This is a genomic window from Streptomyces sp. NPDC005302 (assembly GCF_040607345.1).
In the GTDB taxonomy this organism is placed as follows: Bacteria; Actinomycetota; Actinomycetes; order Streptomycetales; family Streptomycetaceae; genus Streptomyces.
This window is the reverse complement of record NZ_JBEXGN010000011.1, coordinates 113,169-224,744: the sequence shown is the minus strand read 5'-3', so window position 1 is coordinate 224,744 and position 111,576 is coordinate 113,169. Positions and strand designations below refer to the sequence as shown.

Annotated in this window: 106 protein-coding genes and 1 riboswitch (2 of these 107 running past the window's edge); of the genes, 77 read left to right on the top strand and 29 right to left on the bottom strand. The window is 71.4% G+C overall.

Annotated elements, in window-relative coordinates:
• The 28 genes from rplW to truA form a co-directional block, all read left to right on the top strand.
• Positions 1-145, top strand: partial view of a 50S ribosomal protein L23 gene (gene rplW / locus ABZT74_RS19310; protein WP_189190335.1) — the 3' end only. 272 nt of this gene lie to the left of the window's left edge; only the last 145 of its 417 coding nucleotides appear in the window; its start codon lies beyond the left edge, outside the window; its stop codon occupies positions 143-145.
• A gap of 39 nt (positions 146-184) precedes the next feature.
• Positions 185-1,021: a 50S ribosomal protein L2 gene (gene rplB / locus ABZT74_RS19305; RefSeq protein WP_081218889.1), complete on the top strand. Its 837-nt coding sequence runs from the start codon at positions 185-187 to the stop codon at positions 1,019-1,021.
• A gap of 12 nt (positions 1,022-1,033) precedes the next feature.
• Positions 1,034-1,315: a 30S ribosomal protein S19 gene (gene rpsS, locus ABZT74_RS19300; RefSeq protein ID WP_024755409.1), complete on the top strand. Its 282-nt coding sequence runs from the start codon at positions 1,034-1,036 to the stop codon at positions 1,313-1,315.
• Between the two features lie 42 nt (positions 1,316-1,357).
• The gene (rplV, locus tag ABZT74_RS19295; protein ID WP_006604878.1) at positions 1,358-1,705 is read left to right on the top strand and encodes a 50S ribosomal protein L22; all 348 of its coding nucleotides are present in this window, start codon (positions 1,358-1,360) and stop codon (positions 1,703-1,705) included.
• A complete protein-coding gene (gene rpsC, locus ABZT74_RS19290) occupies positions 1,705-2,541 on the top strand; it encodes a 30S ribosomal protein S3 (protein WP_081218890.1) in 837 nt (278 codons plus the stop codon). Before rplV ends, rpsC begins: the two co-directional genes overlap by 1 nt.
• A gap of 5 nt (positions 2,542-2,546) precedes the next feature.
• On the top strand, positions 2,547-2,966 hold the full coding sequence (gene rplP, locus ABZT74_RS19285; protein WP_010986348.1) for a 50S ribosomal protein L16: 420 nt from the start codon (positions 2,547-2,549) through the stop codon (positions 2,964-2,966).
• Positions 2,966-3,190, top strand: a complete 225-nt coding sequence (rpmC, locus tag ABZT74_RS19280) for a 50S ribosomal protein L29 (protein WP_003998824.1) — start codon at positions 2,966-2,968, stop codon at positions 3,188-3,190. The genes rplP and rpmC overlap by 1 nt, the downstream gene beginning before the upstream one ends.
• On the top strand, positions 3,190-3,474 hold the full coding sequence (rpsQ, locus tag ABZT74_RS19275; RefSeq protein WP_037626988.1) for a 30S ribosomal protein S17: 285 nt from the start codon (positions 3,190-3,192) through the stop codon (positions 3,472-3,474). Before rpmC ends, rpsQ begins: the two co-directional genes overlap by 1 nt.
• A gap of 103 nt (positions 3,475-3,577) precedes the next feature.
• On the top strand, positions 3,578-3,946 hold the full coding sequence (gene rplN / locus ABZT74_RS19270; RefSeq protein ID WP_003992364.1) for a 50S ribosomal protein L14: 369 nt from the start codon (positions 3,578-3,580) through the stop codon (positions 3,944-3,946).
• Between the two features lie 2 nt (positions 3,947-3,948).
• Complete coding sequence (rplX, locus tag ABZT74_RS19265; RefSeq protein WP_081218892.1) at positions 3,949-4,272, top strand: 50S ribosomal protein L24; 324 nt, start codon at positions 3,949-3,951, stop codon at positions 4,270-4,272.
• Positions 4,272-4,829 (top strand): 50S ribosomal protein L5, encoded by a 558-nt coding sequence (rplE, locus tag ABZT74_RS19260; protein WP_355882018.1) that lies wholly within the window; start codon positions 4,272-4,274, stop codon positions 4,827-4,829. Before rplX ends, rplE begins: the two co-directional genes overlap by 1 nt.
• A 5-nt stretch (positions 4,830-4,834) precedes the next feature.
• Positions 4,835-5,020 carry a type Z 30S ribosomal protein S14 gene (locus ABZT74_RS19255; protein ID WP_003948630.1) on the top strand — a complete coding sequence of 62 codons (186 nt, stop codon included), beginning with the start codon at positions 4,835-4,837 and terminating at the stop codon, positions 5,018-5,020.
• A 208-nt stretch (positions 5,021-5,228) separates the two neighbouring features.
• Complete coding sequence (gene rpsH, locus ABZT74_RS19250; RefSeq protein WP_081218894.1) at positions 5,229-5,627, top strand: 30S ribosomal protein S8; 399 nt, start codon at positions 5,229-5,231, stop codon at positions 5,625-5,627.
• 24 nt (positions 5,628-5,651) lie between these two features.
• Entirely contained in the window at positions 5,652-6,191 is a 540-nt protein-coding gene (rplF, locus tag ABZT74_RS19245; RefSeq protein ID WP_081218895.1) for a 50S ribosomal protein L6, read from the top strand.
• A gap of 3 nt (positions 6,192-6,194) precedes the next feature.
• Entirely contained in the window at positions 6,195-6,578 is a 384-nt protein-coding gene (gene rplR, locus ABZT74_RS19240) for a 50S ribosomal protein L18 (protein WP_081218896.1), read from the top strand.
• Positions 6,579-6,619: 41 nt separating this feature from the next.
• A complete protein-coding gene (gene rpsE / locus ABZT74_RS19235; RefSeq protein WP_037694140.1) occupies positions 6,620-7,225 on the top strand; it encodes a 30S ribosomal protein S5 in 606 nt (201 codons plus the stop codon).
• Positions 7,225-7,407 carry a 50S ribosomal protein L30 gene (gene rpmD / locus ABZT74_RS19230; RefSeq protein ID WP_055553514.1) on the top strand — a complete coding sequence of 61 codons (183 nt, stop codon included), beginning with the start codon at positions 7,225-7,227 and terminating at the stop codon, positions 7,405-7,407. Before rpsE ends, rpmD begins: the two co-directional genes overlap by 1 nt.
• 3 nt (positions 7,408-7,410) lie before the next feature.
• Positions 7,411-7,866 (top strand): 50S ribosomal protein L15, encoded by a 456-nt coding sequence (gene rplO, locus ABZT74_RS19225; protein WP_328831006.1) that lies wholly within the window; start codon positions 7,411-7,413, stop codon positions 7,864-7,866.
• A 241-nt stretch (positions 7,867-8,107) separates the two neighbouring features.
• A complete protein-coding gene (secY, locus tag ABZT74_RS19220) occupies positions 8,108-9,421 on the top strand; it encodes a preprotein translocase subunit SecY (RefSeq protein ID WP_355882007.1) in 1,314 nt (437 codons plus the stop codon).
• Complete coding sequence (locus ABZT74_RS19215) at positions 9,421-10,077, top strand: adenylate kinase (protein WP_355882004.1); 657 nt, start codon at positions 9,421-9,423, stop codon at positions 10,075-10,077. Before secY ends, ABZT74_RS19215 begins: the two co-directional genes overlap by 1 nt.
• A 240-nt stretch (positions 10,078-10,317) precedes the next feature.
• The gene (map, locus tag ABZT74_RS19210; RefSeq protein ID WP_356178115.1) at positions 10,318-11,157 is read left to right on the top strand and encodes a type I methionyl aminopeptidase; all 840 of its coding nucleotides are present in this window, start codon (positions 10,318-10,320) and stop codon (positions 11,155-11,157) included.
• A 335-nt stretch (positions 11,158-11,492) separates the two neighbouring features.
• A complete protein-coding gene (gene infA / locus ABZT74_RS19205; RefSeq protein ID WP_003948620.1) occupies positions 11,493-11,714 on the top strand; it encodes a translation initiation factor IF-1 in 222 nt (73 codons plus the stop codon).
• A gap of 68 nt (positions 11,715-11,782) precedes the next feature.
• A complete protein-coding gene (rpmJ, locus tag ABZT74_RS19200) occupies positions 11,783-11,896 on the top strand; it encodes a 50S ribosomal protein L36 (RefSeq protein WP_003998809.1) in 114 nt (37 codons plus the stop codon).
• A 217-nt stretch (positions 11,897-12,113) separates the two neighbouring features.
• Positions 12,114-12,494 (top strand): 30S ribosomal protein S13, encoded by a 381-nt coding sequence (gene rpsM, locus ABZT74_RS19195; protein ID WP_081218901.1) that lies wholly within the window; start codon positions 12,114-12,116, stop codon positions 12,492-12,494.
• 69 nt (positions 12,495-12,563) lie between these two features.
• Positions 12,564-12,968: a 30S ribosomal protein S11 gene (gene rpsK, locus ABZT74_RS19190; RefSeq protein WP_003956432.1), complete on the top strand. Its 405-nt coding sequence runs from the start codon at positions 12,564-12,566 to the stop codon at positions 12,966-12,968.
• A 126-nt stretch (positions 12,969-13,094) separates the two neighbouring features.
• Positions 13,095-14,117, top strand: coding sequence for a DNA-directed RNA polymerase subunit alpha (locus ABZT74_RS19185; RefSeq protein WP_003966937.1), 1,023 nt, complete (start codon positions 13,095-13,097; stop codon positions 14,115-14,117).
• A 177-nt stretch (positions 14,118-14,294) separates the two neighbouring features.
• Positions 14,295-14,792, top strand: coding sequence for a 50S ribosomal protein L17 (gene rplQ, locus ABZT74_RS19180; RefSeq protein ID WP_164375593.1), 498 nt, complete (start codon positions 14,295-14,297; stop codon positions 14,790-14,792).
• A 91-nt stretch (positions 14,793-14,883) separates the two neighbouring features.
• Positions 14,884-15,750, top strand: a complete 867-nt coding sequence (truA, locus tag ABZT74_RS19175) for a tRNA pseudouridine(38-40) synthase TruA (protein ID WP_355877082.1) — start codon at positions 14,884-14,886, stop codon at positions 15,748-15,750.
• Between the two features lie 45 nt (positions 15,751-15,795).
• On the opposite strand, the gene ABZT74_RS19170 is transcribed toward truA, so the two are convergent.
• Complete coding sequence (locus ABZT74_RS19170) at positions 15,796-16,683, bottom strand: hypothetical protein (protein ID WP_355877079.1); 888 nt, start codon at positions 16,681-16,683, stop codon at positions 15,796-15,798.
• A 797-nt stretch (positions 16,684-17,480) separates the two neighbouring features.
• Between ABZT74_RS19170 and rplM the strand changes: the two genes are divergently transcribed.
• From rplM to glmM, 3 genes are all read left to right on the top strand, one after another.
• Entirely contained in the window at positions 17,481-17,924 is a 444-nt protein-coding gene (gene rplM / locus ABZT74_RS19165; RefSeq protein WP_037626954.1) for a 50S ribosomal protein L13, read from the top strand.
• Positions 17,925-17,966: 42 nt separating this feature from the next.
• Positions 17,967-18,488 carry a 30S ribosomal protein S9 gene (gene rpsI, locus ABZT74_RS19160; RefSeq protein ID WP_081218905.1) on the top strand — a complete coding sequence of 174 codons (522 nt, stop codon included), beginning with the start codon at positions 17,967-17,969 and terminating at the stop codon, positions 18,486-18,488.
• A 195-nt stretch (positions 18,489-18,683) separates the two neighbouring features.
• Positions 18,684-20,042: a phosphoglucosamine mutase gene (gene glmM, locus ABZT74_RS19155; RefSeq protein ID WP_355877074.1), complete on the top strand. Its 1,359-nt coding sequence runs from the start codon at positions 18,684-18,686 to the stop codon at positions 20,040-20,042.
• A gap of 171 nt (positions 20,043-20,213) precedes the next feature.
• Here glmM and ABZT74_RS19150 read toward each other — a convergent pair whose 3' ends face one another.
• Positions 20,214-21,152: a DUF389 domain-containing protein gene (locus tag ABZT74_RS19150; RefSeq protein ID WP_356436327.1), complete on the bottom strand. Its 939-nt coding sequence runs from the start codon at positions 21,150-21,152 to the stop codon at positions 20,214-20,216.
• Positions 21,153-21,168: 16 nt separating this feature from the next.
• Positions 21,169-22,158 carry a type I pantothenate kinase gene (gene coaA, locus ABZT74_RS19145; protein WP_355877067.1) on the bottom strand — a complete coding sequence of 330 codons (990 nt, stop codon included), beginning with the start codon at positions 22,156-22,158 and terminating at the stop codon, positions 21,169-21,171.
• 168 nt (positions 22,159-22,326) lie between these two features.
• Between coaA and glmS the strand changes: the two genes are divergently transcribed.
• From glmS to ABZT74_RS19105, 8 genes are all read left to right on the top strand, one after another.
• On the top strand, positions 22,327-24,174 hold the full coding sequence (gene glmS / locus ABZT74_RS19140) for a glutamine--fructose-6-phosphate transaminase (isomerizing) (RefSeq protein WP_355877064.1): 1,848 nt from the start codon (positions 22,327-22,329) through the stop codon (positions 24,172-24,174).
• A gap of 41 nt (positions 24,175-24,215) precedes the next feature.
• Complete coding sequence (locus tag ABZT74_RS19135) at positions 24,216-24,587, top strand: holo-ACP synthase (RefSeq protein ID WP_355877061.1); 372 nt, start codon at positions 24,216-24,218, stop codon at positions 24,585-24,587.
• Positions 24,588-24,669: 82 nt separating this feature from the next.
• Positions 24,670-26,100, top strand: a complete 1,431-nt coding sequence (locus ABZT74_RS19130) for an NAD(P)H-hydrate dehydratase (protein ID WP_356436324.1) — start codon at positions 24,670-24,672, stop codon at positions 26,098-26,100.
• A gap of 203 nt (positions 26,101-26,303) precedes the next feature.
• On the top strand, positions 26,304-27,251 hold the full coding sequence (locus ABZT74_RS19125) for a L,D-transpeptidase family protein (RefSeq protein WP_356436322.1): 948 nt from the start codon (positions 26,304-26,306) through the stop codon (positions 27,249-27,251).
• A gap of 93 nt (positions 27,252-27,344) precedes the next feature.
• Entirely contained in the window at positions 27,345-28,517 is a 1,173-nt protein-coding gene (alr, locus tag ABZT74_RS19120; protein ID WP_356436319.1) for an alanine racemase, read from the top strand.
• Between the two features lie 125 nt (positions 28,518-28,642).
• Positions 28,643-29,872, top strand: coding sequence for an alpha/beta hydrolase (locus ABZT74_RS19115; RefSeq protein WP_355877051.1), 1,230 nt, complete (start codon positions 28,643-28,645; stop codon positions 29,870-29,872).
• Positions 29,841-30,371 carry a tRNA (adenosine(37)-N6)-threonylcarbamoyltransferase complex ATPase subunit type 1 TsaE gene (tsaE, locus tag ABZT74_RS19110; RefSeq protein WP_356171221.1) on the top strand — a complete coding sequence of 177 codons (531 nt, stop codon included), beginning with the start codon at positions 29,841-29,843 and terminating at the stop codon, positions 30,369-30,371. The genes ABZT74_RS19115 and tsaE overlap by 32 nt, the downstream gene beginning before the upstream one ends.
• Positions 30,372-30,629: 258 nt before the next feature.
• Positions 30,630-30,839: a hypothetical protein gene (locus ABZT74_RS19105; RefSeq protein WP_356171218.1), complete on the top strand. Its 210-nt coding sequence runs from the start codon at positions 30,630-30,632 to the stop codon at positions 30,837-30,839.
• Between the two features lie 54 nt (positions 30,840-30,893).
• On the opposite strand, the gene ABZT74_RS19100 is transcribed toward ABZT74_RS19105, so the two are convergent.
• Positions 30,894-31,448: a hypothetical protein gene (locus ABZT74_RS19100; RefSeq protein WP_356171215.1), complete on the bottom strand. Its 555-nt coding sequence runs from the start codon at positions 31,446-31,448 to the stop codon at positions 30,894-30,896.
• Between the two features lie 110 nt (positions 31,449-31,558).
• On the opposite strand from ABZT74_RS19100, the gene tsaB reads away from it, so the two are divergent.
• The 4 genes from tsaB to ABZT74_RS19080 are packed head-to-tail and all read left to right on the top strand — an operon-like array spanning position 31,559 to position 34,059.
• Positions 31,559-32,212: a tRNA (adenosine(37)-N6)-threonylcarbamoyltransferase complex dimerization subunit type 1 TsaB gene (gene tsaB, locus ABZT74_RS19095; RefSeq protein WP_356171212.1), complete on the top strand. Its 654-nt coding sequence runs from the start codon at positions 31,559-31,561 to the stop codon at positions 32,210-32,212.
• Between the two features lie 17 nt (positions 32,213-32,229).
• Positions 32,230-32,703 carry a ribosomal protein S18-alanine N-acetyltransferase gene (gene rimI / locus ABZT74_RS19090; protein ID WP_355877111.1) on the top strand — a complete coding sequence of 158 codons (474 nt, stop codon included), beginning with the start codon at positions 32,230-32,232 and terminating at the stop codon, positions 32,701-32,703.
• Positions 32,696-33,805: a tRNA (adenosine(37)-N6)-threonylcarbamoyltransferase complex transferase subunit TsaD gene (gene tsaD / locus ABZT74_RS19085; protein ID WP_356436315.1), complete on the top strand. Its 1,110-nt coding sequence runs from the start codon at positions 32,696-32,698 to the stop codon at positions 33,803-33,805. Before rimI ends, tsaD begins: the two co-directional genes overlap by 8 nt.
• Positions 33,802-34,059, top strand: coding sequence for a hypothetical protein (locus tag ABZT74_RS19080; protein WP_356436312.1), 258 nt, complete (start codon positions 33,802-33,804; stop codon positions 34,057-34,059). Before tsaD ends, ABZT74_RS19080 begins: the two co-directional genes overlap by 4 nt.
• A gap of 137 nt (positions 34,060-34,196) precedes the next feature.
• On the opposite strand, the gene ABZT74_RS19075 is transcribed toward ABZT74_RS19080, so the two are convergent.
• The 4 genes from ABZT74_RS19075 to ABZT74_RS19060 all read right to left on the bottom strand — a co-directional run bounded on the left by ABZT74_RS19075 (position 34,197) and on the right by ABZT74_RS19060 (position 39,667).
• Positions 34,197-36,497 (bottom strand): glycoside hydrolase family 3 N-terminal domain-containing protein, encoded by a 2,301-nt coding sequence (locus tag ABZT74_RS19075; RefSeq protein WP_356436309.1) that lies wholly within the window; start codon positions 36,495-36,497, stop codon positions 34,197-34,199.
• Positions 36,498-36,547: 50 nt separating this feature from the next.
• Complete coding sequence (locus ABZT74_RS19070; RefSeq protein WP_356171198.1) at positions 36,548-37,447, bottom strand: carbohydrate ABC transporter permease; 900 nt, start codon at positions 37,445-37,447, stop codon at positions 36,548-36,550.
• Between the two features lie 4 nt (positions 37,448-37,451).
• Positions 37,452-38,273 (bottom strand): sugar ABC transporter permease, encoded by an 822-nt coding sequence (locus tag ABZT74_RS19065; protein WP_355877108.1) that lies wholly within the window; start codon positions 38,271-38,273, stop codon positions 37,452-37,454.
• Positions 38,274-38,359: 86 nt separating this feature from the next.
• Entirely contained in the window at positions 38,360-39,667 is a 1,308-nt protein-coding gene (locus ABZT74_RS19060) for an extracellular solute-binding protein (protein WP_355877029.1), read from the bottom strand.
• Between the two features lie 138 nt (positions 39,668-39,805).
• Between ABZT74_RS19060 and ABZT74_RS19055 the strand changes: the two genes are divergently transcribed.
• The 4 genes from ABZT74_RS19055 (at position 39,806) to ABZT74_RS19040 (ending at position 44,877) form a co-directional block, all read left to right on the top strand.
• Positions 39,806-40,834, top strand: a complete 1,029-nt coding sequence (locus ABZT74_RS19055; RefSeq protein WP_356436305.1) for a LacI family DNA-binding transcriptional regulator — start codon at positions 39,806-39,808, stop codon at positions 40,832-40,834.
• Between the two features lie 1,062 nt (positions 40,835-41,896).
• Positions 41,897-43,039 carry a VCBS repeat-containing protein gene (locus tag ABZT74_RS19050; protein ID WP_356436302.1) on the top strand — a complete coding sequence of 381 codons (1,143 nt, stop codon included), beginning with the start codon at positions 41,897-41,899 and terminating at the stop codon, positions 43,037-43,039.
• 151 nt (positions 43,040-43,190) lie between these two features.
• Positions 43,191-43,547: a YciI family protein gene (locus ABZT74_RS19045; protein WP_356436299.1), complete on the top strand. Its 357-nt coding sequence runs from the start codon at positions 43,191-43,193 to the stop codon at positions 43,545-43,547.
• A gap of 46 nt (positions 43,548-43,593) precedes the next feature.
• The gene (locus tag ABZT74_RS19040; protein ID WP_356171189.1) at positions 43,594-44,877 is read left to right on the top strand and encodes an RNA polymerase sigma factor; all 1,284 of its coding nucleotides are present in this window, start codon (positions 43,594-43,596) and stop codon (positions 44,875-44,877) included.
• Between the two features lie 28 nt (positions 44,878-44,905).
• Here the strand turns inward: ABZT74_RS19040 and ABZT74_RS19035 are convergent, their stop codons facing one another.
• Positions 44,906-46,087 carry an SAM-dependent methyltransferase gene (locus tag ABZT74_RS19035; RefSeq protein ID WP_356171186.1) on the bottom strand — a complete coding sequence of 394 codons (1,182 nt, stop codon included), beginning with the start codon at positions 46,085-46,087 and terminating at the stop codon, positions 44,906-44,908.
• Between the two features lie 159 nt (positions 46,088-46,246).
• Between ABZT74_RS19035 and ABZT74_RS19030 the strand changes: the two genes are divergently transcribed.
• The 4 genes from ABZT74_RS19030 (at position 46,247) to groL (ending at position 50,205) form a co-directional block, all read left to right on the top strand.
• On the top strand, positions 46,247-47,116 hold the full coding sequence (locus ABZT74_RS19030; RefSeq protein ID WP_355877010.1) for a polysaccharide deacetylase family protein: 870 nt from the start codon (positions 46,247-46,249) through the stop codon (positions 47,114-47,116).
• Positions 47,113-47,865 (top strand): polysaccharide deacetylase family protein, encoded by a 753-nt coding sequence (locus ABZT74_RS19025; RefSeq protein ID WP_356436296.1) that lies wholly within the window; start codon positions 47,113-47,115, stop codon positions 47,863-47,865. The genes ABZT74_RS19030 and ABZT74_RS19025 overlap by 4 nt, the downstream gene beginning before the upstream one ends.
• A 247-nt stretch (positions 47,866-48,112) precedes the next feature.
• On the top strand, positions 48,113-48,421 hold the full coding sequence (gene groES, locus ABZT74_RS19020; protein ID WP_261705370.1) for a co-chaperone GroES: 309 nt from the start codon (positions 48,113-48,115) through the stop codon (positions 48,419-48,421).
• Between the two features lie 155 nt (positions 48,422-48,576).
• The gene (gene groL / locus ABZT74_RS19015) at positions 48,577-50,205 is read left to right on the top strand and encodes a chaperonin GroEL (RefSeq protein ID WP_355877004.1); all 1,629 of its coding nucleotides are present in this window, start codon (positions 48,577-48,579) and stop codon (positions 50,203-50,205) included.
• Positions 50,206-50,323: 118 nt separating this feature from the next.
• Here groL and ABZT74_RS19010 read toward each other — a convergent pair whose 3' ends face one another.
• A complete protein-coding gene (locus ABZT74_RS19010; RefSeq protein ID WP_355877001.1) occupies positions 50,324-51,097 on the bottom strand; it encodes an SDR family oxidoreductase in 774 nt (257 codons plus the stop codon).
• Between the two features lie 108 nt (positions 51,098-51,205).
• A complete protein-coding gene (locus ABZT74_RS19005; RefSeq protein ID WP_356171180.1) occupies positions 51,206-51,874 on the bottom strand; it encodes an MOSC domain-containing protein in 669 nt (222 codons plus the stop codon).
• Positions 51,875-51,953: 79 nt separating this feature from the next.
• On the opposite strand from ABZT74_RS19005, the gene ABZT74_RS19000 reads away from it, so the two are divergent.
• Complete coding sequence (locus ABZT74_RS19000) at positions 51,954-52,850, top strand: LysR family transcriptional regulator (RefSeq protein WP_355876995.1); 897 nt, start codon at positions 51,954-51,956, stop codon at positions 52,848-52,850.
• 49 nt (positions 52,851-52,899) lie between these two features.
• On the opposite strand, the gene ABZT74_RS18995 is transcribed toward ABZT74_RS19000, so the two are convergent.
• Positions 52,900-53,235 (bottom strand): WhiB family transcriptional regulator, encoded by a 336-nt coding sequence (locus tag ABZT74_RS18995; RefSeq protein WP_356171178.1) that lies wholly within the window; start codon positions 53,233-53,235, stop codon positions 52,900-52,902.
• A gap of 390 nt (positions 53,236-53,625) precedes the next feature.
• Here ABZT74_RS18995 and ABZT74_RS18990 point away from each other — a divergent pair, with 390 nt between their 5' ends.
• The 4 genes from ABZT74_RS18990 to ABZT74_RS18975 all read left to right on the top strand — a co-directional run bounded on the left by ABZT74_RS18990 (position 53,626) and on the right by ABZT74_RS18975 (position 58,122).
• Complete coding sequence (locus ABZT74_RS18990) at positions 53,626-54,237, top strand: response regulator transcription factor (protein ID WP_003948568.1); 612 nt, start codon at positions 53,626-53,628, stop codon at positions 54,235-54,237.
• 268 nt (positions 54,238-54,505) lie between these two features.
• Complete coding sequence (locus ABZT74_RS18985) at positions 54,506-55,081, top strand: sigma-70 family RNA polymerase sigma factor (protein WP_081218935.1); 576 nt, start codon at positions 54,506-54,508, stop codon at positions 55,079-55,081.
• Positions 55,082-55,351: 270 nt separating this feature from the next.
• Entirely contained in the window at positions 55,352-56,860 is a 1,509-nt protein-coding gene (gene guaB, locus ABZT74_RS18980) for an IMP dehydrogenase (protein WP_355876989.1), read from the top strand.
• A 137-nt stretch (positions 56,861-56,997) separates the two neighbouring features.
• The gene (locus tag ABZT74_RS18975; RefSeq protein ID WP_355876986.1) at positions 56,998-58,122 is read left to right on the top strand and encodes a GuaB3 family IMP dehydrogenase-related protein; all 1,125 of its coding nucleotides are present in this window, start codon (positions 56,998-57,000) and stop codon (positions 58,120-58,122) included.
• An 80-nt stretch (positions 58,123-58,202) separates the two neighbouring features.
• Here ABZT74_RS18975 and ABZT74_RS18970 read toward each other — a convergent pair whose 3' ends face one another.
• From ABZT74_RS18970 to ABZT74_RS18960, 3 genes are all read right to left on the bottom strand, one after another.
• Positions 58,203-58,469: a hypothetical protein gene (locus ABZT74_RS18970; protein WP_356171175.1), complete on the bottom strand. Its 267-nt coding sequence runs from the start codon at positions 58,467-58,469 to the stop codon at positions 58,203-58,205.
• A 2-nt stretch (positions 58,470-58,471) separates the two neighbouring features.
• A complete protein-coding gene (locus tag ABZT74_RS18965; protein WP_356171172.1) occupies positions 58,472-59,077 on the bottom strand; it encodes a hypothetical protein in 606 nt (201 codons plus the stop codon).
• A gap of 155 nt (positions 59,078-59,232) precedes the next feature.
• Positions 59,233-60,441: a nucleotide sugar dehydrogenase gene (locus ABZT74_RS18960; RefSeq protein ID WP_355876980.1), complete on the bottom strand. Its 1,209-nt coding sequence runs from the start codon at positions 60,439-60,441 to the stop codon at positions 59,233-59,235.
• Positions 60,442-60,710: 269 nt separating this feature from the next.
• Between ABZT74_RS18960 and ABZT74_RS18955 the strand changes: the two genes are divergently transcribed.
• The gene (locus ABZT74_RS18955; protein WP_355876978.1) at positions 60,711-62,417 is read left to right on the top strand and encodes a glycerol-3-phosphate dehydrogenase/oxidase; all 1,707 of its coding nucleotides are present in this window, start codon (positions 60,711-60,713) and stop codon (positions 62,415-62,417) included.
• A gap of 142 nt (positions 62,418-62,559) precedes the next feature.
• Here ABZT74_RS18955 and ABZT74_RS18950 read toward each other — a convergent pair whose 3' ends face one another.
• Positions 62,560-63,636 carry a serine hydrolase domain-containing protein gene (locus tag ABZT74_RS18950; RefSeq protein ID WP_356171169.1) on the bottom strand — a complete coding sequence of 359 codons (1,077 nt, stop codon included), beginning with the start codon at positions 63,634-63,636 and terminating at the stop codon, positions 62,560-62,562.
• Between the two features lie 251 nt (positions 63,637-63,887).
• Between ABZT74_RS18950 and ABZT74_RS18945 the strand changes: the two genes are divergently transcribed.
• From ABZT74_RS18945 to ABZT74_RS18915, 7 genes are all read left to right on the top strand, one after another.
• A complete protein-coding gene (locus tag ABZT74_RS18945; protein ID WP_356436367.1) occupies positions 63,888-66,089 on the top strand; it encodes a serine/threonine-protein kinase in 2,202 nt (733 codons plus the stop codon).
• A gap of 170 nt (positions 66,090-66,259) precedes the next feature.
• Positions 66,260-69,493: a protein kinase gene (locus ABZT74_RS18940; protein WP_356436292.1), complete on the top strand. Its 3,234-nt coding sequence runs from the start codon at positions 66,260-66,262 to the stop codon at positions 69,491-69,493.
• A 208-nt stretch (positions 69,494-69,701) separates the two neighbouring features.
• Positions 69,702-71,420: a serine/threonine-protein kinase gene (locus ABZT74_RS18935; protein WP_356436364.1), complete on the top strand. Its 1,719-nt coding sequence runs from the start codon at positions 69,702-69,704 to the stop codon at positions 71,418-71,420.
• 59 nt (positions 71,421-71,479) lie between these two features.
• On the top strand, positions 71,480-73,123 hold the full coding sequence (locus tag ABZT74_RS18930) for a serine/threonine-protein kinase (RefSeq protein WP_356436289.1): 1,644 nt from the start codon (positions 71,480-71,482) through the stop codon (positions 73,121-73,123).
• Positions 73,124-73,264: 141 nt separating this feature from the next.
• The gene (locus tag ABZT74_RS18925) at positions 73,265-74,977 is read left to right on the top strand and encodes a protein kinase (protein ID WP_356436286.1); all 1,713 of its coding nucleotides are present in this window, start codon (positions 73,265-73,267) and stop codon (positions 74,975-74,977) included.
• A 150-nt stretch (positions 74,978-75,127) separates the two neighbouring features.
• Positions 75,128-76,960 carry a succinic semialdehyde dehydrogenase gene (locus ABZT74_RS18920; protein WP_356436283.1) on the top strand — a complete coding sequence of 611 codons (1,833 nt, stop codon included), beginning with the start codon at positions 75,128-75,130 and terminating at the stop codon, positions 76,958-76,960.
• A gap of 80 nt (positions 76,961-77,040) precedes the next feature.
• Positions 77,041-78,867: a GMC family oxidoreductase gene (locus ABZT74_RS18915; RefSeq protein WP_356436280.1), complete on the top strand. Its 1,827-nt coding sequence runs from the start codon at positions 77,041-77,043 to the stop codon at positions 78,865-78,867.
• 117 nt (positions 78,868-78,984) lie between these two features.
• On the opposite strand, the gene ABZT74_RS18910 is transcribed toward ABZT74_RS18915, so the two are convergent.
• Complete coding sequence (locus ABZT74_RS18910; RefSeq protein ID WP_356436277.1) at positions 78,985-80,010, bottom strand: LAETG motif-containing sortase-dependent surface protein; 1,026 nt, start codon at positions 80,008-80,010, stop codon at positions 78,985-78,987.
• A gap of 220 nt (positions 80,011-80,230) precedes the next feature.
• Between ABZT74_RS18910 and ABZT74_RS18905 the strand changes: the two genes are divergently transcribed.
• Positions 80,231-81,421, top strand: coding sequence for a hypothetical protein (locus tag ABZT74_RS18905; RefSeq protein WP_356436274.1), 1,191 nt, complete (start codon positions 80,231-80,233; stop codon positions 81,419-81,421).
• 578 nt (positions 81,422-81,999) lie between these two features.
• Here the strand turns inward: ABZT74_RS18905 and ABZT74_RS18900 are convergent.
• Entirely contained in the window at positions 82,000-82,284 is a 285-nt protein-coding gene (locus ABZT74_RS18900; protein WP_355876949.1) for a chorismate mutase, read from the bottom strand.
• A 326-nt stretch (positions 82,285-82,610) separates the two neighbouring features.
• Between ABZT74_RS18900 and guaA the strand changes: the two genes are divergently transcribed.
• Complete coding sequence (gene guaA, locus ABZT74_RS18895) at positions 82,611-84,191, top strand: glutamine-hydrolyzing GMP synthase (RefSeq protein WP_355876946.1); 1,581 nt, start codon at positions 82,611-82,613, stop codon at positions 84,189-84,191.
• Positions 84,192-84,217: 26 nt separating this feature from the next.
• On the opposite strand, the gene ABZT74_RS18890 is transcribed toward guaA, so the two are convergent.
• Positions 84,218-84,688, bottom strand: coding sequence for a pyridoxamine 5'-phosphate oxidase family protein (locus ABZT74_RS18890; RefSeq protein ID WP_356171146.1), 471 nt, complete (start codon positions 84,686-84,688; stop codon positions 84,218-84,220).
• 173 nt (positions 84,689-84,861) lie between these two features.
• On the opposite strand from ABZT74_RS18890, the gene ABZT74_RS18885 reads away from it, so the two are divergent.
• On the top strand, positions 84,862-85,656 hold the full coding sequence (locus ABZT74_RS18885; protein WP_355876943.1) for a class II aldolase/adducin family protein: 795 nt from the start codon (positions 84,862-84,864) through the stop codon (positions 85,654-85,656).
• Positions 85,657-85,697: 41 nt separating this feature from the next.
• Here ABZT74_RS18885 and ABZT74_RS18880 read toward each other — a convergent pair whose 3' ends face one another.
• Positions 85,698-86,579 carry a DUF4429 domain-containing protein gene (locus ABZT74_RS18880; protein ID WP_356171143.1) on the bottom strand — a complete coding sequence of 294 codons (882 nt, stop codon included), beginning with the start codon at positions 86,577-86,579 and terminating at the stop codon, positions 85,698-85,700.
• Between the two features lie 311 nt (positions 86,580-86,890).
• On the opposite strand from ABZT74_RS18880, the gene ABZT74_RS18875 reads away from it, so the two are divergent.
• Both ABZT74_RS18875 and ABZT74_RS18870 read left to right on the top strand, forming a co-directional pair.
• On the top strand, positions 86,891-88,129 hold the full coding sequence (locus ABZT74_RS18875) for a hypothetical protein (RefSeq protein WP_356436271.1): 1,239 nt from the start codon (positions 86,891-86,893) through the stop codon (positions 88,127-88,129).
• Between the two features lie 221 nt (positions 88,130-88,350).
• A complete protein-coding gene (locus tag ABZT74_RS18870) occupies positions 88,351-88,881 on the top strand; it encodes a DoxX family protein (protein ID WP_355876934.1) in 531 nt (176 codons plus the stop codon).
• Between the two features lie 34 nt (positions 88,882-88,915).
• Here the strand turns inward: ABZT74_RS18870 and ABZT74_RS18865 are convergent, their stop codons facing one another.
• Together ABZT74_RS18865 and ABZT74_RS18860 are read right to left on the bottom strand one after the other, a co-directional pair.
• Positions 88,916-89,143 carry a hypothetical protein gene (locus ABZT74_RS18865; protein ID WP_356436268.1) on the bottom strand — a complete coding sequence of 76 codons (228 nt, stop codon included), beginning with the start codon at positions 89,141-89,143 and terminating at the stop codon, positions 88,916-88,918.
• Entirely contained in the window at positions 89,130-90,503 is a 1,374-nt protein-coding gene (locus ABZT74_RS18860) for a PspC domain-containing protein (protein WP_356436265.1), read from the bottom strand. The genes ABZT74_RS18865 and ABZT74_RS18860 overlap by 14 nt, the downstream gene beginning before the upstream one ends.
• Before the next feature lie 209 nt (positions 90,504-90,712).
• Here ABZT74_RS18860 and ABZT74_RS18855 point away from each other — a divergent pair, with 209 nt between their 5' ends.
• Positions 90,713-92,002 (top strand): PspC domain-containing protein, encoded by a 1,290-nt coding sequence (locus ABZT74_RS18855; protein WP_355876925.1) that lies wholly within the window; start codon positions 90,713-90,715, stop codon positions 92,000-92,002.
• Positions 91,999-92,706, top strand: a complete 708-nt coding sequence (locus tag ABZT74_RS18850; RefSeq protein WP_164373289.1) for a response regulator transcription factor — start codon at positions 91,999-92,001, stop codon at positions 92,704-92,706. The genes ABZT74_RS18855 and ABZT74_RS18850 overlap by 4 nt, the downstream gene beginning before the upstream one ends.
• Positions 92,707-92,733: 27 nt before the next feature.
• Here the strand turns inward: ABZT74_RS18850 and ABZT74_RS18845 are convergent, their stop codons facing one another.
• Positions 92,734-93,819, bottom strand: coding sequence for an NlpC/P60 family protein (locus ABZT74_RS18845; RefSeq protein ID WP_356436262.1), 1,086 nt, complete (start codon positions 93,817-93,819; stop codon positions 92,734-92,736).
• A 454-nt stretch (positions 93,820-94,273) separates the two neighbouring features.
• Between ABZT74_RS18845 and ABZT74_RS18840 the strand changes: the two genes are divergently transcribed.
• Positions 94,274-94,627: a hypothetical protein gene (locus ABZT74_RS18840; RefSeq protein WP_355876909.1), complete on the top strand. Its 354-nt coding sequence runs from the start codon at positions 94,274-94,276 to the stop codon at positions 94,625-94,627.
• 54 nt (positions 94,628-94,681) lie between these two features.
• Here ABZT74_RS18840 and ABZT74_RS18835 read toward each other — a convergent pair whose 3' ends face one another.
• Positions 94,682-95,662: a tellurite resistance/C4-dicarboxylate transporter family protein gene (locus ABZT74_RS18835; protein ID WP_356436259.1), complete on the bottom strand. Its 981-nt coding sequence runs from the start codon at positions 95,660-95,662 to the stop codon at positions 94,682-94,684.
• 109 nt (positions 95,663-95,771) lie between these two features.
• A complete protein-coding gene (locus ABZT74_RS18830) occupies positions 95,772-96,935 on the bottom strand; it encodes an NlpC/P60 family protein (RefSeq protein ID WP_356436256.1) in 1,164 nt (387 codons plus the stop codon).
• A 7-nt stretch (positions 96,936-96,942) separates the two neighbouring features.
• A riboswitch (cyclic di-AMP (ydaO/yuaA leader) is annotated at positions 96,943-97,114 on the bottom strand.
• A 338-nt stretch (positions 97,115-97,452) separates the two neighbouring features.
• On the opposite strand from ABZT74_RS18830, the gene pcrA reads away from it, so the two are divergent.
• Positions 97,453-99,939, top strand: coding sequence for a DNA helicase PcrA (gene pcrA, locus ABZT74_RS18825; RefSeq protein ID WP_356436253.1), 2,487 nt, complete (start codon positions 97,453-97,455; stop codon positions 99,937-99,939).
• 62 nt (positions 99,940-100,001) lie between these two features.
• On the opposite strand, the gene ABZT74_RS18820 is transcribed toward pcrA, so the two are convergent.
• Positions 100,002-101,630, bottom strand: a complete 1,629-nt coding sequence (locus ABZT74_RS18820; protein ID WP_356436250.1) for a M23 family metallopeptidase — start codon at positions 101,628-101,630, stop codon at positions 100,002-100,004.
• Between the two features lie 197 nt (positions 101,631-101,827).
• Positions 101,828-102,694: an alpha/beta fold hydrolase gene (locus ABZT74_RS18815; protein ID WP_355876896.1), complete on the bottom strand. Its 867-nt coding sequence runs from the start codon at positions 102,692-102,694 to the stop codon at positions 101,828-101,830.
• A 624-nt stretch (positions 102,695-103,318) separates the two neighbouring features.
• On the opposite strand from ABZT74_RS18815, the gene ABZT74_RS18810 reads away from it, so the two are divergent.
• The gene (locus ABZT74_RS18810; protein ID WP_355876894.1) at positions 103,319-103,735 is read left to right on the top strand and encodes a cobalamin B12-binding domain-containing protein; all 417 of its coding nucleotides are present in this window, start codon (positions 103,319-103,321) and stop codon (positions 103,733-103,735) included.
• A gap of 418 nt (positions 103,736-104,153) precedes the next feature.
• Here ABZT74_RS18810 and ABZT74_RS18805 read toward each other — a convergent pair whose 3' ends face one another.
• Both ABZT74_RS18805 and ABZT74_RS18800 read right to left on the bottom strand, forming a co-directional pair.
• Positions 104,154-105,788 (bottom strand): DUF5691 domain-containing protein, encoded by a 1,635-nt coding sequence (locus ABZT74_RS18805; RefSeq protein WP_356436247.1) that lies wholly within the window; start codon positions 105,786-105,788, stop codon positions 104,154-104,156.
• A 219-nt stretch (positions 105,789-106,007) separates the two neighbouring features.
• Positions 106,008-107,363, bottom strand: coding sequence for an SWIM zinc finger family protein (locus ABZT74_RS18800; protein ID WP_356436244.1), 1,356 nt, complete (start codon positions 107,361-107,363; stop codon positions 106,008-106,010).
• Positions 107,364-107,496: 133 nt separating this feature from the next.
• On the opposite strand from ABZT74_RS18800, the gene ABZT74_RS18795 reads away from it, so the two are divergent.
• The 3 genes in view from ABZT74_RS18795 to ABZT74_RS18785 are tightly spaced (each overlapping or abutting the next) and all read left to right on the top strand, a layout consistent with a single transcriptional unit that may run on beyond the window.
• A complete protein-coding gene (locus ABZT74_RS18795; protein ID WP_356436241.1) occupies positions 107,497-108,675 on the top strand; it encodes an AAA family ATPase in 1,179 nt (392 codons plus the stop codon).
• Positions 108,672-111,311: a DUF5682 family protein gene (locus ABZT74_RS18790; protein WP_356436237.1), complete on the top strand. Its 2,640-nt coding sequence runs from the start codon at positions 108,672-108,674 to the stop codon at positions 111,309-111,311. Before ABZT74_RS18795 ends, ABZT74_RS18790 begins: the two co-directional genes overlap by 4 nt.
• Positions 111,308-111,576, top strand: the start of a protein-coding gene (locus tag ABZT74_RS18785) for a VWA domain-containing protein (RefSeq protein ID WP_356436234.1). 895 nt of this gene lie beyond the right edge of the window; the window shows 269 of its 1,164 coding nt (coding positions 1-269); it begins with the start codon at positions 111,308-111,310; its stop codon lies beyond the right edge, outside the window. Before ABZT74_RS18790 ends, ABZT74_RS18785 begins: the two co-directional genes overlap by 4 nt.

Below are 111,576 nucleotides of genomic sequence, written 5' to 3'. Positions count from 1 at the left end.
CAAGGTCACCGGGGTCAACACGATCAACCGTCAGGGCAAGCGCAAGCGCACCAAGACGGGCTTCGGCAAGCGTGCTGACAGCAAGCGCGCGATCGTGACCCTCGCTGAGGGCGACCGTATCGACATCTTCGGCCAGGCCTCCTAACGGAGCGCCCTGGTCCGAATATCGGACGAGGACTGAGAAATGGGAATCCGCAAGTACAAGCCGACTACGCCGGGCCGTCGTGGCTCCAGCGTCGCCGACTTCGTCGAGGTCACGCGGTCCACGCCGGAGAAGTCGCTGGTCCGCCCGCTGCACAGCAAGGGCGGCCGTAACAACGCCGGTCGTGTGACCGTTCGCCACCAGGGTGGCGGACACAAGCGCGCCTACCGAGTGATCGACTTCCGTCGTCACGACAAGGACGGCGTGCCGGCGAAGGTCGCGCACATCGAGTACGACCCCAACCGCACCGCGCGCATCGCGCTGCTTCACTACGCGGACGGCGAGAAGCGCTACATCCTCGCCCCCCGCAACCTGTCGCAGGGTGACCGCGTCGAGAACGGTCCTGGGGCCGACATCAAGCCGGGCAACAACCTGGCGCTCCGCAACATCCCGGTCGGTACCACGATCCACGCGATCGAGATCCGTCCCGGTGGCGGCGCCAAGTTCGCCCGCTCCGCCGGTGCCTCGGTGCAGCTGCTCGCGAAGGAGGGCACCATGGCCCACCTCCGCATGCCGTCGGGTGAGATCCGCCTGGTCGACCAGCGCTGCCGCGCCACGGTCGGCGAGGTCGGTAACGCCGAGCAGAGCAACATCAACTGGGGTAAGGCCGGCCGTAAGCGCTGGCTGGGCGTTCGCCCGTCCGTCCGCGGTGTGGCGATGAACCCGGTTGACCACCCGCACGGTGGTGGTGAGGGCAAGACCTCCGGTGGTCGCCACCCGGTCTCCCCGTGGGGTCAGAAGGAGGGTCGTACTCGTTCGCCGAAGAAGGCATCGAACAAGTACATCGTCCGCCGCCGCAAGACGAACAAGAAGCGCTAGGAGCGGGTTTAGATGCCGCGCAGTCTCAAGAAGGGACCCTTCGTCGACGGACACCTTGTAAAGAAGGTGGACGTACAGAACGAAGCCGGTACCAAGAACGTCATCAAGACCTGGTCCCGTCGCTCGATGATCATCCCGGCCATGCTCGGCCACACGATCGCGGTGCACAACGGCAAGACCCACATCCCGGTGTTTGTCACCGAGTCGATGGTCGGCCACAAGCTCGGCGAGTTCTCGCCGACGCGCACCTTCCGGGGTCACGTCAAGGACGACCGGAAGTCGAAGCGCCGCTAACGCGGGGTGGAATCGACCATGACAGACACTGGAAGGACAACCATGGAAGCCAGGGCCCAGGCGCGGTACATCCGCGTTACGCCCATGAAGGCCCGCCGAGTGGTGGACCTTATCCGTGGCATGGATGCCACGGAGGCTCAGGCGGTCCTGCGTTTCGCCCCGCAGGCCGCGAGCGTGCCGGTCGGCAAGGTGCTTGACAGCGCCATTGCCAACGCCGCACACAACTACGACCACACCGACGCCGGCAGCCTCGTCATCTCTGAGGCGTATGTCGACGAGGGTCCGACCCTGAAGCGGTTCCGTCCGCGTGCCCAGGGCCGCGCCTACCGGATCCGCAAGCGGACCAGCCACATCACCGTGGTCGTCAGCAGCAAGGAAGGAACCCGGTAATGGGCCAGAAGGTTAACCCGCATGGGTTCCGGCTCGGCATCACCACGGACTTCAAGTCCCGCTGGTACGCCGACAAGCTGTACAAGGACTACGTCAAGGAAGACGTCGCCATCCGTCGGATGATGTCGTCCGGCATGGAGCGCGCCGGTATCTCGAAGGTTGAGATCGAGCGCACCCGTGACCGCGTGCGGGTGGACATCCACACCGCGCGTCCTGGCATCGTCATCGGCCGCCGTGGCGCCGAGGCCGACCGCATCCGCGGTGACCTCGAGAAGCTCACGGGCAAGCAGGTCCAGCTGAACATCCTCGAGGTCAAGAACCCCGAGACCGATGCCCAGCTGGTTGCCCAGGCCGTTGCCGAGCAGCTGTCCTCCCGCGTCTCCTTCCGTCGCGCCATGCGTAAGAGCATGCAGGGCACGATGAAGGCCGGCGCCAAGGGCATCAAGATCCAGTGTGGTGGCCGTCTCGGCGGCGCCGAGATGTCCCGCTCGGAGTTCTACCGCGAGGGCCGCGTGCCCCTGCACACGCTCCGTGCGAACGTCGACTACGGCTTCTTCGAGGCCAAGACGACCTTCGGCCGTATCGGTGTGAAGGTCTGGATCTACAAGGGCGATGTCAAGAACATCGCCGAGGTCCGCGCCGAGAACGCTGCTGCCCGCGCCGGCAACCGCCCGGCCCGTGGTGGCGGCAACGACCGCCCGGCCGGCCGTGGTGGCCGCGGTGGCGAGCGTGGCGGTCGCGGTCGTAAGCCGCAGCAGGCTCCCGCTGCCGAGGCCCCCAAGGCCGAGGCTCCGGCGGCTGCCGCTCCGGCTGAGAGCACCGGAACGGAGGCCTGACCGAAATGCTGATCCCCCGTAGGGTCAAGCACCGCAAGCAGCACCACCCGAAGCGCCGTGGTCAGGCCAAGGGCGGTACGCAGGTTTCGTTCGGCGAGTACGGCATTCAGGCCCTCACGCCGGCGTACGTGACGAACCGCCAGATCGAGGCCGCTCGTATCGCGATGACCCGCCACATCAAGCGTGGCGGCAAGGTCTGGATCAACATCTACCCGGACCGCCCGCTCACGAAGAAGCCTGCCGAGACCCGCATGGGTTCCGGTAAGGGTTCGCCCGAGTGGTGGATCGCGAACGTGCACCCGGGCCGGGTCATGTTCGAACTGTCCTACCCCAACGAGAAGATCGCCCGTGAGGCCCTCACTCGCGCAGCCCACAAGCTGCCGATGAAGTGCCGGATCGTCAAGCGCGAGGCAGGTGAAGCGTGATGTCGGCCGGTACCAAGGCGTCCGAGCTGCGCGAACTGGGTGACGAGGAGCTTCTCGCGAAGCTCCGCGAAGCCAAGGAAGAGCTGTTCAACCTCCGCTTCCAGGCGGCGACCGGTCAGCTCGAGAACCACGGTCGGCTCAAGGCCGTCCGCAAGGACATCGCGCGGATCTACACCCTGATGCGTGAGCGCGAGCTGGGCATCGAGACGGTGGAGAGCGCCTGATGAGCGAGAGCAACGTGACTGAGCAGAAGACCGACCGCGGTTTCCGCAAGACCCGTGAGGGTCTGGTCGTCAGCGACAAGATGGACAAGACCGTCGTCGTCGCTGTCGAGGACCGCGTGAAGCACGCCCTGTACGGCAAGGTCATCCGCCGTACGAGCAAGCTCAAGGCCCACGACGAGCAGAACGCCGCCGGCGTCGGCGACCGCGTCCTCCTGATGGAGACCCGGCCGCTGTCCTCGACGAAGCGCTGGCGCATCGTCGAGATCCTCGAGAAGGCCAAGTAATTACCTGAGGGGTATCCCTCAGGTTGGTTCCGCCAGGCTCGGGGCGGGGTCGCCGTAAAGGCCGACCCCGCCCCGGGAACCGGCAGACAATCAGGAGATAGACGTGATCCAGCAGGAGTCGCGACTCCGTGTCGCCGACAACACTGGTGCGAAGGAAATCCTTTGCATCCGTGTGCTCGGTGGCTCCGGTCGCCGCTACGCGGGCATCGGTGACGTCATCGTCGCCACCGTCAAGGACGCGATCCCCGGCGGCAATGTGAAGAAGGGTGACGTCATCAAGGCGGTCATCGTTCGCACCGTCAAGGAGCGCCGCCGTCCGGACGGCTCGTACATCCGTTTCGACGAGAACGCCGCCGTCATTCTGAAGAACGACGGCGACCCTCGCGGCACCCGTATCTTCGGCCCGGTGGGCCGTGAGCTGCGCGAGAAGAAGTTCATGAAGATCATCTCGCTCGCGCCGGAGGTGCTGTAAGCATGAAGATCAAGAAGGGCGACCTGGTTCAGGTCATCACCGGTAAGGACAAGGGCAAGCAGGGCAAGGTCATTGCCGCTTACCCGCGCGACGAGCGCGTCCTGGTCGAGGGTGTCAACCGGGTCAAGAAGCACACGAAGGCCGGCCCGACCGCAAAGGGTTCGCAGGCTGGTGGCATCGTCACGACCGAGGCGCCCGTCCACGTCTCCAACGTCCAGCTGGTCGTTGAGAAGGACGGCGACAAGGTCGTCACGCGCGTCGGTTACCGCTTCGACGACGAGGGCAACAAGATCCGCGTTGCCAAGCGGACGGGTGAGGACATCTGATGGCTACCACCACCACTCCGCGTCTCAAGACGAAGTACCGCGAGGAGATCGCGGGCAAGCTGCACGAGGAGTTCTCCTACGAGAACGTCATGCAGATCCCCGGCCTCGTCAAGATCGTGGTCAACATGGGTGTCGGCGACGCCGCCCGTGACTCGAAGCTCATGGACGGTGCCGTCCGTGACCTGACCACCATCACCGGTCAGAAGCCGGCCATCACCAAGGCCCGGAAGTCCATCGCGCAGTTCAAGCTGCGCGAGGGTCAGCCGATCGGTGCGCACGTCACCCTCCGTGGCGACCGCATGTGGGAGTTCCTGGACCGCACCCTGTCGCTCGCGCTTCCGCGCATCCGCGACTTCCGTGGTCTGTCCCCCAAGCAGTTCGACGGCCGTGGCAACTACACCTTCGGTCTCACGGAGCAGGTCATGTTCCACGAGATCGACCAGGACAAGATCGACCGCGTCCGGGGTATGGACATCACCGTGGTCACCACGGCGACCAACGACGCTGAGGGCCGCGCCCTTCTCCGTCACCTCGGCTTCCCCTTCAAGGAGGCGTAAGCGAGATGGCGAAGAAGGCTCTGATTGCCAAGGCTGCTCGTAAGCCCAAGTTCGGTGTGCGTGGCTACACGCGCTGCCAGCGCTGCGGTCGTCCGCACTCCGTGTACCGCAAGTTCGGCCTGTGCCGCGTCTGCCTTCGTGAGATGGCTCACCGTGGCGAGCTGCCGGGCGTGACCAAGAGCTCCTGGTAGTCCCCGACAAGGGATTCCAGGGCTCTCGGTAAGTAAAGGGCTCTGTCAGGTGCCCACCTCTCCATGCCTTAGGCTAGGAGGGTTGGGCGCCTGACGCCCGTACGACTTACTACGCCGTAGGTCCCCGCACCGCACCCGTCCCGCCACTGAGTGGGGAGAGGGATGGCGCATACAGGAAACCCCGGCGAGAGAGGCCGAAGGCCAATTCATGACCATGACTGATCCCATCGCAGACATGCTTACTCGTCTGCGTAACGCGAACTCGGCGTACCACGACGATGTCGCGATGCCGCACAGCAAGATCAAGTCGCACATCGCAGAGATCCTCCAGCAGGAGGGCTTCATCACCGGCTGGAAGGTCGAGGACGCCGAGGTCGGCAAGAAGCTCGTCCTCGAGCTGAAGTTCGGCCCGAACCGTGAGCGCTCCATTGCGGGCATCAAGCGGATCTCGAAGCCTGGTCTGCGTGTGTACGCGAAGTCCACCTCCCTGCCCAAGGTGCTCGGTGGCCTCGGCGTGGCGATCATCTCCACGTCGCACGGTCTCCTCACTGGACAGCAGGCCGGCAAGAAGGGCGTAGGCGGAGAAGTTCTCGCCTACGTCTGGTAGCGGAAGGGAACGGAGGAAACAGCTATGTCGCGTATTGGCAAGCTCCCCATCACGGTTCCCGCCGGCGTGGACGTCACCATCGACGGCCGTACGGTCCAGGTGAAGGGCCCCAAGGGCGCCCTCTCCCACACCGTCGCGGCGCCGATCGAGGTCGCCAAGGGTGAGGACGGCATTCTCAATGTCACCCGCCCGAACGACGAGCGTCAGAACAAGGCCCTCCACGGCCTGTCCCGCACGCTGGTGGCGAACATGATCACCGGCGTGACCACGGGTTACGTGAAGAAGCTCGAAATCAGCGGTGTCGGTTACCGCGTCCTGGCGAAGGGCTCCAACCTGGAGTTCTCGCTCGGCTACAGCCACTCGATCACGGTCGAGGCGCCCGAGGGCATCTCGTTCAAGGTCGAGAACCCGACGCACTTCTCGGTCGAGGGCATCGACAAGCAGAAGGTCGGAGAGGTTGCGGCCAACATCCGCAAGCTGCGCAAGCCCGACCCGTACAAGGCCAAGGGCGTCAAGTACGAAGGCGAAGTCATCCGCCGCAAGGTCGGAAAGGCGGGTAAGTAAGCCATGGCATACGGTGTCAAGATTGCTAAGGGCGACGCTTACAAGCGTGCTGCCATCAAGCGTCGTCACATCCGGATCCGTAAGCACATCTCGGGTACGGCTGAGCGTCCGCGCCTGGTCGTGACGCGTTCCAACCGCCACATCGTGGCCCAGGTCATCGACGACGTTAAGGGTCACACCCTGGCGTCGGCGTCGACCCTGGACACGACGATCCGCGGCGGCGAGAACGACAAGTCGGCCCAGGCGAAGTCGGTCGGCGCTCTTGTCGCCGAGCGCGCCAAGGCCGCCGGTGTCGAGGCTGTCGTATTCGACCGTGGTGGAAACCAGTACGCCGGGCGCATTGCCGCCCTGGCGGACGCCGCCCGCGAAGCCGGACTCAAGTTCTGAGTCGGTTCCGTAGCTAGCGGAAACAGAGAGAGGTAATTCCAATGGCTGGACCCCAGCGCCGCGGTGGCGGTGCCGGTGGCGGCGAGCGGCGGGACCGGAAGGGCCGTGACGGCGGCGCAGCTGCTGCCGAGAAGACCGCGTACGTTGAGCGCGTTGTCGCGATCAACCGCGTCGCCAAGGTTGTGAAGGGTGGTCGTCGCTTCAGCTTCACCGCGCTGGTCGTGGTGGGCGATGGTGACGGCACCGTCGGTGTCGGTTACGGCAAGGCCAAGGAGGTGCCGGCCGCGATCGCCAAGGGTGTTGAAGAGGCCAAGAAGCACTTCTTCAAGGTCCCCCGTATCCAGGGCACCATCCCGCACCCGATCACGGGCGAGAAGGCTGCGGGCGTCGTCCTGCTCAAGCCTGCTTCCCCCGGTACCGGCGTTATCGCCGGTGGCCCGGTGCGAGCTGTCCTGGAGTGCGCCGGCGTGCACGACATCCTGTCGAAGTCGCTCGGCTCGTCCAACGCGATCAACATCGTGCACGCGACCGTGGCGGCCCTCAAGGGTCTGCAGCGTCCCGAGGAGATCGCGGCTCGCCGTGGTCTGCCCCTCGAGGACGTCGCCCCCGCGGCTCTCCTTCGGGCGCGTGCAGGGGCGGGTGCGTAATGGCTCGCCTCAAGGTCACGCAGACGAAGTCGTACATCGGCAGCAAGCAGAACCACCGTGACACCCTGCGTTCCCTTGGTCTCAAGGGCATCAACACGCAGGTCGTCAAGGAGGACCGCCCCGAGTTCCGCGGAATGGTTCACACCGTCCGCCACCTCGTGACGGTCGAGGAGGTCGACTAGATCATGGCGGAGAACAACCCGCTCAAGATCCACAACCTTCGTCCCGCCCCGGGCGCCAAGACCGCCAAGACCCGTGTTGGTCGTGGTGAGGCGTCGAAGGGTAAGACGGCTGGTCGTGGTACCAAGGGCACGAAGGCTCGTTACCAGGTTCCGGAGCGTTTCGAGGGTGGCCAGATGCCCCTCCACATGCGCCTTCCGAAGCTGAAGGGCTTCCGTAACCCGTTCAAGACCGAGTTCCAGGTCGTGAACCTCGACAAGCTGGGCGCGCTGTACCCGGACGGTGGCGAAGTCACCGTCGAGGGTCTCGTCGCCAAGGGTGCCGTTCGCAAGAACAGCCTCGTCAAGGTCCTCGGCCAGGGCGAGATCTCCGTGGCGCTGCAGGTGACGGTCGACGCCGTCTCCGGCTCCGCCAAGGAGAAGATCACCGCCGCCGGCGGCACCGTCACCGAGCTCGTCTGATTTCAGACACCTCGATGACATGAGCGATCCCGACCGGGGATGCCCCACAAAAGGGGCATCCCCGGTTGGTCGTTCCTAGGGGGGCAGTGTCGCCGGTAAGGTGCACTGCACTGTTAATTTTCGTCTGGTGTGCCTCAAGGGAACTCCGGGCGGGCTTTGACTGTTGGTTAGCTGTCAGTCATCCGTCGAACCTCAAGACCGTCACCTCTGACGCAGTAGCGCGGGGGTCGCAGGAGGCACCGTGCTCACCGCGTTCGCCCGGGCGTTCAGGACGCCCGACCTGCGCAAGAAGCTGCTCTTCACGCTGGCCATCATCGTGGTCTACCGGGTCGGTACCCACATTCCGATCCCCGGCGTGGACTACAAGAACGTCCAGACGTGTATGGACGTGGCCGACAAGAACCGCGGGCTGTTCAGCCTGATCAACATGTTCAGTGGCGGCGCGCTGCTGCAGATCACCATCTTCGCGCTCGGGATCATGCCGTACATCACGGCGAGCATCATCCTGCAGCTGCTGACCGTGGTCATTCCGCGCCTGGAAGCCCTCAAGAAGGAGGGCTCGGCCGGCACCGCGAAGATCACGCAGTACACGCGTTATCTGACGGTCGCGCTCGCCATCCTGCAGGGCACGGGCCTGGTGGCCACCGCCCGCAGCGGCGCGCTCTTCTCCGGCTGCCCCGTGGGCAATCAGATCGTGCCGAATCAGTCGATCTTCACCACGATCACGATGGTCATCACGATGACCGCCGGTACCTGCGTCGTCATGTGGCTCGGTGAGCTCATCACCGACCGCGGCATCGGCAACGGCATGTCGATCCTCATGTTCATCTCGATCGCCGCGACCTTCCCGAGCGCCCTGTGGACCGTCAAGATCCAGGGCAAGCTGGCGGACGGCTGGATCGAGTTCGGCACGGTGATCCTGGTGGGCCTGTTCATGGTCGGCCTGGTGGTCTTCGTCGAGCAGGCGCAGCGGCGGATCCCGGTCCAGTACGCGAAGCGCATGATCGGCCGCCGTTCGTACGGTGGCACGTCGACCTACATTCCGTTGAAGGTCAACCAGGCAGGTGTGATCCCTGTCATCTTCGCCTCGTCGCTGCTCTACATCCCGAGCCTCATCGCCCAGTTCTCCAAGGGCAATTCGGAGTGGAAGACGTGGATCACGAACAACCTGACCAAGGGTGACCACCCGGTTTACATCGCGATGTACTTCCTTCTGATCGTTTTCTTCGCGTTCTTCTACGTGGCGATCTCGTTCAACCCCGAGGAAGTAGCCGACAACATGAAGAAGTATGGTGGCTTCATCCCGGGCATCCGGGCTGGCCGGCCGACCGCTGAGTACCTCAGTTACGTACTCAACCGGATCACCTGGCCGGGTTCGCTGTATCTGGGGCTGATCGCTCTCGTACCGACAGTGGCGTTGGTAGGTTTCGGGGCAAACCAGAACTTCCCGTTCGGTGGCACAAGCATCCTGATCATCGTGGGTGTCGGCCTCGAGACGGTGAAGCAGATCGAGAGTCAGCTTCAGCAGCGCAATTACGAAGGGTTCCTCCGCTGATGCGAATCGTCCTCGTCGGGCCGCCCGGTGCCGGCAAGGGAACGCAGGCTGCGTTCCTCGCCAAGAACCTGGGGATCCCGCACATCTCCACGGGCGACCTGTTCCGCGCCAACATCAGTCGGCAGACGGAACTGGGCAAGCTGGCGAAGTCCTACATGGACAAGGGCGATCTGGTACCCGACGAGGTCACCATCGCCATGGCCAAGGACCGCATGGAGCAGCCCGACGCGGAGAACGGCTTCTTGCTCGACGGCTTCCCGCGCAACGTCTCGCAGGCCGAGGCGCTCGACGAGATGCTGAGCACCGAGGGCATGAAGCTGGACGCTGTGCTGGACCTGGAGGTCCCCGAGGACGAGGTGGTCCGCCGTATCGCGGGCCGTCGCATCTGCCGCAACGACTCGGCGCACGTGTTCCACGTGTCGTACAAGGCGCCTAAGCAGGAGGGCGTCTGTGACGTCTGCGGCGGCGAGCTGTACCAGCGCGACGACGACTCCGAGGAGACCGTCCGCAAGCGCCTGGAGGTCTACCACACGCAGACCGAGCCGATCATCGACTACTACCGGGCCCAGAGCCTGGTCGTCACGATCCTGGCGCTCGGCAAGGTGGAAGAGGTCACGGCCCGCGCCATGGAGGCGCTGTCCCGCGAGGGTGCCTAGGTCTCGTGCGGGATCCGCTCGGCGGTGCACGTGCACCGCGGGCGTGTGAAGCAGTACGTCGCATCGGCCGCGGCACCCGAAGAGGGTGCCGCGGCCGACGTGCGCGACGGGGGAGGGCCGTGAGCCCTGTGCGGGGAGAGGTCCAAGGCCCCGGGCGGGGTGGGGGCCGGTCCCCGTATCGTTGGGGTAGTTCCTCGTTGAGACAGTCCGTCGTCCCGGTCCAGAAAGGCCGCAGCCACCATGGTGCAGATCAAGACCCCCGAGCAGATCGCCAAGATGCGTGAGGCGGGGCTGGTCGTCGCCGCCATTCATGCGGCCACGCGTGAGGCGGCCGTGCCCGGTGCGACGACCCGGGATCTGGACGAGGTCGCGCGCAAGGTTCTCGCCGAGCACGGCGCCAAGCCGAACTTCCTCGGGTACGGCGGTTTCCCCGCGACGATCTGCACCTCGGTGAACGAGGTCGTCGTCCACGGCATCCCGGACGACAAGACCGTCCTGAAGGACGGCGACATCATCTCCATCGACGCCGGAGCGATCGTGGACGGCTGGCACGGCGACGCCGCGTTCACCGCGTTCGTGGGCTCCGGCCACGCTCCGGAGCTGGTCGAGCTCTCCCGGGTGACCGAGGAGTCGATGTGGGCGGGCATCGCGGCCATGAAGCTGGGCAACCGGCTGGTGGACGTGTCCCGGGCCATCGAGACGTACATCCGCCGGCAGCCCAAGCCGGGCGGCGGCAAGTACGGGATCGTCGAGGACTACGGCGGCCACGGCATCGGCACCGAGATGCACATGGACCCGCACCTGCTGAACTACGTCGAGCGCAAGCGCGGCAAGGGTCCGAAGCTGGTCCCCGGGTTCTGCCTCGCGATCGAGCCGATGGTGTCCCTCGGCACACCGCGGACCGAGGTCCTGGAGGACGACTGGACCGTCATCACCACGGACGGGACCTGGTCCTCGCACTGGGAGCACTCCGTGGCGCTGACGGAGGAGGGGCCTCTCGTCCTGACGGCACCCGACGGTGGCAAGGCGAAGCTCGCCGAGTTCGGGATCACGACGGCTCCGGACCCCCTGGCCGGCTGAGGCGACCGCGGTGCGGAACGCGAGCAAGATCCCTTAGGATCTGTCTCGCGTTCCCCTCTCTCCTCTTGTCTCTCCTCGCGTCTCCCCTGTCGCTGTGGCGTTCGGCTCACCGCCGCGCCACCCCTTCCAGCCGACCGTGTGTCACCGGTCCGCCCTGCTCCTCGCGCATATCACGCCGACGGGTGGGGCATCGTCATGAGTGGCGGAGGACGCCGGAGACGAATTCGTCTTTCCGAGAGCCCTGACGTAGACTGACTCGTCGGCTCTCGTGCACCCGCATGTCTGCATGCGGTTCGTGCGGAGTCGATCAAGGTAGTCGATTCGAAGGGCGAAGCGTGGCCAAGAAGCAAGGTGCCATCGAGATCGAAGGCACTGTCGTCGAGTCTCTTCCGAACGCCATGTTCAAGGTGGAGCTCCAGAACGGCCACCAGGTCCTGGCTCACATCAGCGGCAAGATGCGTATGCACTACATCCGTATCCTCCCTGACGACCGGGTCGTGGTGGAGTTGTCTCCGTACGACCTGACGCGTGGCCGGATCGTCTACCGGTACAAGTAGATCTTGCCTTGCTCCGTGTTCCCGTTCCGGGACGCGGGGGGTGGCACTGACCCGGAGAACCTCACCTAATGAAGGTCAAGCCGAGCGTCAAGAAGATCTGCGACAAGTGCAGGGTGATCCGCCGTCACGGTCGGGTCATGGTCATCTGCGAAAACCCGCGCCACAAGCAGCGCCAGGGCTGACGCACGACCGCACCTTCTGCACCCGCAGATACTTCGCGCGACGCAAGCAGTACATGTTCATACGCGGAACCCAGGGCTGACCTGCGTCAGGCCTGACACCCCCGGTCGGAGGCCGGGGACCCGGTTCGTACCGACTTCTCGATCCACGGATCAGAGGACGACGGCGGGCGGGATCCGGTTCTGTGGAAGACCTCCGAACGACAACTGGAGCCATTGAATGGCACGCGTTTCCGGTGTTGACATCCCGCGCGAAAAGCGTGTGGAGGTCGCCCTCACCTACGTGTTCGGCATCGGCCGGACGCTTTCCCAGCTGACGCTGGCCGAGACCGGCGTGAACCCCAACACCCGCGTTCGTGACCTCTCCGAGGAGGAGCTGGTCAAGATCCGCGAGTACGTGGACGCCAACATCAAGACCGAGGGTGACCTCCGTCGCGAGATCCAGGGCGACATTCGCCGGAAGATCGAGATCGGCTGCTACCAGGGCATCCGCCACCGTCGTGGCCTGCCTGTGCACGGTCAGCGCACCAGCACGAACGCTCGTACCCGCAAGGGCCCGCGTCGCGCGATCGCCGGCAAGAAGAAGCCGGGCAAGAAGTAGTCCTCAGCGGACAACGCTTCACCAGCGGTCTTCGCTGTAGGACCGACCACCTCCCCGTAGGAGAAATAGATGCCCCCCAAGGGTCGTCAGGGCGCTGCCAAGAAGGTGCGCCGCAAGGAAAAGAAGAACGTCGCTCACGGCCACGCGCACATCAAGAGCACGTTCAACAACACGATCGTCTCGATCACGGACCCCTCGGGCAACGTGATCTCCTGGGCCTCCGCCGGCCACGTCGGCTTCAAGGGCTCGCGCAAGTCCACTCCGTTCGCCGCGCAGATGGCCGCCGAGTCGGCTGCCCGTCGCGCGCAGGAGCACGGCATGCGCAAGGTGGACGTGTTCGTCAAGGGTCCCGGCTCCGGCCGTGAGACCGCGATCCGCTCCCTCCAGGCCACGGGCCTCGAGGTCGGCTCGATCCAGGACGTCACCCCCACCCCGCACAACGGCTGCCGTCCGCCCAAGCGCCGCCGCGTCTGACGCACGGTTGTCTCGCGTCTGACCGGGCTTTCGGGCGGTACGTCTCCTCGGAGGGGTGCCGCCCGTACCCTTGCAGTAACAGCAGGGCGTCAAATAGCGGGCGTCCATGACTGAAGGATTCACACCATGCTGATCGCTCAGCGTCCCTCGTTGACCGAAGAGGTCGTCGACGAATTCCGCTCCCGGTTCGTGATCGAGCCGCTGGAGCCGGGCTTCGGCTACACCCTCGGCAACTCTCTTCGCCGCACGCTCCTCTCCTCGATTCCCGGCGCCGCTGTCACCAGCATCCGGATCGACGGTGTCCTGCACGAGTTCACCACCGTGCCGGGCGTCAAGGAGGACGTCACTGACCTGATCCTCAACATCAAGCAGCTGGTCGTCTCCTCGGAGCACGACGAGCCGGTCGTGATGTACCTGCGCAAGCAGGGCCCGGGTCTGGTCACCGCCGCCGACATCGCGCCCCCGGCCGGTGTCGAGGTGCACAACCCCGACCTCGTCCTCGCCACGCTCAACGGCAAGGGCAAGCTGGAGATGGAGCTGACCGTCGAGCGCGGTCGCGGCTACGTCTCCGCCGTTCAGAACAAGCAGGTCGGTCAGGAGATCGGGCGCATCCCGGTCGACTCGATCTACTCGCCGGTGCTGAAGGTCACGTACAAGGTCGAGGCGACGCGTGTCGAGCAGCGCACCGACTTCGACAAGCTGATCGTCGACGTCGAGACCAAGCAGGCCATGCGTCCCCGTGACGCCATGGCGTCGGCCGGTAAGACCCTGGTCGAGCTGTTCGGTCTGGCGCGCGAGCTCAACATCGACGCCGAGGGCATCGACATGGGCCCGTCCCCCACGGACGCCGCCCTCGCCGCTGATCTCGCCCTGCCGATCGAGGAGCTCGAGCTCACCGTTCGGTCGTACAACTGCCTCAAGCGTGAGGGCATCCACTCCGTGGGTGAGCTCGTCGCCCGCTCCGAGGCCGACCTCCTGGACATCCGCAACTTCGGTGCGAAGTCCATCGACGAGGTCAAGGCGAAGCTGGCCGGCATGGGCCTGGCCCTCAAGGACAGCCCGCCCGGATTCGACCCGACCGCCGCCGCCGACGCCTTCGGCGCCGACGACGACGCGGACGCCGGCTTCGTCGAGACCGAGCAGTACTAAGGCTCGGAACCGCTCGCCGGTTCTTGGGTGCGGGTCGCTGCGGCTGATCGCGCAGTTCCCCGCGCCCCTTCCGAACCGCCCCTTCGGGGCGTGTCCGGATCTTCGACGGGCAATCGCCCGCTCGGACACTGACTTCGGTACCTGGTACGGCCGGAGCAGACACCTAGGAGAAACACCATGCCGAAGCCTGCCAAGGGTGCCCGTCTGGGCGGCAGCGCCGCGCACGAGAAGCTGCTCCTCGCGAACCTCGCGAAGTCGCTCTTCGAGCACGGCCGCATCACCACCACCGAGGCCAAGGCCCGTCGCCTGCGTCCCTACGCCGAGCGTCTGGTCACCAAGGCGAAGAAGGGTGACCTTCACAACCGCCGTCAGGTGCTCTCGGTGATCACGGACAAGAGCATCGTGCACACGCTCTTCACCGAGATCGGCCCGCGCTACGAGAACCGCCCGGGTGGCTACACGCGTATCACCAAGATCGGTAACCGTCGTGGCGACAACGCGCCCATGGCTGTCATCGAGCTGGTCGAGGCCCTGACCGTGGCCCAGCAGGCCACCGGTGAGGCCGAGGCCGCGACCAAGCGTTCCGCCAAGGACGCCGAGGCTCCGGCCAAGGTCGAGGACACCAAGGTCGAGGACGCCACCGAGGCTCCCGCCGAGGAGTCGAAGGACGCCTGAGGCACTGCCTCGCTGTGAGCGGGTCCGTCCCTTCGGGGGCGGGCCCGCTTTCGCGTTCCGGCGGGTGAGCCGGGCTTGAGAGGATCCACGAGTGAGTGACGAAGCAGAGCCCGGGTTCGTACGGGTACGGATGGACCTGTCCTACGACGGGAGCGGGTTCTCCGGGTGGGCGAAGCAGGCCAGCGGCCGCAGGACCGTCCAGGGTGACATCGAGGCCGCGCTGCGGACGGTGACACGGACGAAGGACACCACCTACGAGCTGACCGTGGCCGGGCGGACGGACGCCGGGGTGCACGCGCGTGGCCAGGTGGCCCACGTCGATCTGCCCGAGGACGTGTGGGCGGAGCACCGCGAGAAGCTGCTGAAGCGGCTCGCCGGGCGGCTGGAGAAGGACGTACGGGTGTGGTCGCTCACCGAGGCGCCCGCGGGGTTCAACGCGCGCTTCTCGGCCGTCTGGCGGCGTTACGCCTACCGCGTCACCGATGAACCCGGTGGTGTCGATCCGCTACTGCGCAGTCATGTCCTTTGGCACGACTGGCCGTTGGACGTCGACGCCATGAACCGGGCCGCCGAAGGGCTGCTGGGGGAGCACGACTTCGCCGCGTACTGCAAGAAGCGCGAGGGTGCGACGACGATCCGTACGCTCCAGGAACTGAGCCTGGTGCGGGGCGCGGACGGCGTCATCACCGCCACCGTGCGGGCCGACGCGTTCTGCCACAACATGGTGCGCTCACTGATCGGCGCCCTGCTGTTCGTGGGGGACGGGCACCGCGGACCCGAGTGGCCCGGGAAGGTGCTGGCCGCCGGCGTACGGGACTCGGCCGTCCACGTCGTACGTCCGCACGGGCTGACGCTGGAGGAAGTGGGTTATCCCGCCGACGAGTTGCTGGCCGCGCGGAGCAAGGAGGCCCGGAACAAGCGGACGCTGCCGGGGGCGTCCGGCTGCGCGGGCTGCTGACCACCGGAGGCGGCCGGGGCGCACCCGGCCGCCGTACGGGGGGAGTTACTGCCCGGCGGCCGCGGAGGCCTGGGCCTCGCCACGGCGGCGGATCTGCCGGAAGGCGAACTCGGCCAGGTCGTCGCCGCTCGTGAACACCGCGGTGTCCTTCGTCGTCACGTCCTTGCCGTTGCCGAAGCCGGCGAGGGTGAAGTAGGCGTAGCGGCCATAGGCGTTGGTGGTGGATCGGCAGACGGCCGCGTCGCAGAAGGACTTGACGCCGTTGCCCGACAGGGAGGCGATGATGCTCTTCTTGTCCGCGTCGGCCTTCGCCTTGGTCGCCTTGGCCTCGGAGTCGAAGACCGCGACACCGACCGTGACCGCGACGCCGTCCTTGCTGTAGGTGACGCGCAGGAAGCGGGTGCAGCCGTCCTTGGTGAGGACCGACGGGAGCGTGCCCTTCGCGGCCGAGGCGCAGTTCTTCGTGTCGGCCGTCGGACCCTTGCGGTAGACGCGGTCGCCCATGGTGAGCTGCGTACCGGGGAAGAGGATGTCCGGGCTCAGCGGCGCCGTGTCCTTGCGCGCGCTGGATATGAACTCCTTGGGATCCAGCGGCGGCGGAGCCGAGGTCGGCTCGAACGACGGCGCCGGCTCCGTGGAACTCGGGATGTCCGCGGTGGCGGGCAGGTTCGACGGCTGGTTGGACGCCTGGTTGCTGCCGTTGGCGTTCACGACGGCCATGGCGACGGCGGCGCCGACCGCCACGGTGGCCACCGCGCCGCCCACGATGAACAGCAGCCTGCGGCGCCTGTTGCGCGTCTCGGAAGCCTCCGCCAGCGCGGCCCAGTCGGGGCTCGCGCCGGCCGGCTGGCCACCCCACTGGGACTGTTGCTGAGAACCCGGCTTCCAGGGGTCCCACGGGGCCTGCCCCTGCCCACCCTGCCCATAACTCATGCGCCGCATCTTAGACGGGCGTTGGGGGGTGCCGTTCCGGTCCATCGGGGACTTGAGCCCCTAGCGTGATCTGAAGGCGGACGGGCAAAAGTGACATCTCCGGGTGGTTGGTACGCCGGGCGTCCTGGCATGCGTGGACGGTGACGACGGTGGTGCTCTGCGCACATGTCGCGGGGGTCGCACGGGCCGGTTCGGACGGCGGGATGGACAGGCGCCGCTCTTCGTGTTCGCGCGCCGGTGTCCGGGACCGGCCGCGGTGATGCTGGTGCCGGCCGTGCTGTCCCGGCTCGGGGTGCCCGGCCCAGTCGGTCGCGCTCTCCTGCGGCGGCGGGGCTGCCGTATCGGGGGTCGGTGATCCGGGGGGGGGGTCTGGTTCTGGCCGGCTCTGGTGCCGCAGGTGCCCGGCGTGGACCGGCCCTGGCTGGAACCGGTGACCCTACGTGCGTTCCGGGACTGCTTTATCCTGGTGGTGACGACTGCTGCGGTGGTGCTCCGGCACCGCCGGAAACAGGCACTCCGCGGCCCCGGCCACTTCGTCGCACAGCGACGGGTACGACGGGCCACGAGGGTGTGATCCCTCGCGTTTTGACCCGTCCGGGGCACCGCGGGTAAGCTAGCGGTTTGTTATGTGTATTGGCTTGCTCATTCTCACGTGAGGGGCCCTTACACCGGTCCACCGGGGCTGATGACCAGCGACCTGCACGCGGTATGCGTCACCGCAGTGCGGTCAGGGCTGTCGTGATCGTCCGTGGTGGCCATGTCAGGACCCACTCACTGAAGAAGCGAAGGCTACGACCGTGCGTACGTACAGCCCCAAGCCCGGCGACATCACTCGCCAGTGGTACGTCATCGACGCCCAGGATGTCGTCCTGGGTCGTCTGGCGACCACTGCTGCGAACATCCTGCGGGGCAAGCACAAGCCGATCTACGCCCCCCACGTCGACGCTGGTGACTTCGTCATCATCATCAACGCGGACAAGGTGCACCTTTCCGGCAACAAGAAGACCCAGAAGCTGGCGTACCGCCACTCCGGTTACCCGGGTGGTCTGCGCTCCGTCCGTTACGACGAGCTGCTGGCGAAGAACCCCGAGAAGGCCGTCGAGAAGGCCATCCGGGGCATGGTTCCCAAGAACACCCTGGGCCGCCAGGTGCTCTCGAAGCTGAAGGTCTACGCGGGCGAGAACCACCCGCACGCTGCGCAGCAGCCGGTCCCGTTCGAGATCACCCAGGTCGCGCAGTAGTTCCGGCCACCCCCTAAGACATAAAGAAATCTGAGGAGAATCGTGGCCGAGACCACTGTTGAGCAGCCGGTCGAAGAGACTGAGCTCGTCGACGTCGAGAACTACACCACCGAGTCCGAGGTGCCCGTCGAGGGCGAGTACACCTCGGAGTCGCTCGCGGGCCGCTTCGGCGACCCGCAGCCGGCCGCCGGCCTGGGCCGTCGCAAGAACGCGATCGCCCGCGTCCGGATCGTCCCGGGCACCGGCAAGTGGAAGGTCAACGGGCGCACGCTCGAGGACTACTTCCCGAACAAGGTCCACCAGCAGGAAGTCAACGAGCCCTTCAAGGTGCTCGAGCTGGACGGCCGCTACGACGTCATCGCCCGCATCTCGGGTGGCGGCGTCTCCGGTCAGGCCGGTGCCCTGCGCCTCGGCGTGGCCCGCGCGCTGAACGAGGCCGACGTGGACAACAACCGCGCCGCCCTCAAGAAGGCCGGTTACCTCAAGCGTGACGACCGTGCGGTCGAGCGCAAGAAGGCCGGTCTCAAGAAGGCCCGCAAGGCTCCGCAGTACAGCAAGCGTTAAGCTTCGCTGCCTGCTCGTACGCGTCGTACGCGTAGCTTCGAACGCCCCGGCGGCACGCCACAGTGCCGCTGGGGCGTTCGTTTATCACAGCGCTGGGCGTATAACGGCACAAGGTGCTCAAAGGCTCATGTGATCGGATGACCTCCGTATTCTTCGGGGGGAATTTCGTACTCTGAAGCTTCCTCAGGAGGACAAGTGGGACGACTCTTCGGCACGGACGGCGTGCGCGGTGTCGCCAACGCGGATCTGACGGCCGAGCTCGCGCTCGGGCTCTCCGTGGCGGCGGCGCACGTACTCGCCGAGGCGGGAACCTTCGAGGGCCACCGGGCTGTGGCGGTGGTCGGGCGGGATCCGCGTGCGTCCGGGGAGTTCCTGGAGGCCGCCGTGGTCGCCGGCCTCGCCAGCGCGGGCGTGGACGTCCTGCGGGTCGGTGTGCTGCCCACCCCCGCGGTGGCGTATCTCACCGGCGTGCTCGGCGCCGACCTCGGCGTGATGCTCTCCGCCAGCCACAACGCCATGCCCGACAACGGCATCAAGTTCTTCGCCCGCGGCGGGCACAAGCTCGCCGACGAGCTGGAGGACCGTATCGAGGGCGTCTACGAGGAGCACCGCACCGGCGCCCCCTGGGACCGCCCCACCGGCGCCGGCGTCGGCCGGGTGAGCTCCTACGACCAGGGCTTCGACCAGTACGTCGCCCACCTCATCGGGGTGCTGCCGAACCGTCTCGACGGTCTGAAGGTCGTCCTCGACGAGGCGCACGGCGCGGCCTCCCGGGTCTCGCCCGAGGCGTTCACGCGGGCCGGTGCCGAGATCATCACGATCGGCGCGGCGCCCGACGGGCTGAACATCAACGACGGCTGCGGTTCCACCCACCTCGAACTGCTCAAGGCCGCCGTCGTCGAGCACGGCGCGGACCTCGGCATCGCGCACGACGGTGACGCCGACCGCTGCCTCGCCGTGGACCACACGGGCGACGAGATCGACGGCGACCAGATCCTGGCCGTCCTCGCGCTGGCGATGCGAGAGCGTTCCGCACTGCGTTCCGACACCGTCGTCGCGACGGTCATGTCCAACCTGGGCTTCAAGATCGCCATGGAGCGGGAGGGCCTCGCCCTCGTCCAGACCGCGGTCGGTGACCGCTACGTGCTGGAGGAGATGAAGCAGCACGGCTACGCCCTCGGCGGCGAGCAGTCCGGGCACGTCATCGTCCTCGACCACGCCACCACCGGCGACGGCACGCTGACCGGCCTGATGCTGGCCGCCCGGGTCGCGCAGAGCGGCCGTACGCTCCGCGACCTCGCCTCGGTCATGGAGCGCCTGCCGCAGGTCCTCATCAACGTGCCGGACGTCGACCGGACGCGGGTGAAGACCTCCGCCGAGCTGGCCGCGGCCGTCGGTGACGCGGAGCGGGAGCTCGGCAGCACCGGGCGGGTGCTGCTGCGCCCCTCCGGCACGGAGCAGCTCGTCCGTGTGATGGTCGAGGCCGCCGACATCGAGCAAGCCCGCTCGGTGGCCGCGCGCCTGGCCGACGTCGTGAAGTCGGCACTGGGCTAGGGCCTTTCGTTCGGGTCAGGTGGCGCAGATGTGCGACGCGTTGTCGGCTGGGTCGAGCCCCATGCCCCGCCGCATGATCCAGAAGACAGGCCCTGGGCCCGTTCGGAATTTCTCGTCCACGCCGTGAGGCCCGGCGCCCGACAGGGCGCCGGGCCTCACGGCGTGCGGGCTCTAGGCGGCGACTTTGCGTTCGCGCTGCAGTGCCCAGAACCACTTCTGGGCCATCAGCGTGAGAATGCCGGCGATGACGATGCCGAGCAGGTTGAACAGCAGCTGCTTGGTGGAGCCCCAGGTCTGGCCCATGTCGCCGTAGCTCAGCGCCACCGCGGCGTTCGCCGCGGCCGGCACGGTCGTCACGGAGATCGCGACACCGACCAGGGCCCCCGACTTCGCCGAGGTCAGCGACAGCATCCCGGCCGCGCCCGCGAGGACCGCGACGACGAACGAGAACCAGTCCGGGGCGTACACGAAGCCCGTGTTGGGGCGCGATCCCTCCAACTGCGCCTCGGTGAACAGGCCCACCCCGTCCATGAACAGGCTGAAGAGCACCGTCACCGCCATGGCGATCGCGAAGCCGGCCAGCAGCGCCGTCAGGGAGCGCAGCGCCAGCCGCGGGCCACGTTGGACGACGGCCGTGCACAGGCCGGCGAGCGGGCCGAACTCCGGGCCCACGGCCATGGCGCCCACGATCAGCACCGCGTTGTCGAGCACGACACCGCAGGCCGCGATCATCGTGGCGATCGTGATGAACGCGACGTAGGTGACCGACAGCGTCGACTCCTCGTGCGTCGCGTCCTCCAGGTGCTCCCACAGCACCGCGTCGGCGCCCTCGCCCGGGGCGTCCGCCTCCGCCTTGTCGGCACGCCTCGACAGGGACAGGTCGATGTCGTCCACCGCGATCGAGCCGGTCTGGTCGATGCCCAGATCCCGCAGCCCGCCGATGAGTTCGTCGCCCGCCTCCCGCGCCACGTCGCACAGCACGACGTCCCCGACCGGATTGCGGGCGGCTCCCGGCAGGACGACGAGGTGGGCGGTGCCGACCGTGCCCTCGACGAGACGCACCACGTCGTCGGTCCGGTCGGCGGGCGTGATCAGGCGCAGATGCAGCATGGGCGCAGCGTAGTGGTCAGAGTTTGCGCAGGCTCAGGCGCTGCACCTTGTGGTCCTGGCCCTTGCGTACGACGAGGGTCGCCCGGCCGCGGGTGGGGGCCACGTTCTCCAGCAGGTTGGGCTTGTTGATGGTGCGCCAGGTCGTGCGGGCGTAGTCGAGGGCCTCGTCCTCGGAGACCTGGGTGTACTTGCGGAAGTACGAGTCCGGGTTCTGGAAGGCGGTCGCGCGCAGCTTGCGGAAGCGGTTCAGGTACCAGCGCTCGATGTCCTCGGCGCGGGCGTCGACGTACACGCTGAAGTCGAAGTAGTCCGCGAGGCCGACGCGGGTGCGGCCGTCCTTGCCGGGCAGGGCAGGCTGGAGCACGTTCAGGCCCTCGACGATGAGGATGTCGGGGCGGCGGACCGTCAGCCGCCGGCCGGGCACGATGTCGTAGATCAGGTGCGAGTAGACGGGGGCCGTCACCTCGTCCTTGCCCGCCTTGATGTCGGCGACGAAGCGGGTCAGGGCCCGCCGGTCGTACGACTCGGGGAAGCCCTTGCGGGACATCAGGCCGCGCGCTTCGAGCTCCTCGGTGGGGAGCAGGAAACCGTCCGTGGTGACCAGTTCGACGCGGGGGTGCTCGGGCCAGCGGGAGAGGAGCGCCTGGAGCAGCCGGGCGACGGTGGACTTGCCGACGGCCACGGAACCGGCGACGCCTATGACGAACGGGGTGCCCGCCTGGGAGCCCTTCTCACCGAGGAAGGTGTTCAGGGCGCCTCTGAGTCCGTCCGTCGCGCCGACGTACAGGTTCAGGAGTCTGGACAGGGGCAGGTAGATGTCCCGCACCTCGTCGAGGTCGATGACGTCGCCCAGGCCGCGCAGCTTCTCGACCTCCTCGGCGTTCAGCGGGAGCGGCGTCTTTTCGCGCAGCGCGCTCCACTCGGCACGGGTGAGGTCGAGGTAGGGAGTCGCCTCCGGCTTGGACCGGTGGGCGCTCCGCGGCGACGAGGAGACCGGAGAGATCACAGTCCATTGTTACGGGAGGATGGACGGGATGGAGGGTGGGGTCCGTCACGCCGGGGGCCGCGCGGTGGATTCGCGGGGGCCGCGGGCCGGTGCGGAGGGTGGCTGGAATTTCCGATATCGGGCACGGAATGCCGGTATCGGAACGGCGTCGGCCCGTACGCTGCCGCCATGTGCGGAATCGTGGGATACGTGGGGTCGCAGTCGGCGCTTGACGTGGTGATGGCCGGACTGAAGCGGCTGGAGTACCGGGGATACGACTCGGCGGGTGTCGCCGTCCTGGCGGACGGGGGGCTCGCCGCCGCGAAGAAGGCCGGGAAACTGGTCAACCTGGAGAAGGAGCTGGTCGACCGGCCGCTGCCGGCCGGCACGACGGGGATCGGACACACCCGCTGGGCCACCCACGGGGGGCCGACGGACGCCAACGCGCATCCGCACCTCGATAACGCGGGCCGGGTCGCCGTCGTCCACAACGGGATCATCGAGAACTTCGCGTCGCTCCGCGCCGAACTGGCCGAGCGGGGCCACGACCTGACCTCCGAGACGGACACCGAGGTGGTCGCCCATCTGCTCGCCGAGGAGTTCTCCTCGTGCGGAGACCTGGCGGAGGCGATGCGGCTGGTGTGCCGGCGCCTGGAGGGCGCGTTCACACTGGTCGCGGTCGACGCGGACGACCCGGACGTGGTCGTGGGCGCGCGCCGCAACTCGCCGCTGGTGGTGGGTGTCGGCGAGGGCGAGGCGTTCCTCGCCTCGGACGTCGCGGCGTTCATCGCCCACACCCGCTCGGCGATCGAGCTGGGGCAGGACCAGGTCGTCGAGCTGCGCCGGGACGGTGTCGTCGTCACCGGGTTCGACGGCAGCCCCGCCGAGGTGCGCTCGTACCACGTCGACTGGGACGCGTCGGCGGCGGAGAAGGGCGGCTACGACTACTTCATGCTCAAGGAGATCGCCGAGCAGCCGAAGGCGGTCGCCGACACCCTGCTCGGGCGGATCGACGCGGCCGGTTCGCTCTCCCTCGACGAGGTGCGCATCCCGGTCCGGACACTGCGCGAGATCGACAAGGTCGTCATCGTCGCCTGCGGCACGGCCTTCCACGCCGGTCTGATCGCCAAGTACGCCATCGAGCACTGGACACGCATGCCGTGCGAGGTGGAGCTGGCCAGCGAGTTCCGCTACCGGGACCCGATCCTGGACCGGCAGACCCTTGTCGTCGCGATCTCGCAGTCCGGCGAGACCATGGACACCCTGATGGCGCTGCGGCACGCCCGCGAGCAGGGCGCCAAGGTGCTGGCGATCTGCAACACGAACGGTTCGACGATCCCGCGCGAGTCCGACGCGGTGCTCTACACGCACGCGGGCCCCGAGGTCGCCGTCGCCTCCACCAAGGCCTTCCTCACCCAGCTGGTGGCCTGCTACCTGGTCGCGCTGTATCTGGGCCAGGTGCGCGGCACCAAGTGGGGCGACGAGATCCAGGCGGTGATCCGCGAGCTGTCCCGCATCTCCCGCGAGGTCGAGCGGGTCCTGGAGACGATGGAGCCGGTACGGGAGCTGGCGCGCTCCCTCGCCCACAAGGACACGGTGCTGTTCCTCGGGCGGCACGTCGGCTACCCCGTCGCGCTCGAAGGGGCCCTGAAGCTCAAGGAGCTGGCGTACATGCACGCCGAGGGGTTCGCGGCGGGCGAGCTGAAGCACGGGCCGATCGCGCTGATCGAGGAGGACCTGCCGGTGGTGGTCATCGCGCCGTCGCCGCGCGGACGCTCGGTCCTGCACGACAAGATCGTCTCCAACATCCAGGAGATCCGGGCCCGGGGCGCCCGCACGATCGTCATCGCGGAGGAAGGCGACGAGGCGGTCGTCCCGTACGCCGACCACCTGATCCGCGTCCCGGCCACCCCGACCCTGCTCCAGCCGCTGGTCTCGACGGTCCCCCTCCAGGTCTTCGCCTGCGAACTGGCGACGGCCCGCGGCAACGAGGTGGACCAGCCGAGGAACCTGGCGAAGTCGGTGACGGTGGAGTGAGCGCGCGGCCGGGGCCGGTCCGGGAGCTTTAGGGTGCCCTCATGAGCATCATCGGGGTCGGGATCGATGTGGCCGAGATCGACCGGTTCCGGGCGTCGCTGGAGCGGACGCCGGGGCTGGCCGAACGGCTCTTCGTGGAGCGGGAGTTGTTGTTGCCGAGCGGCGGGCGGCGGGGTATCGCCTCGCTCGCGGCACGGTTCGCGGCGAAGGAGGCGCTGGCCAAGGCGCTGGGCGCCCCGGCCGGGCTGTACTGGACGGACGCCGAGGTCTTCGTCGAGGACAGCGGGCAGCCCCGCCTGCGGGTGAAGGGCACGGTCGCCGCCCGGGCGGCCGAACTGGGCGTGCGCTCCTGGCATGTGTCGCTCAGTCACGACGCGGGAGTGGCCTCGGCGGTGGTGATCGCCGAGGGATAGGGCGCCCGGAGGCCCGTCCCGCCGGACGCGCCCGCCGTGGCCGGGGCGGCACGGTGCGCGGCGGTGCGGGAGACTCGGGAGCATGCGTACTGCGTACAGCGTGGAGACCGTAAGGGCCGCCGAACGGGAGCTGATGGCACGGCTTCCCGAGGGGGCGTTGATGCAGCGGGCCGCCGCCGGACTGGCCGCCGCCTGCGCGGACCTGCTCGGGCGGGTGTACGGCAGCCGGGTGGTGCTGCTGGTCGGCACCGGCGACAACGGGGGCGACGCCCTCTACGCGGGGGCGCGTCTCGCCCGGCGCGGAGCCGGTGTCACCGCGGTGCTGCTCGCCCCCGGCCGGACGCACCCGGAGGGACTCACGGCGCTGCTGCGCGCCGGGGGCACGACCGCCGCGCCGGACGCCGCCGAACCGCTCCTGCGCCGCGCCGGCCTCGTCGTCGACGGGATCGTCGGGATCGGTGGCAAGGGCGGACTGCGGCCCGACGCCGCGCGGCTCGCCGAACTCGCCGACGCCTCCCGTGCCCCGGTGGTCGCCGTCGATCTGCCGAGCGGCGTGGAGGCGGACACCGGCGAGGTGCTCGGCGACGCCGTCCGCGCCGACCTGACCGTCACGTTCGGCACGCACAAGCCGGGGCTGCTCGTCGATCCGGCGCGCGGGTACGCCGGTTCCGTCCACCTCGTCGACATCGGGCTCGACCTCCCGGAGCAGGCCGACCTGGAGGCCCTGCAGCACGCCGACGTCGCGGCCCGGCTGCCCCGGCCCGGTGCGGCCAGCGACAAGTACCGGCGCGGTGTCGTCGGGATCGCCGCCGGGTCCGCCCGCTATCCCGGCGCCGCGGTGCTCGCCGTCTCCGGTGCGCTGCGCGGCGGGGCCGGGGCGGTGCGCTACGTCGGGCCCGCCGCGGACGCCGTCATCGCGCGGTTCCCCGAGACGCTGGTGTCCGGCGACGGTCCGGCGAAGGCCGGGCGGGTGCAGGCCTGGGTGGTCGGCCCCGGCGTCGGGGACGACGCCTCGTCCGTCGCGGAGGTGCTCGCCGCGGACGTGCCGGTCCTGGTGGACGCCGACGCGCTCCGGCTCGCCGACCGGGAGACCGTACGGGCCCGTAGCGCGCCCACGCTGATGACCCCGCACGCGGGCGAGGCCGCCGCGCTGCTCGGGGTCGCCCGCGAGGCGGTGGAGGAGGCACGGCTCGCCTCCGTGCGGGAGCTGGCGGGGCTGTACGGGGCGACGGTGCTGCTCAAGGGCGCCACCACCCTGGTCGCCGGTCCGGTCGGCGGCCCTGTCCGGGTGAACGCGACCGGCACGGCATGGCTGGCCACCGCGGGAAGCGGGGACGTCCTGTCGGGGCTCGCCGGGTCACTGCTGGCGTCCGGCCTGTCCGCCCTCGACGCCGGCAGCGTGGCCGCCTACCTGCACGGCCTCGCCGGGCGGTTCGCCGCGGACGGCGCGCCCGCCGGCGCCCATGACGTGGCAGCGGCCGTCCCGGAGGCGTGGCGCGACGTGACGGACTGACGGACCGCGGCGGACACGGCGCGACGGAGCGCGGGCCGCGAAGCGGCGTTCATGCCGGCCGGTCGCCCAGTGAACCGCCGACGCCGGCGGGGTGTGGCCGACGGCGGGCCGCGGGAGCGGCGGAAGGTCGCGTTGCCCAGATCGGGGGACCCTCTCCGCGCGGCTCACCCGGGGGCGTCGGCTCGTTGCGTATGGCTGATCGCATGATGAGCAGACGAATGGCGTGCCGGGTGGTCGCGGTGCTGCTGGCGGTGGCGGCGGCCGTGCCCGTGGGGACGGCCACGGCCGCGCCGGGACCGCCCCCGCCCGCGGGTGGCCGCGCGCTGACCGGACCGGCGTCGCCCGCCACGGCGGGGCGCAGCACGGTGGCGTGCGCCGCGGGGAGGGGCCCGCATCAGCGGCAGGTCGAACGGTGGCTCAGGCTCACCGTGGACGGCCGGCAGTCCGCGGCGGACTGCGAGGCCGTGCGGGCCTTCCAGGCGAAGCACGGCATCAAGCCGGCGAACGGCTACGCCGGCCCCCGCACCTGGGCCCGGATGCGCCTGCTGTCCGCCCAGACCGGCCAGACCGCCCACACCGGCCAGACCGGCCCGACCGGCATGACGACGGGCACGACGGGCACGACGGGCGACACGGCGAGCGGCGTGGCGAGCGGGGCGGAGACCGGTGCGGTGAGCGGCGCGGAGACCGGCCCGGCAGGTGGCCCGGCGGGCGGCCCGGCCACCGACGTCGTGGCCGGCCCGGCGACCGGCGCGGGCACCGGCGCCGTGGCCGCCGGCTGTCCGGTCCGCTCCTACCGGGTCGCCTGCGTCGATCTCAGGCGTCAGCTCACCTGGGTGCAGAAGGGCGGCAAGACCCTCTTCGGGCCGGTGGCGATGCGCAGCGGCGGCGCCGGACACCGCACCAGGACGGGCTGGTTCCGGATCTACTGGAAGCACAAGAACCACTGGTCCTCGCTGTACAACGCGCCCATGCCGTACGCCCAGTTCTTCAGCGGCGGGCAGGCCTTCCACGCCGTCTACGGCAGCATCCACACCACCGGCGGTTCGATGGGCTGCGTGAACCTGCGGCTCGCCGACGCACGGAAACTCTGGGGCGTCCTCAAGACCCGTGACCACGTGTACGTGTGGGGCCGCAGGCCCGGCAGCTAGGGAGCCGTCCGGATCGGCGGGGGCCCACCGCCGGGCCTGTCGCGGGGGCCGGTGCCGGAAGGGTGTCGTAGCCCTCTGAGAGACTGGGGCGCGATGACAGAGACAGCACACCCGCGGACGGCACCCCTGCGCGCCCGCGCCGAGATCGATCTGGCCGCCCTGCGGGCCAACGTACGGGCCTTGCGCGCCCACGCGCCGAGCGCGGCCCTGATGGCCGTGGTCAAGTCCGACGCGTACGGCCACGGCGCCGTCCCGTGTGCCCGCGCGGCGCGCGAGGCGGGCGCCACCTGGCTCGGCACGGCCACCCCGGAGGAGGCGCTGGCGCTGCGCGCGGCCGGCATCCCGGGCCGCATCATGTGCTGGCTCTGGACCCCGGGCGGTCCCTGGGCCGAGGCGATCGAGGCGGACCTCGACGTGTCGGTCAGCGGCATGTGGGCGCTGCGCGAGGTCACGGCCGCCGCCGAGGCCGTCGGCGCGCCCGCGCGGGTGCAGCTCAAGGCCGACACCGGCCTCGGCCGCGGCGGCTGCCAGCCCGCCGACTGGCCGGAGCTCGTCGCGGCGGCCCTCGCCGCCGAGGCGCGCGGGCTCGTCACCGTCACCGGCCTCTGGTCGCACCTCGCGTGTGCCGACGAGCCGGGACACCCCTCGATCCAGGCCCAACTGACGCTGTTCCGCGAGATGGTGGCCCACGCCGAGCGGCAGGGCGTGCGCCCCGAGGTGCGCCACATCGCCAACTCGCCCGCGACGCTGACCCTCCCCGAGAGCCACTTCGATCTCGTACGGACAGGGATCGCGGTCTACGGGATCTCGCCGAGCCCGGAGGTCGGCACGCCGGGCGACTTCGGGCTGCGCCCCGTGATGACGCTGAGCGCGTCGCTGGCCCTGATCAAGCACGCCCCGGCGGGTCACGGCGTGAGCTACGGACATCACTACGTCACCCCCGGCGAGACCACCCTCGGCCTGGTCCCGGTCGGCTACGCGGACGGCATCCCGCGGCACGCCTCCGGCACCGGACCGGTCCTGGTCGCCGGCAAGTGGCGCACGGTCGCGGGCCGGGTGGCCATGGACCAGTTCGTCGTCGACCTCGGCGGTGACGAGCCCGAGCCCGGCGCGCAGGCGGTCCTGTTCGGCCCCGGCGACCGGGGCGAGCCGACCGCCGAGGACTGGGCCCGCGCCGCGGGCACGATCGCGTACGAAATCGTCACGCGCATCGGAACCCGCGTTCCCCGCGTCTACGTGAAGGTGAACGAGGAACAAGTGGGGTAACACCCCTGGGCCGACTGGTGCGCGGGACCCGACGGGCAAAAAGCCGCGGGTGGCGCGCGCCGTTCGGGTGCCGGGCCGACAGCGCGCGGCCGAGAGCCGACAGCCGGAACGAGGAGGAGCGGGACGTGAGCGAGAGCAGCGTGGAGGCTGTCGTGAGTGCGGCCTCGGCCGCCGCCTCCGCGGGGAACTGGCGCAGGGCCGGGGTGGCCGGCGCCGCGATAGGCGTGGTCGCGGCGGGGGCCGCGGCCGGAGTCGCGATAGAGCGGCTCACGGTCGGCCGCGGCATGCGCAGGAAGGCCCGTCTCGCCCTCGACTCGACCGGCCCGTACGGCGCGCTGCGCGGCACCCCGGGCAAGGCGTTCGCCGAGGACGGCACCGAGCTGTACTACGAGGTCGACGAGGCCGAGCCGGAGGCACCGCTCGGCCCGCGCAGGCGCCGGCTGTTCGGCCGCAAGGCCCCCGCCCCCGTGACCGTCGTCTTCAGTCACGGCTACTGCCTGAACCAGGACTCCTGGCACTTCCAGCGTGCCGCGCTGCGCGGGGTGGTCCGCACGGTGCACTGGGACCAGCGCAGCCACGGACGCTCCGGTCGGGGCGCGGCCCAGTCGAAGGACGGCACGCCGGTCACCATCGACCAGCTCGGCGGCGACCTGAAGGCCGTCATCGACGCGGCGGTGCCCGAGGGCCCGGTCGTGCTCGTCGGGCACTCCATGGGCGGCATGACGGTGATGGCGCTCGCCGACCGGTTCCCCGAGCTGATCCGCGACCGGGTCGTCGCCGTCGGCCTGGTGGGTACGTCGTCGGGGCGGCTCGGCGAGGTCAACTTCGGGCTGCCGGTCGCGGGCGTCAACGCGGTCCGGCGGGTGCTCCCTGGTGTGCTGAAGGCGCTCGGGCAGCAGGCCGCCCTGGTGGAGCGCGGACGGCGGGCCACCGCCGACCTGTTCGCCGGGGTCATCAAGCGCTACTCGTTCGCCGGCCGGGACATCGACCCGGCGATCGAGCGGTTCGCCGAGCGGATGATCGAGGGCACGCCGATCGACGTGGTCGCCGAGTTCTACCCGGCGTTCACCGACCACGACAAGACGGCCGCGCTCGCGCACTTCGCCGAGCTGCCCGTCCTCGTCCTCGCCGGCGTCAAGGACCTGGTGACGCCGAGCGAGCACAGCGAGGCCATCGCCGACCTGCTGCCGGACGCCGAGCTGGTGCTCGTCCCCGACGCGGGACACCTCGTCATGCTGGAGCATCCCGAGGTCGTCACCGACCGCCTCGCCGACCTCCTGGTACGCGCGGGAGCCGTCCCGGCAGGAGCTACGGTGGGTGGCTATGGAAGCACCAGCAGCGCACAACCCGGCTGAGTCCACGCGGGACGGGGCCGGCGCGCGGATCACCGTGACCTCCCCCGAACAGATGCAGGAGCTGGGCCGCACTCTGGCCTCGCTGCTGCGCGCCGGCGATCTCGTGATGCTGAACGGCGAACTGGGCGCGGGCAAGACGACGCTGACCCGGGGCCTCGGCGAGGGGCTCGGCGTGCGCGGCGCGGTCACCTCCCCGACGTTCGTCATCGCCCGGGTGCATCCTTCCCTCGTCGACGGACCGCCGCTCGTGCACGTCGACGCGTACCGCCTCGGCGGCGGGCTCGACGAGATGGAGGACCTGGACCTCGACGTCTCGCTCTCCGACTCCGTGATCGTCGTGGAGTGGGGCGAGGGCAAGGTCGAGGAGCTGACCGACGACCGGCTGCACGTCGTCATCCACCGCGCCGTCGGCGACACCACCGACGAGGTGCGGCACGTGACGCTCACCGGGCTCGGCGAGCGCTGGGCCGCCGCCGGTCTGGACGCCCTCGCCGGCTGACCGGGACGAGCGCCGGGCCGGCGGCCGGGAGCGTCCCGCCGCGTGGCCGGCGGGCCGGGCCGGTGCGCTCGGCCCGTACGTCCGGCTCGTCTCCGGCTGATGGCTCCGGCCCGTGCGTGCCGTTCGTACGTTCGGCCAACTATCCGACAGGACGTCGGCAAGATATTGCGTTCGGCGTCCCGCCCGTGGTCACATGGTCTCCAGTGCGTGGTTAGGTCTACCTAACCACGCTGGCCCCCGAAGCCCCAGGAGGCGTCCATGTCGGCTTCAGAGTCGGCCGCAGTGCCGGCCGCGGACCGTGACGTGCCGGTGGCGCCGCGCGTGGCGGGCGGGGTGTCGATGAGGGACCTGCTGGCGGCCTGCGCCGCGGCGGAGGCCGTCTCCCGGCCGCCCCGCGCGCCCTTGGGCGAACCGCGGGCCACGGACCGGGTGCACCGCGCCGCCGAGGGGCCCCGCAGGGCCGCTTGACGTCACGGCCCGACGTGACCGCCCGATGTCGCCGGCGACGCCCACGGCGCGTCCCTACTTGATGACGACGACCTTCTCGCCCACGATCGCGAACTGCCACATCACGTCGGCGTCGGCTCGCGAGGTCCGGATGCCGCCGAGCTTCTTGCTGGGGTCGGGCGCGGTCGTGGAACCGTCGACCGCCGCGCTGAAACCGATCGCGACGCCGTTGACCAGCGTGAACCGCACGAGATGCTCGATCTGTACGCCGTCGGACCCGGTCACCGAGCCCGCCCGCGTCGTCACGGCGTAGGTGCCCGGCGCCGGATCGACCGTGCCGGGGGTGACCTCGAAGGTGCGCCGCACCTTGTTGCCGGCGCCGACCAGCCACACGCGGTCGTCGTCGGTCGAGTAGACGACCCGCTCGCCGCTGCCGGACCGGGCGGGCAGCGCGGCGGGGTTCTTCTTGTCCCGAGGCGCCTTGGACGTGGAGGCCTTCGGCGTCGCGCTCGCGTTCGGTTTGCCCAGGGTGTCCGGAACGCTCGCGGACGCCTGGTAGGCGAGGAAGCCGACTGCGGCGAGTGCCGCCACGGTGAGCCCGGCCACGAATCCCGAGCTGCTCCTAGCCACCTTGTGTGCCCACCTCTCGACCTTCGTACGTCTTTGCTGTGACGGTAGCAGCCGAGGGACGGGACTCCCGGGCGGCCGTACGTCCGGCTCGGGCGCCGTAGGCTGTTTGCGTGCTCTTGCTCGCTCTGGATACCGCCACCCCCGCCGTCACCGTCGCCCTGCACGACGGGACGGCTGTCGTCGCCTCGTCGAGCCAGGTGGACGCGCGACGGCACGGGGAACTGCTGCTGCCGGCCGTCGACCGGGTGCTCACCGAGGCCGGTCTCGGGCTGGACGCCGTCACCGGCGTCGTCGTGGGCGTCGGCCCCGGCCCGTACACCGGCCTGCGCGTCGGCCTCATGACCGCCGACACCTTCGGACTCGCCCTCGGCGTGCCCGTCCACGGCCTGTGCACCCTCGACGGGCTCGCGTACGCGGCCGACGTGGAGGGTCCCTTCGTCGTCGCCACGGACGCCCGCCGCAAGGAGGTCTACTGGGCCCGCTACACCGATCCCCGCACCCGGGTGTCGGAGCCCGCCGTGGACCGCCCCGCCGAGATCGCCGAGTCCCTCGCCGGGCTGCCCGTCGTCGGTGCGGGCGCCCTCCTCTACCCCGACGCCTTCCCGGACGCCCGCTCGCCCGAGCACGTCTCGGCCGCCGCGCTCGCCTCGCTGGCCGCCGAGAAGCTGGCCGCGGGCGAGGAACTGGAGCCGCCCCGGCCGCTGTACCTGCGCCGTCCGGACGCCCAGGTGCCCAAGAACTACAAGGTGGTCACCCCCAAGTGACCGCCGAGCTGCGCGAGATGCGCTGGTGGGACATCGATCCCGTACTGGAGCTGGAGAAGGAACTCTTCCCCGTCGACGCCTGGTCCCGGGGCATGTTCTGGTCCGAGCTGGCCCACGCGCGCGGGCCGCAGGCGACCCGCCGCTATCTGGTGGCCCGCGACGGCGACCTCCTCGTCGGGTACGCGGGGCTCGCCGCCTCGGGCGATCTCGGCGACGTGCAGACCATCGCCGTGCGCCGGGACCAGTGGGGCACCGGGCTCGGCGCCCGGCTGCTCACCGAGCTGCTGCGGGCGGCGAGCGCCTTCGACTGCGTCGAGGTGATGCTGGAGTGCCGCGTGGACAACGTGCGCGCGCAGAAGCTCTACGAGCGCTTCGGCTTCGAGCCCATCGGCTTCCGGCGCGGCTACTACCAGCCGGGGAACGTGGACGCCCTGGTGATGCGCCTGCACGACCCCTCCTCCTCCGTACAAGGAACAGAGACCCATGGCTGACGAACCCCTCGTCCTCGGCATCGAGACCTCCTGCGACGAGACCGGTGTCGGCATCGTCCGTGGCACCACGCTGCTCGCGGACGCGATCGCGTCGAGCGTCGACGAGCACGCCCGCTTCGGCGGGGTCGTGCCCGAGGTCGCCTCCCGTGCGCACCTGGAGGCGATGGTCCCGACCATCCAACGGGCGCTGAAGGAGGCCGGGGTCTCGGCCAGGGACCTGGACGGCATCGCCGTCACCGCCGGGCCCGGTCTCGCCGGCGCGCTGCTCGTCGGCGTCTCTGCCGCCAAGGCGTACGCGTACGCGCTCGGCAAGCCGCTGTACGGCGTCAACCACCTCGCCTCCCACATCTGCGTGGACCAGCTGGAGCACGGCGCGCTGCCCGAGCCGACCATGGCCCTGCTGGTGTCCGGCGGGCACTCCTCGCTGCTGCTCTCCACCGACATCACCTCCGACGTACGGCCGATGGGCGCGACCATCGACGACGCGGCAGGCGAGGCGTTCGACAAGATCGCGCGTGTGCTGAACCTCGGCTTCCCCGGCGGCCCGGTCATCGACCGGTACGCGAAGGAGGGCGACCCGAAGGCGATCGCGTTCCCGCGCGGTCTGACCGGGCCGCGCGACCCGGCGTACGACTTCTCCTTCTCCGGTCTGAAGACCGCCGTGGCCCGCTGGATCGAGGCCAGGCGGGCGGCGGGCGAGGACGTGCCGGTGCGCGACGTCGCCGCGTCCTTCCAGGAGGCCGTGGTGGACGTGCTCACCCGCAAGGCCGTCCGGGCGTGCAAGGACCAGGGTGTGGACCACCTGATGATCGGCGGCGGTGTGGCCGCCAACTCGCGGCTGCGCGTGCTCGCCCAGGAGCGCTGCGAGGCCGCCGGGATCCGGCTGCGGGTGCCGCGCCCGAAGCTGTGCACGGACAACGGCGCGATGGTGGCCGCGCTCGGCGCCGAGATGGTCGCCCGCAACCGCGCCGCCTCCGACTGGGACCTGTCCGCGGACTCGTCCCTGCCGGTGACCGACCCGCACGTGCCGGGGCACGCGCACGCGCACACGCACACGCACGATCACGTGCACGAGGTCTCGAAGGAGAACCTCTACTCGTGACCGTCGCGCTGATGTGGGAGGCCCGGGCCGTCGCCGGCCGGGGCGAGGACCTGCTCGCCTGGGTCCGGCGGCAGGAGATGCGGAAGGAGCCGGTGCGCCGCGAGGTTCTGCGGGCGCCGCAGGACCGGGTCCTGGTCATCACCTGGTGGGACGCCGCGTACGACGCCGAACTGCCCGAACTCCCCGAGCCTGACGGGGAGTTGGTGGCCCGCACCGTGCACAGGTGGCGGTTCGAGTCGGTGACGGAGGACTGACGGGGCGCCGGCCGGCGCCGGTGGGTCCGGTGCCGGAGGCGCCCGCGCGGAGCCGCTGGACCTGATCCACCCGGCTCCGCGAGAGGCACCCCGGCCCCGTCCGCGGGAGCGTTCCCGCGGTGGACCGCACGCGTGCGTCACGCGTGCGTCGACACCTCGCAGCGCAGCCGCCGGTCCGCGCCCGGCACCCGTCGCGGCCCGGTCAGCGTCAACCGAGCGGTGTGCCGCGTCTCCGCGCTCGACGCCCCCAGCCGCAGCTCCAGCTCGCCCGGCTCGACCACCCGCCCGCCCGCGCGGTCGGTGAAGGCCGACAGGTCCGCGTGGAATGTGAAGGTGACCCGGCGGGACTCACCGGGCGCCAGGTCCAGCCGCTGGTAGCCGATCAGGCGCACGTCCGGACGCGTCACCGACGCCACCGGGTCGTGCAGGTAGAGCTGGACGACCTCGGTGCCGTCGCGTTCACCCGTGTTGCGGACGGTGAGCGAGAGGTCGTACGAGCCGTCCGTCGTGATCTCGGCGTCCGTTCCCCGGACGTCCTCCCACGCGAACGAGGTGTACGAGCGGCCGTGTCCGAAGGCGTGCAACGGGGTCGGGTCCAGGTTGCTGACCTCGTTCGCGAGGCCGAGCGGGGGCTGGAGGTAGGTCCACGGCTGGGATCCGGGCAGCCGGGGCACGCTCACCGGGAGGCGCCCCGAGGGGTTGACGCGCCCGGACAGGACGCCGGCCACCGCAGGGCCGCCCTCCTCGCCCGGGAAGAACGCCTGCACCACCGCGCCCAGACGGCCGTCCCAGCGGCCCAGCGCGTAGGGGCGGCCGGTCAGCAGGACGAGCACCACCGGAACGCCGGTGGCGACCAGCGCGTCCAGCAACTCGCCCTGTACGCCGGGCAACCGGAGGTCCGGGGCATCGCAGCCCTCACCGGAGGTGCCCCGGCCGAACAGTCCGGCACGGTCGCCGAGGACCGCCACGCACACGTCCGCCTCGGACGCCCGCGCCACCGCCTCCGCGAAGCCGGACGGGTCGGGGTCCAGGACGCCGCACCCTTCGGCGAACGTCACCTTGGCGTCCGGGAGTTCGGAGCGCAGGGAGTCCAGGACGGTGGGGATGTCGATGCCTGCCGGCACGTCGGGGTGGTGCGTGAGCACATGGGACGGGAAGGAGTAGCAGCCGAGCATCGCCAGCGGGTCCGCCGCGCGGGGGCCGACGACCGCGACGCGGATCCCGGGGGCCAGCGGCAGCACCCCGGCCGGGTTGTCGAGCAGGACCACCGACGCCTCGGCCAGGCGGCCGGCCAGGTCGCGGTTGGCCGTCGAGTCCAGGTCGACGGGGCCCTCGGGCTCGGGCCTCCAGTCCGCGTCCAGGAGGCCCAGTTCGCACTTCTGGAGCAGCACGCGACGGGCCGCCCGGTCGACCAGCGACTCCGGGACGCCTCCGCTCCGTACGGCGTCCACCAGCGGCTTCCCGTAGCACTTCACCGTCGGCAGTTCGACGTCGATGCCCGCCTCCAGGGCCGCGTGGGCCGCCTCGGCCGGGCTTCCCGCGACCCGGTGCAGGGTCTGCAGGAAGCCGACGCCGAAGTAGTCGGCGACCACGGTTCCGGTGAAGCCCCACTCCTCCCGCAGGAGTCCGGTCAGCAGACGCGCGTCCGCCGAAGCCGGCACGCCGTCCGTCTCGTTGTACGCCGCCATCACCGAACGGGCGCCGCCCTCGCGCAGCGCCATCTCGAACGGCGGCAGCGTGACGTCCGCGAACTCCCGTCCGCCCGCCCGCACCGGAGCCAGGTTCCGCCCGCCCGCCGAGGACGCGTACCCGGCGAAGTGCTTCAGGGTGGCGACGACCCCGGCCGACTCCAGGCCCCGCACGTACGCCGTACCGATCGTGCCGACGAGGTACGGGTCCTCGCCGATCGTCTCCTCCACCCGGCCCCAGCGCAGGTCGCGGACCACGTCCAGGACGGGGGCCAGCCCCTGGTGCACGCCGACCGAGCGCAGGTCGTCGCCGATGCGCCGGCCGAGCTCCTCGACCAGCGCCGGGTCGAAGGTGGCGCCCCAGGCGAGCGGGACGGGGTAGGCCGTCGCGCGCCAGGCGGTGAATCCCGCCAGGCACTCCTCGTGGGCGACCGCCGGAATGCCGAAGCGGCCGGCGTCGGCGATCGCGCGCTGGGCGCGGGCCAGCGCCCGCGCGCCGAGCTCCGGGTCCACGGGTGCCGTGCCGAAGGAGCGGGTGAGCTGGCCGAGCCCGAGCGTGATCAGCTCGTCCCAGTCCTGGTCGGCGGTCATCTCGTGCTGGAGCGGGGCGACTCCGCCGCCGTCCGTCGCCGCGCCCACCCACACGCCGTACAGCTGGGCGGTCTTCTCCTCCAGGGTCATCCGGGAGAGCAGGTCGTCGACGCGGGCCGCCGGAGTGAGCGAGGGGTCGCGCCAGGGAGCGGTGGTCATGGAACTCCTGTCAGGGAAAAGGGGGGTCGACTGCCCCTGGCCGTCCACGTTCACTTGCCGCCCACACCCATGAGGCCGCCGACCAGCGCGCGGCGGGCCACCAGGTACACGGCGAAGATCGGGACACCGGAGAGGACCACGGAGGCCAGCAGCGCCGGGATGTTCACGCCGAACTCGCTGACGTAGTTGAACAGGCCGAGGGTCAGCACCCTGGGGCCGTCGGACTGCGTGAAGATCAGCGGGAAGAGGAGCCCGTTCCAGGCCTGCAGCGCCGAGTAGACGACCACGGTGCTGATGCCGCCCTTGGCCAGCGGGACGACCAGTTGGAACAGCATCCGGGTGGTGGAGGCGCCGTCCAGTCCCATCGCCTCGTACAGGTCCTCCGAGATGTCCCGCAGCGTGCCGGTGAGGATCAGCACGGACACCGGCATCGCGAAAGCGGCCGTCGGCAGGATGATCGCGAGCAGGCTGTCGTACAGGTCGAGCTTGGCGATCATCAGGTACAGCGGGACCACGACAGCCTGCGCCGGGATCGCCACACCCAGCAGGAACAGCCGGAAGGCGGCCCCCGACCACATGCTCCGGGTCCGCACGGCGACGTAGGAGAGCGGGACGCACAGCGCCAGGACGATCACGACGACCGCGGCCGCCACGAGCGCGGTGTTCCACAGCAGGTGGCCGAAGCCGTTGTGCAGGACGGTGTCGTAGTTGTCCAGGGTCGGATGGGACGGCGGCTTCAGGGCGTTGTGGCCCAGTGCCTCGCTCTGGTGGGTGAGCGAGGCCGAGATCATCGCGTAGACCGGGACGACCACGACGGCCAGCCAGATCACCGAACCGAGGCCGGCGAGCGGGTTGGCACGCCGTGACCAGTGCCGGCGGCGGGGCCCGGTCCGGTCGGGGCCCGCGGCGGGGGCGGACTTCACCGGGCGCCGCAACGTGTCGTGTGCCATCTCGTCACATCCCTTCCCGGGTGCTGCGCATCGCACCGAAGCCGGACAGCCTCACCATCAGCAGGGACAGCGCGGTCGCGGCGATCACCAGGAAGGAGGCGACCGCGCTCGCGTAGCCGAAGTCGTAGCTCTTGAAGCCCGCCTGGTACATCAGGTACGGCAGGATCGCCGTGTCGGTGCCGGGGCCGCCCTGGGTGAGGATCAGGACCGTCTCGAAGTACGTGAGCGAACCGACGATCATCAGCACCCCGGACGTGGTGGCCGTGTTGCGCAGTTGCGGCAGCGTGATCGAGAAGAACTGGCGCAGGCGTCCGGCGCCGTCGATGGCCGCCGCCTGGTAGAGCACGTCGGGGATCTGCCGGGCGCCACCCTGGTAGATCAGCGTGTGGAACGGGATGAACTGCCAGCCGCCGACGAACACGATCGCGAGGAACGCGCCGCTCGTCGTGCCGAGCGTGTCCGCGTGGATGATGCCGAAGTTCGGGTCGAGCAGTGCGTAGAACAGCAGGGAGATCGCTGTCGACGACAGCAGGAACGGCGTGAAGAAGATCGCCGAGAGGATCGCGCGGTTGCGCTGCCTGCCCGCCGCCCACACGCCCAGCAGCAGCGAGAGCACCGTCTGGAACGCCCAGCTCACCACGGTCAGCGCCACGGTGACCGTCAGGGACTGGGTCAGCCGGTCGTCGTCCAGCAGCTTGCGCCAGTTCGCCAGGCCGACCGGCCGCGGGTCGCCCAGACCGTTCCACTGGGTGAACGAGAGGTAGAAGGCCAGGACCATCGGGGCGATGGCGAAGAACGCGAAGAACGCGATGGCGGGCAGGGCCAGTGCCGCGCTCGGGCGGCCGGCCCCGCCGCGTCCGGCGGAGCGGGGGCGGCCCGCGGTGCGCGGGCCGCCCTTGACGTGCGCTGTGCTCACTTCAGCCCCTCGAGCGCCGACACGAACTGCGTCGGCGAGGACTTGCCCACGAACAGCTTGTTGACCTCGGTGAGCATCGGGGTGGAGACGTTCGGGGCGACCGCCTGGTCCCAGCTCAGCGTGAACGCCGGTGCGTCCTGCACCATCTGGTACTGGAACTTGGCGAACTCCGGGTTGGGCGAGGCGTCCAGCAGGCTCGCCGCGTTCGAGGTGGCCGGCACGTCACCGTTGGCGATGAGTTCCTTGGTGTAGGCCTCGGACGCGCTGTCCCGCAGGAAGGCGATCGCCGCGTCCTTGTTGGAGGTACGGGCGTTCACCGACCAGTAGTTGGTGGGGTTGCCGACCACGTTGCGGATGTCGCCCGCGCCGCCCTCGAACTTCGGGAAGGCGCACCAGCCCAGGTTCTTCTTGGCGAAGTCCGGGAACTTGCCGAGCTGCGTGGAGTACTCCCACGATCCCATCAGGTGCATCGCCGCCCTGCCCTTGGCGAAGACCGCGGGAGCGCCGCCGTTGCCGTAGCCCACCGAGCTGTAGCCCTTGCCGAAGGCTCCGTCGTCGATCAGCTCCTTGACGGTCTGGGCGGCCTTGAGAACGGCCGGGTCGCCCCAGCCGGAGGCGTCGCCGTTCTTGATCTTTTCGAAGACGTCGGGTCCGCCGATCCGGTCGACCAGGTACTCCAGCCACATCAGCTCGGGCCAGATGTCCGAGCCGCCCAGCGCGAACGGGGTGATCTTCGCCTTCTTCAGCTTGGCGTTGAGGTCGAGCAACTGGTCCCAGGTGGTGGGCGGCTGGAGCTTGTGCTCCTCGAAGACGGTCTTGTTGTAGAAGAGGATCACGGGCTGCATGCCTCGCATCGGCACGCCGTAGTTCTTGCCGTCCAGGCCGCCCGCGCTGAGCACCGACGGTAGGAAGCCGCTCTTGAGCACCGGGTCGGACGCGATGACGTCGGTCAGGTCGACCAGCTGGCCGGCGTCCTTGTACGCCTTGATCGAGCCGCCGCCCCAGTTGAAGAACACGTCGGGGGCGTTGGGCGAGCCCATCGCGGTGCGCAGCTTCGCCGGGTAGTCCGTGGCGGGAACCTTCTGCAGCTTGACCGTGCCCTTGGTCTTCTTCGCCGCGGCCGACGCGTTGAACCGGCTGACGGACTTCACCTGGATCTTCGCCGCGTCGTCTCCGTAGACGAACGCGGTGAGTGTGCCGCCGCCGCCCGAGCCGTTGTCGGAGCCGCAGGCGGTGAGCCCGCCGACGGAGGCCAGGGCGGTCGCGCCCGCGCCGAGGAACCAACGTCTGCTGTAGGACTCCATGGGACGGCACCTCTCGGTATGCGCGAAGGCTCCACGACGAGCCGACGCGAATGTTTCGAGTCGAACTTCGAATGTTCCGGGAACGTAGGGCGATCCGGAGGGTTCGTCAAGAGGTCGCGCAGGGATACGATCGCGCTCATGAAGCCTGGGAATTCCGTGGAAGCAAGGACGGCGACGCTCGCTGAGATCGCCCGAGAGGCAGGGGTGTCGGCCCCGACTGTTTCGAAGGTGCTCAACGGCCGCGCCGATGTCGCCCCGGCGACCCGCAGCCGTGTCGAGGAGCTGCTGCGTGACCACGGATACCGGCGGCGCAGGGCGGAGTCGACGCGGTCGCCCCTCATCGACCTCGTCTTCCACGAGCTGGAGAGCGCCTGGGCGATGGAGGTCATCCGGGGGGTCGAGAGCGTCGCCAGGGACGAGGGGCTGAGCGTGGTGCTGTCGGAGAGCGCCGGCCGGCTGACCCCGGGCCGTACCTGGGCCGACCAGGTCGCGGCGCGCCGGCCGTACGGCGTGATCCTGGTGCTGTCCGGTCTCGACGAGTCCGGGCGGGCGCTGCTGACCAGCAGATCCATCCCGTTCGTCGTGATGGATCCGGCCGGTGACCCGGGCGACGGCGTGCCGTCCATCGGCGCCACCAACTGGCACGGGGGCCTTGCAGCGACGCGCCACCTGATCGAGCTCGGCCACACCCGGATCGGCGCGGTCACCGGGCCCTCGCAGATGATGTGCAGCCGCGCCCGGGTCGACGGCTACCGTGCCGCGCTGGAGACGGCGGGGCTGCCCGTCGACTCCGGCCTGATCCTCCCCGGCACCTTCCACCACGAGAGCGGCTACCGGGCCGGGCTCGAACTCCTGCGCCGCCCCGACCGGCCCACGGCTGTCTTCGCCGGGAACGACCTCCAGGCGCTCGGCCTCTACGAGGCGGCCCGCGAGCTGGGGCTGCGCATTCCCGAGGACCTGAGCGTCGTCGGCTTCGACGATCTTCCGGTGGCGCGTTGGGTGGGGCCGCCGCTGACGACCGTACGGCAGCCCCTGACGGAGATGGCCGAGGCGGCGGCGAAGCTGGTGCTCGAACTGGGCCGCCAGGAGAGGCCCGCGGCCGGGACGCGCATGGAGCTGGCGACCAGCCTGGTGGTCCGCAGCAGCACGGGGGCGCCCCCGGCGTGACCGGTGGGCCCTCGGCGCGGCCCCCTCACGCTCCTCCCGAGCCGGTCGGACCGGCGACCGAAACTTTCGAAGAAGCGGGCCGTGACGCGCCGTGTGGAGACACCCCTCCAACGCGAGGTACCGGAGAGCGCCCCTCGCGTCGGCTCCCCGGTGCGGAGAGATCCCGGGGGAGACCCGGGAGGCCCCGGAGAGAGCCCCCGGTGACAGCGCCGGGGAGACCATCCGGTCGGTGGCCCCGGTGAGAAAGTTCCTGAGCGCGTGGCCGCCTGTCGTGAGAGCGGCCCCCCGAAAGACCCCTGCCGTGCGAGTCGCGGCGAGAGGCATCTGCCGTGCGAGCCGCTCGGGAAAGCCGCCTGCTGTGCGAGCCGCCGCGCGAGACCGCTGCCGTGAGAGCCGGTCCGTTTCCGCGACGCGGAGGCGCAAGCGCGGTGACCGCCGCCGGGGGGCCACTCCGGTCGGAGGTCCCGGCGAGAAAGTTCCTGAGCGCGTGGCCGCCTGTCGTGAGAGCGGCCCCTGAAAGAGCCGTGCTGTGCGAGTCGCGGCGAGAGGCGTGTGCGATGCGAGCCGCCCGGGAAGCCCCCTGCTGCGCGAGCCGCCGCGGGAGCCCTCTGCCGTGAGAGCCGGTCCGTTTCCGCGACGCGGAGGCGCAAGCGCGGTGAGCACCGCCGGGGAGACCCTCCGGCCGGAGGCGCCCGACCAGAAAGTTCCCGAGCGCCAGGCCGCCTGCCGTGAGAGCGGCCCCCCCGAAAGAGCCGTGCTGTGCGAGTCGCGGCGAGGGGCGTCTGCAATGCGAGCCGCCCGGGAAGCCTCCTGCCGCGCGAGCCCTCTGCCGTGAGAGCCGGCCTGTTTCGGCGACGCGGAGGAGGAAGCGCGGTGAGCGCCGCCGGGGCAGCCCCTTCCGAACAGCCCATTTCCCTTGGCCCCTTCGGGGGGTGCTCGCCGGTGGTGCGTACAACCAATGCGCCGACCGGCGAGTCTCGTGCGGTGAGCCTGTGACCGTGACGGGAGGGCCTGCTGATGAATTCCCCGCGTCCGCGCACACGGTGGGCGGGACCCCTCGCCGTGGTTCTGCTGGCCCTGGTGGCGCCCACCGGACGCGGTCCCGCGGGTGCGACGACCGTCCCCGTCACGCCCGCCTTCGTCCCGGTCCCCGCCGCCTCTCCCGTACGCGAGGACTTCGACGGTGACGGATACCCGGACCTCGCGGTCGCCGACGGCCACGCCCCGGTCGACGGACGGCGGGGCGCCGGCCGCGTCACGGTGCTGTACGGCGGCCCGGACGGCTCGTCCCCCATGGGTGCGGGCGGACGGGCCGTGATCAGCCGGGCCACCGGGGGCGTTCCGGGCGCGCCGGTCGCGGGGGAGGGGTTCGGGTCCGGGCTCTCGCGGGGGGACCTGGACGCCGACGGCTACGCGGACCTGGTCGTCACCACCGCGGGGACGAGTGACGCGGTGATCGTCTGGGGCGGTCCGCACGGCCTGTCCGGCGCCACCTCCGTGCCAGCCACCTCCGTGCCCGCCGCCACCGCGCGGACGGGTGACTTCGACGGCGACGGCCTGCTGGACCTGGTGCTCCTCCGGCCCGGCCGCGGCGACGCGGCCGGGGGCACCGAGGCGACCGTCTGGACCGGCCCGGTGCGCCGTACGGGCGTCCCCGCACGGGCGGCCGCGCTCGACCCCGGCGGACTCGCGCACGCCGGTGTCGTCGGCGGCGCCACCGGGGACGTGGACGGCGACGGCCGCGACGACCTGGTGCTCTCCGCGCACTGCGGCGCGGGCGCCTCCTGCACGTACGTCTACCGCTCCACGGCCACCGGGCCGGTCCGCACCGCCGGCCACCGCGGCGGCCCCTCCGTCGCCGTAGGCGACCTCGACGGAGACGGCTACGCGGACGTCGTCGTGGACGCCGGGGCCGGTCCCGGTCCCGGCGCCGCGCCCGCCCGCCGGCTCGACATCGCGTACGGATCCGCCGCCGGGGTCGGTGACGGCACCGTGTGGACGTCGGTGACGCCGGAGGGGCCGGTGGCGCAGGGAGCCGGCGTGCGCGACGGTGGGTCCGGAGCCGTGAGGCTCCTGGACACCGACGGCGACGGCTGTCCCGACCTGACCGTCGCGGCACTCGCCGGACGCGCCGGAGCGGGCTCGCTCCGCACCCTCTCGGGCTGCCCGGCGGGAGCCGTGCGGGACCCGGTCCAGGGGCGCTGACCTCGTCCGGGGAAGAGACTTCGAAGGAGACGGCAGAAAACTTCGGGGAAATGCCGGGACGGTGTCGAAACCGTCGTCCCCCGATCGACGCACAGGTGAGAGGCGGGGACGGACCCCGTCCCCGAGAGTCACCGAGACACGAGGAGTCACCATGCCCCGCTACCTGTCGCTCGTCCAGATCGACGAAAGGACCGCGCCCGCCGAGGGCCCCAGCTCGGAGCTGATGCAGCGCATGGGCGAACTGATCGAGGAGATCACCAAGGCGGGCGTCATGCTGGAGACCGAGGGTCTGACGCCCTCCGCCCAGGGCAAGCGCGTCCTGTGGTCGGGCGGCGAACTGACCGTCACCGACGGGCCCTTCACCGAGTCCAAGGAGGTCGTCGGCGGCTACGCGATCATGCAGTGCAAGGACATGGCCGAGGCCCTGGAGTGGACCAAGCGGTTCCTGAAGGTGCACGAGGAGCACTGGACGGTGACCTGCGAGGTGCGCGAGATCGCCGGAGGCTGAGCGGTCCGCTTGGCCCGGGGCCGTCGCGGGTGTCTGATGGTGGGCTGTGGAACAACAGCCCACCCAGGCCCCCGGCGGCGGCGTCGACACGGCCGTCGAGACCATCTTCCGCATCGAGTCGCCCCGCATCATCGCGGGCGTCGCGCGCATCGTCCGTGACGTCGGCATCGCCGAGGAGCTCGCGCAGGACGCCCTGGTCGCGGCGCTGGAGCAGTGGCCGCGGGACGGTGTGCCGGACAACCCCGGCGCCTGGCTGACGGCGACGGCCAAGCACCGCGCGATCGACCTCGTACGCCGCAGGGAGCGGTACGCGCGCAAGCTGGAGGAGGTCGGGCGGGACCTCTCGCTGTCGGCGCCGCACCACGTCGACGAGCCGACGGATCCCGACGACATCGACGACGACCTGCTCCGCCTGGTCTTCACCGCGTGCCACCCCGTGCTGTCCGCGGAGGCCCGGATCGCCCTCACCCTGCGGCTCGTCGGCGGCCTGACCACCCCCGAGATCGCCCGCGCCTACCTCGTCCCGGAGGCGACGGTCGCCCAGCGCATCGTGCGCGCCAAACGGACCCTCGCGGCCAAGGCGGTCGCCTTCGAGGTGCCGTACGGGCCGGAGCGCGAGGCGCGCCTCGGGTCCGTGCTGGAGGTCATCTACCTCGTGTTCAACGAGGGGTACGCGGCCACGGCGGGCGACGACCTGCTGCGCCCGGCGCTGTGCGAGGACGCGCTCCGGCTGGCCCGCGTGCTCGCCGAGCTGATGCCGAAGGAGCCCGAGGTGCACGCGCTCGCGGCCCTGCTGGAACTCCAGGAGTCCCGCGCCGCCGCCCGGACCGGACCCGGTGGCGAACCCGTCCTCCTCAGGGACCAGAACCGCCGCCGCTGGAACCGCATGCTGATCCGCCGGGGCTTCACCGCGCTGGGCCGCTCCAACGCCGTCGCCACCGGCAGCCCCGGGCCGTACGCCCTCCAGGCCGCCATCGCCGCCTGCCACGCGCAGGCCCTCACCTACGAGGACACGGACTGGTCGCGGATCGCCGCCCTGTACGGGCTGCTCGCCACGCGGGTTCCCTCGCCCGTCGTCGAGCTGAACCGTGCCGTGGCCGTCTCCATGACCGAGGGCCCCGGCCCCGCGCTGGAGATCGTCGACACCCTCACCGGTGAACCCGCCCTGCGCGACTACCACCTGCTGCCCAGCGTGCGCGGCGACCTGCTGGCCCGGCTCGGCCGGACGGCGGAGGCGCGGGCCGAGTTCGAACGGGCGGCCGCGCTGGCCCGCAACGACCGCGAACGCGCCCTGCTCACGGACCGGGCGAGAGCGCTGCCCGACGCGTGAACCGTCGCCCCGACGCGGTGACGCGCGCTCAGGTCGTCGTCGGCCGCGCGGGTGCTCCGACGAGCATGGTGGGGGCGCCCGCCACCCGGGTCAGGAACACCGTCGCGGACCGGGGCCCCTGCGGCTTCACCTTGCGCCGCAGCTCCTCCGGCTCGACGGCCGACCCGCGCTTCTTCACGGTCAGGACGCCGACCTCCCGCTCCCGCAGGAGCGCCTTCAACTTCTTCAGGTTGAACGGGAGTCGGTCGGTGATCTCGTACGCCGTGGCGTACGGCGTGGGGCGCAGTTCGTCGGCGGTGACGTACGCGATGGTCTCGTCCACGAGACCGCCGTCGAGGTCCTCGGCCACCTCGGCGACCAGGTGCGCGCGGATCACGGCGCCGTCCGGCTCGTACAGATAGCGTCCGACCGTCCGCACCGCCGGGTCGGGCAGTCCGCGTCCGCGCAGTTCGCGCGGGCCCGGCAGCAGGGTGGCGCGCACCAGGCCCGGTTCGGTGCCGAACCACAGCACCGCCTCCTTCACGTCGCCGCCGTCGGAGATCCACTCGGCCTCCGCCGCGGCCGGGACCGCCTCGTGCGGGATGCCGGGGGCGATCTTCAGCGCGGCGATCGGAGCCTTCGCGGCCGCGCCGACCGCCCAGGACAGCGGCGGGGAGTAGGCCTCCGGGTCGAAGATGCGGCCCCGTCCGCCCCGGCGCCCGGGGTCCACGAAGACCGCGTCGTACCCCGACGTGTCCACCTCGGTGACATCGGTCTCGCGCACCTCGATCAGGTCGGCGAGTCCCAGCACGTCGGCGTTCGCCCGTGCCGCGGCGGCCGTGAGCGGGTCGCGGTCCACGGCGAGGACGCGGATGCCCGCGCGGGCCAGCGCGATCGCGTCGCCGCCGATCCCGCAGCAGAGGTCGGCGACGGAGCGGACGCCCAGCGCGCGCAGCCGCTCGGCGCGGTGGACCGCCACGCTCGTACGGGTGGACTGCTCCACCCCGTTGGGCGTGAAGAACATCCGCCCCGCGTCCTCGGACCCGAACTTCGCCACCGCCCGCTGCCGCAGCCGCGCCTGTCCGAGGGCCGCCGAGACCAGCTCGACGGGGTGCTCGCGGCGCAGCCGGGTGGCGACGGCCAGCTCCTGCGCCGGTTCGGTGCCGTGCACCTCGGCGAGCAGGGCGCGGCCCTCGGAGGTGAGCAGGGAGGCGAAGGAGACGTCGTTCACCCGGCCATTGTGGGCCAGTCGGTGGACGGTGTGCCTCCGGCCGCGGTGTCGGGGCCGCGTCCGGGCGGTGACCTGCGAGGATCCGGGCCCATGCGATCCGTACGACAAAACTATAAGAACGGCGCAAATAGGGCTGGTGTGCGCTGCGGGATCGGCGCGATGGCCCTCGCCGTCCTCGTCTCCGGCTGTGCGGCGGACGGCTCCGGCTCCCGCGCCGTCCGCCCGGCCGCCGGCCAGCAGGCCGGCCGGCTCCAGGCGGCGCCCGCCCGCGCCCTCGACTCGTACGCCCTGCGGCTCCGCAAGGCGCAGGCCGCCCGCACCGCCGTCGCCAAGCGCTGGGGGCTGCCCACCGCGCCCCTGTTGCCCCCGGCGCCGCCCGCGAAGAAGCCGGTCATCGAGGCCCGCAAGGGGTTCGAGGTCGACGGCCAGAAGGAACTCGGGCTGCCGCCGGTCTTCACCACCGTGCCCACCAAGGACAGGGTCGTCTTCCTCACCATCGACGACGGCGAGGAGAAGGACCCGCAGTTCCTGCGGATGATGAGCGACCTGAAGATCCCGTACACCGCCTTCCTCAGCGACTACCTGATCAAGGACGACTACGGGTACTTCCGGAAGATGCGCGACCGCGGCATCACCCTCAACAACCACACGCTGCACCACCCCTACCTGCCCGGTCTCTCCTACGCGCAGCAGAAGCACGAGATCTGCGGCATGCAGGACGTGATGAAGAAGCAGTTCGGCAAGCGGCCGTCGCTCTTCCGCCCGCCCTACGGCAACTACAACCAGGACACCCTCCGAGCCGCCAAGTCCTGCGGCGTCACGCACGCGCCCATTTGGGACGAGGAAGTCTTCGTCGACCACTGGGAGTACCGCGAGGAGGACCAGGACCTGCACCCCGGCGACATCGTCCTCACCCACTTCCGCGGCCGCAAGGACTGGAAGGGGACCATGCCCGACCTGGTCCGCCGCTTCCTGAAGAGGGTCACGGCCGAGGGCTACGCGGTCGCGCGCCTGGAGGACTACCTGTGAGGCTGCGGGTGCCGGTCGCCGGACTGCTCGCGGCGCTGCTGCTCACCGGCTGCGCGCAGTCCGTCGACCCGATCGAGCGGCTGGGCAAGAAGGCGGCGCAGCGGGTGCACCCGCAGCAGACGGCGTACCGCCGCTGGGGCCTGGCCGCCCCGCTCGCCCCGGCGCCCCGAGCGCCCGCCCGGACCACCGCGCGCACCGCGGGCCCGGGCCTGCCGCCCGTCGTGGACCACGTCCGCACCCGCGACAAGGTCGTCTTCCTGACGTACGACGACGGAGCCGAACGCGATCCGCGGTTCGTCGACATGGTCCGTGAACTGCGGCTGCCCGTCAGCGTGTTCCTCACGGACAGTGTCGTCGGGCCGGGGTACGCCCACTTCGCCCGGCTGCGTGAGGTCGGCGCGACCGTCCAGAACCACACCCTCGACCACGCCTCCCTGCGCGGCCTGCCCTACGCGGGCCAGCGCGCCGAGATCTGCGGGCAGCAGGACAAGCTCCGGCAGCGTTTCGGCATCCGCCCGCGGCTGCTGCGACCCCCCTACGGCCGGTACGACGCGACCACCCTGCGGGCCGCCGGCGACTGCGGGGTCAGCGCGGTCGTCCTCGGCAGGGCCCCCGGCGCGCACCGGCTCCGGCCCGGCGACATCCTCACCGGCTTCGAGGAGCCCGACCTCACGGCCGCCACGCTCCGGCTGCTCCGGCGCATCCAGGCGCAAGGCTTCACGCCCGCCCGGCTGGAGAACTACCTCTAGCGCCCGGGAACCGCTTCCAGAGGGTCCGCCCGGACGTCCGACGGGGGCCGTCGGGACCGCGCCACGACGCTCGGCTTTGGCACTCCGCTTGACCGAGTGCTAATCGCAGTCATAGTGTCAGGCCTGGCACTCCCCACTGGAGAGTGCCAATAGCGACGGGCAGATCCGGCACCCGCGACGACGGATCGACCTGGTCGCCACCTCAGACAGTTAACCCCGTGAGATCTCCGAAGGGGGAGGTCGGATCGTGACGACCACCAGCTCCAAGGTTGCCATCAAGCCGCTCGAGGACCGCATTGTGGTCCAGCCGCTCGACGCCGAGCAGACCACGGCCTCTGGCCTGGTCATCCCGGACACCGCCAAGGAGAAGCCCCAGGAGGGCGTCGTCCTGGCCGTGGGCCCGGGCCGCTTCGAGGACGGTAACCGTCTTCCGCTCGACGTCACCGTCGGCGACGTCGTGCTCTACAGCAAGTACGGCGGCACCGAGGTGAAGTACAACGGCGAGGAGTACCTCGTCCTCTCGGCTCGCGACGTACTCGCGATCATCGAGAAGTAATTCACCCGGTAAGGGCGTTCGGGGTCATTCCCCGGACAGTCCCGCACCAAGCATTGCAGTGAACTGCGCCCCTGGCCCCCGCTACTTCTGATGAACCGGGCGCTGGGGGCGCCGTTCGTTTCTCCCAAGTTTTCCGAGAGGGCTGAACCGCTCCCATGGCGAAGATCCTGAAGTTCGACGAGGACGCCCGTCGCGCCCTCGAGCGCGGCGTCAACAAGCTTGCCGACACGGTGAAGGTGACGATCGGCCCCAAGGGCCGCAACGTCGTCATCGACAAGAAGTTCGGCGCCCCCACCATCACCAACGACGGTGTGACCATCGCGCGCGAGGTCGAGCTCGACGACCCGTACGAGAACCTCGGCGCCCAGCTGGTGAAGGAGGTGGCGACCAAGACCAACGACATCGCGGGTGACGGTACGACCACCGCCACCGTGCTGGCCCAGGCGCTCGTCCGCGAGGGCCTGCGCAACGTCGCCGCCGGCGCGTCGCCCGCCCTCCTGAAGAAGGGCATCGACGCCGCGGTCAAGGCCGTGTCCGAGGAGCTCCTCGCGACGGCCCGCCCGATCGACGACAAGTCCGACATCGCCGCCGTGGCCGGGCTCTCCGCCCAGGACAGCCAGGTCGGCGAGCTCATCGCCGAGGCGATGGACAAGGTCGGCAAGGACGGTGTCATCACCGTCGAGGAGTCCAACGCCTTCGGCCTGGAGCTGGACTTCACCGAGGGCATGGCCTTCGACAAGGGCTACCTCTCGCCCTACATGGTGTCCGACCAGGAGCGTATGGAGGCCGTCCTCGACGACCCGTACATCCTCATCCACCAGGGCAAGATCAGCTCCATCCAGGACCTGCTGCCGCTGCTGGAGAAGGTCATCCAGGCGAACGCCTCGCGGCCGCTCCTGATCATCGCCGAGGACGTCGACGGCGAGGCCCTGTCGACCCTGGTCGTGAACAAGATCCGCGGCACGTTCAACGCCGTCGCCGTGAAGGCCCCCGGCTTCGGTGACCGCCGCAAGGCCATGCTCGGCGACATCGCCACCCTCACCGGTGGTCAGGTCATCGCCGAGGAGGTCGGCCTCAAGCTCGACCAGGTCGGCCTGGACGTGCTCGGCACCGCCCGCCGCGTGACCGTCACCAAGGACGACACCACCATCGTCGACGGTGGCGGCAGCTCGGACGAGGTCGTCGGCCGCGTCAACCAGATCAAGGCCGAGATCGAGAACACGGACTCCGACTGGGACCGCGAGAAGCTCCAGGAGCGCCTCGCGAAGCTCGCCGGCGGCGTGTGCGTGATCAAGGTCGGCGCCGCCACCGAGGTGGAGCTCAAGGAGAAGAAGCACCGTCTGGAGGACGCCATCTCCGCGACCCGCGCCGCGGTCGAGGAGGGCATCGTCTCCGGTGGTGGCTCCGCGCTCGTCCACGCCGTCAAGGTCCTCGAGGGCAACCTTGGCAAGACCGGCGACGAGGCCACGGGTGTCGCGGTCGTCCGCAAGGCCGCCGTCGAGCCGCTGCGCTGGATCGCCGAGAACGCCGGCCTGGAGGGTTACGTCATCACCTCCAAGGTCGCCGAGCTCGACAAGGGCCAGGGCTTCAACGCCGCCACCGGTGAGTACGGCGACCTGGTCAAGGCCGGCGTCATCGACCCGGTCAAGGTCACCCGCTCCGCCCTGGAGAACGCCGCCTCCATCGCCTCCCTGCTCCTCACGACCGAGACCCTGGTCGTCGAGAAGCCGGCCGAGGAAGAGGGCGACGCCGGTCACGGCCACGGCCACGGTCACTCCCACTGACGCACCGCGTCGTGAACACGGGCACGCCCGCCGGGGCGTGACCGCGTGAAAAGGTCCCCGTTCCTCAAGGAACGGGGACCTTCTCGCTTAACGAAGCCCGACTCACGTCGTCATCCCCTTACTGGGGGCCGTACTTGCGCCCCGTCTTCGACGTGATCCCGCCCAGCAGCGCGCGCGGTGTCACCTTCACCACCCCCATGAGCACCTTGTACCGGGCGTCGGGGATGGACAGCGTCCGGCCGCGCGCCAGGTCGGCGAGCGCCGCCGCGACCAGCTTGTCCGCGTCGAGCCACATCCAGTTCGGGATGTTGTCCGTGCCCATCCCGGCCCGCTCGTGGAACTCGGTCCGCACGAAGCCGGGGGCCAGCGCCATCAGCCGTACGCCGCTGCCCGCGAGATCCTTCGCGGCGCCCTGGGTGAACTGCACGACCCACGCCTTCGACGCGCCGTACGTCCCCCGCGGCACGAACGCGGCCACCGACGCGACGTTGACGATGCCGCCCCGGCCGCGCTCACGCATCGCCTCGGCCGCCGCCGACGTCAGCCGCAGCACCGCCTCGCAGTGCACCTTGAGCATCGTCAGCTCGTCCGCCATCGACACGTCGAGGTAGTGGCCCTTGTTGCCGAACCCGGCGTTGTTCACCAGCAGGTCGACCGGGCTCCTGCGGTCCGCGAGGCGGACGGCGACCGCCTCGATGCCCTGGTCCGTCGCCAGGTCGGCGGTCAGTACCTCCGCCTCGATGCCGTGCCGGTCGTGCAGCTCCGTCGCCTGCTCGTGCAGCCGCTTCGTGTCCCGTGCCACCAGCACGAGGTTGTGCCCGTCCGCCGCCAGCCGCCGCGCGAAGGCGGCACCGATTCCCGCGGTCGATCCCGTAATCAGAGCCGTTGTCATGGCGCAAGGTTAGTGACCTGTTCAGGAGCCCCGCGCCCGGTGCCGCCCAACGCCCGGCGGCGCTCTTCGACTTCCCCTCACCCCGGACCGGCCGGCCCGGAGCCCACCTCATCCGCCGTACTGCGCCACGTACTTCTCCGCCGCCGCCCGCGCCTCCGGATGCAAGGCGTCGCCGGCCGCCAACAGGTCCGGAAGCAGCTCCCGTTGGGTCGTGACCGCGCGGAACTGGACGGCGACGGTCACCTCGTGAGCGGGCCGGTGGACGATCCGGACCGCGTCCCCGGCACGGATCTCACCGGGCACGATCACCCGCAGATACGCGCCGGGCGCGCCCCGCAGCGTGAACCGCCTGACCCAGCCCTTCTCACCCAGGTGCTCCTGGAAGGTGCGGCACGGGATGCGGCCGCTCGTGATCTCCAGGACCACCTCGGAACCGATTTGCCAGCGTTCGCCGATCAGCGCGCCGGACACGTCGAGCCCCTCCGTCGTGAGGTTCTCGCCGAACACGCCGTTCGGCAGAGGGCGTCCCAGCTCGCGCTCCCAGGCGTCGAGGTCTTCGCGCGCGACCGCGTACACCGCCTGGTCGTCGCCGCCGTGATGGCGCAGGTCGCACACGGTGTCCCCGGTGAGCCCGCTCGCGGCGCTCCCCTTCGGGCCGGGAGCCGCCACGCGCACGCTCCCCTCGACCGGCCGCTTGTCGATCCCGGTCACGCCGTCCGGGTGGTCCGTGTAGTCGACGGCCCGCGCCCGGCCCACGTTCAGCGACAGAAGCTTCATGGCCCCACGCTAAGTGATCCCTTCCAAAGCGTCGATGCCATATTCGGCGCCGTACCCAAGCCTGGCTTATGCTCGAAAAGTGATCGAGGCCCGTCATCTCCGTGTCCTGCGCGCCGTCGCCACCACCGGTTCCTTCTCGGCGGCAGGCCGCGAGCTGGGCTGCACCCAGCCCGCCGTCAGCCAGCAGATGAAGGCGCTGGAGGCGTCGGTCGGCACCCCGCTGCTCATCCGCACGGGCCGCGAGATGCGCCTCACCCAGGCGGGTGAGGCCTTGGTCCGGCACGCGGCGAGCATCCTGGCCGGCCTCACCGCCGCCGAGGAGGAGGTCGCCGCCATCGCCGGACTGCGGGCGGGCCGGGTCAGGCTCGTCTCGTTCCCCAGCGGCAGCTCCACCCTGGTGCCCACAGCTCTCGCCGCCCTGCGCGCCGCCCACCCCGGCACCCGCGTCTCCCTGGAGGAGGCCGAACCGCCCGAGTCCGTCGAGAAGCTCCGGGCGGGCGACTGCGACATCGCGCTCGCCTTCCGGTACGAGGGCGCGCCGGGCGTCGAGGAGTGGGACGACCTCGTCGTACGACCGCTGCTGACGGACCGTCTGGTCGGGCTCGTGCCCGAGCGGCACCGGCTCGCGCGCGCGGAGTCCGTCTCCATCGGGGAGTTCGCCGCCGAGTCGTGGATCGCGGGGTGCCCGCGCTGCCGGGGCCAACTGGTCGAGGTCTGCCGCGGCGCCGGCTTCGAGCCCCGCATCGACTTCGCCACGGACGACTATCCGGCCGTGGTCGGACTGGTGGGCGCGGGACTGGGTGTCGCCGTCCTCCCCGAACTCGCGATCGAGTCCGTACGCCCGAAGGGTGCACGCACGGTGACGGTGGAACCCGCGGTGCGGCGGGAGATCGTGGCCCTCACGCTCCCCGACCTGGCCGAGGTGCCGGCGGTGGCCGCGACGCTGGACCGGCTCGCGACGGCGGCCGCCCGCTAGGAACCCGCACGGGTGCCCTCAGGAGCGCCCGTTATGCAGAAACGTTCCTTCAAGTGTTCGAAGCGGAGCCGCTGCCGCTGCCGGTGGCCGATGCCGTCACCAGTCGGTTGCGGGCCCGTCCCATGAGCTCTTCGCGCTCGTCCTCGGTCAGTCCGCCCCACACGCCGTACGGTTCGCGCACCGCGAGCGCGTGCGCCGCGCACTCGGCGCGTACCGGGCATCTCATGCAGACCTCTTTGGCCGAGTTCTCGCGAGCGCTCCGTGCCGCACCGCGCTCGCCCTCCGGGTGGAAGAAGAGCGAGCTGTCGACCCCGCGGCAGGCCGCGAGGAGCTGCCAGTCCCAGAGGTCCGCGTTCGGACCGGGAAGGCGTGAGAAATCTGCCATTGCGTGTCCCCTTGTTGCCGTTCTGGGCTGCTCTGTGCCCACCGACCGTACATCTACGATCTAAGGAGATGAAAATATGACTCATTGCGAATCTAGCCGCAGACACCAGCAAAGGGGAAGAAAACAGGCTAAATGGGGCATAGGTTGTGATGAAACGTTGAGGGTCGGCGCGCATGTCTCCACCGTGTCCGCACCCTCACGTACAGTGCCGATGACGGCCGACTGCCCCGTAACTCTTTCGGGTGACCATCGTTGAGATGGACGGAGGCGGTCGAAGGAACAAGCGCTCGGGCAGACGGTCCTATCCGTCGGCGAGTGTCGACCGCACAGGTGACGATTCGTAACAGCCTGGAGGCTCAAGGTGACGCGCATCAGCTGCGGAGGGCGGCCATGACATCCGTCCTCGTCTGCGACGACTCCCCGCTTGCCCGAGAGGCGCTCCGCCGCGCGGTCGCGACCGTGCCCGGTGTCGAGCGCGTGACCACGGCGGCCAACGGCGAGGAAGTACTCCGCCGCTGGGGTGCCGACCGCTCGGACCTGATTCTGATGGACGTACGCATGCCCGGACTGGGCGGCGTCGAGACGGTCCGGCGGCTGCTGTCCGCCGACCCCGGTGCGCGCATCATCATGCTCACCGTGGCCGAGGACCTGGACGGTGTGGCGCTCGCCGTCGCCGCCGGCGCCCGCGGCTATCTGCACAAGGACGCCTCACGGGCGGAGCTGCGCGCCACCGTGACCCAGGCGCTCGCCGACCCCACCTGGCGGCTCGCGCCGCGCAGACTGCGTTCGGCCGAGATGGGCGCCGCGCCCACGCTCACGGCGCGGGAGATCCAGGTGCTCGAAGGAATGAGCCACGGCCGCTCGAACGCGGAGATCGGCCGTGAGCTGTTCCTCTCCGAGGACACGGTCAAGACCCACGCCCGGCGACTGTTCAAGAAGCTCGGCGCGTCGGACCGGGCGCACGCGGTCGCGCTCGGATTCCGCTGGGGCCTGGTCCGCTAGGTGAGCGGACTCGGGGGTATGACCGTAGTAGTCCCTACCCGCCGGACGGCGGGTGGGGCCGGGCCCTCGAAGAGAGTGTCTTCGGTGTCCGATCCCCGTTTCCCGGCGGATGCCGCATCCTTGAGGTGTGGAGTTCCTCGGGGACAAGTCGGACGAGCGGAAGGGGAGGGCGCAGGAGATGAGTTCCGGCGCACCTGCTCATAACGCTTCGGTGCACAACTACGGACGCGGTGCCGCGGACGCTTCGGCGTCAAGGCACCATGGACCGATGCGCGAAGACGAGACGACGGGGATCGGTGCGCTCGTCCATCGCGCGGTCGACGGCGACGAACAGGCGACCCACGACCTGCTCGCCCACGTACACCCCCTCGCACTGCGCTACTGCCGCACCCGTCTGTCCCGGCTCCCGGGCGACGCGCGGCACTTCGTGGAGGACCTGGCGCAGGAGGTCTGCGTCGCCGTACTCCTCGCCCTTCCGCGGTACAAGGACACCGGGCGCCCCTTCGAGGCGTTCGTCTTCGCCATCGCCGCGCACAAGGTCGCCGACCTCCAGCGCGCCGCGATGCGCCATCCGGGGTCCACGGCCGTTCCCTCCGACGAGATGCCGGAGCGTCCCGACGACTCCCTCGGTCCTGAGGAGCGCGCGCTGCTCAGCAGCGACGCCGAGTGGGCCAAGAAACTCCTCGCCAACCTCCCCGAGAACCAGCGCGAGCTGCTCCTGCTGCGGATCGCGGTGGGCCTCACGGCCGAGGAGACGGGTCAGATGCTGGGGATGTCACCGGGCGCCGTCCGGGTCGCCCAGCACCGCGCCCTGAGCCGGCTCCGCGCCCTCGCCGAGCAGTAGGAAACCCCCCCCCTCGTCCTTCGTGTGCGGTGAGTCTCTTTCCCGGCACGGGCAGGACGCGGCGACCCGCACGGAATCCGCCCCGGCGCCCCACGGCCGGGCCCTCTGCCGTGCCCCAGGAGCCCCTCCGGGCACCGGTCTGAACACGGATGACGGAATACCCGTACGAACATACGAAGCCGGTGCTGACCCGGAACCGTGGAATGAGAGAGCCGTGCTTCCCGTTAGCATGGACATCCGCACCGATCAAGGCCATTTGGGGAAGGTGTCATGACTGCCAACGTCGACGGAGTGCCCGCCAAATTCGCGACACTCGGGCTGACCTACGACGACGTGCTGCTGCTGCCGGGCTCGTCGGACATGGCGCCCGACCAGATCGACACCGCCTCGCACATCTCGAAGAACGTCCGGGTCAACATCCCGCTGCTGTCCGCCGCCATGGACAAGGTCACCGAGTCGCGCATGGCGATCGCGATGGCCCGCCAGGGCGGCGTCGGTGTTCTGCACCGCAACCTCTCCATCGAGGACCAGGCCAACCAGGTCGACCTCGTGAAGCGTTCCGAGTCCGGCATGGTGACCGACCCGATCACCGTGCACCCGGACGCCACGCTCACCGAGGCCGACGCGATCTGCGCCAAGTTCCGCATCTCCGGTGTGCCGGTCACCGACGGCGGCGGCAAGCTGCTGGGCATCGTGACCAACCGCGACATGGCCTTCGAGACCGACCGTTCGCGCCAGGTGCGCGAGGTCATGACGCCCATGCCGCTCGTCACCGGCAAGGTCGGCATCTCGGGCAACGACGCGATGCAGCTGCTGCGCCGTCACAAGATCGAGAAGCTTCCGCTGGTCGACGACTCGGGCGTCCTCAAGGGCCTCATCACCGTCAAGGACTTCGTCAAGGCGGAGAAGTACCCGAACGCGGCGAAGGACGGCGAGGGCCGCCTGCTGGTCGGCGCGGCCGTCGGCGTGGCGGGCGACGCCTTCGAGCGCGCCCAGGCCCTGATCGAGGCGGGCGTCGACTTCATCGTCGTCGACACCGCCCACGGCCACTCCCGTCTGGTCGGCGACATGGTCGCCAAGATCAAGTCGAACTCCTCGGGCATCGACGTCATCGGCGGCAACATCGCCACCCGCGACGGCGCGCAGGCACTGATCGACGCGGGCGTGGACGGCATCAAGGTCGGTGTCGGCCCGGGCTCCATCTGCACGACCCGCGTCGTCGCCGGCATCGGCGTCCCGCAGGTCACGGCGATCTACGAGGCGTCGCTCGCCGCCAAGGAGGCGGGCGTGCCGGTCATCGGCGACGGCGGCCTCCAGTACTCCGGCGACATCGCGAAGGCCCTGGTCGCGGGTGCCGACACGGTGATGCTCGGCTCGCTGCTCGCGGGCTGCGAGGAGTCGCCGGGCGAGCTGCTCTTCATCAACGGCAAGCAGTTCAAGTCGTACCGCGGCATGGGCTCCCTGGGTGCCATGCAGACCCGTGGCGAGCAGCGCTCCTTCTCCAAGGACCGCTACTTCCAGGAGGGCGTCGCCTCCGACGAGAAGCTCGTCCCCGAGGGCATCGAGGGCCAGGTGCCCTACCGGGGCCCGCTCTCCGCGGTCGTCCACCAGCTCGTCGGCGGTCTGCGCCAGTCGATGTTCTACGTCGGCGGCCGCACCGTGCCCGAGCTCCAGGACCGCGGGCGCTTCGTCCGCATCACCTCGGCGGGTCTCAAGGAGAGCCACCCGCACGACATCCAGATGACGGTCGAGGCACCGAACTACAGCCGCAACAAGTAGGCGCGCACCAGCGTTCGACGGGCGCCACGCGTGCGTGGCACCCCGACAAGGGCGGCCCCGGAAGGTTCCGGGGCCGCCCTTGTCGTGGGCGTCGGGGATACTGGGAGGCGCAGAAGCGAAGAGGGAAAGGCCACAACGTGACTGAGATCGAGATCGGGCGCGGCAAGCGCGGCCGTCGGGCGTACGCCTTCGACGACATCGCCGTCGTCCCGAGCCGCCGTACGCGGGACCCGAAGGAGGTCTCGATCACCTGGCAGATCGACGCCTACCGCTTCGACCTGCCCTTCCTGGCGGCCCCGATGGACTCGGTCGTCTCACCGGCCACCGCGATCCGTATCGGCGAGCTGGGCGGCCTGGGCGTCCTGAACCTGGAAGGCCTCTGGACGCGGTACGACGACCCGCAGCCACTGCTGGACGAGATCGCCGAGCTGGACGCGGAGACCGCGACACGCCGCCTCCAGGAGATCTACGCGGCTCCCATCAAGGAGGAGCTGATCGGCCAGCGCATCAAGGAGGTGCGCGACTCCGGGGTCGTCACCGCCGCCGCGCTGTCCCCGCAGCGCACCGCGCAGTTCTCCAAGGCCGTCGTCGACGCGGGCGTGGACATCTTCGTCATCCGCGGTACGACGGTGTCCGCCGAGCACGTCTCCGGTGCCGCCGAGCCGCTGAACCTGAAGCAGTTCATCTACGAGCTGGACGTCCCGGTGATCGTCGGCGGCTGTGCCACGTACACCGCGGCCCTGCACCTGATGCGCACCGGCGCGGCCGGCGTCCTCGTCGGCTTCGGCGGCGGCGCCGCGCACACCACGCGCAACGTCCTGGGCATCCAGGTCCCGATGGCCACCGCGGTCGCCGACGTCGCCGCGGCCCGCCGTGACTACATGGACGAGTCCGGCGGCCGCTACGTGCACGTCATCGCCGACGGCGGTGTCGGCTGGTCCGGCGACCTCCCCAAGGCGATCGCCTGCGGCGCCGACTCGGTGATGATGGGCTCCCCGCTCGCGCGCGCCACCGACGCGCCGGGCCGCGGCCACCACTGGGGCATGGAGGCGGTGAACGAGGAGCTGCCGCGCGGCAAGAAGGTCGACCTCGGCACCGTCGGCACCATCGAGGAGATCCTCACCGGTCCGTCGCACATCCCGGACGGCTCGATGAACATCTTCGGTGCCCTCCGCCGGGCGATGGCGACCACCGGCTACAGCGAGCTCAAGGAGTTCCAGCGCGTCGAGGTGACGGTCGCGGACTCGCAGCACAAGCGGTAGTTCCGGCGCTCGCACGCCGTAGGTGAGAAGGGCCCGACCACCGTCCGGTGGTCGGGCCCTTCTCGTGTCCGCGGAGTCCGTCAGCCGCTGGTCAGCAGTTCGGCGACGCTCGCCAGCATCAGGACGATGCCGCCGAGGCCGACGGCCGTCCCGAACGCCCGGAAGCCGAATGCGGTGACCCATCTGACCGGCTCCGAGAGGTCACCGGTCGACGCGGCACGCAGGTCGTGGCCGCGCTGCTGGGAGGCTTCCATCGCTGTGGCGGAACCCCGCACGTTGAAGGCGACCCAGCACCCGGCCACCGTCGCCGGCAGGCCGAGCACCATCAGGAACACATAGCTGGGCATCCTCAGAGCCCGGCCTTGCGCGTGCTCCGGAACGCCACGTAGGCCGCGATCGCGAAGAAGACGAAGGTCAGCGGGTCGGCCTCGGCCTTCCATGCCTCCTGGACCACGTCGAAGTGATCGAAGAAGACCTCGTTGAAGCCGACACCGAGCTGCTTCGCGCCGATCATGGCCTCGCCGATCAGCTGGCCGAGGTAGATCGAGGCGACCGAGACGATGACGCTGAGGACCGGCAGGGTCTGGTTGCGTCCGCCGAGGCGGCCCGCGGCGATGCCGACCAGGAAGCCGACGCCGACCGCCGCGTAGCCGATCTCGTGCTTGGTGGCGCCGATGATGACGCCGTACAGGATCGCGGAGATCAGGCCGGCGCCGAGCGCGGCGACGGCGCCGAGCGCCAGGTTGTTGCGCACCGGTGCGGCCGGGGCGACGGGCGCGACCGGGAAGCCCGGCTGGGGCGCGCCCTGCGGACCGGCCTGCTGCGGGAAGCCCTGCTGCGGCGCGGTCGGCTGGCCGGGCTGACCCGCGTACGGGTTGTTCTCGACGGGCGCGGCGGGCTGGCCGGCGTACGGGTTGTCGACCGGCGGACCGGGCGGCGGCGTGGTCTGGCTCATGTGGGATCCCCCCCAGGGATGTGAGCGCACCGGTGTGGTGCGCTGGACGCGTTCGCGCACACGTGCGGGACGCCCGGGGCGCGGGCGCACTTGTGTGCGAGAGCTGCCGCAGATTAGCAGGCGGGAGTGACAATCCGTGAGGGGAATTTCCCGGGTCAGAGCCGGTGTGCCGCGCCGGTCGGGGTCGCTCCTCTTGTGTCCAGGAGGAGTTGGGCCTTCACAGACAGTCCTTGCAGGTCGTAGGTGCGGTGCTGCTGCAGCAGGATCGTCAGGTCGGCGTCGGCCGCGGCCTCGTAGAGGGAGTCCGCGCGGGGTACGGGCCGGCCGAGGACGCTCCAGGCGGGGACGTGCGGGTCGTGGTAGCTGACGGACGCGCCGAGTTCCATCAGGCGTACGGCGATCTCGTGGGCGGGGGCGCCCTGTTGGTCGGCGACGTCGGCCTTGTAGGTGACGCCGAGGAGGAGCACGCGCGCGGCGCGGGCCGACTTGCCGTGCTCATTGAGCAGGGTGGCGGCGCGCTGGATGACGTACTGGGGCATGTGGCTGTTGACCTGCTGGGCCAGCTCGACCATCCGCAGGGGACGGCCGGAGTGTCCCGCGAGGTCCTGGGGGATCCCGTGGCCGCCGACGCCGGGCCCGGGCCGGAACGCCTGGAAGCCGAACGGCTTGGTCTCCGCGCACCGGATGACGTCCCACAGGTCGACGCCGAGGTCGTTGCAGAGCACGGCCATCTCGTTCACGAGGGCGATGTTCACGTGCCGGAAGTTGGTCTCCAGGACCTGCACGGTCTCCGCCTCACGCGGGCCACGCGCGCGTACGACCTTGTCGGTGAGGCGCCCGTAGAAGGCGGCCGCCGATTCGGTGCACGCGGGCGTGAGGCCGCCGATGACCTTCGGTGTGCCGGCCGGGGTGATGTCGCGGTTCCCGGGGTCGACGCGGCTGGGCGAGTACGCGAGGTGGAAATCGCGCCCCGCGCGCAGGCCGGAGCCGGATTCGAGGAGCGGACGGAGGAAGTCCTCCGTCGTGCCGGGGTGCACGGCCGATTCCATGATCACCGTGGTGTGCGGCCGCAGCTGGGCGGCGAGGGTGCGGGCCGCGGTCTCCACCTGGGCGAGGTCGAGGCTGCCGTCCGCGCCCCGGGGGGTCGGCGCGCAGATCACGGCGGTGCGGACGCGGCCCAGCTCGGCCGCGTTCGCGGTCGTCCGGAAGCCTCCCGAGAGCATCCGGCGCAGCTCGGCGGGGGTCAGGGAGCCGCCTTCCGGCCCCGTTTTGTAGCCGACCGTGGAGATGCCGGCGGCGACAGCGGCCTGGGCCAGGGGCAGGCCGAGATGACCGAGTCCGATGACGGCGAGGTCTGCGGGCATGGAGTGGGCCGTCCTTCCCAGTAACCGAAGCGGGACAGGTGCGCAAGCCCTGTGGACAGGATGGGCGAGAGCAATGTCAGACTAGGAGTAAATATGACCGATTTGCGGGATTGTCCGCCCAAGATTCCCTACGAGTCGCCGAGTGTTGTCCACAGGCTGAGGATGGACGGTGGCCGATGAGGGGCAAGACGGTCAGACTTGGGCAGGGGGGATGTGAGCCGGGCGTCGCCCGGCAGGTGCGGCCAGCGCGACAACAGCGGGAGGCAGCGGTGAGGACAGCGACACTGGGGCCGGCGGAGCGAGCCGAGTCACTGGCGGGAATGGCCGAGCGGGAGCTGGACGTGCTGGTGGTGGGCGCGGGTGTGGTCGGCGCGGGCACCGCTCTGGACGCCGTGACACGCGGCCTGTCCACCGGCCTGGTCGAGGCGCGTGACTGGGCCTCCGGGACGTCGAGCAGGTCCAGCAAGCTGATCCACGGAGGGCTGCGCTATCTGGAGATGCTCGACTTCGCGCTGGTGCGTGAGGCGCTGAAGGAGCGCGGCCTGCTCCTCGAACGGCTGGCGCCGCACCTCGTGAAGCCCGTCGCGTTCCTGTACCCCCTGCAGCACAAGGGCTGGGAGCGCTTGTACGCGGGTTCGGGCGTCGCCCTGTACGACGCGATGTCGATGGCCCGCGGCCACGGACGCGGCCTGCCCACCCACCGCCACCTCTCCCGCGGCCACGCCCTGCGCGTCGCCCCGGCCCTGAAGAAGGACGCCCTGGTCGGCGCCCTCCAGTACTACGACGCCCAGATGGACGACGCCCGCTATGTCGCGACCCTGGTGCGCACGGCCGCGGCGTACGGCGCGAAGGTCGCCAACCGCGCCCGGGTCACCGGCTTCCTCCGCGAGGGCGAGCGGGTCGTCGGCGCCCGGGTGCGCGATGTCGAGGGCGGCGGCGAGTACGAGATCCGCGCCAAGCAGATCGTCAACGCGACGGGTGTATGGACCGACGACACCCAGGCGATGGTCGGGGAGCGCGGTCAGTTCCACGTCCGCGCATCCAAGGGCATCCACCTCGTCGTGCCGAAGGACCGGATCAACTCCTCCACGGGACTGATCCTGCGCACCGAGAAGTCCGTGCTCTTCGTGATCCCGTGGGGCCGCCACTGGATCATCGGCACCACCGACACCGACTGGGACCTCGACAAAGCGCACCCGGCGGCGTCCAGCGCCGACATCGACTACCTGCTGGAGCACGTGAACTCGGTGCTCTCCGTCCCCCTCACCCGCGACGACGTCGAAGGCGTGTACGCGGGGCTCCGGCCGCTGCTGGCCGGGGAGTCCGACGCCACCAGCAAGCTGTCGCGCGAGCACACCGTGGCCCACCCGGTGCCGGGACTCGTCGTGGTGGCGGGCGGCAAGTACACGACGTACCGCGTGATGGCCAAGGACGCCGTGGACGAGGCGGTGCACGGGCTCGACCAGCGTGTCGCCGAATGCGTCACCGAGGAGACCCCGCTGGTGGGAGCCGAGGGCTACCACGCGCTGTGGAACGCGCGAGCACGGATCGCGGCCCGCACCGGCCTCCATGTGGTGCGCGTCGAACACCTGTTGAACCGTTACGGGTCGCTCGCCGAGGAACTCCTCGACCTCATCGTCGAGGACCCGACGCTCGGTGAGCCGCTGCCGGCCGCCGAGGACTACCTCCGGGCCGAGATCGTCTACGCCGCCTCGCACGAGGGCGCCCGTCACCTCGACGACGTGCTGACCCGGCGCACCCGCATCTCCATCGAGACGTTCGACCGCGGTACCCGCAGCGCCCGCGAGGCCGCCGAGCTGATGGCGCCGGTCCTCGGCTGGGACAAGGACCAGATCGAGCGCGAGGTCGAGCACTACCAGAAGCGCGTCGAGGCCGAGCGCGAGTCGCAGCGTCAGCCGGACGACCTGACGGCGGACGCGGCGCGGCTGGGAGCGCCGGAGATCGTGTCGTTCTGACCGGCGTGGGACACGGGTGAGGGGCGGCCTCCCGACGGAGCCGCCCCTCACCCGTGCCCGCACGGTCGTTGCCCGCCGGTTCCCGCTCCTGTCACTCGAAAGTGTGCCGTGAGCTGGGATCTTCGCCCGCGGGCCGGCCGTTCTACGGGGTGCGGGGACAGAACTCGGCGGCGAGCACGGCCGGTTCGAGTGCCGGGTCCGTGACCCCGCCCGTGTTCACCCGGAAGGTGAGGACACGACGACCGTCGAGGGTGGCCGCGCTGCGCACGTAGCTGCCGGAGATGCGGCCGTTGTGTCCCCACACCGTGGTCCCGCACGGCAGCTTCACCGGGAACAGCCCCATGCCGTACGCGCCGTGTGCGGCACGGGTGTCGAGCATCTCGCGCAGCCAGTGCGAGGGCAGCAGCCCGCCGCCGAGCAGTGCCGCGTAGAAGCGGTCCAGGTCGGCGAGCGTGCTCACCAGCTCACCCGCCGCGCCGGCCACGCGCGGGTCGAGCTCGGTGACGTCGGAGCCGTCCGCGGTGTACGCGCGTCCGTGCGGCAGGGGAAGGGAGACGCGGGCACCCGGGAAGGAGGTGCCGGTCAGACGGAGGGGAGTGATGATGCGGCGTTCGGCCTCGGACGCGTACGAGCGGCCGGTGACCTGCTCGACGACCATGCCGAGCACGACGTAGTTGGTGTTCGAGTAGGCGAAGCGGCCGCGGCCGCTGGAGGGATGGGTGATGGCGAGACGTACGGCCTGAAGCGGTGTCAGGGGGACCGTGCCCCCGGTGTCCGAGGTGAAGTCGTGGAGGCCGCTGGTGTGGCGGAGCAGGGCGCGCAGAGTGATGCGGCGGCCGTCGTTGCCCACGCCGCGCACCAGCTCGGGCAGGTGGTCGTCCAAGGAATCGGACAGGGACAAGCGGTGTTCGGCGGCGAGTTGCAGGACGACCGTCGCGACGAACGTCTTGGTGATGCTTCCCGCGCGGAAGTGGTCGGCTCGGGCGATGCCGTCACCCGCGCTCGCGAAGCGTGAATCTGACCCCTCGTCGGCGAGCAGCGCGGCGGCCGGAGCACCGCCGCGGGTCACCAGGCGGGCGAGGGCGGTGTCCGAGGCCGGGGTGACGGGGCCCTGCGAGGAGGCGAGGACCGGTTCCAGCAGGCCGGTTTGGGCCATGCCGAGGAGGGCCAGGGACACGGGTATCGCCAGGAGTGTCCGAGGTGTCCGGGGTTGCGGCATCGGCCAGGACCTCCTTGTCGCGGCCCATCATGGGGGACGTTTCTGTGCGGGAGGCCAGGTGGGACGCGTGTGCGGGGCTGCGGGGGCCGGACGGTCGCCCTGGGCGGGGTGTGACTGCTGTGAGGGCGTCGGCGGGGGCCGGACGTCTCACTGGCTGAGCTGTTGCGGTTCCAGGGGCCCCCAGGGCGTCGGGCACTTGTCGGGTGAGGGACAATGAAGGCTCTGTCAGGGCGGGTTGCATGAGGGGACGCATGTCGGAGGCGGAGCGGGCGGGAGCATCCCGTCAGGACAAGAGCGAACGTCTCCTCGCCGGGCGGTACCGGCTGGGGGATGTTCTCGGCCGCGGCGGCATGGGCACGGTGTGGCGCGCGCAGGACGAGACCCTGGGCCGCACGGTCGCCGTGAAGGAGCTGCGGTTCCCGTCGAGCATCGACGACGACGAGAAGCGCCGGCTCATCACGCGCACGCTGCGGGAGGCCAAGGCGATCGCGCGGATCCGGAACACCGGCGCGGTCACCGTCTTCGACGTGGTCGACGAGGACAACCGGCCCTGGATCGTCATGGAGCTCATCGAGGGCAAGTCCCTCGCCGAGGCCATCCGTGAGGACGGCGTGCTCACGCCGAAGCGTGCCGCCGAGGTGGCCCTCGCCATCCTCGACGTGCTGCGCGCGGCGCACCGCCAGGGCATCCTGCACCGGGACGTGAAGCCGTCGAACGTGCTGATGTCCGACGACGGCCGGGTCGTGCTCACCGACTTCGGTATCGCGCAGGTGGAGGGCGACCCGTCCATCACCTCGACCGGCATGCTCGTCGGAGCGCCCTCTTATATCTCGCCCGAGCGGGCGCGCGGTCACAAGCCGGGGCCCGCCGCCGACCTGTGGTCGCTGGGCGGACTGCTGTACGCGTCGGTGGAGGGCGTGCCGCCGTACGACAAGGGTTCCGCGATCGCGACGCTCACCGCCGTGATGACGGAGCCGGTGGAGCAGCCGAAGAACGCGGGCCCGCTGGAGAGCCTGATCTATGGTCTGCTCGCCAAGGACCCCGAGCAGCGGCTCGACGACGCGGGCGCCCGCGCCCTGCTGAACGAGGTGCTGCGCGAGCCCGAGCCGAAGGCCGCCGAGCCGGAGCCGATGGACGCGACGAAGGTCGTGACCCTGCCGCCGGTTCCTGAGCAGGGTCTGGGACGGCGGAGTTCGGGCAGCGGTAAGGATTCCGGAGCCCGGAAGGGCGAGGAGGCGTCCGAGCGGTTGCGCGGGGCGCTGAGGTCGGTGCGCAAGGCCGCGTCGGCGGCCGGGGCCGCCACCGCCGCGGCGACGACGCGTGCGAAGAGCACGGGCGGGTCGGAGACCTCCGGTGCGCGCAACGCGTCCGCGACGTCTGGTTCCGACGAGGGCAAGAGCAAGAGCAAGAGCAAGGACATCGCGTCCGGTTCGGCCGCAGCCGCAGCCGCAGCCGCAGCCGCTGACGTCGCGGTGGCGTCCCCGTCCGCGGGACTGCCCGGGCCGGCGTCGGACAAGGCCGAGGACACCGGTCGTGACGGTTCGTCGGTGAACTCCAGTTCGTCCGGGGATGCCGGTGCGGCGGGTGCCGCCGGTACGCGCACCACCTCCGGATCCGGTTGGCCGGTTGCCCCCGAGCGGCCGCCGCGGCCGGTGCCGAGGGCGCCGCTGACGGACGTCGTGCCGCGGCGCACGCTGGTGATCATCGCCGTGGTCGTGGCGCTGGCGGTGCTCGGCACCGTGCTGGCCCTCACCCTCGGCGGCGGGGACGACAGCGGCACGAAGGACAACAAGGGCGGCGCCAAGCCGGCCGCGTCCAGCGGAGCGAGCGCCGGAAGCGGCAAGGGCGGCGACACCAAGAGCGACGACAAGGGCAAGGACTCCGAGCACACCGACAGCGGTGACACCTCGGGCTCCGGCTCGGACTCCGGCTCCGGCTCGAAGGAGTCCTCGGGCACCACGTCGGATCCGAGCGCGGGCGCGTCCGACGGTTCGGGCGGCGACGGCAAAACGTCCGGTTCCACGGCGGAGTCGACGTACAAGAGCGGTCAAGGGTTCTCGATAGGACTGCCGAAGGGCTGGAAGTACCAGTCGGCGGACGCCGCCGGGGCGCGGTTCTCCGGGCCCGACGGACAGAAGCTCCTCGTCGGCTGGACGACGACGCCCAAGGACGACCCGGTCGCGGACTGGCGGAATCAGGAGCGCTACATGACGCGCTCCCAGTACACGCGCCTGCGCATAGAGAAGGTGGACTACCGCGGCTGGAACACGGCCGACTGGGAGTTCACCTACGTGGACGGCGGCACCAAGTACCGGTCGATAGACCGAGGTTTCGTTGTGAACGCGCATCAGGGGTACGCGTTGATGTACACGGCGAAGGCCTCCGCCTGGGACAGCACTCTGCGCAAGGAGACGTGGAAGACGCTGAGTCAGACGTTCCAGCCGAAGTCATGACGTACCGCTCGCCGAGGTGACGTTCCGCCACGGATGGACGGCCTGAGATCTCGCATCACCGCTCTGCGGGTTGCCTCGGGCACGTATCGTGAGTGGTTGCGGACCGTACGAAGCCGTAACGGGACGCAGGGCGAACGGAATTGACCGACCGGTCGGCTGGGGGAGGCATCGTGGACGAATACGCGGGACGAGTACTCGCGGACCGTTACCGCCTGCCACTGCCGCCGTCCGACGAGTACGAACTCGCCGAGAGCCGGGCCTTCGACACGTACAGCGGGCAGGAAGTCCTGGTGCGGCAGGTGCCGTTGCCGGAGGTCGTCGAGGCCGAGATGCTCGACGCGGACGGCCTGCCCGAGGGGTTCGTCGCGCGGGACGGCGGAGCCCGGCGGGCGTCCGCGCGCACCACCCGCCGGCCCGCCGAGCCGGCCGTGCGGCGGGCGATCGAGGCCGCCCAGGCCGCCGCGCAGATCCCCGACCACCCCCGTCTCGACCAGGTCTTCGACGTGTTCGCCGAGGGCGGGTCGCTGTGGATAGTCAGCGAGTTGGTGCCCGCGAGGTCGCTGGCGGCCCTGCTCGCCGAGAAGCCGCTCAGCCCCTACCGCGCCGCCGAGGTGGCCTCCGACGTCCTGACCGCGCTGCGCGTCCTGCACGCGCACGGCTGGGTGCACCGGAACATCACCGCGCGCACGGTTCTCGTCTGCGACGACGGCAGGGTGTTGCTGACCGGACTCGCGGCGGGAGCCGCGGAGGAGGCGCTGTGCGGGTACGACCCGGTGCCGGTCCGCGAGGACGACCTCGGTGCCGGGCCCGGCTCCGGTCCCGGAGCGGGGACGGGCACCGAGAGCGTCGCACGACGCGGCTTCGCGGGGGCCGCGGGACAGCCGGGGCCCGGCGGCCAGGCGGGACCGGGAGCGCAGCGCGGCGCCGGTGACCGGAGCGGTCCGCGCGGGCACGGCCCCGCGGGCGGGATCGGATTCGGAGGCGGCACCGCGCACGGGGTCGCCGTCGCGGCCACCTCCGGCGCCGCCGCGGAGGAAGCCCGCCGCGCGGCCATCGAGGCCCGCGCCGAGCAGGGCACACCCGTACCGGGCCGGCCCGCACCAGGAGCCCCCGCCCGGGGCCCGCGCGCTCTCGAAGCGGGCGGCCCCGCCCGTCCCACAGCCCGGCGGACGGAGCCCGGCGGACCGGCCGAGGCGTCGGAGGCGGGCGGCCGGGCGGACGGTCCCGGAGGCGACATCCGTGCGGCGCGCGCCGGAGCCATCGCCGCGTACCGCGCTGGAGCGCGTGCCGCCGCCCGCGTGCAGGAGGAACAGCGGGGCGACCCGCTCGCCCTTCCGGCACCCCGGCCCGAGGCCGGCGGCGAGCGGACCGGAGAGACCGAGGCGCACGGGCAGCAGCCCCGGCAGGGTCCGTACGGGCAACCCCGTCAGCAGGGGCAGTACGACACCGCTGCCCCGGCGCAGCAGGGCCAGGAGTACGACCCGTCGGACCCCCGGCAGGCCCAGGGGTACGGCCCCTCGGCCGATCCGCAGCAGACCCAGGCGTACGGCGTGCCCCAACTGCCCGCCCAGGCCGGGCAACAGCGTCCGCCCACCGCGCCCCCCGGTCAGATAGCCGACCCGTACGGGGTCGGCGGTGCCGGCTGGCACGGCGCGCAGCCGCGCTCCGCGCGAGCCGTCGGCGGCGGCAACGGCGGGGACGCCGGCCAGGGACGCCCCCCACTGCCCGGCGGAACGGCCGGGAGGCCGGACCCGGGGGCCACCGGCTACGCCAACCCCGCGCTGGGACCGGCGCAGCAGGCCTCCGCCACGGAGTACGGCGGCCGTCCCGGCGTGCCCGGGTCCGCGGGCGCCCCCGACAGCGGCCGGACGCAGGGCGACCGGGTTCCCGAGGGCTGGATCCCCGACGACAGCCACGGACCCGGTGGCCTCCGCGCCACTCACGTCCCGGGTCAGCAGCGTGGTTTCATGGACTCCGGCCACACCCGGGTGCCCGGTGCCTCCCCGGCCGCGCCGGTCCCGGATCACACCCGCGCTCCCGGAGCTCCCGAGCTCGCCGTCCCCGCCTCGCGCGGCACGCAGGGCGCGAGCGGTGGCTGGGGTGAGCTGGTCGCCGGTGCGCCGCCGCGCCGCGGCCCGGCCACCGCGCTCGCCGCCGAGCGGGCGCGGCAGGCACGGATGGCCGTGGTCGGGCCGGTCACCGAGCGCTGGGCGCCGGAGCAGGCCGGACCCGTCCACGAGAACTGGCAGCTGGCGGCCCCCATCGGACCCGCGACCGACCTGTGGGCGCTGGGCGCCCTGCTCTTCCGGGCCGTACAGGGCCACGCGCCCTACCCGGAGGAGAACACGGCCGAACTGGTCCAGCTGGTGTGCGCCGAGCCGCCCGCCTTCGCCGAGGAGTGCGGCCCGCTGCGGCCCGTCGTCGAGTCGCTGCTGCGTCAGGACCCCACCGAGCGGCTGGACTTCGAGGAGCTGCGCGGCTGGCTGCGGTCGCTGGTGCGCTCCGCGCCGGAGCCCGAGGCCGGGGCGCATGTCGTGGCCGCGCCGCCCGTCGACCCGAGCCGGCTGCCGATCGTCCGGCGGCGGGGCGAACTGGTGCGCAGGCGCCGCGCCGGACTGCCCGCGACCAGCCCGCACGCCCGGCACAAGCGCGCCAAGCGGGAGGGCTCCGGCAAGCCGCGGAGCCTGGGGCGCAACCTGGTCCTGCTGGTGCTGCTCCTGCTGGTCGCGGCGGTCGCGTACGCGATGGTCTTCCTGCCCAAGTCCGGTGAGGGCGGCACGGACGACCAGGGCACCGGTGCCGTCGGGCAGGTCAGCCCCGCCCCCGACACCAGTGGCGGCACCGACGCGAGCAGCGAGCCGCGACCCGACCAGACCTCGCCGTCGGCCGACAAGAGCCCTTCGGGGAAGGCGAGTTCGACCTCCGGCGGCAGTACGGACGATCCTGATGTGGCGCAGGGCTTCACGCTCCGCAAGGACCCCGCGGGATTCCGGGTCGCCGTGGCGGGCGGCTGGGTCCGTACGCCGAAGAACGGACGCGGCCAGGTCGTCTACTCCCACGGGGACTTCGAGCTGATCGTCGTTCCCGGCCGGGACGGCACGAGCACGTTCGGCAGCGACCCGATGACGTACCAGCGCGAGAGCGAGAAGGAGTTGCAGCCCTTCCGTGACTCGACGTGGGCCACGTCCAGCGGGATGCGGCGCATCGACGTGGGCGGCCGGGTGATGGCCGAGGGACAGTTCACCTGGCAGGACTCGGCGGGGCGCTCGCTCTACGTACGCAACCTCGCGATCATCGTCGGCGGCCACTACCACGTGGTGCAGCTGCGCGGCCCGGAGGCCGAGCGCGACGAGGTGACCCGGCTGTACGAGCAGGCCGCCGACACCTACCAAGTCACCGGCTGAGCAAGCCCGCTGACCGTCCGACACGGTCTCACGACCCGCCGGGCCGCGTTCAGGCAGCTGAGGACGGCTGAACACCGGACGGTTCCCTCCCGTACACGGAAGGGAGAACCGTCACAGTGCTGTCTCCGTACGACCCCGCTTGTTCCCTGTGCGGTGACCGATCTTTAGTCTGACCCTGTCAAGACCATTGCGGGGAAACGTGAATCAGATGCAGGGCCTGCTCCTTGCGGGCCGCTACCGGCTTGTGGACTCCATCGGCAGCGGTGGCATGGGCCGGGTGTGGCGTGCGCACGATGAGGTGCTGCACCGCACGGTCGCGGTCAAAGAGCTGACCGCCGCGCTGTACGCCGCCGAGGGCGACCGTGCCCGGCTGCTCGCCCGTACGCATGCCGAGGCGCGGGCCGCGGCCCGGATCAACCACTCGGCCGTCGTCACCATCCACGACGTGCTGGATCACGACAACCGGCCCTGGATCGTCATGGAGCTGGTCGAGGGCAACTCGCTGGCCGACGAGGTCAAGGACCGGGGCCGGATCGAACCGGCCGAGGCGGCGCGGATCGGGCTGTGGGTGCTGCGTGGGCTGCGCGCCGCTCACGCCGCCGGCGTGCTGCACCGTGACGTGAAGCCGGGCAACGTCCTGCTGTCGCCCGACCGGCGTGTGCTGCTCACCGACTTCGGGATCGCGCAGGTCGAGGGCGACACGACCATCACCCGCACCGGCGAGATCGTCGGGTCCGTCGACTACCTCGCGCCCGAACGGGTGCGCGGCCACGATCCCGGCCCGTCCTCCGACCTGTGGGCCCTCGGGGCCACGCTGTACACGGCGGTGGAGGGACGCTCGCCGTTCCGGCGCACCTCCCCGCTGACGACGATGCAGGCGGTCGTCGACGAGGAACCCGAGCCGCCGCGGAACGCGGGTGCGCTGGAGCCGGTCATCGCCGCGTTGCTCAGCAAGGACCCCGAGGCCAGGCCCGGTCCCGCGGAGGCCGAGGAGATGCTCGCCGAGGCCGCCGAGGGCCGCCGCCCGCGGACGGCGCAGGCCCACGTACCGACGGCCCGGCACACCGACACGCGGGTGGAGCCGAACGCGGCCCGGGGGAACGGACCCGGCGGGAGCGGGACTTACGGGGGTGGCACCCAGGGGGGCGGGACCCACGGTGGTCCGTCCTACGGAGGTCAGCCCTATGGGCCGTCCGGTACCGGAGGGGGAGGTCCCGCCGGGACCGCGTACCAGCCTCTGCCCGCGCCCGGCGGCCCGGTTCCGGGCAAGCGGCGGCGCGGCCGTACCGTCGCGCTCGTCCTGGTCATGGCCGCGCTGGTCGGCGGCGGCGGTGCCGTGGTCATGCGGTACGCGGACGACTGGCGGCACGACGACACCTCCTCCGCCTCGACGGGCGGGAGCAAGGGCACCGGCACCGGCGACAAGCCGACGCCCTCGGACAGCGCTTCCAAGGCACCGGCCGACGGTCTGCCGAAGGGCTGGGTACGGGTGAAGGATCCCCTGGGCTTCCGCCTCGCCGTGCCCGGCAAGGACTGGGTACGGAAGGTCACCGGTTCCCAGATCGACTACACCCCCGACGGCGGCCAGCACTTCATCCGCATCGCCATCGACGACTCACCCGACTTCGACGATCCGTACCGCCATCAGCTCGACCTGGAGCAGCAGGTCAAGAAGCTGAAGGACTACGCGAGCTCGAGTCTCCAGGCCAACACCTTCCGGGACTGCCGCGGCTCCCTCTGGGACTTCACCTGGACCGCCGAGGAGGGCAAGACCGACTTCCCCGGGCCGCGCCGCGCCATCGAGGAGACCTACATCTCCCGCAAGGGCGTCGAGTACGCGATCTACATGTCCTCGCCGCTGGAGGACTGGATCGTGACGCGTCAGCAGTTCGGCGCGGTGCTGCGCAGCTGGGACGAGGCCGGATAACACCCACGGCGACGACACCGCTCCGGAGGGTCTCCGTCCGTTGGTGCATCATGGGGCCCATGGGGACCGAGGGGGAGAACGTCCGTGTGATCGCGGGCCGTTACCGGCTGGAGGCGAGAATCGGCCGGGGCGGCATGGGCGTGGTCTGGCGTGCCACCGACCAACTGCTCGGCCGTCAGGTCGCCGTGAAGGAACTCGTCCTCGACGACTCGCTCTCCGCCGAGGAGACGCGCCTCCAGCGGGACCGCACGTTGCGCGAGGCGCGCGCCGTGGCCCAGCTGCACCACCCGCACATCATCGTCGTGCACGACGTCGTCGTGGACGACGAACGCCCGTATATCGTCATGGAGTTGATCGACGGCGGCTCGCTCGCCGAGCGGATCTCGGCGCGCGGCCCGGTCGACGCCCGCGAGGCCGCCCGGATCGGCATCGACCTGCTCGGGGCGCTGCGCCGCGCGCACGAGGCCGGTGTCCTGCACCGTGACCTCAAGCCCGCCAACGTCCTCGTCGAGGCCGGCACCGACCGGGTCGTCCTGACCGACTTCGGAATCGCCCAGGTCGCGGGCGCCACGACGCTCACCGAGAGCGGCGCGTTCGTCGGCTCGCCCGAGTACACCGCGCCCGAGCGGATGGCCGGGGCCAGGACCGGGCCGGAGTCCGACCTGTGGTCGCTCGGCGCGCTGCTGTGCACGCTGCTGAGCGGCGCGTCCCCCTTCCGGCGCGACTCGCTGGGCGGCATCCTGCACGCGGTCGTCGTCGACGAGATCCGTCCCCCGGCCCAGGCCGCGCCCCTGCTGCCCGTCGTGCGGGGCCTGTTGGAGCGCGACCCCGAGCTGCGGATCGACGCGGCGGAGGCGGAGCGGCTGCTGCGCGCCTTCCGGGACACCGGCCGCACCCCGCGGTGGTCCGTCCCGTACACGCCCACCCGGCGGGACAACCCGCTGCACCGGCCCGCGCCCCGGCCGTCGCCTCCTTCCGGTACGACGGACGAGCGCCCGCCCAAGCAGTCCGCGCGAGGTCTGCTGGTCGCCGCCGCGCTGGTCGCGGCGATGGCCGGGGCGGGGGTCTCGGCGGCGGCCCTGCTGATGCACGACGGCGGTGACGGGAACGGCCCGCCGCCCGCGTCGAGCGCGCCCGGCAGCACGTCCCGCACCCCCGGCAACGGCCCTTCGGCGTCCGGCACCCACCCGGCGTCGCCCGCCGGTGTCACACCCACGGTCACCCGGCGCGAACCCGCGACCGCCACCAGTTCCCGCCCCGCGCCTCCCTCCGGATACCGCCTGGCCTCCGATCCGTACGGCTTCGCGCTCGCCGTGCCCGAGGACTTCACCCGGGACCCGCAGGGGGAGCGGGTCTTCTACATGTCGCCCGGGCAGGTCTTCCGCCTCGGCGTCAAGGTGTCCGAACCCGCGTCGGGCGGCCCGCTCGGTGTGATGCGCCGGGCGGCCGGCGAGGGCTCCTCCACCAACCCCGGCTACCGCGACGGCAGGGTCACCCGGACCACGCACGGCGGACACCCCGCCGCCCTCTGGGAGTTCACCTGGAACGGCTTCACCGCGGCCGAGGGCGCCCGGCACACCTACGACCTGTGCTGGGAGGAGGGCGGCCGGATGTACGACCTGTGGGTGTCGGCGCCGGTCGGGCGCCTGACGGAGGCGAAGGAGTACTTCGACGTGGCCGTGGACACCTTCGCCCGTACCTGACCGGCCGAACGGGCCGCGGCGGCGCCGCGGTTCGCCCGTAGACGCATAAACGGGAGATAAGGGATGGCGTGCGTCACGGGTCTGTGACCGGCGGCCGACAGGGCTGGATGCCGACGGCCCCGCCGCGATAGAGATGGACCCATGAGCGACAACGGGGGAGTCCCTCACGGGGGCGAAGAACCGACGAGTTTCGGTCTGCAACCACCACGGCCCGCCGTGCCGGGACGGCAGCCGGAGGCGCAGGCCGCCGTTCCGTACCCGGGCAATCCGTACGCCACGCCCACCCGGGTCGTCCCGGAGCAGACCCGGCCGGAGCAGCAGGAGCCTCCGGCGCAGCCCGTGGAGGAACCGGGAGCCGGGCGGCTCATCGCCGGCCGCTACCGGCTGCTCTCCAAGCTCGGGCACGGCGGTATGGGCACGGTGTGGCGGGCCAAGGACGAGACCGTGGACCGTGAGGTCGCCGTCAAGGAGCCGCGCGTCCCGGACCATCTTCCCGAGCGTGAACGCGCCAATGTGTACGAGCGGATGCGGCGCGAGGCGCGCGCGGCGGCGCGGCTCGACCACCCCGCCGTCGTGAACGTCCATGACGTGGCGGTCGTGGACGGCCAGCCCTGGATCGTCATGGAGCTGGTCAGCGGCCGCTCGCTCGGCGACGCCCTCCAGGAGGGCACCCTCGGTGTCCGCGAGGCCGCCCGGATCGGCCTGGAGGTGCTCGGCGCGCTGGAGGCGGCGCACGCGGCGGGCATCCTGCACCGGGACGTCAAGCCCGACAACGTGCTCCTCGGCCGGCACGACCGGGTCGTGCTCACCGACTTCGGGATCGCCCAGATCGAGGGCGAGACCAGCCTCACCGACACCGGCGGCTTCGTCGGCTCGCCCGAGTACATCGCCCCGGAGCGGGTGCTGGGGCAGCGACCGGGCCCCGCGTCCGACCTCTGGTCGCTGGGTGTGGTGCTCTACACGGCGACCGAGGGCGTCTCGCCCTTCCGCCGCAGCAACACGCCCGCCACCCTCCAGTCGGTGCTCAACTCCACGCCGACCGCGCCCGCCTCGGCCGCGGGTCCGCTCGCCGAGGTGATCAACGGCCTGCTCGGCAAGGACCCCTCGCACCGCCCCGGCGCGGACCGGGTCCGGCGCCTTTTGGAGGAGGCCGCGCGGCCTCCGGCGCCCGCGCCGACCCAGGTCGTCACCGTCGCGAGCCCGATGGGAACGGGGAACGCCGACGGCCCGGGCGTCCGGCTCGGACGCAGGACGCTGCTCGGCCTGGGCGCCGCGGTTCTCGCCGTCGCGGTGGCGGCGTACCTGGTGATCGCCGACCCGTTCGCTGGTCCGCTGCCCGACGGATGGAAGAAGCACCACGTGGCGGACGTCGCCGCGACGCTGGCGGTGCCCGCCGAGTACCAGAAGGCCACCCCGGACCGGTCCTCGGACAAGGGGCACTGGGTCACGTACACCGACTGGAGCGGCAGCATCTGGATCGGACTGACCCTCGCCAGGAAGTCCGAGGACGCGAACAAGGAGATCAAGGACTCCGCGGCGGCCGAGATGTACGCCGACAACGGCGACTTCAAGGAGAGCGGCGAGTACAGCCTGAGCATGCCCGAGGGCCCGCGGACCAGGACCGAGGGGGCCACGACCTACCAGGGCAGGAAGTCCGCCGAGAACACGCTGACGTACACGACCACCGACAGCCAGAACCCGCGCCCGCGTGAGCTGCGGCTCTTCTACTACAAGTCGGCGGCCGGCGACATGTACAAGCTCACGGTCAGCTACCCGGGCAAGGGCGACTTCACCGAGCGCGGCCGCGAGGTCGCCCGGCAGGCCATCGCGAACCTCGACGTGGACAAGCTGTGAGCGAAAAAGTGCCGCCCCGGCGATGGCCGTACTGACAACGCCCTGATCAGCGTGTTTGCTGCCAGTGATCGCTGGCGTTGTGTGAGTGGTCCGTGAAAGGACGTTACCGACGGGTACCCAAAGGGGGCGAGCGGGCATACCCTGCGGCTCATGACGGACTCGCAGGCCGCGGAGCAGGCCACGGAAAAGACCGGCACCGACGAGACGGCCGCCGCCGACGAGACGGCCGCCGCCGACGCGACGGCCGGAGCCGCCGCGCTGCCCGACACGGATCCGGCCCCCGCCGCAGAGGCGCCCGACGCGGTGCCGGCGGCGGTCGCCGAGACGCCGGATTCCGCGGCGGACCCGGTCGCCGCCGCCCCGCTCGCGGACGCGGCGGGCGTGAGCACCGCGCCCGTCGGCACCAACCCCCTCGCCACCGCCCCCTCCGGCGCGCGTACCGCGGCGGACGTCGTGACCCCCGAGCTGGTCGCACAGCTCACCAAGGGAGTCGTCGGGTCCGGGCGGACCGCCAACCACACGCCGTTCACCGGCGAGAAGCTGGCCGACCTGCCCGAGTCCACCCCCGAGGACGTCGAGAAGGCCTTCGAGCGGGCCCGCGCCGCCCAGGTCGCCTGGGGCGCCACCCCGGTCCGGCAGCGCGCCGCCGTCCTGCTGCGCTTCCACGACCTCGTGCTCGCACGCCAGGCCGAGGTGCTCGACCTCATCCAGCTGGAGACCGGCAAGGCCCGGCTGCACGCGCACGAAGAGGTCCAGGCCGTCGTGGTCGCCGCCCGGCACTACGGCCGCAAGGCGCCCTCGTATCTGCGCCCCAAGCGGCACACCGGCGCCGTCCCCACCCTCACCAAGGTCACCGAACTGCGCCACCCGCGCGGTGTCATCGGGCAGATCGCGCCCTGGAACTACCCGCTGGAGCTGTCGGTCGGCGACGCGCTGCCCGCCTTCGTCGCGGGCAACGCGGTCGTCATGAAGCCCGACACCGAGACCTGCCTGACCGCCCTGTGGGCGCGTGACCTCCTCATCGAGGCCGGGCTGCCCGCCGAGGTCTTCCAGGTCGTCCTCGGGGACGGGCCCGTCGTCGGACCCGAGGTCGTCCGGCACGCCGACTACGTCTCGTTCACCGGCTCCACGCGCACCGGCCGCGAGGTCGCCCAGGGCGCCGCCGCCCGGCTCGTCGGGGTCTCCCTCGAACTCGGCGGCAAGAACGCGATGGTGGTCCTGGAGGACGCCGACATCGACAAGGCCGCCGCGGGCGCCGTCCGCGCCTGCTTCTCCTCGGCCGGCCAACTCTGCATCTCCATCGAGCGGTTGTACGTCCACGAGTCGGTCGCCGACGCGTTCGCGGAGCGGTTCGCCGCCCGCACCCGCGCCATGCGCCTCGGCACGTCCCTCGCCTACGGGGCGGACATGGGCTCGCTGGTCGGCGAGCGTCAGCTGGAGACCGTGACGCGACACGTCGAGGAGGCCGTCGCCAAGGGCGCCACGGTCCTCGCGGGCGGTGTCGCCCGCCCCGACGTCGGCCCGTACTTCTTCGAGCCCACCATCCTCGACGGTGTGGAGGCCCCGATGGCCGTCTGCGCCGAGGAGACCTTCGGACCCGTCGTCTCGCTGTACCGCTTCTCCACCGAGGACGAGGTCGTCGAACTCGCCAACTCCACGCCGTACGGGCTGAACTCGTCCGTCTGGACGAAGGACGGCCGGCGGGGCCGCGCGGTCGCGGCCCGGCTGCGCACCGGCACGGTGAACGTCAACGAGGGGTACGCGCCCGCGTACGGCAGCGTCCAGTCGCCGATGGGCGGCATGAAGGACTCGGGCCTCGGCCGCCGGCACGGCTCCGAGGGCATCCTCAAGTACACCGAGGCGCAGACCGTCGCCCAGCAGCGCCTGCTGCCGATGGCCCCGTCCCTCGGCATGGACGACGAGAAGTACGCGGCGTTCATGAGCCGGAGCCTGAAGGTCATGAAGGCGTTCCGGCTCCGGTAGCCGCCGCCTTCCCCGGTCCCACCCGTACTCGCAGCGGAATCCCCACGCGTCCCAACCGTTCTCGACGAGGAGAGCAGCACGTGTCACAGGAGAGCTCTGTCCAGGAACAGCCGGACGCGGGAGCGGACACCGGCGAGGGAACGTACGACTACGACGTCCTCGTCGTCGGCTCCGGCTTCGGGGGCTCCGTCACCGCGCTGCGACTGACGGAGAAGGGGTACAGCGTCGGTGTCCTCGAAGCGGGCCGGCGCTTCACCCGCGAGTCGCTCCCCAAGAACTCCTGGGACATCAGGAACTACCTCTGGGCCCCCCGGCTCGGCATGTACGGCATCCAGCGCATCCATCTGCTGGGCAACGTGATGGTCCTCGCGGGCGCCGGAGTGGGCGGCGGTTCCCTCAACTACGCCAACACCCTCTACGTACCGCCGAAGCCGTTCTTCGAGGACCCGCAGTGGAAGGACATCACCGACTGGGAGGAGGAGTTGAAGCCGTACTACGACCAGGCCCGGCGCATGCTGGGTGTGCGGCTCAACCCGACGATGACCCCGTCGGACGTCCATCTCAAGGCGGCCGCCGAGCGGATGGGCGTCGGCGACAGCTTCCACCTGGCGCCGGTCGGCGTGTTCTTCGGCGACGGACAGGACGCGGACGGATCGGCGAAGGCGACGGCGGGCCAGGAGGTCGCCGACCCGTACTTCGGCGGCGCGGGCCCCGCGCGCAAGGCGTGCACCGAGTGCGGCGAGTGCATGACCGGCTGCCGCCACGGCGCGAAGAACACCCTCAACGAGAACTACCTCTACCTCGCGGAGAAGGCGGGCGCCGTCGTCCACCCCATGACGACGGTCGTGTCCGTCACGGACGACTCGCGGGGCGGGTACGCCGTGCAGACGCTCCCGACGGACGAGCGGCGCAAGGGGGAAGGGCGCACCCTCACCGCGCGCCGGGTCGTCCTCGCGGCCGGCACGTACGGAACCCAGACCCTGCTGCACCGGATGAAGGCGAGCGGCCGGCTCCCGTACCTGTCGAAGCGGCTGGGCGAGCTGACCCGCACCAACTCCGAGGCGCTGGTGGGCGCGCAGACCGACGACCGCCGGTACCGCAAGCTGCACGGAACGCCCAAGGCCGACTTCACCCAGGGTGTCGCGATCACGTCCTCGATCCACCCGGACGAGAACACGCACATCGAACCCGTCCGCTACGGCAGGGGATCCAACGCGATGGGCGGCCTGTCCATCCTCCAGGTCCCCTACGCGGAGGGCTCGTCGAGGGTGGCGGGCTGGTTCGCCAACGCGGCCCGGCACCCGCTCCTCGTGCTCCGGTCGCTGTCGAACCGGCGCTGGTCCGAGCGCACCATCATCGGGCTCGTCATGCAGTCGATCGACAACTCCCTGACGACCTACCTGAAGCCGAAGGGCGCGGGCAAGGGCCTGTTGACGGCACGTCAGGGGCACGGCGCCCCCAACCCCAAGCAGATCAAGGCGGCTTCGCAGGCGGCCACCACCCTCGCCGAGGAGATCAACGGCTTCGCGGGCAGCAACGTCGGCGAGCTGATGGGCACGCCGCTGACCGCGCACTTCCTCGGAGGCTGCCCGATCGGCGCGGGGGCCGAGGACGGCGTCATCGACCCCTACCACCGGCTGTACGGCCACCCGGGGATCTCCGTGGTCGACGGTTCGGCCGTCTCCGCGAACCTCGGCGTCAACCCGTCCCTGACCATCACGGCACAGGCCGAGCGCGCGATGTCGTTCTGGCCCAACAAGGGCGAAGCCGACGCGCGTCCGGCGCCGGGTGCCGCGTACGAGCGCCTCAAGGCGGTCGAGCCGCTCCGGCCGGCGGTCCCGGCGGACGCGTTCGGCGCGCTGCGGCTCCCCTTCCTGGGCATGCCGACGGTGCCGCCGAAGGCGTAGCCCGGACGCGGCGGAACCGAGAAGAAGGACCACACGAGAAGGACCTGCGCCCCCCTCCGAGCGCAGGTCCTTCTTCGTGTACGGGGCCGGGGCCCGCGTGCGTGCTGTCCGCTCGTGCTACGCGGTCGCGTCACCGGACTTGCGGCGGCGGACGACGACCAGCGCACCGGCACCGGCGACGACGGCGATACCGCCGGCGAGCGCGATGGTCGGCAGGGCGGAGGACGAACCCGTCTCGGCGAGCGAGCCGGTCGCGTCCACCGTCTTGACGTCCTTGATCTCCTTCGAGCCACCGGTCTGCGGCTTGGAGTCCGGCGGGTCGCCCGCGTCGGAACCGGCGGCCAGGATCGCGAACTCGTAGATCCAGCCGTTCGGGTCGTCGGCGATCCAGCAGCCCGCGTCGTCCGCGTACTGCGCGAAGCCCGCGGTGATGCCGATGGCGTCCGGCACCTTGCCGCTGACGCTCAGCCGGAGCTGGTACGAGGTGGAGGCGCCCGCGTTCAGCGAGAACGGGGAGAACGTGCCGCCCTCGCCCGCCGCGCCGGCGACCTCCTTCCAGGAGCCGGAGGCCTTGTCGAGGACCTGGACGGTGATCTTGCCCGAGTAGTCCTTGCCGTTCCAGCCCGCGGCCGCGACGCCGATCAGCGGCGTGATGTCCGCGATGGCGCGGTCCCCGTGGTTGGAGACGTTGTACGCGAAGCCGGTCCAGCCGCTGCCCGCGACGATCCGCTGGGGCAGGCCCGTGAGGCTGCTGGTGAGGTCGGCGCTCAGCTCGCTGACGTCCTCACCGTTCTCGTCGACGCAGATGTCGGCCGGAGTGCTTTCGCTCGGACTCGGCGAGGCGGAGGAGGAGGGCGAGGCCGACACGGACGCGGACGCCGGAGCCGACGCGGACGCCGGTGCCGACGCGGAGGAGCCGGAGCCGCCCGGCGTGGTGGCCGTCGCCGAGGCGGACGCGGCGTCCGTGGGCTCGGGAGTCGTCTCGGCCGGGCTCGCGGAGGCCGATTCCGAAGGGGACGCGGACGCGCTCGGGCTCGGGGTGGCGTTCTCCTCCGCGAAGGCGGCCGGGGCGACCGACAGCAGCGCGAGCGGGGCTATGACAGCCGTCGCGGCCGCGGTGGCCAGGGCACGGCGAATCTTCATGAAGACCTCGGGAGTCCGGTGCGCGTCGACGCGAGGCGCACGGGTGGGTGGTGCGGACGAGGCCTCCGCTGTGGGGCGCGGGTGTGGCCGTTGGTTCTGCAGGTGTGACCGGCGAAGGCCGGAAAGGGTTGTCCGGAACTTCACAGAATTCTTATGTGGGCTGAGTCACAACCCTGTGCGCCTTGTGTACAGGCATTCGAGCCGCTTAGAACTGACCCTCGTGTCTGACAAGCAGCCCGGGGAAACCGGGCCACCAGCGGTTCCTGACGATGTGTGGGAGCGTTTCGCGCTCGACAACGAGCGCGACATCCGGAGCTCCGCGCCGAAGGAACCGTCCGCGCGGGCCCGCCTGGTGACCGAGCGGCTGCGTCAGGAGGACGCCCGGGAATCCGAGCGCACCTCCCGCCGGATCTTCCGCAGGAGCCCGCCGCGACCCGCGCAGCCCGAGGGCTGGCGGACCGGTCCCGCGTGGCGGGAGATGGACGGACGCGCCGCCCGGCGCCGCCGGCTGTGGGCCGTTCTCGGCATCCCGCTCGCCGTCGCCGTCGTGGTCGTCGCGATGAAGCCGTCCCTGCTGCCGGGCGACCCCTTCGGCAGTGCGCCCGACGCTCCCGCGGAAGCGCTCCCGCTGCCCGTCGAGACCGCGGCACCGACCGCGCCGCCCTCCTCCGACGACTCCGGAACGCCCACCCTGGACCGGCCGTTCGCCGGGTCGCCCGCCGAGCGCTGGGCCGACGGCGCGGCCGGCATCGTCCTGCCGAAGGCCACCCCCGTCGGCTCGCTCACCAAGGAGCAGGTCGACACCGCGCTGGACAACACGAGGACGCTGCTCGTCGGGGCGAACCTCGACCCGGCGGCACTGCGCGGGGAGCGCCCCGCCGCGGCGATCTCCGTCCTCGACCCCCGGCTGCCCGGCATGGTCCACGACGTGAACCAGTGGCTGCGCGCACCGGACCGCAAGCACGATCCGCTGGCGCTCTTCAGCCGCTTCGACCCCGCCGAGGTCCGCCTGGTCGGAAAGGTGGTCAAGACGCGCGGCCGGATCACGTTCAAGGAAGGCGAGAACGCGTCCGTCGCCATCCACGCCGACTACACCTTCGTCTATCCGGTGACCCCGGCCGACGGGAACTCCACCGAGGTCACCCGCACCATCGTGCGCCGCGTCCTCGACATCGGGTTCTCCGATCCGCGGAAGTTCCAGGTCACCCCCGGCAAGGTGCAGATCCGGCGGTACAGCGAGGACATCGGCAACTCGGCCTGCGACGTCTACGACGGCTTCCTGCACCCGTACTTCGACTCGACCGGCCCCTCCGGCGCGCCGCCGACCGGCCCGACCGTCGACCCCTACGACCGCAGCCGCGGCGTCAGCAGCTCCGCCGAGGGCACCTGCGGCACGCTGTCCCGCACCTGAGACCGTCCACGCCCGCACGCCCCCTCGCCGGGTCCGCGCCCGGGCACGGCGAAAGACCCCGCGGAACGGTGTCCGCGGGGCCTTTCTTCCGTCAGCACCGACGTCAGGGCAGCGCCGGTGCCTGGAGGCGGCGCCGGGGGGGGTGCGCCGCTGGTCATGGGTGCCCGCGGCAAGGGGGCCGCGGCACGGATTCAGTTGTGCGCTGTTCTCGCTCGTGCGATGTCGCTACGGCCTCCGCAACCGTCCGGCATCCCTGAACAGATTCCGCCGGACGGCCCCGGGCGTCCCCGGAGCCGACCGTTCATGAGTGACCGGGCTGCTGTCCCCTGCCGTCCGGTCACACCACCTGGAGCGAGGTCCCACGACGCACGGCACGATCCGTACGTCTCATCGCTCCAGCGGAGCCACGCGTGGTTCTTTCGGGCCCGCCCCTGGCTGGCACGGACACCAGGAGAAACGAAGCCCGCCGCGCCCCGGTCACGCGCCGTACGGGTGAGAGGGAATGCGTACGTGCGTGCGCCGGGTAAGGGGCCGGCCGCCCTGGACACCGTCGGCCCGACGCCCTGCCGCCGCAGGGGTCAGACCCGGCCGCGGCACAATTCGAGGAGGGTCATGGCCAGCGGGGTGCCCGGCTTGCCGAGCGCCTCCCTGTAGTGGCCGAGGATCTCCATCTCGCGCGAGAGGTTCACCCGGCGGCCGCCCGAGGTGATCCGGGCCTCCTGGATCACCGCCGAGACGGCCATCCGTTCCTGGACGAGACCGATGATCCGGTCGTCGAGGGCGTCGATGCGCTCACGGGCACCGGTGATCACGTCCGCGGCCTCGTCGGTGCGGGCGCCGGTCTTGTCGAGTACGTCGGTCATGGCGGGGCTCCTCGGTGGAAGGGGTGCCCCGTGGCCGTCGGGCCCGGAAACGGCAGACGCCCCGGGCCTTGTCGGCCCGGGGCGCCTGGGAAGTCGCTTGTCAGTTGCTCAAGCAGCACGACCATGGCAGCCGGTGGGCCGGTTGCCATAGGTAAACAGGAACGTCGTGTGCGTGAGCATGACGGCAGTATGCACGCGTGCGGGAGCCGCGGCCAAGCCGGTTCGGATCGTGAGACCGGGGCCGGGAGGACGGGCGGCGCCACCCCCACGCCGCCCCCGGTAGAATCGCCCCTACACACCCTTTGCTCACCGCCGGAAGGCAGACCGTGCCAGAAGCGTCCCACGCCGCCCCCGACACCGTCCTGGTCGTCGACTTCGGTGCGCAGTACGCCCAGCTCATCGCCCGTCGCGTCCGTGAGGCCCGGGTCTACAGCGAGATCGTGCCGAGCACCATGCCGGTCCAGGAGATGCTCGCCAAGAACCCGGCCGCGATCATCCTCTCCGGCGGCCCCTCGTCGGTGTACGCGGAGGGCGCCCCGCGCCTGGACCGCGCGCTCTTCGAGGCGGGCGTCCCCGTCTTCGGCATGTGCTACGGCTTCCAGCTGATGGCGACGACCCTCGGCGGCACGGTCGACAACACCGGCGCCCGCGAGTACGGCCGGACCGGGCTGCATGTCTCGAAGTCCGGCTCCACCCTCTTCGAGGGCACCCCGGACGAGCAGCCGGTGTGGATGTCGCACGGCGACGCCTGCTCCGCCGCCCCGGAGGGCTTCACCGTCACGGCCTCCACGGACGTCGTCCCGGTCGCCGCCTTCGAGAACGACGAGAAGAAGCTCTACGGCGTCCAGTACCACCCCGAGGTCATGCACTCCACGCACGGCCAGCAGGTCCTGGAGCACTTCCTGTACCGCGGCGCGGGTCTCACCCCGTCCTGGACGACCGGCAACGTCATCGAGGAGCAGGTCGCCCTCATCCGCGAGCAGGTCGGCACCAAGCGCGCCATCTGCGGTCTGTCCGGCGGTGTGGACTCCGCGGTCGCCGCGGCCCTCGTCCAGAAGGCCATCGGCTCCCAGCTCACCTGTGTGTACGTCGACCACGGTCTGATGCGCCAGGGCGAGACCGAGCAGGTCGAGAAGGACTTCGTCGGCGCGACCGGCGTCCAGCTCAAGGTCGTGGACGCGGAGGAGCGCTTCCTCACCGCGCTCAAGGGCGTCTCGGACCCCGAGGAGAAGCGGAAGATCATCGGGCGCGAGTTCATCCGCGTCTTCGAGCAGGCCCAGGCGGAGATCATCGCCGAGGCCGCCGAGGGCGAGGACGTCGCGTTCCTCGTGCAGGGCACGCTGTACCCGGACGTGGTCGAGTCCGGCGGCGGCACCGGCACGGCCAACATCAAGTCCCACCACAACGTGGGCGGCCTCCCCGAGGACCTGGAGTTCCAGCTCGTCGAGCCGCTGCGCCAGCTGTTCAAGGACGAGGTCCGGATGGTCGGCCAGGAGCTCGGCCTGCCGGACGAGATCGTCCAGCGCCAGCCGTTCCCCGGTCCCGGCCTCGGCATCCGCATCGTCGGCGAGGTCACCAAGGAGCGGCTGGACCTGCTCCGCGCCGCCGACGCGATCGCCCGCGAGGAACTGACCGCCGCCGGTCTCGACCGGGACATCTGGCAGTGCCCGGTCGTCCTGCTCGCGGACGTGCGCAGCGTGGGTGTCCAGGGCGACGGCCGGACGTACGGCCACCCGATCGTGCTCCGTCCGGTGTCCAGCGAGGACGCCATGACGGCCGACTGGTCCCGGCTGCCGTACGACGTCCTGGCGAAGATCTCGACGCGCATCACGAACGAGGTCGCGGACGTCAACCGCGTCGTGCTCGACGTGACGAGCAAGCCCCCGGGCACGATCGAGTGGGAGTAGTCCTCCCGCGCGGGGCGTAGAAGCACCTAGGTCCGCCTGAGCGTGCGCACCGGCGCGCCGGGGTTCCAGACCTGGACGACCAGATACGTGTCGTCCTCGACGTGGGTCCGCGTGACCTCCGTCAGCTCGGTGCGGAAGAGGTGGAACGGCTGCGGCGGTTCCACCTCTTTCACGTACGCGGCCTTCGCGGGGTCGTCGTCGCCGACCTCGACGGCCCGGCCGCTCACGCGGACGTCGCCGCCGCCCATGCCCGTACCGGCCCCCGGGTTCGCCTGGAGCGCGAAGCGCGGGTCGCGGCGCAGGTCGAGGGCCTTCAGCGAGTCCGGCATCATGCCGAGCCACAGCTCGCCGCCGACGAAGCGCACCTCGATGCCGGAGGTACGGGGTGAGCCGTCCCGGCGCAGGGTCGCGAGGGTGTGGTGGGTGAAGGCGCCGAAACGGTCCTCGACCGTGGCGGCGAGTCCGGGTTCGGCTGCGGAGAGGGCTGCCCAGTTCATGGTCCGAGTCTGACGCCCATACCCGACATCTTCTGTCGTGTTTCCGACGCGTCCTGTTCCCGTCCCGTCTTTTCTCCCCCAGAACACCATGTCTCCCCATGACACCCCTGTTCTCCTGGGCTGACCCCGGGTAACTTCCGCTCCGTACCGAACACGCCAGTGCTGGAGGACCTATGCACGGGCCCACCCCGCCCCTGCCCCGCCCCACCGACCAGCTGCGGTTCGCCATGCCGCCGATGCACGAGTCACTCGACGACGAACGGCAGCACCGCAAGGAGCGGCTGGCCGGCGCGCTGCGCCTGTTCGGGCGGCTCGGGTTCGAGGACGGTGTCTCCGGGCACATCACCGCCCGCGACCCGGAGTACAGCGACTGCTTCTGGGTCAATCCCTTCGGCATGCCCTTCAAGCACGTCACCGTGGGCGACCTGGTCATGGCCAACCAGGACGGCCAGGTCGTCCAGGGCCGCTATCACGTCAACCAGGCCGCGTTCACCGTGCACTCCCAGGTCCACGCGGCCCGCCCCGACGTCGTCGCCGTCGCCCACTGCCACTCCGTGCACGGCCGCGCCCTCGCCGCCCTCGGCGACCTGCTCGACCCGATCACCCAGGAGAGCTGCGCCTTCTACGAGGACCACGCCCTCTACGACGCGTACACCGGCGTCGCCGTCGACGCCGAGGAGGGCCGCAGGATCGCCAACGCCCTGGGCAGCCGCAAGGCGCTGGTGCTGCGCAACCACGGGCTGCTGACCGTCGGGGACTCGGTGGACGCGGCGGCCTGGTGGTTCCTGTCCATGGAGCGCTCCAGCCAGGTCCAGCTCACCGCGAGGGCCGCCGGCCGGCCCCTCGTCATCGACCACAAACAGGCCGTCGCCACCCGCGAACAACTCGGCGGAGACCTGGTCGCCTGGATCAACTACCAGCCCCTGTGGCAGGACATCAGCCGCAGCGAACCGGACCTGCTGAGCTAGACCCGCCGTCCGGATCACCCGGTTGGTGCGGCGGGATGCGGCTAGAAGCCACGCAGGACCGCCGCCTTCGTCAGGGCGAACTCCTCGTCCGTCAGCACGCCGTCCCGGTGCAGGTCGCCCAACTCCCGCAGCCGGCGCAGCAGTACGTCGTGGTGGTCGGCGCGCGGCGGCACGACCTGCGTCGTCCGGGGACCCTCGGACACCTCCCCGGTGCGCGTCGAGGGATGCGGCAGCCGTGCCGTGACCGCCGTGGCGACCAGAGCCGTGAGCAGGTCACGGCGGGTGCTGCCCCACAGGTGGAGGGCGTACGGGTCCTTTTCCGGCGGCAGCTTCGAGAACACCGCGTCCCGCGTCACGAAGCGCAGGAATCCGTCCTCGAAGCCGGAGTTGGGCAGCCACTCGACCTGCATCAGGTCGGCCGTCGCGATGATCCGCGGCCCGGTCGCCCGCTTGACCCGGTCCGAGGTCTCCGTCCAGTCGATCCGCACCTGCGCGCCGTCGAAGGACACCGTCCCGTCGCTCGACCGGACCGACACCGGGACGGGCGGGCCCGTGAGCAGATACGCCGTCGCCGGTTCCTTCGGGATCTGCTCCAGCAGCAGCGCGCGGCGGATCTCCTCGGCGACGTACGCGGCGACCCCGGAACGGTCCACGTCGACCGCCAGCCGGTAGGGGTCCGCCGCGTCCGGGAGCCGGCCCCCGGTCGCCTGGAGCAGTGGATCGGCGCCCTCACGCAGCCGCAGTCTCAGCCGGCCGCGCTTGCGCTCGGGTTCGTGGGCGACGCCCGCGACCGCCTCCAGAGGGACGGAGACCTCGCCGTACGTCTGCCGGAACAGCGGGACGCTGCGGTGCAGTCCCGGCGTGATCCGGACCGTGCTGCCGTCGAAGGCCCAGGTCCCGTCACGCTGGATGATCTCGGCCATGGGGAAATTCTCGCAGCCGGGTCAACACGCAGTCCCGCACTTCACCCGCGCCGACCCGACCTGACGAGTGCGCCCAGCGCTCCGTACGGCACAATTCGCTGTCGATAAGGGGCAGTTGTGGGTCGGCTGTACGAGAGTTCCGGCGCGGGAAGGCGGCAGTGGACGTGGCGGTGCAGGAGGCGAGACACGGTGCGGGGCACGGTGCCGGGTCGGGTGCCGGATCGGGCACCGGGCAGGGCGGCGGCCGTGACGCGGGCAGGGGCAGCGGCCCGGGCGGCGGACAGGGTGGGACACGGGGCGGGGGAGCGGGCGTGCACGAGGGTGGCTGCACGTGCGGGGACTGCCCGCACGGGGCGCGTACGGGGCACCGGCGCGCGGTCGCCGAATTCCTCGCCAAACGCGACGCGTTGGCGTCCGGGCGGGGGCTGCCCGCCGGTGTCGCGCACTCCGCCTCCGCGTCCCGGCAGTGGGTGTCCGACGAACTCACCCAGTCCGCGGACCTCGTCGCCGAACGCGGACGTCTCGACGGCGAGGCCTGGCTGGGACGACTGTGGCGGTACACCGCGTACACGGTCTGGGGCGCCACCGTCGCCCTCCTGCTGGTGCAGGCGCTCACCGCGATCGGCGCGGGCTGGACGGCGGCGCGGACCGCCGGGCTGCTCGCCGCGGTCGGCCTCGCGGGACTGCTGACGGGGGCGGCGTGGCTGCACCGGGCGCGGGGCGGCGCCATCGCGCCGGTCATCGGTGAGGACAACCGTCTCTCCACCTCCCGCGCGGTGGCCGCCGGTTGGGTGCTGCTCGCCGTGTACGCCGTCCTCGTGCTGGTGGGACAACTGGCCGTCGCCTCCGCGCACGGCCGGCGCGACGAACTCATCGCCGGGCTCGAACTCGCCCGGGGCGCCGGGGTCGTGACCGTCGTCGCCGTGGCCTGCGGGGTCGCGGTGCTCGTGCGCAGGGTGGTGGGGCTGCGGGTGCTCGGGCAGCGGCTGCAGAAGGTGCGCGCGGACCGGCCGCGCGCGGCCGACCTGCTGACCGACGACTCCGGGCGCGGCAGCTTCGCGGACATCCAGTACATCGTGATCAGCGGGGCCGCTCTGGCCTTCGCGGTGGTGCTGCTGGCGCGGCGGCCCTCGCAGTTGCCGGACCTTCCGTGGGGACTTGCCGGGCTGGTGATGGTGTCCGCGGCCACCTATCTCGCGGGGAAGTACGCCGAGGGCGGTCGGCCGGTGATCCTCTCCGTGGTCCGCGCCCGCGAGGCGGGCGACCTGGACGCGCCGATCCGCACCGGGGACGACATCGAGATCCGGGGGGCCGGTTTCGTGCCGCCGGGCGCGCAGGGCGCCGCGCGGCTTTCGCGGATGGTGGTGCGGATCGGGGCGGTACACGTACACGTCCCGCTGGTCCCGGTGCCCGGAGGCTTCAGCAACCCGACCGACGCGGTACTCACCGTGCCAGTACCGGTGGACGTGGAGGCCGGACGGGTCGAGGTCCAGGTGGTGACAGCGGCGGGCGTCGAGACGAATCGGTACGGCATCGACGTGACGGAGTGAGTTTCAGCCCCTCCGGCGTTTGAGGAGCGGGGTCCGGGGCCGAGTCCCGGGGGTCGGGAAGGGCAGGGGGCGGAGGGGGCGGGGAACGGCTGGCGAAGGCCGGCCCTGGTGCCTTGTGGAGCCGGGCAAGAAAAGCCGGCCCGCGTTGAGCGCGGAAGCGCCTTCGTACGTATGGTCTGTTGAGGGGTCAACAGAACATGGGTGAGAGGCGGCGGAGAGCGATGACTCACGGTATGCGGTCGGACACGCACGACCCGTATCTCGAGGAGAGGCGAGGTTTGCGGGACACCGCGAGCCGCTACGCCCTGCTCCCTCTACGCATCTTCCTCGGCGTCACCTTCATCTACGCCGGCCTGGACAAACTCACGGACAGCGCCTTCCTGAAGTCCTCCGGCTCGGGCTCGATCGGCGACATGATGCGCACGGTCCGCGACTCCTCCGCGATCCCGGCCCTCGTGGACCTGTCCCTCAAGAGCCCCGTCGGCTTCGGGTACGCCATCGCGTTCGGTGAACTGGCCGTCGGCATCGGCACCCTGATCGGCCTGCTGGCCCGCATCGCCGCACTCGGCGGCGCCCTCATCTCACTCAGCCTGTGGCTGACCGTGAGCTGGGCATCGGACCCGTACTACTACGGAAACGACCTGATCTACCTCATGGCGTGGCTCCCCCTCGTCCTGGCGGGTGCTTCCGTCTTCTCCGTCGACGCGGCGCTGCGGTCCCGGCGCAGGCAACGCGCCGGGACCTACAACTAGGTCCGGATCAAGAGGACCTACGACCAGGGCCGGATCAAGAAGAACCCACGCCGCGCGGGCGTCCGTCCGCGCGGCGTTCGCGTACCGCGTGGGTCACGGAGGCCACCGCGCCCCCGAGGCACAGGCCGCCGACGACGACGGGGATCATCACGAACCACGGGGTGACCCACCAGCCGCCCGCATCCCCGGCGAACGCGATGCCCGCGCCGGTGAGGGCGAGGCCCGCGACCAGCTTCCCCGGCTGGAACTCATGACGCGGCACGGGCCACCTCCGCCTGGCCCACGCCGACCTGGAGGTCGAGGTCGAGAGTGCCGCCGTCCTTGACGACCGTCGCCGGAGGCAGGGTCAGCTGCTTGTGCTTGCCCGGTTCCACGTCCACGTCCTTCTCGTTGTCGCCCGGCAGCTGGATGTCCCCGACCCCCACCTCGATGGTGAGCCGTACCGTCGCGTCCTTGGGAACGATCACCTTCAGCCGGCCCGCGCCCACCTGCGCGTTCGTCTTCACGGTCTGCCCCTTGGCGAGGTCGACGTTGCTCAGGTCGAGCGTGCCGACGCCTGTGCCCAGGTCGTAGTCGGGCCGGACGTCGGCCGCCGACACGGGGATCCAGTCGGTCCGCACCCAGTGCGTGGTGATGTCCTTCGGCAGGGCGGCGGAGGCGGCCAGCAGGCCCGCCGTCACGACGGCCAGGAAGATCGATCCCGCACCCGTACGCCCGAGGAAGGCGCTCAGGGCGATGCCCAGGCCGAACACGACGAGCGCGGCGGCGAGCCCGGCCTGGAGGCTGGTGCCGAGTGCCTGGTCGTCCCAGGTCAGCCCGGTGCCGAGGCCGCCGGCCAGCAGCGCGAGGAGGAAGACCCAGCCGCCGATCCAGCGCGAGCCGCGTTGTCTGCGCTCCCGGCCCGTGCGCGGGTCGGACCGTGAGGTGCCGCGGGCGATGTTGAGCGCCGCCGCCACGTCCCGGTCCTGGGTCTCCCCGGGCCCCCACAGGTAGCCGGTCCCCCCGACATGGGAGCCGTCCTTGACGATCGGGTCGCGCCACCAGGACGGGTACGACGCCGGCACCGGTGGGGCCTGCGCCTCCGGCGGGGCGTCGGCGGCCGCCTGCGCGGCGAGCGGGTCGGCGTCGGGAGCGTCGCGGTGCCGCGACCAGTACCCCGCGCCCGCCAGCAGCAGCGAGAGGACCACGGCGAACGTCAGCACGCTGCCGTTGTTCAGCATCGAGAGGAAGACACCGCAGCCGACCAGCGCGAACAGCACGGCGGCCAGCGCCTGCCCGTCGACGCGGCCGGTGAGCAGCTTGCGGACCTCGTTCTCCTCGTCGTCGTCGTACGGGACGAAGAGCCAGGCGAACCCGTAGAAGATGAGGCCGATGCCGCCGGTCGCGGAGAGCACAGCGAGCACGATCCGGAAGATCACCGGATCCATGTCGCACTGCCGGCCGAGCCCGGCGCAGACCCCGCCGATCATCTTCTGTCGGCGGTCGCGCCGGAACCGGTCCGGGACGTCGGAGATCGCGGTCGCGCCCCGCCCCGCCCCGCCGTGCTCCCCGGGAGCGCGCCGCTCATCACCCGGCGCGGGACCGGGACCCGGCTCCGCCGCCGCGTGCTGCTGATCTGTCATGCGTCCATGGTGACGGGCGGGAGGGCCCGGCGGCAGTCGGGACGACCCTGGCAGAACCCTGAGATCCGGCCCCGAGGGCATCCGAGGAGAGGGGCGGGGGCCGTTCGGGCGCCGGATCCTGAAGATCCACGGGCTGATCGGGAAGATCAGGGGACTATCCGGGGCCGACCCTGATGCCCGGGCCCGCCGGGCGTGTGACCATCGATGCCATGCCGGAAGCCGCAACTCTGCCCGTCGACGACCCGCGGCCCTCGCGCAAGCTCTACCGCAGCAGCGACGGACGCTGGCTCGGGGGCGTGGCGCGCGGGCTCGCCGGGCACCTCGGTCTGCCCGTGATCTGGCTGCGCCTGATGTTCGTCGGCCTGTTCATGGCGGACGGTCTCGGCGCCCTGCTGTACGCGGCGTTCTGGTTCTTCGTGCCGCTCGGCGTAGGCGGTGTCGGCGCCGGGCGCGCCCCGGCGTTCACCGCCGAGACCTCGCCGGACGGCCGCCGCAGGCTCGTGGCCCGCAAGCCCGACAAGGGCCAGATCGTCGCCCTGCTCCTCATGGTCGTCGTCGCCCTGGTCTTCGTCGGGAACGTGAATCTCGGCGGCGGCACCAAGGCGTATCTGTGGCCCACGGTCCTGGTCGGCGCCGGTGTCGCCCTGGTGTGGCGCCAGGCGGACAACGCGCGCCGGGCCCGCTGGGCCGAGGTCGGCCGCCGTCGCCGCACGCTCACGCTGCTGCGGTCCGCGGCGGGTGTCCTGCTGGTCACCGCCGGCGTCTCCGGGATTTTCGTCCTCCAGGGCTCGGCCGCCCACCTCGGCTCGGTGCTCCAGGCGGCGCTCGCCGTCCTGGTCGGCATCGCGCTCCTCGCCGGTCCCTACCTCGTCCGTATGACCCAGGACCTCTCCGAGGAGCGCCTGATGCGCATCCGCGCGCAGGAGCGGGCCGAAGTCGCCGCCCACGTCCACGACTCGGTGCTGCACACCCTGACGCTGATCCAGCGCAACGCGGACAGCCCCGGCGAGGTGCGGCGCCTCGCCCGCGCCCAGGAGCGCGACCTGCGGGCCTGGCTCTACAAACCGGAGGGGACGGGCAAGGACGAGGACGAGGAGCCCGACACCCTCGCCGAGGCCGTCCGGCGCGACGCCGCGGAGGTCGAGGACAAGCACGGCGTCCCCATCGAGGTCGTCGTCGTCGGCGACTGCCCGCTCGACGAGGGCCTGAGGGCGCAGATGCAGGCCGCGCGGGAAGCGATGGTGAACGCGGCCAAGTACGGTGGCGACGGCGGCGCCGTACAGGTCTACGCCGAGGTCGAGGGAAGGACGGTCTTCGTGTCCGTCCGCGACCGCGGCCCCGGGTTCGACCTCGACGCGATACCCGCCGACCGCATGGGCGTCAGAGAATCGATCATCGGCCGCATGGAGCGCAACGGCGGCACGGCGCGACTGCGCGCGGTGCCGGACGGCGGCACCGAGGTCGAGCTGGAGATGGAGAGGGCGGAGAAGACGTCATGAGCGACGCGAACGAGCCTGTTGAGTCCGGCGGCACCGAGGACGGACGCCGGGTGCGTGTGGTCCTCGTCGACGACCACCGCATGTTCCGTACGGGCGTGCAGGCCGAGATCGGGGAGACCGAGCGGACCGGCGTCGAGGTGGTCGGCGAGGCCGCGGACGTCGACCAGGCGGTCACGGTCATCACCGCCACCCGCCCCGAGGTCGTCCTCCTGGACGTGCACCTGCCCGGTGGCGGCGGCGTCGAAGTGCTGCGCCGCTGCGCCCCGTTGATGGCCGACGCCGAGCAGCCGGTCCGCTTCCTCGCGCTGTCCGTCTCGGATGCCGCGGAGGACGTCATCGGCGTGATCCGCGGCGGCGCCCGGGGCTACGTGACCAAGACGATCACCGGCACGGACCTCGTCGACTCCGTCTTCCGCGTGCAGGACGGCGACGCGGTCTTCTCCCCGCGCCTCGCCGGCTTCGTCCTCGACGCGTTCGCCTCCACCGACGCGCCGCCCGTCGACGAGGACATGGACCGTCTCACCCAGCGCGAGCGCGAGGTCCTGCGCCTCATCGCCCGGGGGTACGCGTACAAGGAGATCGCCAAGCAGCTGTTCATCTCGGTCAAGACGGTCGAGTCCCACGTCTCGGCGGTCCTGCGCAAGCTGCAGCTCTCCAACCGGCACGAACTGACCCGGTGGGCCACGGCGCGACGGCTGGTGTGAGGCGGCCGGTTCCGGTGGGGCCGCCGGTCACACCACCCTGGTGGCCCCCGCGAACGGCATCTGGTCGATCGGGGCCAGGCGTACCGGTGCCGAGGGGTTCGGGGCGTGGATCATCTGGCCGTCGCCCACGTAGATGCCGACGTGACTGATGCCCGAGTAGAAGAACACCAGGTCTCCGGGCTGGAGTTCGGAGCGGGAGACTCGTCGGCCCGCGTTGATCTGGGAGTACGTCGTCCGGGGCAGGGACACGCCGGCGGAGCGGTACGCGGCCTGGGTGAGGCCGGAGCAGTCGAAGGCGTTGGGTCCGGTGGCCCCCCACACGTAGGGGCTGCCCAGCTTCGCGTAGGCGAAGGCGACGGCCTCCGCCGCACGCGAGGTGGGTGCGGCGGCCGTACCGGACGCACCCGGGTCGCCGTCGGTCGCCGGGGCGGGCCCGCGATCCGAGGAGCGCGAGGCGCGCTGCCGCTCGCCCGCCGCGCCCCGTTCCCCGTACTGCGTGCGCTCCGCGGGGGTGAGCCGCTCCAGCAGCTTGCGGGCCGCCTCCAGCTTTCCGGTGACCGTCTTCTTCTGGCGCTTCAGCTCGGTCTGCCGCGCCTTGAGCGAGGTCAGTTCCCCGTGGGCGGCGCCTCGCAACTGCTCGATCTCCCGGAGCTGTTCGCGTACCCCGGCGACGGCCGCCGACTGCCGGGTGCCGACCCGCTCGGCGAACGCGGCGCCGTCCAGGTACCGGTCGGGGTCGTCGGAGAGCGCGAGCTGCACGGCGGGGTCGATGCCGCCGCTGCGGTACTGCGCCGCCGCCATCGAACCGAGCTTCTCCCGGGCCGAGTTGAGCCGGTCCTCCTTACGGGCCGCCTCGTCGCGCAGGGTCCGCAGGTGCTTCTCCGCCGTCTCGGCCTTCTCCTGGGCGCCGTTGTACTTCTCGGTGGCGACCTCCGCCTCCTTGTACAGCGTGTCGACCTTGGCCTTCACCTGCGCCGGTGAGAGCTGGGGCTCGGCGTGTCCGACCCCGTCGAAGGCGGTCGCCGTCGCCGCGCCCGCGAGGGCGATGGTGACTGCTGTGCGGGCCGTGTTACCACCGATAGAGCGCTGCCTGGTCCTGCGGTGCGCTGCCACGAGGGCCCACATCCTTCCGTACGACCGCCCCTTCCGGGCCGGTCAAGCGGTGACACGTCCGGCGGCGGCTCACACAGGGGGAGCGTGCCGCCGCCGGACCTTCTCGGCGGTGGTGTCCGGCCGGCCGCCCCTGGCCCGGGCGGTTTGGTGGGACGCCGGTCACCTGGGGGAGGACGCTAAACCTGTGAGTACGGCGTCGGTAACTCCATGTACGGAACTGTCGCCACTGGACCGTCCGGTGCCCGGACGTGACCGGTATTTCCGCCCGGAGTCATCGACTTCGCACAGCGCGCTGACCGAAGCGGCGAATCCCGGACGACCGGAGTGACTCCGGTGCTATGGCTGACGGCCGGTGCCTGCGAGCACGGGGGAGGGCCCGGTGACCGGAGGGGCCGGGGCGAAGGGGTGGCCCGGTGGGAAGGGGCGTGAGGGTGTCCGATTAGGCTCCGGCCCCATGGACGTACTCATCCATCTCTTCGTCGGCCTGCACATCATCGGCATCGCCGCGCTCCTCGGCGGCTTCCTGACCCAGATGAAGGCGATGGGCCGCGGCACCGCCCGCTTCGTCCCCGCGATGCTGCACGGCGCGCTCACGATGCTGGTCACCGGTGTCGCCCTCGTGGGCCTCAACCAGGCCGACGACAACTCGGTCGACACCGTCAAGATCGGCGTGAAGCTGGCCCTGCTGATCGTGATCCTCGGGCTCGTCTACGTGAAGCGGGACGACGAGAAGGTTGACAAGAACCTCTTCGGCCTCGTGGGCCTGCTCACCGTCGCGAACATCTTCATCGCCGTCCTCTGGACCTGACGGACCTGACGGCGCCGAGGGCCCCCGCGGATCCTCCCAGGCCGCCCGACGGCGTCAGTTCCGAGGCGTCGACCGCGCCGCCAGGACCGCGCCCGCGGCGACCGCCAGCCACGCCGCCACCGAGATCCACAGCAGGACCTCTCCGAGCCCCTTGAGCCAGGAGACGTCGAGAGCGGCCGAGACGGCGACGGCGGCCACCGCCGTCATCCCCATCGGGAAGACCGTCCCCCAGCGCTCCAGGGCGTAGCGCGGGCGCGGCCACACCACCTCCGCGACGAGCAGCACGCAGAACCCGACGAGGGCCAGCGTCACCAGCACCGTGGTCGTCGCGCGCAGCGCACCCTGGTCGTCGTCGTTCCACAGGTACGGGTTCACATGGTGCGCGGCGACGAGCGCGGCCCCCGCCAGCGCCGAGATGCCGAGCGCGCCGCCCGCGATCCAGTGGTCCCCGGCGCCCCGCGTCACCTCCCGCACGTCGAACCGCGTGTACGCGATCACGTAGAGGATGAGACCGAGCCAGAACAGCACCATCGCGGCATGCGCGAGCCAGTCCCAGCGCTCGGCCGACCCGACCGCCGAGCCCAGCGCGGACAGGCCCTGCGTGGCCACGCAGACGAGGAAGACCCCGCCCGTCGCGCGCCTGCGCCAGTGCCGTACGACGGCCACGAGCAGTACGGGCCAGAGCACGGCCGCGAGCGCGAGGAGGGCCTGGGCGAGGGTCTGCCACCCCAGCGCCGAGAACCGGATGCCGAGCACGGTGGTCGCCGCGACGGCGGTCAGCCCGGCCGGTGTACCGGCCTCCCGGACCCACCGGGCCCGGTCCCGTACCAGCCGGGCGGTGAAGTCGGCGGCGAGTGCCAGCCAGCCGACGGAGGCGAGGGCCAGCGCGATCCGGGAGAGGGTCTCGTGGCCGGTCAGGTCCAGGCCGACCGAGAGGATGCCGGTGGCCATGACGGCGGCCCCGGCGGCGGGTGCCCGCCGCGCCCACCAGGCGGGGATCTGAGGACGGTCGGGCGCATCCGGCATTTCGGGCATGCGTCCGATGCTAGGGACCGCGGGACCGGTTGCCGGTGGGGCACGCGTGCGTGGCGCCGATTTGGCCTCCACGCCCGCGTGCCGCACGCATGCCCGGAACGACAGGCCCCTAGGCGGGGCGCACCACGCTGTGGATCGCCGAGGTGCCGTCGTAGTAGATCGACTCCTCGCGGACGTACGCTCCCGGCTTCGGCGCGTGGATCATCATGCCGTTGCCTATGTAGAGCCCGACGTGGCTGATGTCGTCGTAGAAGAAGACCAGGTCGCCGGGCTTGGCGTCGGCGAGGGAGACCGTCGTGCCGGCGTTCACCTGGTCGTAGGTGACACGCGGCAGCGAGACACCCGCGGCCTTCCAGGCGGCCTGGGTCAGGCCCGAGCAGTCGTAGGAGTCCGGGCCGGTCGCGCCCCACACGTACGGCTTGCCGATCTGTGTGCGGGCGAAGGCGAGCGCCTTGCCGGCCTTCGTCGCGTACGAGGGGTCCGTGGCCGTGGAGCCGGACGAGCCGGTCGTGCCGCCCGACGACGACCCCTGCTCGGTGGCCTTGTCCTTGGCCGCCTTGTCCGCCGCGGCCTGCTGCCGTGCCAGCTCCGCCGCCTTGGCTGCCGCCTGTTCCCGCTTCTTCTTCTCGATCGCCGCCAGCCGCGCCTTCTCCTCGGCGGTCAGCTTCGAGAGCAGGTCGCGGGCCGCGGAGAGCTTGCGCTGCACCGTCGCCTTGGACGTCTTGAGCGCGCTCTGCGTGGTGGTCAGCGACTGGAGGCTCTCACTGGCCTCCGTGCGCTTCTTGGTGGTCGCGGCCTGTTCGGTGACGTAGTCGTCGACGGCCGCCTTCTGGCGGGTCGTCAGACGGCTCATCAGCTGCGTCTGGTCGAAGTAGTCCTGCGGGTCGTCCGCGAGCAGCAGCGTCGCGGTGCCGGGCGTGGAGGCTCCCGTGCGGTACTGCGCGGCGGCGAACGAACCCAGCTCCTCGCGCGCGGAGTTGAGCTTCTCGGTGCGCTCGGCGACGTCGTCGAGGAGGGCGTCGACCTGCTTGCGCTGCTTGGTGGTCTTCTCCCGGGTGGCGTTGTACTTGTCCGTGGCCGTCTCGGCCTGGTGATAGAGGTCGTTGACCTTCTTCTCGACCTCTTCGAGGCTGGGCCTCGGCGCGGCCGGGGGCGCGGCGTTCGCCGTCTGGGAGAGCAGGGCCACGGAGGTGAGGGCCGCCGTCGCGAGGACGGGGGTCCGTATGCCTGCCACGCGCGAACCCGAAGGACGCGACTTGCGGTGCGACGCCAAGAGAGGCGACTCCTTCCGTCATCCGCCTACCGAGTTAGCTGTCGGGTTCGGGCGGGTGGTTCCGGAAGGTTGCCCTACGGTCCTGGCCCCTTCGGGGCGGTCGGACCGATTCACCCCAGGTCGGTGGGTCCCCGGCTCCGGCCGCTTTGTGGGCGGGCCGAACTCGGCGGAGGCCGCGCGGCCCGGCGACGTTCGCCGGTTGCGGTCGGGCGGCCTTCCGGCACGCTAGCCAACTCGTGTGGTCCGTGTGAAGGTTGGAGTGCGATATGCCCGATACATTTTCGTGACCTTGGCCATGTGTGCCGTCTCGGTCGCCGGATATGAGTGGTGTGCACCACTTTGCGCGGGTGTCTCGGGTGCGGCTCCTCCTGGCGTCACGACCCTGGCGCAGACCCGCCGCACCCGCTCCGACGTGCACCGACCGTCACCGGCCGGTCACGCGCACGCGTCACGAGTTCCCGTCGAGTTCCCGGGGTGGCCGCGGTGTGTCAGTGGGGCCGCCTAGACTCGGAGAGCGATGAGCAGCCTCTTTGACGACAGCTTCCTGGCGGACCTCAAGCCCTCCGCGGCCCACGAGGACGAGCACCCGCCGCCGCCCGAGGACGAGCACGCGCCGGAGCCGGTCGCGGACGACCTGTTCGGCGGCCGGTTCGACGTGCCGCCGAGCCGGGACGCGTACTACCGCGACGGCGCCCACCGGCCCGCCGTGGACCCCGCGGCCCTGCTCGACGGGCTGAACGAGAACCAGCGCGCGGCCGTGGTCCACGCCGGTTCCCCGCTGCTCATCGTGGCCGGCGCGGGCTCCGGCAAGACCCGCGTGCTCACCCACCGCATCGCCCACCTCCTCGGCGAGCGCCAGGTGCACCCCGGCCAGATCCTCGCGATCACCTTCACGAACAAGGCCGCGGGCGAGATGAAGGAGCGCGTCGAGCAGCTCGTCGGCCCGCGGGCCAACGCGATGTGGGTGATGACCTTCCACAGTGCCTGCGTCCGCATCCTGCGCCGCGAGAGCAAGCAGCTCGGCTTCACCTCGTCGTTCTCGATCTACGACGCGGCCGACTCGAAGCGTCTGATGGCGCTCGTCTGCCGTGATCTCGATCTCGACCCCAAGCGCTTCCCGCCGAAGTCGTTCAGCGCCAAGATCTCGAACCTGAAGAACGAGCTGATCGACGAGGAGGACTTCGCCGCCCAGGCCACCGACGGCTTCGAGAAGACCCTCGCCCAGGCCTACGCGATGTACCAGTCGCGCCTCCGCGAGGCCAACGCGCTCGACTTCGACGACCTGATCATGACCACGGTCAACCTGCTGCGCGCCTTCCCGGACGTCGCCGAGCACTACCGCCGCCGCTTCCGGCACGTCCTGGTCGACGAGTACCAGGACACCAACCACGCGCAGTACGCCCTCGTACGGGAGCTCGTCGGCACCTCCGAGCACCCCGTGGACGTACCGCCGAGCGACGCCGACCTGCCGCCCGCCGAGCTGTGCGTCGTGGGCGACGCCGACCAGTCGATCTACGCCTTCCGCGGCGCGACCATCCGCAACATCCTCCAGTTCGAGGAGAACTACCCGAACGCGACGACGATCCTCCTGGAGCAGAACTACCGCTCCACGCAGACGATCCTCACCGCCGCCAACGCGGTCATCGAGCGCAACGAATCCCGCCGCCCCAAGAACCTGTGGACGAACGCGGGCGCCGGCTCGAACATCACGGGCTACGTCGCGGACACCGAGCACGACGAGGCGCAGTTCGTCGCCGACGAGATAGACCGTCTCACCGACGCGGGCGACGCCAAAGCCGGCGACGTCGCGGTCTTCTACCGGACGAACGCCCAGTCCCGTGTCTTCGAAGAGGTCTTCATCCGCGTCGGCCTGCCCTACAAGGTCGTCGGCGGCGTCCGCTTCTACGAGCGCAAGGAGGTCCGGGACGTCCTCGCCTACCTGCGGGTGCTGTCCAACCCCGAGGACTCGGTCCCGCTGCGCCGCATCCTGAACGTGCCCAAGCGCGGTATCGGCGACCGCGCCGAGGCCATGATCGACGCCCTCTCGCAGCGGGAGAAGATCAGCTTCCCGCAGGCCCTGCGCCGCGTCGACGAGGCCTACGGCATGGCCGCGCGTTCCACGAACGCGGTCCGGCGGTTCAACACGCTGATGGAGGACCTCCGGACGATCGTCGAGTCCGGCGCGGGCCCGGCCACCATCCTGGAGGCCGTCCTCGAACGCACCGGCTATCTCGCCGAGTTGCAGGCGTCGACCGACCCGCAGGACGAGACCCGCATCGAGAACCTCCAGGAACTCGCCGCCGTGGCGCTGGAGTTCGAGCAGGAGACCGGCGAGGGCGAGACTCCCGCCGGACTGCCCGCCTTCCTGGAGCGGGTCGCGCTCGTCGCCGACTCGGACCAGATCCCGGACGAGGAGGACGGCAACGGCGTCATCACCCTGATGACCCTGCACACCGCCAAGGGCCTCGAATTCCCCGTGGTGTTCCTGACCGGCATGGAGGACGGCGTCTTCCCGCACATGCGCGCCCTCGGGCAGGTCAAGGAGCTGGAGGAGGAGCGCCGCCTGGCCTACGTCGGCATCACCCGCGCGCGTGAGCGGCTCTACCTCACCCGGTCCTCGATGCGCAGCGCGTGGGGTCAGCCCTCGTACAACCCGCCCTCCCGCTTCCTGGAGGAGATCCCGGCGACGCATCTGGACTGGAAGCGCACCGGGGCGGTCTCGTCCCAGCCGGCCGGTCCGGTCTCCGGTGTCGCGGCCTCGCTGTCGTCCTCGCGGTCGCGGTCCGCGGCCTCGGGCGCGTCCGGGTTCGCCACCCGCCGCGGTGTCTCCGAGAAGCCGGTGGTCGCGCTGGCCGTCGGCGACCGCGTCACGCACGACCAGTTCGGCCTCGGCACGGTCGTCGGGGTGAACGGCACCGGCGCGAACGCGGAGGCGACGGTCGACTTCGGCGAACCCAAGCCGAAGCGACTCCTGCTGCGGTACGCACCGGTGGAGAAGCTGTAGCCCGAGCGGCTCGACGGAGTCCGGACCTCGGCGAGAGGTCCGGACCGCCTTCGACGGCGGGGTTACGTGGGATCCAGACCGTGGCTGCGCAGCCACGGGAGCGGGTCGATCGCCGAACCGCCGGCCGGGCGGACCTCGAAGTGCAGGTGCGGGCCGGTCGAGTTGCCGGAGTTCCCGGAGAAGGCGATCTGGTCACCGGCCTTCACGGTGGTACCGGTGGACACCTTGTACGTGGAGAGGTGGCAGTACCACGTCTCCGTGCCGTCCTTCGCGGTCACGATCATCATGTTGCCGTACGCGCTGTTCCACTGCGTCCGGACGGTCCCGTCGGTCGCGGACAGCACCGTCGTCCCGTACGAGACGGGGAAGTCGATACCCGTGTGGACGGACATCCAGTTGATGCCGGCCTGGCCGAAGTAGGCGCTGAGGCCCTTCTGCGCGACCGGAAGGGCGAACTTCGGACGCAGCCGCTCCTTGCGGGCCGCCGCCTCCGCCGCCTTCTTCTTCTCCTGGACCTGCTGCGCCTTGAGGTCGATGCGTTCCTGGGTGCGGCTCGCCCGGTCGGCGAAGTCGTCCGCGCCGGCGGACAGACTCTGCAACTGCGTGTCCAGCTTGTTGTTCGCGGCCGACGGCTTCACCGACGTCGCGTCCGAGGCGCTGGCCGTGGTGTCCTTCGCGTCGTCGCCGCCGACACCGCCCACCGAGGCCGCCGCGATGCCCGCGACGCCCATCACACAGGCCGAGGGCACCGCGATGGTCAGCAGGGCGGAACGTTTCGCGGGACTGCGGCGCCGGGAGCGGGAGGAGGTGCGCGACGCGGCGCGCGGCGTCGGCGTGATCTCCTCCATGTCGTCGAGCAGCGGGGTCTCCCGCTCGTCGCCGTAGGCCTCGTACGCCTCGAAGTCGCCCTGCGTGCCGTGCTCTTCGCGCTCCTCGTAGGAGCCGTCGGCCTCGGCGGAGTGACCGGCTTCGTCGAACTCGCCCTCTTCGGGGCCGAGTTGATCGAAGGCGGCGGGGTCGAAGGTGGCGGTCGCCTGCTGGTCGAAGGGGACCGGGGCCGCCTGCTCGGGCTGCTGCTCGTAGATCTCGGTCCGCGGGTGGTCGTACGTCTCGGTCTGCGGGTGCCCGTACGGACCGTAGGGGTCCTGGCCGCCGACGTTGTTCCACTGCGTCGCGTCGTACGCGCCGGTCTCCTGCGTCGCGGCGTTCCACTGCTGGGTCCCGTCGAGCTGCTGCCCGGGCTGGAGCCAGGCGCTCGCGTCCCACTGGCCCGAGGAGTCGGGGCCGGGGTGCTGCGCGGGGATGTCGGCGAGCTGCTGGTAACCGGCGGCCCAGGCCGTCGTGTCGTAGGCGCCGGTGTCGTACGCGGCCTGGTGCTGCGCCGCGTAAGGGTCGTAGTTCACCGTCTGGTGGGCGCCGGTGTTCCACTGCGTGGCGTCGTACGAACCCGTGCCGCCGGCCTGGCCCGGCATGTCGCCGAAGAGCGGGTCCGTGGCGAAACTCGCGGTGGCGTAGGCGCCCGTGGTGTTCGCGATCGCACCGGGATCGCAGGCGCCGGCAGCGTGGTCGCCGTACGGGGTGAAGTCGCCGTACTGGGCTTCCTGCCCGCTGTACGGCGCGTAGAGCGCCGAGGCGGCATCGGAAGCCGGGGCCGGGGGAGTTGCTGTCCCCGACGGGTGACGGTCGTTCACCAACTTCTCTTTCGCCTCGACAACAGGGGCTGGCAGAGCAGTGCGGTGACTGTACCCGGCGGTATGCGGGCGCGACAATCTTCGGCAGGTTTCCCCTTTGTAGGAAACGGGCATTCGGCCGTGTTTCGGGGGAGGGCGGGCGAGGCTTTGGCCTGGCGTTCGATGAGTGTTCGAAATTTCGGTGTGATGGGACGCGGTCAGGCGACCGTCAGACCGCCCCTCCGGGCCGCGGGACGGGCCATCGGCTCCTCCGTGTCGAGCGCCTGCCGGATCCCTGTCGCGACGGCCGGGTGCACCGGGAGCGCGAGATGGCCGACTCCGCTCACCCGGACGTTCTGCGCGAGGAGGTCGGGGTGCTCGACGCAGGCCGCCTCCAGCGGGTCCATCAGGTGGTCCAGATCGCTCCAGAAGCTGACGAACTGCGTACGGCAGCCGGGGGCGGGCCGGCTCAGCTCCTCGATCACGGTGGAACCCGGGCGCATCTGGCGGACGATCGGGTGCGCGTTCATCAGCGGGGCGACCCGGGTGCCCGAGTGCGGGGTGCCGAGCGTGACGAGTGTGCGCACGTGCGTGTCGCCGCCGAGGCACTGCGCGTAGTACCGGGCGATCAGGCCTCCGAGGCTGTGGCCCACGATGTCGACGCGGTCGTGGCCCGTGCGCTCACAGATCTCCTCGATGTGGCGGCCCAGCAGCTCCGCCGCGGTGCGGATGTCGCAGGTCAGCGGCGAGTAGTTCAGCGACTCGATGTGCTGCCGTCCGTGCTGGGCGAGGTTGCGGCGCAGCAGGAGGAAGACCGAGCGGTTGTCGATGAAGCCGTGCAGCAGGACGACCGGGGGCTTGGCCTGCGTGGGCAGCTTGGTCGCGTCGTCGTCCGGGGAGGGGAGCGCCGGTACGACACGGCGTTCCTTGGTGATGCCGGAGGGATAGAGGAGGAGGTGTCCGGCGAGGATCGCGAACTCCAGAGCCGTGGCCTTCAGCAGGGCTACCGAGAGTCCCGCGAGCTTTGTCGGAAGCAGACGCTGACAGAGGGGAAGAAAGGGCGATACCGTCCCAGGGACCTTCATGGCCGACCTCCCGTCGGCACGCGGCAGGACCGCTCTGTCCCCCGTGTGCCCTAGTGGAAAGCCCGTGACGTCGGTGACGGCGGTGGCGGACGGCGCGTACCCGGCGCTGTCGTGCCCTCACCGATGTGCCTCATCACCGCGGAGTCCCGCTGACGACGCGGTGACGGGGCCACCTGATCGGCGGCTCTCCTTGCGCCGGCTCCGGCGAGGCCCGTACGCCGCACTCCCGTGCGGCGCCAGTGCCGCGATGCGGAACCTGCGCGGCGAACTTGTCCCACTGTGTGATTTCCCCCTCGGTCTCCGCCGTGAAACTGCCGGTTACGGGATGCTGGCGATAACGTTCGTTCACTTCCGTGGTCGACAATGGCCCGGAACGCTTGTGCCGCCTGGCGTGTCCGGTCCTTCGGAACGATCCGGAAGGCCGGGCGCGGCGAGGGGCTGAACGTGCGATAGGTGTCAGTGGTCAGTAGGTGTCGACGGGGTCGGCAGTGACTGAATGCTCACGCCCGGTGATGACGGTGGCTCTCTGTAGTCTCCGGTCGATCGTCGCCGTCGTGCCGTGTTCGTCGTTGGGCAGTCGTTGTGCAGTCGTTGAGTCGGGGTTCTTGCTTCATGGAGGCAGTGATGGGTGTGGCAGCCGGACCGATCCGCGTGGTGGTGGCCAAGCCGGGGCTCGACGGCCACGATCGCGGGGCCAAGGTGATCGCGCGGGCGCTGCGCGACGCCGGTATGGAGGTCATCTACACCGGGCTCCACCAGACGCCCGAGCAGATCGTCGACACCGCGATTCAGGAGGACGCCGACGCGATCGGCCTGTCCATCCTCTCCGGTGCCCACAACACGCTCTTCGCGGCCGTCATCGAGCTGCTCAAGGAGCGCGAGGCGGAGGACATCAAGGTCTTCGGCGGCGGCATCATCCCCGAGGCGGACATCGCGCCCCTCAAGGAGAAGGGTGTCGCGGAGATCTTCACCCCGGGCGCGACGACCACGGAGATCGTGGACTGGGTCCGGGCGAACGTCAGGCAACCTGCCGGCGCCTGACCCGACGACCCCGCCGGCCTGCTCCTGGGGCGCCAGGACACCCGGAGGGCCGGGGCGGCCGCGCTTCCCGGGAGCCCCCGGGCTGCCGTCTGCTCCGGCGGGCCGAAGCATCGGGGCGCCGAGCGGCCTCGTCGGGACTGTCCGTATACGGTCCCGCGAGCGAGGCCGCACGCCACCGCCCATCCGCGGGCCGGCGAGCGGCGGTCCTGGTTCCGCCGGTCCCAGGGGCCGACAAGCGACCGCATTACGGCTTCACTACGCCACCCCGTCCGCGGGGCGGCTCCGTCCGTCCCGGGGGCGGTGACCGGTGGCGCCACGGGGCGGTCGCGCCGCTCGTGAGGTGGCCGGCGAGCGGGTGTCTTTACCTGCTCGCCCAGCCAGGGGTCGGCGAACGCGGCACCCGCGCGGCACGGTGGCCTCACCCCGTCCCTGTCGGGGGCGTCAGCTCCGCGGCCATCGCCGCTCGCAGGCGCAGGGTCGTCACCAGGCGTTGGAACGCCTCGGACCAGTAGCCTCCGGCACCCGGTGTCGCGTTCTCCGTCTCGTCCGGCACCGAGGTGAGACCGTCGAGGCGCCCCGCCTCCGCCGGGTCGAGGCACCGCTCGGCCAGCCCCATCACCCCGCTGAAACTCCAGGGGTAGCTGCCCGCGTCCCGCGCGATGTCGAGCGCGTCGACCACCGCCCCGCCGAGGTCCGCCGCCCAGGGAACCGCGCACACCCCGAGCAACTGGAACGCCTCGGACAGCCCGTGCGTCCCGATGAACCCCGCCACCCACTCGGCCCGTTCGCCGGCACCCAGCGTCGCGAGGAGCTTGGAGCGCTCGGCCAGTGACACGGCCCCCGGCCCCCCGGCCTCCGGCGCGGAGGGTGAGCCGAGCAGCGCCCGCGACCACCCGGGATCACGCTGCCGCACGGCCGCCCTGCACCACGCCGCGTGCAGCTCCTTCTGCCAGTCGTCCGCCACGGGCAGTGCGACCGTCTCCTCCGGCGAACGCCCGCCGAACCGCTCCTGCCAGGTCCGAAGCGGCGTCGCCTCGACCAACTGGCCGAGCCACCAGGACCGTTCACCCCTGCCTGCCGGTGGCTTCGCCACCACGCCGTCCCGCTCCATCCCGGCGTCGCACTCGTGCGGCGCCTCGACCACGATGGCGGGAGTGTCGCGCGTACGGTCGACGGCCACGCACGAACCGGCCCGGGCCGCCATCCGCGCGGCGAGCGCGGAACCCGGCAGCGCGGAGAGCAGCTCCGCCGCCGTCGCCCGTACGTTGCGACTGCGGTCGGACAGAGCCCGCTCCAGGAACGGCTCGTCGTCGGCGCACAGCCGGGACCGCAGCGAGTCGAGGAACATCAGCCGGTCCTCGGCCCGCTCCGTGGCCCACGTCGAGACGAGCAATTCCCTTGCTGCGGCGGGATCCTCGGCCCGGACCGCCGCCAGCAGCGCCACCCGCTCGGCGAACAGACCCTCCTGCCAGAGCTGTTGGACCCGTTCGGTCTCCTCCGGTCCCGGCAGCGAGGCGCCACCGCCCGGCGCGGAGCGCAGCGCGAACCGCCACTCCGGGTTCAGCCGAGCCAGCCACAGCGCCCGCGGCCCGGCGAACGCCAGCGCCGCGGGACGCAGGTCCGTGCGTCCCCGGGCGGCGTCGAGCAGCGCGGGAAGCGTCTGCGGCGGGGCGGCGAATCCATGACTGTTCGCCGCCGCCAGCCACTGGGGCAGCAGCTCCATGAGATCGGGAGCCGCTCCTCTGCGGCCGCCACCCCCCGTGCCGGGCCGGTCCGCGAGAAGCATCGCCAGTCTGCGGGCGGCGGCGGGCGGCAGCGCGGTCCGTGGATCGGGCGCGGCGGGCTCCGGGCGCGCCGCCGCGCGTGCCGGCCGCACTCCGGCCCGCCGCCGCACGGTCTCCACGGCGGCCGCGTCCAGCAGGGCCACCGGAGGTTCCTGTCCCGGGTCGCGCAACGGAGGCGTCCGCCGCTCGGTCCCCAGGAGCGCCATGGTGACGAGGTCCTCCCAGGAACCGCCTACGGGCGCGTCCGCCGAAGCCGACGTCGTGTTCATGAGCGTCCTTTCCTTGTGGAGGGCATCAGCGGGGTCCCCGCGATCGGCGGTACTGACGGTCCGGAGACGGGCACGGGCGTGAGGCGGGGTTCCGTACTCGGTCCCGCCCTCCGGGGCCCGGGAGCGGGAAAGGGAGCGGGCGCGGGAGAGGCCAGGTCGAGCGCGGCGGCAGGGGTCCACCGGCTGGCATGGCCGGATCCGCGCACCGGGCGTGGTTCCTCAGCACAGCGGCACCGCCTCGCCGCCGCCCTCCGGCCACGCCGTCAGGGGGGTGAAGCCGCGATGGCCGCACTCACCGAAGACCGTGACCGGCGCTCCGCCGGACAGGGCGACCAGGCGCCAGAGGTCGGGACGCGACCGCGCGGCGGGAGTAAGGGGGAGAGCGAAATCGCCGTCCGCGTCGGCCAGTTGCCAGGATTCGCCGTCCGGTGTCGGAACGACCCCGGCCAAAGTGACGGGGCAGGAGTCCAGCCAGGGGTCGGTGCGCAGGGCCTCTCCATAACGGGCGGCCGCCTCCGAGGTGGTCAGGCCCTTCGGCCGTATTGCGGCGGGCACCGGAGGCGAGAACCGCTCACCCAGCGCCGCCCGCATCTGCCCGGCGCCCGGATACGAGGACACCTCGGCCTCGAAGGCCAGCCCCACGGGAAGCGCCAGCTCGGGTGCCCGGCCGGCCGCTCCATAGGAGAGGAGAAGCGCGGTGCGCCCCGACTCGGCGCCGTGCAACCAGATCCTGCGGGTCGTGAGCTTGGCGTCCGCCGTGTCGTACTGCGCGAGGACCAGCCAGCGGTCGCGCACCGGCGGGCCGTCGGCCGAGCCGGACAACCCGACGCGGGAACGCACCGTCGCCGCGAGACCGTCCGGCAGGCCCTCGCGCCGCAGCCAGCCCTGGTCGAGGAGGTGGAGCAGCGCGCACTCCTCCAGCAGACGCACCGGCCAGCCAGGACCCGACGACGGGATCGCACCCAACTCCCGCACCCGGGACGCCAGTCCGGGCGCCTGCGCGTCCACCATCCGGGCCGCGGTCTCCTCCCACATGCCGTACCCCGAACGCTCCGCCGAGGCGAGACCGCCGCGCAGCAGGTCGGCCAGCCGCTGCTCCAACTCCACCGCACCCGCGCTGATCCGCTCGGCACGGCGCTCCGCCCTGCGCCGGGCGGCCTCGGGATCACCCGAGGAGGCCGCTCCAGATCCCCCGCCCGCCGTCCTCCTGTCCTCCGCGCGCTTGCGCCGCCCCGCCATCCACTCCTCGGCCCAGCCCGGCGCCTGCCCCGACGGCACCGCGCCGTCCGCACCCGACCAGAGCAGCAGCAGCCCCAGCGCGTGCTTGCACGGGAACTTCCGGCTCGGGCAACTGCACTTGTACGCGGGCCCGGCGGAGTCCGCGATGTCCACGACCGTCTGATACGGCTTGCTGCCGCTTCCCCTGCACAGTCCCCATACCGCCCCCTCGTCAGAACTGCCCGCCTCGGACCACGGGCCGGCCGCGCCGAGCTTGCTCCCGGCCTTGCGTGACGCGACGTCAGGCGCCAGTGCCAGCACCTGATCCGCCGTCCAGCGCACCGCCTGCTGTGTCATACCTCCGAAGGTAGATCCCGCCACTGACAATCGACCGTGGTGGCCGCGTCCGCGCAGGTCAGGGCCGATTGTCAGTGGCGTGGTGCACGGTGGAACCAGATCCGAACCGGCCGAGCTGGAGGGGGACCGAGCCATGTCCGTGTCCGTTGAACCGACGTCCGCGCAGACATCCACGGGAGCGAGCGGGCAGACACCCGCGGGCGCAGGTGGAGGGGGCGCCGCGAGCGCTGAGGGCGAGGCGCTGCGACCGCACGCCGAGCACGCCTTCGCCGCCGAACTCGCCGCGCTCGCGGCGCAGGACGACCGGCCGCGCCCGGTCCGCTGGCGCATGTCGCCGTGGGCCGTCGCCACCTATCTGCTCGGCGGCACACTGCCGGACGGCACCGTGATCACCCCCAAGTACGTGGGGCCGCGCCGCATCGTCGAAGTCGCCGTCACCACCCTCGCCACGGACCGCGCGCTGCTCCTGCTCGGGGTGCCCGGCACCGCGAAGACCTGGGTCTCCGAGCATCTGGCCGCCGCGGTCAGTGGGGACTCGACCCTGCTCGTCCAGGGCACGGCGGGCACGCCGGAGGAGGCCATCCGGTACGGCTGGAACTACGCGCAGTTGCTCGCGCACGGTCCCAGCCGGGACGCGCTCGTGCCGAGCCCCGTCATGCGGGCCATGGCCGAGGGCATGACGGCGCGCGTCGAGGAACTGACCCGCGTTCCGGCGGACGTGCAGGACAGCCTGATCACGATCCTCTCGGAAAAGACCCTGCCCATACCGGAGTTGGGCCAGGAGGTGCAGGCCGTCCGCGGCTTCAACCTGATCGCCACGGCCAACGACCGCGACCGCGGGGTCAACGAACTGTCGAGCGCGCTGCGCCGCCGCTTCAACACGGTGGTGCTGCCGCTGCCGGAGAGCGCCGACGCCGAGGTCGACATCGTGTCGCGCCGGGTCGACCAGATCGGCCGCTCCCTCGACCTGCCCGCCGTTCCCGAGGGCATCGACGAGATCCGCCGCGTGGTCACCGTCTTCCGCGAGCTGCGCGACGGGATCACGGCCGACGGGCGGACGAAACTGAAGTCGCCCAGCGGCACCCTGTCCACGGCCGAGGCGATCTCCGTCGTCACCAACGGTCTCGCGCTGGCCGCCCACTTCGGTGACGGCGTCCTGCGGGCGGGCGACGTCGCGGCCGGCATCCTCGGCGCCGTCGTCCGCGACCCGGCGGCCGACCGTGTCATCTGGCAGGAGTATCTGGAGGCCGTCGTCCGCGAGCGCGAGGGCTGGAAGGACTTCTACCGGGCCTGCCGCGAGGTGAGCGCATGAGCGAAGTGCCGGACGACGCGCTGACCGGGCCGCGGCCCCCGGTGCCCGTCCGGGGTGCGGGGCCGCTGCTGCTCGGCGTGCGCCATCACGGGCCGGGGTCGGCGCGGGCCGTGCGGGCCGCGCTGGAGGCCGCCGCCCCGCGGGTCGTGCTGGTCGAGGGGCCCCCGGAGGCGGATCCCCTGGTCCACCTGGCCGCCGACACGGACATGCGACCCCCGGTCGCCCTCCTCGCCCACGTCGTGGACGAGCCCGGCCAGTCGGCCTTCTGGCCGCTCGCCGAGTTCTCACCGGAGTGGGTGGCGATCCGCTGGGCCCTCGACCACGGCGTGCCGGTCCGCTTCATCGACCTTCCCGCGGCCCACACCCTGGCCTGGGGGAAGGCGGACGCGGACCGGGCGGGCGAGCGGCCCGGCGTCACGCCCCCCGGCGCGCTGGACCGGCCCGCCGACGCCGGCTCGGCCGCGCCCGGCGACCCAGCCGACTCCGGTGACGCCGGCCCCGGGACACCCGCGAACGCGGCCCGGCCGGCCGGGACCGACGAGTCGGACACGCCGAAGGACACACCGGCGGCGATCGCGGCGGAACCCGGCGAGGGGCCGGCCGAGGCCGTACGGATCGATCCCCTCGCCGTGCTCGCCGAGACAGCCGGGTACGACGACCCGGAGCGCTGGTGGGAGGACGTGGTCGAGCACCGGGCGGCGACCGCCGGCGATCCGTTCGCGCCGTTCAGCGTGCTGGAAGAGGCGATGACCGCGCTGCGCGAGGCGTACGGGGTCGGGGGACACGACCGGGATCTGGTGCGCGAGGCGTACATGCGGCTTCAGATCCGCTCCGCGCAGCGGGAGTTCGGGGACGACGTGGCCGTGGTGTGCGGGGCCTGGCACGTGCCCGCGCTGCGGCTGCGGGCCACCGTCGGCGCGGACCGGGCGCTGCTCAAGGGCCTGCCGAAGGTGAAGGCCGACCTCACCTGGGTGCCCTGGACGCACCGCAGGCTCTCCCGGGCCAGTGGATACGGGGCGGGGATCGACTCACCGGGCTGGTACGGGCATCTGTTCAGCGCCCCCGACCGTCCGATCGCCCGATGGATGACGAAGGTCGCCCGGCTGCTGCGCGACGAGGACCGGAGTGTGTCGTCGGCCCACGTCATCGAGGCGGTGCGGCTCGCCGACACGCTCGCCGCGATGCGCGGGCGCCCACTGCCGGGACTGACCGAGACGACGGACGCCGTACGCGCGGTGATGTGCGAGGGCTCGGACGTGCCGCTGGCGCTGGTGCGCGACCGGCTCGTCGTCGGTGACGTCCTGGGCGAGGTGCCCGAGTCCGCCCCGGCGGTCCCCCTGCAGCGGGACCTCGCGCGGTCGCAGCGCTCGCTGCGGCTGAAGCCCGAGGCGCTGGAGCGGGAGTTGGAGCTCGACCTGCGCAAGGAGACCGACGCGGGCCGCAGCACACTGCTGCACCGGCTGCGCCTCCTCGGTATCGGCTGGGGCGAGCCCACGACGTCCCGCGGCAGCACCGGCACCTTCCGCGAGACCTGGCGGCTGCGCTGGGAACCGGAGCTGTCGGTACGGGTCGCCGAGGCCGGCGTGTGGGGCACGACCGTCCTGGCCGCGGCGACGGCGAAGGCCGAGGCGGACGCCGTGGGCGCACCCTCGCTGGCCGACGTCACCGCCCTCGCCGAGCGCTGCCTCCTCGCCGGACTCCCGCACGCGCTGCCCGTGGTGATGCAGGTGCTCGCCGACCGGGCCGCCCTCGACGCCGACGTCGGCCACCTCGCCCAGGCGCTGCCCGCCCTCGTCCGTTCGCTGCGTTACGGCGACGTGCGCGGCACGGACACCCACGCCCTCACCGACGTCGCCGCCGGTCTCGCGGAGCGCGTCTTCGTGGGCCTCCCACCGGCCTGCGCCGCCCTCGACAGCGACGCCGCCGCGGAGATGCGCGGGCACGTGGACGCCGTGCACGGGGCGGTGGCACTGCTCGGGGAGACGACCGGTGACACGGCCCCGGCCGACAGCACACGCGGGGGCATACGCGGGCGCTGGCACTCCGTCCTGCGGACCCTCGCCGTGCGCGACACCGTTCCCGGCGTGATCAGAGGCAGGTCGGTCCGACTCCTGCTCGACGAGGGCGAGTTGGCGCAGGAGGAGGCCGCGCGGCTGATGGGCCTCGTGCTGTCGCCGGGCACCGAGCCCGCCGACGCGGCCACCTGGATCGAGGGGTTCGTCGGAGGCGGCTCGGGTGGCGGGATGCTGCTCGTGCACGACGAGCGGCTCCTCGGACTCGTGGACACCTGGCTGACCGGGGTGCCCGCGGACGCGTTCACCGACGTGCTTCCCCTGCTGCGCCGGACGTTCTCCGCGTACGAGTCGGGGGTGCGCAGAACGCTGGGCGAGCTCGTCCGGCGCGGCCCGGGCGCCCGCACGGACACCGCGGCCGCCGGCTCCGGAATCCCCGGGTTCGCCCCCGACCTCGACGCCGGACGCGCGGACGCCGTCCTGCCCGTGCTGAGCCTGCTGCTCGGGCTGGGCGCACCCGCCGGCGCGGACGGCGGCGACAGCCCGGGCGCCGACACCGCGTCCGGCGGGCTGCCGCCGGACCGGGCACGTCACGACAACGACCTTGTGAGGGTGACTCCATGACCGAGTCCGTGCTGAGCGCCGGGGACGAGCGGCTGCGCCGATGGAGGCTCGTGCTCGGCGGCGACGAGGCCGACGGCACCGGCTGCGTGCTCTCCGGGAACGACGCCGCGATGGACGGAGCACTCGGCGCGCTCTACGGGAAGGGAGGCAAAGGGCAGTCGGGGAAGGACCGTTCGGCGGGGCTCGGTGCGTCGGCGCCCTCGGTCGCGCGCTGGCTCGGCGACATCCGCACCTACTTCCCGTCCTCGGTCGTCCAGGTGATGCA

What these genes read in the sequence shown, in the direction of transcription:
- ABZT74_RS18885 (WP_355876943.1), top strand. Translation starts at nt 84,862, where the DNA reads ATGCACGGGCCCACCCCGCCCCTGCCCCGCCCCACCGACCAGCTGCGG.
- rpsC (WP_081218890.1), top strand. Translation starts at nt 1,705, where the DNA reads ATGGGCCAGAAGGTTAACCCGCATGGGTTCCGGCTCGGCATCACCACG.
- ABZT74_RS18795 (WP_356436241.1), top strand. Translation starts at nt 107,497, where the DNA reads ATGTCCGTGTCCGTTGAACCGACGTCCGCGCAGACATCCACGGGAGCG.
- rplF (WP_081218895.1), top strand. Translation starts at nt 5,652, where the DNA reads ATGTCGCGTATTGGCAAGCTCCCCATCACGGTTCCCGCCGGCGTGGAC.
- ABZT74_RS18815 (WP_355876896.1), bottom strand. Translation starts at nt 102,694, where the DNA reads ATGAAGGTCCCTGGGACGGTATCGCCCTTTCTTCCCCTCTGTCAGCGT.
- rplP (WP_010986348.1), top strand. Translation starts at nt 2,547, where the DNA reads ATGCTGATCCCCCGTAGGGTCAAGCACCGCAAGCAGCACCACCCGAAG.
- map (WP_356178115.1), top strand. Translation starts at nt 10,318, where the DNA reads ATGGTGCAGATCAAGACCCCCGAGCAGATCGCCAAGATGCGTGAGGCG.
- rpmJ (WP_003998809.1), top strand. Translation starts at nt 11,783, where the DNA reads ATGAAGGTCAAGCCGAGCGTCAAGAAGATCTGCGACAAGTGCAGGGTG.
- ABZT74_RS19135 (WP_355877061.1), top strand. Translation starts at nt 24,216, where the DNA reads ATGAGCATCATCGGGGTCGGGATCGATGTGGCCGAGATCGACCGGTTC.
- rpsH (WP_081218894.1), top strand. Translation starts at nt 5,229, where the DNA reads ATGACCATGACTGATCCCATCGCAGACATGCTTACTCGTCTGCGTAAC.
- ABZT74_RS18990 (WP_003948568.1), top strand. Translation starts at nt 53,626, where the DNA reads ATGACATCCGTCCTCGTCTGCGACGACTCCCCGCTTGCCCGAGAGGCG.
- glmS (WP_355877064.1), top strand. Translation starts at nt 22,327, where the DNA reads ATGTGCGGAATCGTGGGATACGTGGGGTCGCAGTCGGCGCTTGACGTG.
- ABZT74_RS19055 (WP_356436305.1), top strand. Translation starts at nt 39,806, where the DNA reads ATGAAGCCTGGGAATTCCGTGGAAGCAAGGACGGCGACGCTCGCTGAG.
- pcrA (WP_356436253.1), top strand. Translation starts at nt 97,453, where the DNA reads ATGAGCAGCCTCTTTGACGACAGCTTCCTGGCGGACCTCAAGCCCTCC.
- ABZT74_RS18900 (WP_355876949.1), bottom strand. Translation starts at nt 82,284, where the DNA reads ATGACCGACGTACTCGACAAGACCGGCGCCCGCACCGACGAGGCCGCG.
- ABZT74_RS19150 (WP_356436327.1), bottom strand. Translation starts at nt 21,152, where the DNA reads ATGCTGCATCTGCGCCTGATCACGCCCGCCGACCGGACCGACGACGTG.
- ABZT74_RS18930 (WP_356436289.1), top strand. Translation starts at nt 71,480, where the DNA reads ATGGGGACCGAGGGGGAGAACGTCCGTGTGATCGCGGGCCGTTACCGG.
- ABZT74_RS18835 (WP_356436259.1), bottom strand. Translation starts at nt 95,662, where the DNA reads ATGCCCGAAATGCCGGATGCGCCCGACCGTCCTCAGATCCCCGCCTGG.
- ABZT74_RS18910 (WP_356436277.1), bottom strand. Translation starts at nt 80,010, where the DNA reads ATGAAGATTCGCCGTGCCCTGGCCACCGCGGCCGCGACGGCTGTCATA.
- ABZT74_RS18880 (WP_356171143.1), bottom strand. Translation starts at nt 86,579, where the DNA reads ATGGCCGAGATCATCCAGCGTGACGGGACCTGGGCCTTCGACGGCAGC.
- rpmC (WP_003998824.1), top strand. Translation starts at nt 2,966, where the DNA reads ATGTCGGCCGGTACCAAGGCGTCCGAGCTGCGCGAACTGGGTGACGAG.
- rpsK (WP_003956432.1), top strand. Translation starts at nt 12,564, where the DNA reads ATGCCCCCCAAGGGTCGTCAGGGCGCTGCCAAGAAGGTGCGCCGCAAG.
- ABZT74_RS19010 (WP_355877001.1), bottom strand. Translation starts at nt 51,097, where the DNA reads ATGACAACGGCTCTGATTACGGGATCGACCGCGGGAATCGGTGCCGCC.
- rimI (WP_355877111.1), top strand. Translation starts at nt 32,230, where the DNA reads ATGCGCTGGTGGGACATCGATCCCGTACTGGAGCTGGAGAAGGAACTC.
- ABZT74_RS19255 (WP_003948630.1), top strand. Translation starts at nt 4,835, where the DNA reads ATGGCGAAGAAGGCTCTGATTGCCAAGGCTGCTCGTAAGCCCAAGTTC.
- ABZT74_RS18960 (WP_355876980.1), bottom strand. Translation starts at nt 60,441, where the DNA reads ATGCCCGCAGACCTCGCCGTCATCGGACTCGGTCATCTCGGCCTGCCC.
- ABZT74_RS19045 (WP_356436299.1), top strand. Translation starts at nt 43,191, where the DNA reads ATGCCCCGCTACCTGTCGCTCGTCCAGATCGACGAAAGGACCGCGCCC.
- rplE (WP_355882018.1), top strand. Translation starts at nt 4,272, where the DNA reads ATGGCTACCACCACCACTCCGCGTCTCAAGACGAAGTACCGCGAGGAG.
- rplQ (WP_164375593.1), top strand. Translation starts at nt 14,295, where the DNA reads ATGCCGAAGCCTGCCAAGGGTGCCCGTCTGGGCGGCAGCGCCGCGCAC.
- ABZT74_RS18870 (WP_355876934.1), top strand. Translation starts at nt 88,351, where the DNA reads ATGACTCACGGTATGCGGTCGGACACGCACGACCCGTATCTCGAGGAG.
- rplB (WP_081218889.1), top strand. Translation starts at nt 185, where the DNA reads ATGGGAATCCGCAAGTACAAGCCGACTACGCCGGGCCGTCGTGGCTCC.
- ABZT74_RS18950 (WP_356171169.1), bottom strand. Translation starts at nt 63,636, where the DNA reads ATGCCGCAACCCCGGACACCTCGGACACTCCTGGCGATACCCGTGTCC.
- ABZT74_RS18935 (WP_356436364.1), top strand. Translation starts at nt 69,702, where the DNA reads ATGCAGGGCCTGCTCCTTGCGGGCCGCTACCGGCTTGTGGACTCCATC.
- ABZT74_RS18840 (WP_355876909.1), top strand. Translation starts at nt 94,274, where the DNA reads ATGGACGTACTCATCCATCTCTTCGTCGGCCTGCACATCATCGGCATC.
- groL (WP_355877004.1), top strand. Translation starts at nt 48,577, where the DNA reads ATGGCGAAGATCCTGAAGTTCGACGAGGACGCCCGTCGCGCCCTCGAG.
- ABZT74_RS19005 (WP_356171180.1), bottom strand. Translation starts at nt 51,874, where the DNA reads ATGAAGCTTCTGTCGCTGAACGTGGGCCGGGCGCGGGCCGTCGACTAC.
- ABZT74_RS18810 (WP_355876894.1), top strand. Translation starts at nt 103,319, where the DNA reads ATGGGTGTGGCAGCCGGACCGATCCGCGTGGTGGTGGCCAAGCCGGGG.
- ABZT74_RS19185 (WP_003966937.1), top strand. Translation starts at nt 13,095, where the DNA reads ATGCTGATCGCTCAGCGTCCCTCGTTGACCGAAGAGGTCGTCGACGAA.
- ABZT74_RS19060 (WP_355877029.1), bottom strand. Translation starts at nt 39,667, where the DNA reads ATGGAGTCCTACAGCAGACGTTGGTTCCTCGGCGCGGGCGCGACCGCC.
- rplR (WP_081218896.1), top strand. Translation starts at nt 6,195, where the DNA reads ATGGCATACGGTGTCAAGATTGCTAAGGGCGACGCTTACAAGCGTGCT.
- ABZT74_RS19130 (WP_356436324.1), top strand. Translation starts at nt 24,670, where the DNA reads ATGCGTACTGCGTACAGCGTGGAGACCGTAAGGGCCGCCGAACGGGAG.
- rpsM (WP_081218901.1), top strand. Translation starts at nt 12,114, where the DNA reads ATGGCACGCGTTTCCGGTGTTGACATCCCGCGCGAAAAGCGTGTGGAG.
- ABZT74_RS18965 (WP_356171172.1), bottom strand. Translation starts at nt 59,077, where the DNA reads ATGAGCCAGACCACGCCGCCGCCCGGTCCGCCGGTCGACAACCCGTAC.
- ABZT74_RS18890 (WP_356171146.1), bottom strand. Translation starts at nt 84,688, where the DNA reads ATGAACTGGGCAGCCCTCTCCGCAGCCGAACCCGGACTCGCCGCCACG.
- ABZT74_RS19075 (WP_356436309.1), bottom strand. Translation starts at nt 36,497, where the DNA reads ATGACCACCGCTCCCTGGCGCGACCCCTCGCTCACTCCGGCGGCCCGC.
- ABZT74_RS19170 (WP_355877079.1), bottom strand. Translation starts at nt 16,683, where the DNA reads ATGAGTTATGGGCAGGGTGGGCAGGGGCAGGCCCCGTGGGACCCCTGG.
- rpmD (WP_055553514.1), top strand. Translation starts at nt 7,225, where the DNA reads ATGGCTCGCCTCAAGGTCACGCAGACGAAGTCGTACATCGGCAGCAAG.
- ABZT74_RS19125 (WP_356436322.1), top strand. Translation starts at nt 26,304, where the DNA reads ATGATGAGCAGACGAATGGCGTGCCGGGTGGTCGCGGTGCTGCTGGCG.
- ABZT74_RS18920 (WP_356436283.1), top strand. Translation starts at nt 75,128, where the DNA reads ATGACGGACTCGCAGGCCGCGGAGCAGGCCACGGAAAAGACCGGCACC.
- rpsE (WP_037694140.1), top strand. Translation starts at nt 6,620, where the DNA reads ATGGCTGGACCCCAGCGCCGCGGTGGCGGTGCCGGTGGCGGCGAGCGG.
- ABZT74_RS18860 (WP_356436265.1), bottom strand. Translation starts at nt 90,503, where the DNA reads ATGACAGATCAGCAGCACGCGGCGGCGGAGCCGGGTCCCGGTCCCGCG.
- ABZT74_RS18985 (WP_081218935.1), top strand. Translation starts at nt 54,506, where the DNA reads ATGCGCGAAGACGAGACGACGGGGATCGGTGCGCTCGTCCATCGCGCG.
- ABZT74_RS18805 (WP_356436247.1), bottom strand. Translation starts at nt 105,788, where the DNA reads ATGAACACGACGTCGGCTTCGGCGGACGCGCCCGTAGGCGGTTCCTGG.
- ABZT74_RS18925 (WP_356436286.1), top strand. Translation starts at nt 73,265, where the DNA reads ATGAGCGACAACGGGGGAGTCCCTCACGGGGGCGAAGAACCGACGAGT.
- ABZT74_RS18790 (WP_356436237.1), top strand. Translation starts at nt 108,672, where the DNA reads ATGAGCGAAGTGCCGGACGACGCGCTGACCGGGCCGCGGCCCCCGGTG.
- tsaE (WP_356171221.1), top strand. Translation starts at nt 29,841, where the DNA reads ATGGAAGCACCAGCAGCGCACAACCCGGCTGAGTCCACGCGGGACGGG.
- rplX (WP_081218892.1), top strand. Translation starts at nt 3,949, where the DNA reads ATGAAGATCAAGAAGGGCGACCTGGTTCAGGTCATCACCGGTAAGGAC.
- rplO (WP_328831006.1), top strand. Translation starts at nt 7,411, where the DNA reads ATGGCGGAGAACAACCCGCTCAAGATCCACAACCTTCGTCCCGCCCCG.
- ABZT74_RS18850 (WP_164373289.1), top strand. Translation starts at nt 91,999, where the DNA reads ATGAGCGACGCGAACGAGCCTGTTGAGTCCGGCGGCACCGAGGACGGA.
- guaB (WP_355876989.1), top strand. Translation starts at nt 55,352, where the DNA reads ATGACTGCCAACGTCGACGGAGTGCCCGCCAAATTCGCGACACTCGGG.
- ABZT74_RS18855 (WP_355876925.1), top strand. Translation starts at nt 90,713, where the DNA reads ATGCCGGAAGCCGCAACTCTGCCCGTCGACGACCCGCGGCCCTCGCGC.
- rpsS (WP_024755409.1), top strand. Translation starts at nt 1,034, where the DNA reads ATGCCGCGCAGTCTCAAGAAGGGACCCTTCGTCGACGGACACCTTGTA.
- tsaD (WP_356436315.1), top strand. Translation starts at nt 32,696, where the DNA reads ATGGCTGACGAACCCCTCGTCCTCGGCATCGAGACCTCCTGCGACGAG.
- ABZT74_RS19215 (WP_355882004.1), top strand. Translation starts at nt 9,421, where the DNA reads ATGCGAATCGTCCTCGTCGGGCCGCCCGGTGCCGGCAAGGGAACGCAG.
- ABZT74_RS19070 (WP_356171198.1), bottom strand. Translation starts at nt 37,447, where the DNA reads ATGGCACACGACACGTTGCGGCGCCCGGTGAAGTCCGCCCCCGCCGCG.
- rpsQ (WP_037626988.1), top strand. Translation starts at nt 3,190, where the DNA reads ATGAGCGAGAGCAACGTGACTGAGCAGAAGACCGACCGCGGTTTCCGC.
- ABZT74_RS19030 (WP_355877010.1), top strand. Translation starts at nt 46,247, where the DNA reads ATGGCCCTCGCCGTCCTCGTCTCCGGCTGTGCGGCGGACGGCTCCGGC.
- alr (WP_356436319.1), top strand. Translation starts at nt 27,345, where the DNA reads ATGACAGAGACAGCACACCCGCGGACGGCACCCCTGCGCGCCCGCGCC.
- ABZT74_RS19105 (WP_356171218.1), top strand. Translation starts at nt 30,630, where the DNA reads ATGTCGGCTTCAGAGTCGGCCGCAGTGCCGGCCGCGGACCGTGACGTG.
- ABZT74_RS18945 (WP_356436367.1), top strand. Translation starts at nt 63,888, where the DNA reads ATGTCGGAGGCGGAGCGGGCGGGAGCATCCCGTCAGGACAAGAGCGAA.
- ABZT74_RS18800 (WP_356436244.1), bottom strand. Translation starts at nt 107,363, where the DNA reads ATGACACAGCAGGCGGTGCGCTGGACGGCGGATCAGGTGCTGGCACTG.
- ABZT74_RS18970 (WP_356171175.1), bottom strand. Translation starts at nt 58,469, where the DNA reads ATGCCCAGCTATGTGTTCCTGATGGTGCTCGGCCTGCCGGCGACGGTG.
- rplV (WP_006604878.1), top strand. Translation starts at nt 1,358, where the DNA reads ATGGAAGCCAGGGCCCAGGCGCGGTACATCCGCGTTACGCCCATGAAG.
- ABZT74_RS18995 (WP_356171178.1), bottom strand. Translation starts at nt 53,235, where the DNA reads ATGGCAGATTTCTCACGCCTTCCCGGTCCGAACGCGGACCTCTGGGAC.